The sequence below is a fragment of the Deltaproteobacteria bacterium genome (assembly GCA_016210045.1).
In the GTDB taxonomy this organism is placed as follows: domain Bacteria; phylum UBA10199; class UBA10199.
This window is the reverse complement of sequence record JACQUX010000022.1, coordinates 1-84,574: the sequence shown is the minus strand read 5'-3', so window position 1 is coordinate 84,574 and position 84,574 is coordinate 1. Positions and strand designations below refer to the sequence as shown.

The window sequence follows — 84,574 nt, the reverse complement described above, 5'->3', positions numbered from 1 at the left end:
GGTCTGGACCGCGGGGTCGGTCAGGGCCGTGATCGCCGCGTCGAGGGCCGTGAGTTTGGTGGGGAGGGCCGCGACGACGGTCGTGCCGTAGTCCAAGTCGCCACTGGCCAGCATGTGACTGATGATCGAGCGCGCATTGGCGTGGAGTGCTGCCGCGGCGGCACCTCCCAGCAGACATGCGCTCCCGATAAGCCAGCCCCGCTGGGCGATCACGGTGATGGCATCCACTTGATGTGCGCGGGAGGCGAGCCGACTCCGCGGCAGGCCTGCGGCCGCGCCCACCGCCACCTCGGCCGCGACCTGATCGCACACCGCCTGGGCGACGTCGATCAGAGGGGGCGTGATGGCCGTGCCCGGTGGCACGGTGCGGATCCACGCGGTCAATGCCCGCGCCACCGGCGGGCTGTCGAGCCCGCCGAGCTGCGGGACGAGGTCCGCCCAGAACGCGTCGTGTGCGGCAGAGAAACGGCCGCCGCGCCCGGGTGCCGCGCGTTGCGCGCGCAACGCCGCCTGCGCCCAGGCGAGGGGACTCTCGCGGTCGCCCAGTGGCGGGAAATCTGTCCACGATTGGCCGTGCACGCCCGCGCAAAACCCCGCCCACTCGATCAGGCCCGCCGCCTGGTCCGCCAGCGCCGCCCCGCTGGGGAGGCGCTGCGCCCACGCGTTCACGGCCTTCAGCGCCGCGCCGCGTGCGGCCGCGTCCATCCGGGGATTGGCCGCGACCACCGGTCCGGTGATGGTCTGTGCCACCGCTGTCCATGCCCCGATCGGGCGGGACGCCCTCGCGGCACTGTGCGCGCACCAATGGCGCAGATACGGGTGGAGTCGAACGTGGGGTTCCCCCATTATTTTCTTCATTATACCGGTATCGGCGCGGCCGCGAAAAAGTTGCTATACACGACGACGGAAATGCTTTCGCAACCTGCAGCATGGCCTGTTGGCAGCAGGCCATGCTGAAAGTCGTCGATAGGGGGCGCATTGGCCGCCAGCAGCGTCGTCCAGGACTGCCCACCACATCTGGCCTTGGCGCGGGAGAGTCGGTGTGGGGAGGGGAGGATTTTGAGGGTGAAGCCGGTTGCTTTGGACGAGACGATGTGGTCGTTGGAGACGGTGAGGCGGTATTTTTTGCCGAAGCGCAGCGCGAAGCCTTGTGTAGCGTGGGAGCCTTTGCGCGTCATTATTCTCGCAACTTTTTCGCCGTGCTGCCGATATGGGACGAGGAGGCGAGAAATATATGATACAACCAGCACGCCAAGCGCTGCTCACTCGGGTGACCACCTACTTCGACCGACTCAGTACTGACCGCCAAGTCGGGTTCAGTGCCGAGACGCTCACTTCGGGACGATTCCGCACGCATTGGGCAACCCGCGTTCGTCCCGCTGAGCATCCCTGGATGCGTGAGGCCAGTCGTCTGCTGTCGCACGCGGCAAGGGGGGATCCGCAGGCCGCGACCGCTGCCGCGACTGCGCTGTTGGCGCAAAAATATTCCGATCGTGGCCCTCAGGGGCACGCCGGCCTGCGTCTCTGGGCAGCAGTCTGCCGCGCCCCAGCGGGCGCCATCTACGAGCCGATTGCAATCCTGTCCCCGTTGGCCCTCGCTCTCTACCCGCAGCTCCCAGCAGCGTATGCGGGGGACGTGCTCACGACGCTCCCGTTGCTGACCGATATGACCGTTCGGTGCGTTCCGAGTGACGCCATGGACGCCAGCCCCTCACGGGCCTTGGCGGTGACTGCGGATTACTGCATACGTGCCGGTCGTTGGCTGGCCGATGCGGGGCTGGCCTGGAGCGGCATCCTGATGACGTCGGTTCCTGCAGAGCAGGTGGCGGACTTCGCAGCGGATTGTGTGGCGCTCTGTTACGCCATCTTGGGCAGAATTCTGCTGGAGCCGGACGCCATTTCGGAGGCCTCGCTCTGCGATCTCTTCAGCGACGGTACGATGGAATACGTGTTGTGGGCGACGGTTCGCAACCAGGGTGGCGCGAGTACGACGCATTGGTGGTATGAGCAGCTGAAGGCACGGCTAGTGGAAAAAGTCCTGGCGGCCGCTACGCCGCAGGGCAAATGGCAGGAGGCGGACTGGGGCGCCACGGTTGCCCATGACCAGGGAGACGGGGATGGCGAGGCATGGTTCCTGCGCCAGCGGGGGGAAGAATCCCCAGCCTCGGTGCCCGACCCAACCGTTGTTCCTCAATTGTACAGCGTGTTGTTTGCCTCCACGATGGCGCCGTCGCTTGCTGCCTCCGAGCGAGAAGTGTTTTCTCTGGATGTCGCCGTGGCCATGCGTCGCGACTGGTGCAGGCGAAGCATCCCTCAATCTGCGGTCTATCTGTATCCCGTCAAGTGTGTGGCCCTCCTGTGTGAACTGGATCAACTGGGGCCGGATGCACCCGACCGGACTGAGTGGGAGCAGGCGTTGGAAGAGACGCTTTCCGCATGGCAGGCCGCAACCGGAGTGAGCGCTCTCGACGTGCTGACGGCACTCGTTCGCGCGGCCGACAATGCGGAGTTTGCCGAGGAACTCATAGTGCGGCAGCTGGACGGACTGCGGGAGCGCCGCGCCGCGACGGAGAAAAAAACCCTCCAGTGACGAACGGTGTGCTCCTCGCCTTTCTGTGATTCGCCCTAATACCGGAACGAGCTGCGGCCGATGAATTCGCGGAGGATCGAGGTGTGGGGGATTTCGTCGGCGAGCACGGGGATGAAGAGGTCGATGAAACGGAACAGCCGCAGCGCCTCGACATACGCCGGGCTCTCCATCGGGACTTCGGTTAAATAGCGTTCGATGTACGGTTTCAGCACGGCTTGTTCGTAGCAGAGCGCCGAGTCGAACATCGCGTCGGCCTCTTCTTGGAACGGGAAGATGTTTTCCGATTCGCCTTGGCGGACGCTGGGCCAGCCGATGATCGTGTCGGCGGCCGCAGTGCCGCGAAATTGGCGGTCGCGCACCATGCGGCGCAACAGCCGACTGTCCGACGTGAAGATTCGGTTGTGGTCGTCGATGCAGAGTTGGGTGAGCGCGGAGACGTAGATCTTGAATTTTTGCCGGCGTGGAATGGAGGCCGAGAGGCGATCGTTCAAGCCGTGAATTCCTTCGACGAGTCCGATCTGTCCCGGTTCCAGTTGCATGCGGCGTGTCTTGCCGATCCGGCGGCCGCGCGGAAACGAATAAATCGGCGTTTCCACCACTTCGCCCGCCGCGAGACGGCGGAGGTGGTCGTGCAGCAACGGTAAATCGAGGGCCTCGATCGATTCGAAGTTATATGTGCCGTTCGGATGAGTCGGCGAGTCTTCGCGGTCGACGTAATAGTTGTCGAGCGAGAGTTGCACTGGCGTGATCCCGTTCACTTGCAGATGGACGGCGAGCCGCTTCGTAAACGTCGTCTTGCCCGACGACGATGGCCCGGCGATGAAGACAAACCGCGCTTCCGGATGCGCCGCGACTTGATCGGCGATGGCCGCAATTTTCTTTTCGTGCAATGCCTCGGTGATCTTGATCACGTCGCTCATGTGGCCGTGCTTCCCCGCTTCGTTCAATTGGGCCACGTTGTCGACCTTCAGCAGTTGATTCCAGCGCTTTCGTTCGCGATACAACGCCATCAGTTTGGGACGCGGTTGAATGACTCCGGCGAGCTGGCCCTGTTGGTTCGGGAATTCGAGGATCAGTCCGCCTTCGTGGGGATGGAGCTTGAATTGTTCGATCATCCCGGTGTTCGGCGCGACCGGGCCGTGCACGTAACCAGTGTATTGCCGAATCGTGAGGACGGGCACTTCAGAACGACGCATTTGGCGCAACAGCAACACGCGGACTTGACGATCGGCGCGCTCGAAGATCTGCATCGCTTCTTCGATCGGGATCCAGAGCGGATCGAGCGGGATGGCCGCCGCGACAATCTCGCGCATCAGCGTTTCCAATTGGTTGACGACCTGCGGCGTCGGTTCGAAGCCGAGCGTGTCGAAATAGTAGCCTTCGTCGAACGATTGACCGATTTCCACTTTGGCTCTCGGGTCGAATTCCGCCAGCGCCGCGAAGAAGATCATGTTGGCGGTGCGGCGATAGATTTCCATTCCCTCGCGCGTCGTGGCGTCGATGCTGGTGAGATTGGCGTTGTGACGGATCGCGCGATTGAGGCCGCTCATCCGATTGTCGACCACGGCGCCGATCGCGGGCGCGGGTCCGGGGTGCGGGGTCTGTTGGAGCATCTGGGCGATCGTGGTGCTGGGGGCGACGCGGAGCGTGGTGCCGTTGACGGTCACCGTGAGCAGTTCAGTCATGGTGTTGCCATTCTACGCAATCTTCCGGAGCAAGACAACCCACGATCCACAGGCGTGCGCAAAGACTTGCATTGCGCGGATCGGCGGCGTAGAAGCGCGCGCTATGTCGCAGAAACCATTGTTGGCCATCGTCGGCCGGCCGAATGTTGGCAAGTCGACGCTCTTTAATCGTTTAGTGGGGCGGCGCCAAGCGCTCGTTCACGACGAGCCGGGCGTGACGCGCGATCGCCTCTATGGGACCTGCGAGTGGTGCGGACACGAATGGTTAGTGGTCGATACCGGCGGGATCGTCACCGGCGGGGATTCTCTGGCCGACCGTGTGACCGAGCAGAGCCTGCATGCGGTGGCCGAAGCGGATGCGATCCTGTGTCTGTTCGATGGCCGCGAAGGCCCGGTCCCATTGGACGAAACCGTCGTGGCCCTGGTGCGGAAAAGCGCAGTGCCGGTCTTTTATATCGTGAATAAATTGGAGGCGGGGGAAGAGGGACTGCACGACTTTGCGCGTTTCGGCGTGCAACCGTTACAAGCGATCTCGGCGGAACATGGCCGTGGCGTCGACGATTTGCTCGACGCGATCATCGCGCACGTGCCGGCGCCAGTGGATCCGACGACGCCGGATGCCTCGGTGTTGCAGATCGCAATTATCGGCCGTCCCAACGCGGGAAAATCGACGCTCGTCAACACGTTGTGCGGCGAAGCGCGGGTCGTCGCGCACGAACAGCCCGGCACGACACGCGATGTGATCGATGTGGCGATCGAACGCAACGGCGCTCGCTATACGTTGCTCGACACGGCGGGGATTCGGCGCAAGAACCGCACCGATGCAGCGCTCGAGATCTATTCGGTCATGAAGTCGTTGCGTTCTATGGAACGCGCGAACGTGATCGTCATTATGACCGACGTGACCGAAGGGCTGACGCATCAAGACCGTTCGCTGGTGGCGACGGCGCACGCCTCGGGGCGGCCGACCTTGGTCGTGTTGAATAAGTGGGACTTGGCACGGCCGCGGGGCATCGAGCGGGAGACTGCGCTGGAAGCGGCGCACGAAGTGCTGGGGGAATTGGGCCGCGTGCCGGTGTTGCTGTTGTCGGCAAAAGTGGGTGACGGCACGGAGGCGTTGTGGCTGGCGATCCAACACTACGGCGCAGCGGCGCAGCGGCGCTTGACCACGAGCACAGTGAATCAACTCATCGAAGAGGCGCAGCGGAATCATCATTTGCCCAGTTACCGGGACCATCACGTGAAGCTCTATTACGGGACCCAAATCGGCGTGGCGCCGCCACGCCTGGCCCTCTTCACTAATTTCCCGGAAGGCATCCCGGAGGCGTATCAACGCTATCTGTTGAAACACTTCGAGACCGCGTTCGATGCGCCCGGCTTGCCGATTCGATTACAGTTTCGCAAAAAGTGACCCTGCCTGTTCGGCAACTGTTCAGTTGGCTGAGCCGGATCATGCCAAAGCGCTTTACAAAGTGGGAGTCGCCCGTTATGGGATTGGCCCATAAGTAATCAACATATCGGAGTTTCTATGCCACACAGCATCATCATCAGTGCGGCGCGTACGCCGCTCGGGTCGTTTCAAGGGGCACTCAGTTCGGTGTCGACGGCGCAGCTCGGAGGCGTCGCGATTGCCGAGGCCGTCGCGCGCGCCAACGTGTCGCCCGCAGACGTGCAAGAAGTCTTCGTCGGTTGCGTGTTGCCGGCGGGGATCGGACAAGCGCCGGCCCGCCAGGCAATGTTGGCCGCCGGATTGCCGCCGTCGGTCAGCGCGCTGACACTCAATAAAGTGTGTGGGTCGGGGTTGAAGGCGGTGATGTTGGCCGACCAAACCATTCGTGCCGGGGATATCGACTTGGCGGTAGCCGGCGGCATGGAATCGATGTCGAACGCGCCGTATTACTTGCCGAAGGCGCGGACCGGGTATCGGATGGGGAACGGCGAACTGATCGACGGCATGATCGCCGACGGATTATGGGACCCCTACAAAAATTGCCATATGGGCATTATCGGCGAGCTGTGTGCCAGCACGCATCAGTTCACGCGGGAACAACAAGACGCCTTTGCGGCGGAAAGCTATCGTCGGGCGCAAGCAGCGATCCGCGACGGCCTCTTCCGCGACGAAATCGCGCCGGTCACGATCCCGCAAAAGAAGGGCGAGTCGCTGACTGTGCGCGACGACGAAGAGCCGGGGCGCGGGAACATCGACAAGTTTCCGAGCTTGCGACCCGTGTTCGACGCGAAGGGCACGATCACTGCGGCCAATGCCTCTTCCATCAACGATGGGGCTGCGGCGCTCGTGATCGCGAGTGAGGCGCGGGCCAAGACGTTGGGCGGAAAGGGATTGGCGCGCATTGTGGCGCAAGCGACCTTTTCGCAAGCGCCCGAATGGTTCACCACAGCGCCGGCCGGAGCGATCACGCGCGTCTGCGAACGTGCCGGCGTGAAAGTGGGCGAGATTGATCTGTTTGAAATCAACGAGGCCTTTGCCTGTGTGGCACTCCATGCGATCAAAGAATGCGGCTTGGATCCGAAGCGGGTGAACGTGCATGGCGGCGCGATCGCGTTGGGACACCCGATCGGCGCGAGCGGGGCGCGCATTCTCACGACGCTGCTGTACGCGTTGCGGCGCTACGACAAACGGTTGGGCTTGGCGACGTTGTGTAACGGCGGTGGCGAGGCCACGGCGCTGCTTGTGGAGCGGTTATGACAATTGCAACAATCGGTGTGACGGGCGCGGGGCAAATGGGGGCGGGGATTGCGCAGGTCTTCGCGCAAGCGGGATTGCGCGTGGTGCTGCATGACGTCGCGCCGGCGGCGTTGGAGCGCGCGGTGACCGGGATCGGAAAATCGCTCGCGAAGCTGAAAGAAAAAGGGAAGTTGCCGGAGGAGCCCGCAGCGATTCTCGCGCGACTCACTACAACAACGCAGCTTGGTGACTTTGCTGCAGCGGATTTTGTCGTCGAAGCAGTGCCGGAGCAAGTCGCGCTGAAGATGCAGCTCTTTAGCGAATTGGATCGCGTGTTGCGCGCGGGCGTTACGATTGCGTCGAACACGTCGTCCATCGCGATCAGCGCGTTGGCGGCGGCCACGCAACGGCCGGCCAACGTGATCGGGATGCATTTCATGAATCCGGTCCCGCTGATGCCGTGCGTGGAAGTGATTCGCAGTGCCGCGACCGGCGACGCAGCGTTCACGGCGGTGCAGACATTAGTCCAACGTGTCGGCAAGACGATGGTCGTTTCGCGCGACCGGCCGGGATTCATCGTGAACCGGATCCTGATGCCGATGATCAACGAGGCCGCGTATGCATTGCAGGAAGCGCTCGCGACGCGCGAAGACATCGACACGGCAATGAAACTCTCGTGCAACTTCCCGATGGGTCCGCTGACGCTGGCTGACTTCATCGGGCTCGATACCGTGGTCGCGATCCTGAACGTGATGCACGATGGACTGAAAGATCCCAAGTACGTTCCATGCCCGTTATTGAACGAGTATGTGGCAAAGGGCTGGACCGGGAAAAAGGCGGGCAGGGGATTTTATCCGTATTCCTAACGTAAAGGAGCAGCGACTATGGCCGGCACGGTCACGACGGAAATCAAAAAGAGTATCGCGTATGTTACGCTGAATCGTCCCGAACAATTGAATAGTCTGAATCGCACCGTGCTCGAAGACTTAATGAGCGCGGTGCGGGAGTGCGATCAGCATCCGCAGGTGCGGGTGGTCGTGCTGACCGGGGCCGGCGAGAAGGCCTTCTGCGCCGGGGCCGATATCAAGGCGATGAACGACATGGACTTTGCCGGTGCGGATGAATTCAGTCGGCTGGGGCATCAGTGCATGAGCGCGATCGAAAACGTGGGCAAGCCGGTGATCGGGATGGTCAACGGCTTCGCGCTCGGCGGCGGATTCGAATTGGCGCTGGCCTGCGATTTCCTCTACGCCGCGGATACGGCGCAGCTGGGACTCCCGGAAACGAAGATCGGCCTCTTTCCCGGATTCGGCGGGACGCAGCGTTTGTTGCGATTAGTCGGGCCGGCGCGCGCGATGGAACTGATCTTCAGCGGACGCAAACTGAAGGCCCCGGTAGCCTACGAGTGGGGGATCGTCAATAAAGTGGTCGCGAAGGCGGAGTTGGGCGCAGCCGTCGAGGCCACGGCCCAGGAGTTGGCGGCGAACGCGCCGGTCGCGATCCAGTGCGCGAAGCGCGTGATGTTGAAAGGTCAAGAAATGGGACTGACGGCGGGATTGGCGTTCGAACGTGAGACCTTCCCGATCTGTTTCGCCACGCAGGACAGCAAAGAGGGCTTCAAGGCGTTTATCGAAGGCCGCCCAGCGGTCTTTCAGGGGAAATGATATGGACTTCACACTGACCGACGACCAACGGATGTTGCAACAGATGGTGCGCGATTTCGCACAGAAAGAAATCGCCCCAGTCGCGGCGCAACTCGATGAACGGAGCGAATTCCCGAGCGACAACATCCGCAAGATGGCGGAGTTGGGACTGATGGGGATGATGATTCCGCCGGAAATGGGCGGCTCCGGCCTCGACATGCTGACGTATGTCTTGGCGTTGGAAGAACTGGCGGTCGCGTGTGCCTCCACCGCCGTGACGATGTCGGTCAACAATTCGTTGTTCTGCGGACCGATCAAACGCTTCGGCACGCCAGCCCAGCAACAGCAGTACCTGCCGCCGTTTGCGCGCGGAGAGAAACTCGGCGCGTATTGCCTCTCCGAACCGGGCACCGGCTCCGACGCGGCGAATCAACAAACCACGGCTGTCCAGCAGGGCGATCGGTATCTGCTCAACGGGGTGAAAAACTTTATTACCAACGGCCCGCACGCGCAGGCCTTCATTGTCTTCGCGATGACCGACAAGGCGGCGCGGCACAAGGGAATCACGGCCTTCATCGTGGATCGCGATGCGCCGGGCTGCAAAATCGGCAAGATCGAAAAGAAGCTCGGCATTCGCGCGTCCTCCACGTCCGAAGTTGTGCTCGATCAATGCGCCGTGCCGGCGGCGAATCGACTCGGGCAAGAAGGGCAGGGATTTGCGATCGCGATGAACACGCTCGATTACGGACGGATCGGGATCGCGGCGCAAGCCCTCGGGATCGGCCGGGCCGCATTTGAATTCGCGCGCCGTTACGCCGGCGAGCGCCAGGCATTCGGCCAAGCGATCAGCCAGTTCCAAGCGATCCAATGGAAACTCGCCGATATGGCGATGAAGCTGGAGGCCGCGCGGCTGTTGCTGCACCAAGCGGCTTGGATGGCAGATCAACAACAGCCGTTTTCTAAACAAGCGGCGATTGCGAAGCTCTTTGCATCCGAAGCCGCGAACTGGATCGCAAAAGAGGCTGTGCAGGTGTTGGGTGGCTACGGCTATGTCTGCGAATTTCCGGTCGAGCGCTTCTATCGCGATGCGAAGATCACCGAGATCTATGAAGGCACCAGTGAGATCCAACGCTTAGTGATCGCCCGCGCGGTGTTGCGGGAATTGGAAGCGGGAAACTAACGCATGAAGCGCGCTGTTTCGTTTACGACCATCTCCGACGCTCCCGTAGACCCGCTCTACACGCCGGAATCCCTGTCTGGGTTCGATCCGCAGCGCGATCTTGGCACGCCGGGCGAGTTCCCGTTTACGCGCGGCGTCCATGAGACCATGTATCGGGGACGCCTCTGGACCTTCCGCCTCTTCTCCGGTTTCGGCAGTCCGGAAGCAACCAACGCGCGCTACAAATATCTGTTGGCCCACGGCCAGACCGGACTTTCGGTCGCGTTCGATTTTCCCACGCTCATGGGGCACGACGCCGATGCCGAACGCGCTCGTGGCGAAGTGGGAAAATGCGGCGTCAACATCTCCTCGCTCGACGACATGGAACGGCTGTTCGCCGATATCCCGTTGGGCGGCGTGACGACGTCGATGACAATTAACGGCCCGGCTTGTGCGCTGCTGGCCTTTTACTTAGCGGCCGCAGAAAAGCAGGGTGTCCCGTTGGAGCAATGCGGCGGCACGGTCCAAAACGACTGCTTCAAGGAATATATCGCGCAAAATTCGTACGCGTTTCCGCCGCGTCCTTCGGTGCGTGTGACTGTCGACATGATGGCCTTCTGCGCCGACCGCGTGCCGAAATGGAACACCGTGTCCGTCTCCGGCTATCATATCCGCGAAGCCGGCGCGACCGCCGTGCAAGAATTGGCGTTCACATTGGCGGACGGGATCGGTTATGTGCAGGCCGCGCTCGATCGCGGATTGGACGTCGACCGGATCGCGCCGCGGCTGTCGTTTTTCTTCAACGCCCACAATGACTTCTTCGAAGAGATCGCGAAGTATCGCGCGGCGCGACGGATGTGGGCGCGCATCATGCGCGAACGCTTTCACGCGCAGTCGCCGCGCTCCTGGATGCTCCGCTTCCACACCCAAACCGCAGGTTGTTCGCTGACCGCGCAACAACCGCATAATAACATCGTGCGCACGACCATTCAGGCGCTGGCCGCGGTGCTCGGCGGGACGCAATCGTTGCACACCAACGCGCTCGACGAGACGTTAGCGTTGCCGACGGAACACTCCGCACAAATCGCGCTGCGCACCCAACAGATCATTGCGCATGAGAGCGGCGTGACGAATACGATCGACCCGCTCGGTGGTTCGTATTTTGTCGAAGCGTTGACGACGCGGATGGAAACGGAGGCGTTGGCGTATATTCGGAAGATCGACGAGATGGGCGGAATCATCGCTGCGATCGAGGCCGGCTATCCGCAACGCGAAATTGCGCAAGCATCGTATCATTATCAGCAACAAGTCGAACAAAAGGAAAAGATCGTGGTCGGCGTGAACGACTTCCTCAACGCAGCGGATCCGCCGTTGCCGTTATTGAAAATCGACGCGGGCGTCGAACATGAACAAGCCAAGCGCGTGCAAGCCGTGCGGGCGCGGCGCGACGCGGCCCGCGTGACCGCGACATTAGCGGCATTGCGCCACGCGTGTGAAGGGGCCGACAACGTGATGCCGCGCTTGCTCGATTGCGCGCATGCCTATTGCACGTTGAACGAGATCATGACGACGATGAAAGCGATCTTCGGCGAATATCATGATCCCGGGATTTTTTAATGAACGGATACTGACACCATGAACGCTGTACGACGCCATCGCATCCTCGTAGGGAAACCCGGCCTCGACGGGCATGATCGCGGCGCGAAAGTGATCGCGCGTGCGTTGCGCGACGCGGGCTTCGAAGTGATTTACACCGGCCTCCACCAAACGCCGGAAATGATAGTCTCCGCGGCCATCCAAGAGGACGTCGACGCGATCGGACTCTCGATCCTCTCCGGCGCCCATATGCATCTATTTAGCAAGGTAAAGGAATTGCTGACCGCCCAGCACGCGGACGACATCGTAGTGTTCGGCGGCGGCATTATCCCCGACGACGACGTCGCCGCACTGGCCAAGCTCGGTGTGGCGCGGATCTTTACGCCGGGTGCTACGACCACAGAAATCGTCGCATGGCTGCGGGCGGCGTTAGCGGCACGCGAGGCCCACGCATGACGGCGCCGCAGGTCCTCGCTATTATTCCGGCGCGCGGCGGCTCGAAAGGGGTGCCGCGGAAGAATGTGAAGTCGTTGGCCGGGAAGCCGCTGATTGCGCATATCATCGAGACGGCCAAAGCCGCGCGCGGTGTGGATCGCGTGTTAGTCTCCACCGAAGACACCGAAATCGCCGCTGTGGCGCGCCAATATGGCGCCGACGTCCCGTTCATTCGTCCGGCGGAACTCGCGCACGACGAGACCCCGACATTACCGGTGTTGCAACACGCAGTGGCATGGTTGGCGAACCACGAGGCCTATCATCCCGAATATGTCTTACTCGTCTATCCCACCTCGCCGCTGCTGCGCGCCGCCCGCATTGAAGAGGCGATCGCGCTCAGTCGCACCACCGGCGCCGATTCGGTGATCAGCGGGACGCTCGACAAAGGCCATTTTTGGATCGAAGCGGATGGCCTTTGGCAGCGGCTCTATCCGACGAAACTGGAAAACCGCCAACGCAGCCGCCCCGCATTTCGGGAAAACGGCGCGATCTATCTCACCCGGACGTCGGTGCTTGCGACGCAGGTAGTCGCCGACCGCGCCGCGGTGTTGCTGATGGGCGCAGACGAAAACGTCGACATCGACACGCCGGAAGATTTTGTGCGGGCGGCGACGTTGTTGGTGGCGAAGATCGAGCGCTGAAATTCAGACTACACGGCTTGTGCTACAAGGGGTTTCGTGAAATTCGCGGAGCGCATCGGCTAAGAAGTGCTGTAATGGCGGCATAGGGACGACTCCTTCGACGACCCCACCGGCAAACAGCACCCCGATGATCCGATACTGTCCTAACAGATCATAATCATACCCCTCAGTCCCCTCGGGCCAGTGTAAACCCGCCGAGTGGGTTTCCAGTGCGCGTGGATGGAGCCGCGAGATATGCGATGCGGCGGCGAAGAAACGAACGAGCTGGGCTCGGTCCGGAGTGAAATCATCCAAAAACGGGGCCTCGTGCGGGCAGCCGGTCATTCTCAAGCTACGGGCCTCCAAACTCTCCGCGGTATATTCATCGTGGACGATCAGATCCGCGATGCCGGCTGTGCGGATGAAGACGAGATAGAGGCCGTGTAGCATCCGCCGAAGGTCATCGGTGCGGGGGACATAAGAAAGTACAGTCGCGGCCGTTCGCATCTGTTCGGCCGCTGCGTCGCAGTGGCGCGCGACTTCTGCGTAGACAATCGTCCCTTCCGGACACTGGCCGCGCAGTAACCGAGCCAGTGAGCCCATTGTTTCCCGCTGCACGGCGTGCAGTGGCAGCGCCGCACGGTGAAGCGTGCAGGGATCCCCTGTTGGGGAGCGGCGGACACAGGGGAGGGACTTCATGCGGTTCCCGCGCGCCGCACCCCGTCTACTGTGGGACTGCCTGAGCCCATGCAACATACGAGCCTCCATTCCGTTACCTCTTTTTCGGCACGGCGGAAAAAAAGTTGCGTCAACAATCTGTTATTCTGCACGCCGTTTCTCATATTGGCTCGGCGTTTGGCCATAGTCCGGTTATGAATCGGCAGCATTTCAACCCGTTAGCGGACCCGACGCTTGGTCTTGCCATTGCACTGAATTCTCATCTGTGCGGCGACTCTTCATGCTCGGCCTCCTCTGCGGCGTGCTCGCGGGTTGTGAGCACAGCGAGGGCCCGGCCGCGCCCGCGCCGGATCCGAGCCGCGTCAGTGGGGGGGCGGCGCCGGCAGCGCAACTCCCGAGTAGCGATCTCACCCCGCCGCGTCCGGCGGCGACCGCGGACGGGGGAGAGGACGTATTGACGACGATCGTGACGGAGGTCCGTGAGCCGGTGCCGGTGATTGACGAGCCGGAGATTCCGCCCGCTGCCGTCGGGCCCAACGTGCCGGAACTGATTGCGCCGCCGGTGGATCCCGTGGTTGCCAGTGATCCAGAGCCGCCAGTCGTTGTTCCGGAGACCCCCGTGAGCGTCGAGGACGATCCGCAACCGCCGGATCCACCTCCACCCAACGCCACGGTCTTGGAGGCCTGCGCCACGGGCGATGCCTCCGTGCCGCTGCCGCAACTGCCCGGAGCGAATGCGTTGCCGACCCCACATTACGCACTGCATTTTGACGACTTTGATGAATTGATGAATCCGGCGTTGCAGCTCAAGGTCCTCGACGCAAAGGGTTTGCCGATCAAGGGCGAGACCGATCTTGGCCAAGTGTGGCACCTCAAGCCGGGGCGTCGCGGCAGCGCGTTGCAGCTCGATGGCGCGATCCTCGCGGTGCCGGTCGCGGCCGCGCTCCCGTCGCCCGCGGGATCGGTCAGTCTCTGGGTCCAGTCGAACAGTTTTTATGGAAGCGGCAATCGCCGCGTGCTCTTTCTCCAATCCGACAACAACGGCGAAGGCTGGAACTTCCAACTCGGCAACCACGCGACGCAGTGGAGTCAATTGCAATTGGTCGCGCGGCAATCGGGCGTCGAACAAGATATCATGCTTCCGATTGCCGGATGGGCGCCTGGAGAATGGCATCACTTGGCCGTCACGTGGACCGCCGAGCATCGCGTGCGTTTGTTTATCGATGGACGGCTGCGCGCCGAACGCGTCGCGTGGAACAATTTCCCGACACTGAGCAAGGCCCCGAACCATCTTTATCTGCTCAGCTCCCGTCGCACGCCGCAATTTCCAGTGCTGGGCGACGGCGCCTTTCTGCTCGACGAATTCGCGACGTTCGCGGAGGCGCTCGCTCCGCACCAAATCATTGCGCTGTACAACGGCGGACTCGACACGGCGGGGACCACGGTGACGGCCGGGCGATTGGCGCTCCATCTGCTGGGATCAAACGATGGATACGGGATCAGCGGACTCGTCGATGCGACGAGCGGTCGCAAGACGACGCTCGCAGCGCCGCGCGAGTGGTGGCGACTGACTCTCACGACGCCGTCTGCCGCCGGCGACAGTACGCCGCCGATCGAATGGTCGTTCGCCAACACCGCGACCGCGTCCGCGCAGCGCAGCTGTGGGCGCGATCCCGATTCCGGTGTGGTCACCGTGACGTGGCAGGGGATTGCGTTGCCGAGTCTGAAATTCGGCGCGGCATCCGGCGGATTGGCGGACGTCGCCGTCCAACTGACGCCGGACGCGGCGACGCATGCGGTACGCGCGACCATCGCTGTCGCGCTCGACAGTGCGCAGTGGTCGCTCAAGTCCGTCGCGTTTCCGACGCTGACCGGGGTTGCGCCCGTTGGTCCAACGGCGGCTCGGACGGCGCTGCTGCTCCCAGGCTCAAACATCGGGAGCCTCGTGCACGATCCGTTTGTGCACCCACTACGCCGTGTCCCCGCGCCGGCCGTGGATCGCATCACGAAGGCGCAGAACTGGCCGACCTATTGGGATCTCACCGGTGTCTGGTATCCGGGCCGCGACCTCGGGATGCAGTGGTTTGGCCTGTTCGACGAACTCGCGCCGGTTGGCGGTCTCTATGTCGCTGTGGAAGACGGCATCGGTTTCATGAAGGCGCTGCAATTTCGACACGACCTCCCTGCCGCGCTCACGAGCGCACTGTTACAAAATGATGGCGCGTTACCGGATCCTGCGTTGGCGCTGGAAGTGCTGACGCTGGCGGAAAACATCGGACAACCTGGCAACGATTACACGCAAACGTGGCCGACGGTGCTCGCGCTGCAAGACGGCCGTTGGTATGATTTTGCGCGTCGCTATCGGACCGAGTTCGCGCAACAGCAACCGTGGATGCAGGCCGGGACGTTGGCTCAGCGTGACACCGGCGATGACTTGCCGCGGTGGATGGCGGAGGCCGGACTGAACCAACCATCGGCCGATGGTGCGATCGTGGCCCAATACAGCCAGATGTTGCAGGCTAAAGGACACGCCGGTGCCGTGATGTGGCACTGGAGTCGATGGCAAGAGGCGAACCGGTTTGCGTCACAACAGACCCAAATGAACGATGCGCCGAGCGTCGTGCCGTGGACATCGTTTGAAAAATATCGGCAGCAAGTGAAGACGGCCGACGCCAAGACGCCGGTCGTCCTCTATTCCTTACCGACGCGTTGGGACGCGGTCTGTGACGTCCCGCCGTGCGATCCGGCGCTCTGGAGTGGGAGCGGAGACCAGCTGGCGGGACTGAGCAGCGCGATGCGCCGTTTCGATGGCAGCGTGATTATGGGCAACGACCAATTGACGTTTCTCCCGATCCCGACGGGCGCGCCGCCGCTCCAACATCACGTGCGGATGTGCCCGGCCGCCGTCGGCTGGCAACAGGTTGTGACGAAATCCGTGCAACGCATGATTGGCGAATATCACGTGGAAGGGGTCTATCACGATGAGTTGGCGGCGTTGACTCCGACGCCGTGCTTCAATCCGGACCACGGCCACGCGCCGGGAGGGGGTGCGTTTTATGTGCAGGGGCTGCGTACGATGGTGACGGCGGCCCGCGCGGCCGCGAAACAACTCAATCCGCAAGCGGGCTTCTATACCGAAGGGTTCTCCGAACCGTATCTCGACGTGATCGACGGTTTTTACACCGAGGCGCAAGCGCCGACCTACGTCGTGCAAGAGGGTGGGGCAGAAGTGGTCGCCGTCGAGCACGTGCCGCTCGCGCCGATCGTCTATCACGATTACACGCAATTCATCGGGCTCAGCGTCGCGAAAAAATATCACACCGTGGCGTCGATCGTGGCGCGCCAAGGGACCTGGCTTACCTGGGGCGGCATGCCGGGACCGTTCGTGTGGAACACGGACTGCAATCCGCTAAATGATCCGACGTGTGACCCTCCGAAAGAAGTACGACTGCGTGATTACGCGTTCACGTTGGCGCAATATCGCCGTCAGTTTCGCGAGGATCTTGTGTTCGGCGAAATGCTGCCGCCACCGACGTTGCGTTGGAGCAAGACCGCTGTCGGCGGCAATGGCGCGGCCTATGCGGCGACTATCAGCGCCGAGCCGCTGCCGATGTTGCGAACGCCTGTTTTTGAATCGTTCGTCAAGAGTTCCGAAGTGATGGTTGCGCCGGTCGCCGTGGCGAGCGCTTGGAGCGCGCCGTCAAAAACCATCGGCGTAGTCGTTACGTCGTTGCACAGTGAACAATCGATGACGATCCTGCTGCCACTGGATGCCGTGCGCCCGTTTTGCGCCACGGCCACGCCCCAAGTGACCGTGCATCGCTTGGCCGGAGATACCGCATTACCGCCGCTCGGCAATCAAGCCGCGATTCGGGTCGACCTCGCCGCAGCCGAGAGTGTGCTGGTGGAACTTGAGTGAACGCGCGTCGGTTAATTCCTTCAGGTGAATTTCCTTGCGACTTCGGCTCATTTTTTCCGCGTTCCCTCTCCCGTTGGGGAGAGGGCCAGGGTGAGGGGGAGGATTCAGGAGGATCAACCCCGGCGCTCTCCCCCTCACCCAACCCTCTCCCCAACAGGGAGAGGAAGGTGGATACCCCGCCCCTTGGGGCGGGGAACATTCATTCCCCGAGCACAATCAGCGTGCCGTCTTGGTGAACGATCGCGAGTTGGTTGGTCGTGCCGCCGCGGAACGCGAGGTGGATTGGTTCGGTCGCGACGTCGATCGTGTTGGTTACGGTCTCCGGACTCGTATTTAAATCGAGCCGCGAGACCGTTGCGCTCCCGAGATTGGCCACATAGCCGCGCCGCCGCGCTGTGTCGACCGCGACGCCGCGTGGGGAGGTGCCGACGGTCAACGTGTTGGTCAGCGTCGCCACGCCGCTGGCCTCATCGATCACATAGATCCGGGCCACGCCGCCGGCATCGCTCAGGAGCACCGAATTGTTGTTGAACACGCGCGCCTCGCCCGGTGCAGTGAGCGACAACGCGGTGCCTGTGCCGAGCACAACTTCGGTGTCGAGGTTGATCAGGAAGCCGTAGTGGTCGTTGTTGGCATAGGTCGTCACGACGACTGCGTAATTCGTGCCGTTGACTTGCCCGGTCGCAACGACCGGTGTCGACGATTGCAGCGTGCCACCGACTGGATTCGGCAGCGTGACCGGCACAAAGGCGTCAGTCGTCAAATCGAGCAGCGAGACTTCCACGTCGGCCGCCGCAGTGTCGTTCGTGATTACTGCTACATCGCCGCTCACGTCGATCGCAATGTTGAGCGGTGCGACGGTCAGCGAAGCGGCGAGGGTTGCCGGATCGCCGTTTTGCGGATGGTCGCAGACGGTGCGATTGGTGTGATCGACGACGATCAAGCGATTCCGAGTGCCGTCGACGGCGACCGCGGTGGGTCGATTACACGCGGACAGTAGTGTGCTGGTGTTGCCGAGCGTCGGTGTCGCGCCGAACGTCAACGGGGCCACGACGCCGTCATCGCCGGACGTGCCGATGATGTAGGCCGTGTCGCTGTCCGGATCGACGGCGATGCCGGTCGGCGTGAATGCGAGCGTCAGCGGTTGATAGGGCGCGACCATTTCGGCGGCCGTACTGGTGGATCCGGCGGCGTCGCGTTGCGTGATCCGAATCCGATCGCCAAGGCTGGCCTCGATTTGCAACGAGAACGATCCGTCCGCAGCGGCAGTGGTTTGTACCGTCGTCGCCGCGTACGCGATGCCCCAGAACAACCGTTCCCAGCGCGACGTGATTCCTTCTTGTGTGAGGTTCTGTGCGCTCACCAAGTTGCCGCCGGTTACTGCGCCGGCCGCTCCTGTAATAGTGGAGAGACCGCCTTCGGGATTTCCGATCGTGATCTTGGTAACGATCGGGGCCGGGATCGAGAGCGTCGGCGCCTCGGCGGCGCTCCCGCAGCCGACGGTCCACCACCGCGCGGCCAGCAGCACCACGAAACCCCAGACCATCCACCGGCGTGTCTCCCCCATAGACGCTCCTTATGCAGTTTCATCTACTCTGCGTTGCACAGTACAGCAAGGCCTATGCCACGCGTACGCCCCGGGAAATGGCCCCATTCTCCGCCACGGACATGTATTATTTCACTCATCCTCTCCGCGATGCACATCCGTTACACTTTATAGTGATGGAGTGGATCGACGGTCGCTATCGCGTCGTCCGCGCGCTGGGGCAGGGGAGCGCCGGCGAGGTCTGGCTGGTCACCGATACAACGAACGATACGTTGTGTGCGCTGAAATGGTTGCGCCCGGCCGGCGCCGCGGCGCAGTCCGCGGATGACGCGGTCTCGGCCTTCAAACAGGAATTCCGTTGGTTGCAAGAATTGCGACACGCCCATATCGCGGAGATCCTCGACTTCGGCCGCGACGCGACCAGCGGGCGCGTCTACTTCACGCAACGTTTCATCGATGGAGTCCCGATTGTCGAGGCCAGTGCGGGTGTCGCGCCGGACGTGATCGAACAGTGGATGGTGCAAGCGTTGCGGGCGCTCGAATTCCTGCAGGCGCGCCGCATTTGCCACGGCGACATCAAATCCGCGAACTTGCTCGTCGAGCGAACGAGCGGTCGCGTGCAGCTGATCGACTTCGGACTTGCCAATCTCCCCGGTCATACGGTCGCCGGCACGCCGGCCACAATGGCGCCGGAGGTCTGGCGGGGTGAACTGCGCGACGGTCGCGCCGATCTCTATGCCCTCGGCGCGGTCTGGTATCACTGTTTGACCGGCGCCAACCCGTTCGTGGCCGAAAGCCTGGCCGCGACGCGCGAACGGCACTTGCAGTTGCACGCCGCGCCGCTGCACACCGTGTGTGCGGCTGCGCCGCCGTATCTGACGGACGTGTTGGCGCGTCTGCTCGCGAAGTCCCCGCAGCAGCGCTACCCGACGGCGGCGGCGGTGATCCACGCGCTCAATCAACGCGGTGCGCACGACTATGCAATTGAGACTGTTGCGACCAGTGTGGCGTATCTTCCGGATGCCGGCCCGCTGATCGGCCGCGCCGCGCTCTGGGAGCGATTGCAACAATTGGTCGCAGGGCTGCCCCTCGATGTCGCCTTGGTGCCGCCAATCGTGCTGTTGGTCGGGGCGCGCGGACTCGGCAAGAGTCGCGTGGCGCGCGAGCTCGTGGCGCTGGCGCAATTGCGAGGTTGTCGTGTGACGTGCGAAGACGCGGACGGGCCTCGTTCCCCGGCCGAGCTGGGCCGCCTGCGTGCCGCAGCATTCGGCTTGCCACAGGAGTCCCGTTTATTCGTCATCACGGCGGGCCCCGATGAAGCGAACGCATTACAGGCCTGGCTGCCTACGGATCGCGTGCAGCGCATCGATCTGACGCCGTTCGATCGTGGGTCCGTCGCGGCCTATCTGCGCCACGTGACCGGGATGGCACATGTCCCCGATCCGCTCGTTGATGCGCTGTTGGCGCGCTCCGAAGGCAACCCCGCGTGGCTGCGCGAATTGTGCGCGACGTGTCTGCAGCGGCGCCAATTTGTCGATGCGCACGGTCGTTGGCATGCTGCGAACTTCGCCGATCTGCGCGCCGAATTGGAACGTCTCCCGGTCACAATCGGGATGGAGGCGTGGTTCGCAGCGCGCCGTGCGACGTTGTCGCCGGATACATGCGCCGCATTGGAATGTCTGAGTGTTGCGCAGCATCCATTGCCGGTAGCGAGTGTGCCGCATTTGCTGGGCCCCGCGCGGGAATGGCGCGGCGCGCTTGCCGCGGCCGGTTGGCTGACTGAGCGGGATGCGCTGGTGGTGTTGTCGAACCCCGGAGTGCGCGAGTGGGCTCGCGGCGCACTGCCGCCGGCACGGCGTATGGCGTGGCACGATCGCTTTGTTGCGTGCGCAGCGGAGTTGCCGGATGAGCCGCTGGATTATCATCGGGCGTTTGGCAGTGATCCCGCAGCGGCGGCGCATGGATTACGGCGCTATGTTGCGCAGTGCGCGCGGGACGAGGCGTGGCCCGCTGCGATCGAGGCGCTGCGCTGGGCATGGCACGCGCGTTCGACCGATCCCGTGCGGGTCGAGTGGGGCGTAGCATGGGTCAACGCGCTGGTCGAAATCGAGTCGCCCGACGTGGATGCCGTCGCGAATAGTGTGGCGCAGGCGATCGACGCGAGTCCGGAAAGTGAACAATGGCGCTGGCGCGCCGCACTCGCGGGAGAGCGGATCGAGTGGCATTTGCGACGTGGCGACGCGGACGCGGCCCGCGCGGCGATTACTGCGCTATTGCAGCACGAACCCCGCTTGCCGCTGGCCGAAGTGTTGCGGCTCAAGAACTACCTCGGCCGTTTGGCGATCGAGGCCGGCGCATGGGCCGAGGCGCACACCATCTTGACCGCGACGTGGGCGGCCGCAGCGGCGCTCCCGACGGATACCTGGATCCGCACTGCGAACAACGATCTCGCGCTCCTCTATTTGCAACAGCATGACTATGCGTCCGCGCAGGCGCAGTGCGCGCGGGAATGGGAGCGGCTCCAAACGTATGCGGATCAAGGCCTGGAGGCGCGTTGCCGCTACAATTGGGGCGAGGCGTATCGGGGACTGGGGGACTATGCCGCCGCGATGACGCAGCTGAGCTTGGCCTACACCTGTGCCAGCGCCGTGGGGCATCATGCGTTAACGTTGCGGATCCTTAATGGGCTCGGGAATCTGGCGCATCAGCAAGGCGATGCTGCGGCCGCGATCGAGGCTTATGAGCGCGGCTTGCGCGTCGCGGCGCGGCTGGGGTGCCTTCGCTCCAGCGCCGCGCTCGCCACCAACTTGAGCATTCTGCTGCGCGCGAACGGCCGTCCGCACGACGCCGCGACCCACTTGACCCAAGTGGAGCACTGGCTGCGACCCGGGCCGCGCAGCGCCGCCGATGAGCACGTCTTGGTGCGCGCCTTGTTAGAACGGGCGCGACTGGCCCACGAGCAGCAAGACGTTGTCGCCGCGCGGGCGCTGTTGACCGAAGCCGAGACCTTGGCGCGTGACGGCGCCGCCGCCGCGCTGTTGCCGTTTATCACCGACGCACAACGGGAGGTCGATATGTCGTCTCATACTCCGACTCCGCAATCGCCGGCCACGCCTGCGTTGCAGCCACCCGACCCGACATTGCCGTGGCAGCGGGTGTTGGCAATCAACCAGCAATTAGCACGGATCACCGACTTGCCGTCGTTGCTCACGTTGATCCTCAGTCACGCCGTAGCACTGGCCAACGCCGAATTGGGTCTCGTCCTCCTACTCGATGCGACGAATGCGTTGCAGATCGCAGCGAGTTACAACGTGCAACCGGACGCCGCGATGTCTCAAGTGAGCGCGACGATCGCACGTCGGGCGATGGAAAGCGGTCGCGCGCTCGTCACCGACGATGCCGCGCACGAGGCCGATTGGAACGCGGCGGAGTCGGTAGTGTTGGGGCAACTCCGTGCCGTGCTCTGTCTCCCAATCCACGCGGCCGGTCGCGTGATCGGCGGCTTGTATTTATCGCACCGTTTGCAATCGGGCGCGTTCCACGATGCCGACACGACGTTGCTGGCTGCGTTCGCCGACCAAACGGGCCTTGCGATCGAACGTGCGCAGCTGTTGGCTGCGGCCGCCGCGCGCACGGCACAATTGGCTGCGACTGTGGTGGAGCGCGAGACGGAGATTGCGCGTCTGGAGGCCACGAGCGGCCCGGGCTTTCAACTCAAAGATCTCCGTTCGCACGCCCCGCGGATGGGCCGATTATTTGAACTGCTGAAAAAAATCCTCCCGACCGACTTGAGCGTCTGTCTGCATGGCGAGACCGGCACCGGCAAAGAAGTGATTGCGCGCTTGCTGCATGCCCAACATCCCGAACGCGCCAAGGCGCCGTTCATTCCGGTGTGTTGCGGCGCGATCCCGAAAGAGTTGATGGAGAGCGAGCTGTTCGGCTATCGGGCCGGGGCCTTCACTGGCGCAGTGCGCGACAAGGCCGGACTCTTCGAGGCCGCGCACGGCGGGACGCTATTCCTCGATGAAGTGGCCGAACTCCCGCTTGAGCTCCAGCCGAAGCTGCTGCGCGTGTTGCAAGAACGCGAAGTCCGGCGCTTAGGCGACACGACGACGCGCACCATCGATTGCCGCATCATCGCGGCCTCGCATCGCGCGCTGCTGCCGGCCGTCCGGGCCGGGACGTTTCGCGAAGATCTGTATTATCGTCTCTGTCAGATCCAACTCGAGCTCCCGCCGCTGCGCGAACGTCGTGAGGACTTGCCGATGTTGGTGGAGCATTTTCTCCGCCGCGCCGTGCCGGGGAAAGCGGTGCCCCAAGTCCACCGCGACGTGTGGCGACGCTACATGGCCTACGACTGGCCGGGCAACGTGCGGGAGTTGGAGCATCTCCTGACCGCAATGTGTGCACTGTGCGACGGTAAAGTACTGCGCGTGACCGATATCCCGCCGCACCATCCGTTGGCGCATAGTGCCACGGAACCCTCATGCGTCGTGAGTGCCGTGCAAGCACCATCCGCGCCTCGCCAGGAGGCCGAACCCCCGCGTTCGATCCTCCGTCCCTCCGATACGCTGGAAACGCTTGCGCCGATCGATCCTGAAAACCACTACGATGCGACCAAATCGTGGCGCGACTACGAACGTCTCATCGTTGCGAAGGCGCTCGCGCATTACCAATGGGACGCACGCCGCGCCGCGACCGCGTTGGGGCTGTCGCCGGCGAAAGTCTACAAACTGGTCCAACAGATAGGACTGCGCGATCCCGCGCACCCGTTGCATGCTGATCCATTTCGCTACCGCGACGGCGAGCGCCTCGGCACCTATATGGCCAAGATCTTCGCCGCTGCACTGCGCGCCCACCACGGCCACCCCTATCCGGCCATCCGCGCGCTGCAGGTCTCTCCCGGCTACTTCTATAAAGTGATTCCGACGACGGCACGCCACGCCGCCATGGATGACGGGACGCCTGCGTCCGCGCGATGACCATCGCGTTCTCGTGCGAGTATATCTGCATGAGAACGCTTTCGTTGGTCACTGTGGAGAAATAGAAAAACCGCATTCCCATCAATCCCTTGTCTCGCCAAGCCCGTTGGCACTCCTCCTGCAATCTCAATCTTGTACAAAGGAGGAGTTGAATATGAAGCAAAGTATCATCATCGAAACGTTCCGCGCGTTGGCCTTCACCGGCTTGCTGAGCACCGTGGCCTGCGGGTTGCCGTCGCAATTGCAGAACGCGTTGAGCGATGCGGAGGAGGGGAGTGCGAGCACGGAGAGCGGCACTGGCAGTACGAGCGAGTCAACCACGAAGTCCGCGAGCGATCAGTCCGGTGACTGGATCAGTGCCGACAGTGGGGAGTCCGTGAGTGGGTTGGCCGTCGGGGATTTGCAGGGCGTGGAAATCGCGCTGCAGGAGTCGCAGATCGAAGTGCGCTTCACGGTCGGCGATACCATCCCCTCGCAACTCGAAGACGATCTCTCCCTCTATGCGCTGAACTTCGTCGTTTACGACCCCGATTTGGCGGATGCGGAGTCCGGTTATCAAGCCAACGTCGCGGAGCAAGTGCAAATCGTCGCGCAAGGGAGTGCCGGCACGGCATTGGCGACGAACCATACCGTCAGCAGTGCGTTGAGCGGCAGTGCGCCGAGTGTCAGCACGAAAAAGGGCGTCGCGAAATACGATGGCGTGGACTGCCCGTATAGCGATGCGGCCAATGCGGAGAGTTATGCCGACGACTCCGAACTGTATCAATCGGCCGAAGAAACGGCGACGGAACCGTCGGACGAGACGACAACGTCCGATCCGACGAGCGCCGAAACGCCCATCATCCGCTCGGTCTTGAATGGCTCGATCGCCACGCTGACCATTCCGCTCGACCAATTGCACTTCGGCCTCGACGAGCTGTGCAACTTGGAACTCGGCGCGATCGTGGAGACCGACTCCACTGCACTCGGTCACGTGGTCGATGTCAGCGACGCGATCACGGTCAACGACGGGATCTGTGCCGGCTATACGCGGGCGCGGTGTTGGTTGGACAACAAGTGCACGGAGCTGATGACCTCCTCCTTAATGACGAAGGCGGAATGCAAAGAGATGGATGGCAAAGGTTGGGGCCCGGATAAGGACGATTGCCATGCGTTGTAATTGATGACTGCAGAAACGCTCAATAGTGAGCGCGCCCTGGCCCCGCCGTCCCCGGTTGGGCCGGGGCGTTTTTTTGCGCACTTAGCGTTTCCGAGGATGGCCGCCGGTGTCGGCGCCGATTTCGCTGATAGTGGGGATCCGGGTGCGGACTTTGCCCCAGGCATTGCCGATCAAGTTGGCGCGCCGCACGGCATTCGACTGCCACGTCATATAAATGAAGGCGGGCGGCACGGTGCTGCCGGCGAAGTCTTCCGGGCGGAATTCCCCCAGCACGCCATTTTTCAGATCGGCGGCGGAACGTGTGGCATCTTTGGCGCTGCGCAATTCGACGATCCCATCGATTCCCAGGTGACCGCGATGTCGGGCAAAACGCGGGGTCTCTAAGACGGCGTCATTGGCGGCCACGTAGCGAATCGTCAACGTGACCGTTGGGTTCTGAACCCGCCGGCTCGGATCGACCGCTTCGAACAGCGGGGCCCGTGCGACGATAGCCTGCATCGTCTCCACAATCTCGGCATCGATCGCTTCAGCCGGGAAGGCCACGTTGATCTGTCCGCGGACCTTTGTCTGATGTGTGAGGGTGACGACGGCCGCCCCGGAGGTCCGATCGACCTTAATCGTATACGGGCCCTTGCCACTATTGAGTGCCGCACGCAGTTGCTCGTCGAGTGCCAAGGCCGTTGCTGGGCGCGCCGGCGCGGCGATCTTGGCCCGTGCCGGTACTGCGGGATTCGCAGTCGCTTCGACGGCCGTTGCTCCGACGTGGAGCTGCGCAAAGACTACGTCGCGTGCCTTGTCGAAGGCCAACGTGACACCGGCGGTCTCCGGTGGGAGGCGATACGTGACCTTACCATCCACTGCGCCTTCCAACCCGACACGCGGCTCCACCGTTCCGGCCACGACATCCAGACGTCGTAGATAGGTCCCTTGTTTTGACGCTTTTTCAGTCAATGTCAGGACGCGCGTCGTCGGATCATACTGAATCGTGACATGTGGCGTTTCTCGACTGAGTCGTTTATCGGGCAACGAAATAATGGAGATCAGTCCTCGTGGCTGAAACGTGGGGACCTCTCTAGCACTGCGCTGGATGACCAGTTGGACCGTTGAACTGGTCCGTGACAAATCGATGGTTACCGCTTGTCCGGCCTCGCTTGGAAGCCGTACGCCAACTTCCGGGCGCGAGACTCCGGGCAATGCCGCCAATCGATCGGTCGGTTCCTCACCGACTCCGACCGGAGGAAGGGCCATCGTCGGTCCACTATCAAGAAATAAGTGCTCGACACCCTCGACCGTGCGCGCGACTGGTCCCGTGAGTGCCGGACGTGCACTGCCTTGCGCCGCCCTGGCCGCGCCGCCGTTGGTGCGAAAGAATCCCGCCACGGCCCCGCCGATCCGTCGTAATAGGCCCGGTGTGCCGGCTGGGGGTGTGATCCCCGTGCCATCCCGCACCAGGGGAACGTTGACTGGGACGCGAGGCCCCCGCGCTGTACCGCGCACCAGTCCCGGTCGTCCCCTCTGTCCGGTGCGTACGCCAGTTCCCACGATCGGTGGTTTGCCACCCATAAATGACTCCGTCTGTAGTGCTGGACCTTCCCCATATGTAGTATCGGCACGTCGCAGAAAAAGTTGCGTCCCCCCATCCCAGCAGGCCATGCTGTCAGCAGGCCATGCTGAAAGTAGAGGGACAGAGTGACTTTGAATTAGCCACTTAGGCGATTACCCTGGTGGCGCGAATCAATCGTGTTTACCGCAGTAAGTGGCGATACAAGTTCCGTACGGCAGTTCGCGTGTCCGATATCAGACCGTTGGTCTCAATCACATAATCGGCCCGGGCCAGCTTCTCGTGCAGCGGGAGTTGGCTGTCGATCCGGGCCTCGGCTGTGGGCTGATCGCACTGATAGCGCTTCATGATTCGCCGTACTTGCGTGGCCCGGTCACACGAAACCACGACGATCGCGTCGAACAGCGTCAAATCGCAGACTTCGAAAAGCAGCGGGATATCGAATACGAGTAACGGCGGCTTCCGTGCGGCGAGCGCAGCGGCGCGTTCGTTGATGGTCGCCCAGACCAGCGGATGGATCAAGCCTTCCAGTTGGGCGCGTGCGGCGGCGTCTGCGAACACGCGTCGCGCGACGGCCTCGCGGTCGAGTTGTCCGTCAGCGCGGAGACAGCCGTCCCCGAACAGTGCCCGGACCCGTTCGCGCAGCACCGCGGAATTGGCGTAGAGCTCGTGAACGATCGCGTCGGCATCGAGCACCGCGGCCCCGCATGCGGCCAGTGTCTCCAGTACGGTCGATTTGCCGGTCGCGATCCCGCCGGTGAGTCCGATGCGTCTCATGACGCCTCAGCCGGCGATGTGGCCGCGTGTTTAATGACCAGCAGGAAATCCAACAGCGGACGCACGGCTGCGCCGCCGTATGCCGCGATTTCTTCGGTCAGGCGTTCGACCAATGCGGCATCGGTGGAGACAAAGAGGCGTCGCAAGCGCTCTGTGACCTCTCGCCATTCCGGACTGAGTCGTTCGTGCGCCGCGCGGATTTCGGGGTGCAACAGTTCTTGGCGCCGCATCTCCCAACCGAGTGACGCCGTGAAGTCTTCGGCCGTCCATTCCGTCGTCGCCGCTTGATGGGCCTGGATCAATTTGGTGTAGAGTTCCGGTCGCTCTGCGCCCAGCGCCTCCGCCGCGCGGAACTTTTTCAGGGCCGCTTTCGTCTTTCCTTGTGCCAACAAACGATCGCCTTCGCCTTCCAACCGCTCCGCCCGCTGACGCCCTTTTGTCCCTCGCGTGGCCATGGCCCCATTCTTCAGAAGCGCGGCAAAAATGCAAATGACAAAATGGAGCCGTTGAAATCAGTCAGACACTTGACATTGCTTTCCAAGTCCTTCAGCACAGAGGTCCTATGCCACTCATCTGTATCATCCCGACGCTTTGTCTCTACGGCGCAGCAGCGTTGCTCGCATTGAGTCTCCGCCGTCACCCGGATCACGCCGGTGTCCGCTACGCCGGCCGTTGTTTCCTGCTGGGGTTTTTGTTGCACACCGTTTATCTGCCGGTCGCGATCTGGCGCGAAGGGGCGGCCTCGATCGGGCGCCATCGCGGTGGACTCTTACTCCTGGTCTGGGTGTTGGCGGGCCTGACGGTCTGGCTGACGCGCCGCGCTCGCTGGCAGGGTCTCGCGCCGCTGCTGTATGCCGTGGTCGCGGCTCTGGCCCTCCCGACCTTGCTCGGCGGCCGCAGCGACAGTGCCAGTTGGATCTCTGCCGCGTGGCCGCTGATCCCCGTGCATGTCGCCGGTGCGATTGTCGCGGTCGGGATCTTTCTGGTGAGCGGTCTAGTCGGCAGCTGTTACGTCTGGCAAGACCGCGCGCTCAAGATGCGCCGGCCGACGCCGCAGCTGTTGCGCTTTCCGTCCCTCCCGAGCGTCGAACGCGCGATCACGCGGCTGATGCTGCTCGGTTTCATCGCGCTCACGCTTACCGTCGGGACCGGCGTCATCTTAGGTGGGAGTGCGCCGTCGTGGCTGGGGTCCCGCAGTCATGGACTCCTCTCGCTGTTGGGATGGGTCTTGTACGGATTTCTGTTGCAGAGCCGCGTGCGTCGTTGGCAACCGGGTCGCCGTTGGGTCTTTTTTGCGTTGCTCGGGTTGGCCGTGTTGTTGTTGTCGTTTGTGGAAATACACGGGGTGTAATTTTCTATGATCCTCTGTTGGGGTGTGAACCATACGGTAGCCGACACGGCGCAACGCGAGGCGTTGGCGCTGACGGTCGCGCAACGTCAGTCGTGGTTGCAGGGCGCGGTTGCGGCAGGGTTGCGGGAGCATGTGTTGCTTGCGACCTGCAATCGCACCGAACTCTACACGGTCCTCCCTGATGATGCGGAACCGTCGTGTTTGGACAATTTTGTGCGGACGCAGTGTGCGCGCAGTCACGCGGTATTGACCGCGCGCGGCTATCGCCATCAAGATGAAGCGGCCGTGCGACACTTGTTTAGTGTCGCGGCCAGTCTCGACTCCATGATCGTCGGCGAGGCGCAGATCCTCGGGCAAGTGAAGAGTGCGTTTGCGGAGGCGCTGGCCGCGGGCACGGTCGGCTCGGTCACGCATGGTTTGTTCGCGAAGGCGTTCCAAGTCGCGAAGCAGGTGCGGGAGCGCACCGGGATTGGGCGCCATCCCATTTCGGTGGCGTCGGTCGGCGTGGCATTGGCGCAGCAAGTCTTCGGTCAATTGCAAGACTGCACCGGATTGATCATCGGCGCCGGTGAAATGGGTGAACTGACGGCGCGCCATTTCCGCAAGGCGGGCGTCGGGCGTCTGCTGATCGTCAACCGGACCTTCGAGCGTGCCGCGGTGTTAGCGGCGGAGGTGGGCGGGGAGGCGTGTCCGGTCGGATCGTTCGAGACGGCGCTGGGCGCGGCCGATATCATCATTTGTAGTGCGAGTGGCGATGTCCCCTTGCTCGATGCCGCGCAGCTGGAGCGCGTCCGGCAACAACGAGGCGGACGGCCGCAATTCGTGATCGACATCGCGTTTCCGCGTGGCGTGGACGAAGCGGTCGCAAATTTGCCGCAAGTCTATTTGTACACGCTCGACGATCTCCAACGGGTGGCCGCAGCGAATGCCAACGAACGCCAACACGTCGTGCGCGATGCGGAAGCGATCGTCGCCCGTGCCGCCGCGCAGTATTGGGCGAATCAACGGCCGAATGCCTCGCAGGCCGCGATCGCGTCGCTGCATCAGAAATGGGAATCGATCCGCCAAGAAGAAGTCGCGCGCAGCCTTGGCCGGTTCGGCTCTCCGAACGGGGCAGTGGCCACCGCGATGGAGGCCTGCACCAAAGCGCTCATTGCTAAACTGCTGCGTGACCCCATCCTGCACCTCAAAGGGGAGGGCGCGGACGCGACATCTGTCCCGCCGACCCCCGATGCCCCACCCGCCGAGGCCCACCACTGGCTCCGCCGCCTGTTTCGATTAGGCAGTCCCGACGCGTAAAATGTTGTGCATACAACTGTAAAAAAGTCGTGACTATTTTATAGTTGCATGCTAATTTCTTTATGTGACTCATCGCTATCTTTATCAGCATATTGCCAAACATCTTCGTGAGTTCCGCCAGATGGTCTTTCTGACTGGTCCGCGGCAGGTGGGAAAGACGACATTGGCACAATCGTTTCTCAACCCCATAAAATCCGGCCTTAACTATCTGAACTGGGATGTGGCCTCGCACCGCAAGTGGCTCACGACCCAACTGTTTGCGGGCAAGCAACGATTGGACGGTGCGGAACAAGCGATTGCCGTCTTTGATGAGATCCACAAATACCCCCGTTGGAAAAATGCGGTAAAGGGCTTGTTCGATACGTCCGAACCACACACGCACTGGATTGTCACCGGGAGCGCGCTGCTCAATGTGTACCGGCGAGGCCAGGATTCGCTGCTGGGACGTCACTTCACGTATCATTTGGCCCCATTTTCAGTGGCCGAACTGGCTGCGGCCGGACGGCCGGTGCCATCTCTTGCGGAACTCATGCAACGGGTGTTTGCGTCGCCATCGCCGGCGGCAACAGACGCGTGCACTACGCTCACACGGTTCGGCGGCTTCCCGGAACCACTGTTTCGCGCCGATCAATCATTTTTAGTGCGCTGGCGACGGACTCGCCTCGATCGCCTCATTAATCAGGATCTGGCGGTCACGGAGACGTTGCGCCATCTGCCGTTGGTCGAGCAACTCATGTTTCTCCTGCCGGAGCGGGTGGGGAGCCCGTTATCGCTCAATAGTCTGCGTGAAGACTTGGAAGTTCACTTCGCCACTGTCCGCCACTGGATGAATCTGTTGGAGCGGGTTTTTTACGGATTCTCGCTGCGCCCGTTCAGCCAACGACGGGGACGACTGCTGAAGAAAGAAGCGAAGTGGTACCTTTGGGATTGGACTGAAATCAACGATCCGGCGATCCGTTTCGAGAATCTCGTAGCCGTGCATTTGCGCAAATATGTCGATTATCTCAATGACCTAGGGCTTGGTGAATTAACGCTGCATTATGTTCGCGATAAGGAGAAGCGAGAAGTCGATTTTCTGCTCTGCGAACGCAATCGGCCGCAGTTGCTGCTGGAATGCAAACGGACCGATACCACGGTGTCCCGCAGTCTCGTGCCGCTGGCCCGCTTACTGGGAGTGCGGCGTGCCCTGCAGTTAGTGGAGCGTGGAGCGACCATGCGGGAGCGGACTGAGGAGGGCGTTCGTATCCAAGTCTGCCCCGCCGCAGCGGTATTGGAGTGTCTTGTTTAAAAGCCTGTTCCGCTGTGAACCCGATCCTCCGCGTTTGCAGCTTTGCCGAGTCCGCAGCCACGCGGAAGCGCGACGGCCTCAAAGTGACACTTGAAGCTTGCCCCAAAAACCCCAATCCCTTCAATTCCCTTGACTTTCCCCCCCGAAAATCTATAGGGGTCCAAGTTTTTTACGGGGTGTTTGCAGCCGTCCGCCCCGCCAAGGGCGCGTAGCTCAGTTGGTTAGAGTACTACCTTGACATGGTAGGGGTCACAGGTTCGAATCCTGTCGCGCCCACAAAAATTTGCAGCAGCATCCGCCGAAGGACGGATCCGCCTCAGGTGGAAATTTCCCGATACACGATATACGACAATCGTTATCGCAGAATCCGTATATCGTGTGTCGTGTATCGGGAACGAATTATGGTCTGTCGTGCAGGACATGAAGACGATCCCCTCGAGCGGATGCGGCACTCAGCGGCGCATGTCATGGCCGATGCAGTGCAGCAACTCTTTCCGCAGGCGAAGGTCACCATCGGCCCCGCCATCGAGCAGGGGTTCTACTACGATTTCGACTACGCGCCCGGATTCACACCCGACGATTTAGTGCACATCGAAGCGCGGATGCACGAGATCATCGCGCGCAATCTGCCGTTCACGCGCGAAGAAGTCAGCAAGGCCGACGCGCGGCGACTCTTCACCGAAAAAGGGGAGACCTTTAAAATCGAGATCCTCGACGGCATTCCTGACGATTCCGTGACCCTTTATCGGCACGGCGCGTTTGTCGATCTCTGTAAAGGCCCGCATGTCGCACGGACTGGCGACATTAAGGCGATTAAGCTGCTGAAGGTCGCCGGCGCGTATTGGCGTGGCGACGAGCACAATCCGATGTTGCAACGGATTTACGGCACGGCGTTCCTGACCGACGCCGAGTTGCAATTGTATCTACAACGCTTGGAAGAGGCCAAAGAACGCGATCATCGTCGACTGGGGTCGCGGCTGGATCTGTTCTCCATGCATCCGATCGCGCCCGGTTCGCCGTTTTTTCATCCGAAAGGGACGGTCGTCTACAACGCGCTCCAAGAGTATGTCCGCACGCTCTATCGCAAATACGGGTACAGCGAAGTCGTGACGCCGCAAGTCTTCAAGACCGAACTGTGGAAGACCTCCGGCCACTACGAGGCCTTTCGCAGCGATATGTTCCTGATGGCGGTCGACGAAGAAGAATATGGGCTGAAGCCGATGAATTGCCCGGGCCACTGTTATCTGTTCGGACTACGCAAGCCGTCGTATCGCGAACTGCCGATCCGCTACGCCGATTTCGGCCGGTTGCATCGCTTCGAACCCTCCGGCACGCTGATGGGGCTGACCCGAGTCCGTTCCATGGCGCAAGACGACGCCCATATTTTCTGCACGCCTGAACAACTCGACCAAGAGTTGACCAGTTTTATCGCCATGACGCGTGAAGTCTACGCGACGTTCGGGTTCGAGCGGATCGAAGTCACGCTCCAGACGCGTCCGGAAAAATTTCTCGGCACGATCGAACGTTGGACCGTGGCCGAAGCGGCGCTGCGTCGCTCGTTGGAGCAGGCAGGATTTCAAGTCACGGAACTCCCGGGCGAGGGCGCGTTTTACGGACCGAAGATCGGTTTCGATTTCCGCGACGTCCTCGACCGCGCCTGGACGCTGGCCACCGTACAAATCGATTGCGCGATGCCCGAACGCTTCGGCCTCGCCTATATCACGCCGGAGGGCTGCGAAGCCGTCCCGATGATGCTCCATCGCGCCATTCTCGGGACGTTGGAGCGATTCATCGCGATTTTGTTGGAACACACCGGCGGCAAACTGCCGCTCTGGTTGGCGCCAGTCCAGGCCGTGGTGTTGCCGATCGTCGATGCCTCGATCCCATACGCCCATGAAGTCCGCGACGCACTGGCCGCCGCAGGACTGCGCGTCACCTGCGACGAGCGGAGCGAAAAACTCGGCGCCAAAATCCGCGATGCCCAATTGGAACAGATTCCGTATATGTTGGTCGTCGGCAAACGCGAAGCGGCGGACCGCAAAGTGGCGGTGCGCGCCCGCAGCGGCGGCGACCTTGGCGCGATGACGATCGAAGACTGTGTGCAACGTTTGCAAACAGAGGTTGACTCAAAACATGTCTGAGCAGCGCACAACAGAGGAGGTGGCTCATTCAACCACGTAAACCGGAATTGCGAACCAATCGACGGATCCGTGTCCCGGAAGTGCGTTTGATCGGGGCCGAGGGCGAGCAACTGGGGGTTTTTCAGACCGCCGATGCGCTGAAGTTGGCCGAGGATATCGGGCTCGACTTGGTCGAAATCTCGCCGACCGCGCGTCCACCGGTCTGTAAGATCATGGATGTGGGTAAGTGGAAGTACGAGCAAGCGAAGAAGGCCCACGAGGCGCGGAAGCATCAGTTCGTGGCGTTGGTGAAGGAAATCAAGTTGCGTCCTTCGACTGGCGTGCATGACCTGGAAGTGAAGCTGAAACGGATTCGCGAGTTTCTGACTCAAGGGCATAAGGCGAAAGTGACCATCCAGTTCCGCGGGCGCGAAATGGCGCACAAGGATTTGGGCCAAAAGATGTTGCAGCGCGTGATTACCGGGGTGGCCGAGTTGGGCGCGCCGGAGCAGACGCCGCGGTTTGAGGGGCGGTTCCTTTCCACGGTGTTGCAACCGATGAAGCAGAAGTCAGCGTAAGGAGATGATGATGCCAAAATTAAAGACGCATAGTGGGGCAAAGAAGCGATTTAAAGTCACAAAGAGCGGCAAGGTGAAACGCGGGCAGGCCAAGCGACGCCACTTGTTGAGCCATAAGGCAGCGCGGCAGATGCGGGCGTTGCGCACGCCAGCCTACGTGCACGAGGCGGACGTCGCTGAGATGAAGCGATTGTTACCGTATGGTTAGTTAAGGACTGCGAGAGGGAGGGAATATGGCACGAGCAAAACGTGGGACTAAGGCGCGCGCGCGGCGCAAGAAGGTCTTGAAACGGGCCGAGGGCTTTGTCGGTGCGCGGAGTAAATTGATCCGTACCGCGCAAGAGGCCGTCGATCGCGCGTTGGCCTATGCGTACAAGCATCGCCGCGTGAAGAAACGCGATATGCGTGGGTTGTGGCAGACGCGGATCGGTGCGGCCAGCAAGCTGCATGATATTTCCTACAGCCGTTTCATGAACGGTCTGAAAAAGGCGGGTGTCGTGCTGGATCGCAAGGTCTTGGCGGAGCTGGCCGTGTGTGACCCGCAAGACTTCGCGAAGCTGGCGACGCTTGCCGGACAACACGCCGCATGAGTCACGCACTGTTGCAGGAGCTGAATGGCCTGGAGTCTGCCGCGCGGACGGCGTTGGCGGAGGTGCGGGACGAGGCGTGCCTGCAGGCGGTGCGCGTCCAATTCTTAGGACGCAAAGGCGGGCTGACGGCCGTGTTAAAACGGTTGGGCGAGTGCACGCCGGAAGAGCGTCCGATCGTTGGGCAGCGGGCCAATGCGGTCAAGGCGCTGCTCGAAGCGGAAATCGAACGCGTCCACTCCACACTGCAGGCCGGTCATTTGGCGGAAGCATTAGGCGACCGCATGGATGTCTCGTTACCGGGACGCGCGCCCACGCCGGCCGGCTATCCGCACCCGATCAGCACCACGATGGAGCGGATCGTCGGCATTTTCCGTTGCCTCGGATTTTCGACCTATGAAGGGCCGGAAGTCGAAACGGAATATCACAACTTCGAAGCCCTCAATATGCCAGCTGATCACCCGGCGCGGGACATGCAAGACACCTTTTATTTGCAGCCGTTGCAGTCCGGGGCCGCACCGTTGCTGTTGCGGACCCATACGTCTCCGGTCCAAGTCCGTGTGATGCAATCCCATCCGCCGCCACTGCGCCTGATCGCGCCCGGCGCGGTCTATCGACGTGACGCCGACGTCACGCATTCGCCGATGTTTCACCAAGTCGAAGGCCTGTATGTCGATACCGACGTGACTTTCCGACACCTGAAGGGGATGCTGCAGCTGTTTGTGGAACAGCTGTTTGGCGATGCCGTGCAGACCCGATTTCGTCCCAGTTTCTTTCCATTCACCGAGCCCTCCGCCGAGATGGATCTCGGCTACCTCCGCGACGCGAATGGCATGCGTTTCGCGCGCGCGGGCGACGCGGTCACCGGCTGGATGGAAGTCTTGGGTTGCGGCATGGTCGATCCCGCCGTCTTCACGGCCGTCGGCTATGACCCGACGCAAGTGACGGGCTTCGCGTTCGGCGTCGGCGTGGAGCGGATTGCGATGTTGCTGCACGGCGTGGACGATATCCGATTCTTTTTTGACAGCGATCTGCGTTTTTTGTCGCAGTTTATTTGAATAAAGTGATTCCCTATGCGCGTGCCGTTGGGTTGGCTCAGTGAATTCGTCGACACGAAAGGCTTATCTCCCGAAGCCGTGGGGGAACGCCTCACGATGGTCGGTTTCGAGCTCGAAGCGCTGCATGTCGACGGGGACGAGACGGTACTGGAATTCGCCGTGACGCCGAATCGTCCCGATGCGCTCAGCGTGCGCGGCATGGCGCGTGAAGTCCACGCGGGGTTTGCACGCGCCTGCACGATGCCCGACGAGCCCGAGCCGACCACGACCGGCGCAGACACGCATCTCCAAGTCCAATTAACGGATCCGGTGCGGTGTCCGCGATACACGGCGGTCGTGATGAACGGCGTGCGGGTCGGGCCGTCGCCGGCTGCGGTCCAGGCTCGATTGCAGGCCGCCGGCGTGCGCCCGATCAATAACGTCGTCGATGCCACGAACTATGTGATGCTGGAATACGGTCAACCATTGCACGCGTTCGACGCGCGCTTCGTGGAAGGACACGCCATCACGATCCGCACCGCTGGCGCAGCGACCACGTTCAAGACGCTGGATGGCGTCGAGCGCGCGTTGCTGCCGGACGACTTGTTGATCTGCGATGCGGCGCGTCCCATTGCACTCGCCGGCGTGATGGGCGGGGCGAACTCCGAAATTCAGAGCGACACGACGCGCGTGGTGCTCGAAAGCGCGTATTTTGCGCCGACCGGCATCCGGCGCACCAGTCGCCGGCTCGGCTTGAGCACGGAATCCTCGAAACGTTTCGAACGGGGCGTCGACCCGAACGGCGTGCTGCGCGCATTACAGCGCGTCGCGACACTGATCGCCGCGTGGGCCGGTGGCCGTGTCGTGGGCGAGTGGATCGATTGTTACCCGCAACCGATATCCGCCATGACATTGCTGTTGCCCGCGCGTGAATTGGAACGCGTCTTGGGCGTCAGCATTGCCGCCGGCCAAGTCACGACGCTGTTGACGGCGATCGGATGTGAAGTGGCGTCGGTCCCCGACGGCTGGCATGTGACCGTTCCGACGGCGCGCCCCGACCTGACGCGGCCGATCGATCTCGTCGAAGAAGTGGCGCGGCTGTATGGATACGACCACATTCCGGCCGCATTGCCGCGCGCGGCGGTGGCGGTGCCGCACCATCCGATCCATGCTGCGTGGGCGGCCCAGTGCCGGGAACGGTTGCGGGCCCAGGGATTCAGCGAAGCGGTGCACTATGCGTTCGTCCCCGCCGCGACCGTCGCGCGCTTCGTGGTGCCGGGACGGGAGCCGATCGCCATTGGGAATCCGTTAGGCGAGGAACCAGCGCTGTTGCGCACTACATTGGCCGGTGGTCTGGTCGAGGCCGTCGAGCGCAATGTGCGCCATGGCGCGCGCCACGTGCGCCTCTTTGAACTCCGTCATGTCTATTGGCAGGAAGGGGCTGCCGCCCGCGAGCGGCTTCATCTAGGCGGAATTTTGGCCGGGGAACGGCATACTTGGGGTTGGAGCCAGTCGCGGGATATGGTAGATTGCTTCGACGCCAAGGGTGTCGTCGAGGCGATATGCCAGTGGAGTGGGGGCCGGCTCGTGCAGTGTGGGAACAAGGGCGTTCCGGCGTTTTTACATCCCGGGCGGGCGTTTGCGGTGGAGTCGGACGGTGAGTTGTGTGGGTGGTGTGGAGAATTACATCCCATGTTATTGCAACAGTACGCACTGAAAACGCCCGTGGTTCTGTTCGAACTCGACGCCGATCGCTTGGCCGCTTGGGCATCCGCCCACAGCCCCCACTATCAACCGATCAATCGTTTCCCCGGCGTGCGGCGGGACCTCTCGCTGCTCGTCGATCGCGACCTCCCCGCGCAGCGCGTGCTCGATACCATCAGTGAGTTGCGCGAGCCGCTCTTAATGCAGACCAAAATTTTTGATGTCTATCAGGGAGATCGTCTCCCACCTGGAAAGAAGAGCTTGACGTTTGCCGTATTCTATCGGCATCCTCAGCGTACGCTGACGGACGCTGAAGTGGTCGCTGTGCATGAGCGGATCGTGAGTGGGTTGGCAGCTCGGCTCGGTATCGAAGTGCGGGGGACATAACTCGAGGACGACGGAGGGGGCTTATGACGAAGGCCGAAATCATCGAACAGATTTACGAAAAGGTCGGGTTTTCGAAGAAAGAGTCGGCGGAAATCGTCGAACTCGTCTTCGACATGATGAAAGAAACGCTCGAGCGGGGCGAAAAAATCAAGATCAGTGGATTCGGCAATTTTTTAGTGCGGCAAAAACGTTCGCGCGTGGGACGTAATCCACAGACCGGTGATGCGATCGAAATTTCGGCACGGCGGGTCTTGACGTTCCGGCCGAGCCAAGTCTTAAAGCAGGCCCTCAATCGTGCCGAGGCACCGGCCAATCAGTGATGGCTGATAGCGGAAGGAGTCTCTTATGACCGCAGCCCGCCGCCGCACCGTCCCCAATAAACTCTATTTTCGCATCGGCGAAGTGAGCGACATCGTCGGCGTGAAGCCGTATGTGTTGCGGTATTGGGAGACGGAGTTCTCCGATATCCGTCCCACCAAATCCAAATCGGGACAGCGGCTCTATAAGCGGCGCGATGTGGAACTCCTATTGATGATTCGTGAGCTGTTGTACGACGAGCGCTATACGATCGACGGCGCAAAGCAGCGGCTGCGCGAATTGCTCCGCGGCGCGCGCGACGGCGCTAACAGCGAACAGGCGGAGTTGTACACCGCACCGGCCCCAACGCTGCCAGTCGCCGCAGTCGCAGCATCGGCAGCGGCGGCGCCAATGGTGTCGATCGCGGGCGATGTGGCGGTTCCCGCAGCGGCCCTGACGGCGTCGCCGCCGGAAGGAGTGATTCCCGGGACTCCGACTCGGCCCGTGGTCCCAATTCTCGGCGAGAGTGGCGGTGGGAGTGCGGCGAGACGCACGCCTGTTGCACCGGCCGCGCGCAGCCATCCGCCTCATGAAGGCGAACGGAGCAAACTGCTGATCAAACTGAAGAGCGATTTACAGGGGTTGCTGCAGGAGCTGCGCACGTAATGGGTGACTCCAACCTCGACATTTTTTGATGCACTCGTTATACGAGCGGCAGATGGTGGGCCCCAGAATGCATGGGGCCCGTGGTTTGAAAATTGGTTCGGAGCGTAGCGCAGCCTGGTAGCGCACTACCTTGGGGTGGTAGGGGTCCGGGGTTCAAATCCCCGCGCTCCGACATTAGAATGGGGGGTCTGTAAATCGCCGAAGGAGCTATTCGGTCATTACATTAGGGCGGCGATTTACAATACCCCCCATACCCCCGCGCGACGGACCGGCAAAGCCGGATCCGTCGCTTGAATGGGGGGGCCGCTTTGCGCCGACTGCGGGCTGCGCCCGGCAGTTGGCTTTGAATGGGAGAGCGGCTGATGCGCCCACGGGTTGGCTTCGCCAACCTGGTCATGAGTTACGAACTTTCTCTATGGGAAAAATCATTTCATTCATCTTGGTGCTGCTGGTCTCGCCGTTGGTGTGGGGGGCGGGGGTGCAATTGCCGGTGCAGACGTTGTATGGGAACGGGCAGGTGCGGTTGGAAATTGCGGCGAGTCCGGACGGCGATGATCTAATTCTCCGCGCATATGATCCCGATGGCCAACTCACGAAAGAGGAGTGGGTACAAGGGGGGCAACTCAAACTCGATAGCCAAGGCGAACGCTGTGAGGGCAACCGCAAAGACGGCGTCGTCCGGTGCGAACATGAAGACTCGCAAACGATCAGCTACTATCCGTATCGCGGATATTTAGTCGAAGGCACGGTTCGGATCGTGGAGCCGAACGGGTATCGCCGCACGACTTATCATGTGGGAGAAAAAAACGGGTTGGATGAACAGTTTTCCCAGTACGGCAATCGCACGGAGCGGCGCAGTCGGCATTATGTCGCGGGGAAGTTGCATGGCAAAGAGTTGGTCGTCAGCAATGGAAAATTAGCACGCTTGCGAACGTGGCGCGCGAATAAGCTTGATGGGCGGTGTATTGATCGAAGTGAATACCGAGAGCGGGTGGGAGAGTGTCGCGGAGATGAGTATAGTGGCTTTACTGGAGTAGAGCGTTCTTATGACGCGGTCTCTACGCCACGCAAGGGAAAGTCGGCGCGTGCGCGCCATGCACGGCGGTTAGTGGCGGAGATCGTCTATAAAGACGGAGCAGTGGTGCGGGAACGCAGGATTGACCATGGCAAGTCCGCAACGCGTACGACGAAAAAAGAACCGCCCAAGAAAAAAGTTCCGCCGAAACCGGGCGCCGGAGGGTTGATGCCCGATGCGATTTGTAGTGCGATCAGCGCGGCCGTCTGTGATCGGATGACCGCATGCAAAACGGACATCGGGGGACGCAGCACCTCCGAATGCAAATCCGTGTTGACCGAACAGATGTGCGTCAGTCTTCCGGAAAAGGCGAAGGCCGTGAATCAAGCGACGCTCGACCAATGCGTCGGCGCGATCCATAAATTGAAATGTAAAGCGCTGAAAGAACCAAACGCCCCCGCCGGTTGTGAATTCATGAATTAATGTCCGCCAATGAGGCCTAGCAGGCCCCTTTTGGGGAGTGTGGTCCCCAGTCGCAGGCTTAGGCCTTTCCAGGGCTCGCCGCAGCGATGTGCTATTCAATCAGCAGATTCCAACAGATAGACTGGTCTCCGTCTGAACGGGACAGTGCCGTCAGGAGGGCACGGGAATTGATTATACGACTACATAACTGGGAGGTTGGTTATGGAGTCAAAGTCACGTGGGACCCTCGTTCTTCTGACCGTCGCATTCGCGCTGCTGGCGTCGGTCGCGCACGCTGCGGGGGCGCATGCCCTTCCGCCGATCTCCGAGGATGTGGAAGTCGGAAAAGAGGCGTTACAGCGCAGTTTGAAGCTGATGGCATCGGAGCGGGCTGCCGACCCGGAGATGGTGGCGCGGGTTCAGGGGATCCTCCATCGGGTCGCCGCGGTCTCTGACTTGCCGGCGCTTCCCTATGAAATTCATGTTGTGCCGTCCTCGATTGCCAATGCCGGGTGTTACCCGGGCGGCAAGATCATCATGTTCGAAGGGATTTGGGACAAGAAAAAGGGGTTTGTCCGCAAAGACAAAGAAGACGAGCTTGCTTCCATTGTGGCGCACGAGGTCGCACACGCCGCGAAACGCCACTGGGCGCGCCGCGAAAAGGGCGGCGAGCGGCCGCGCCATGCCGAATATGAGATCGAGGCCGATTACCGCGGGATGATTTACATGGCGCGGGCCGGCTATAATCCCAAGACCATGATTCGCGTCTTCAGTCGCCAAGCGATTCGTGAGGCGCGAGGGCATCAGCATTCGCACCGCCCAATTTCACGCTATACGCGCGAATGGCAACAGACGTTCGCGTCGCATCCGACCGGTCACCAACGCGCCCAAGCGCTGCGCCAGAATCTTCGCGAGGCGATGGAAATTTATCGCGCGACGAAGTAGCAGGCTTGCCCCAACCCACACGATCTGCGATACGCGGCACAATGCCGGGACGCGATCGCTTTCATCAGGGCGGATTATCTGCGCGACAACAGGGACTGCATGTGGCGCGCCGCCGCATGGTCCGCGAACAATTGGAACGGCGTGGGGTGCGCGATCCGCGCGTGCTTTCGGTCATCGGCAAGGTGCCGCGCCATCTCTTTGTCGAAGAGGGGTTGTGGGACCAGGCCTACTCCGATCGCCCGTTGACGATCGGCGAAGGGCAGACGATCTCGCAACCGTTCATCGTCGGTTATATGACCGCGCAGTTGCGGCTGACGGGGACCGAACGGGTCTTGGAGATCGGGACCGGATGCGGTTATCAAACGGCGGTGCTCTGCAGCCTGGCTCGTGAAGTCTATTCCATCGAACGCATTGCCACGCTTTCGCATCGGGCGCGGCGCGTGTTGTACGATCTCGGGCTGGTCAATTTTTCGCTTCGTATCGGCGATGGCACCGTTGGCTGGCCCGAGGCTGCACCATTCGACGCGATTATCGTGACGGCGGGCGGGCCGGAGATCCCGCAAGCCTTTTTGGCGCAACTGGCCGACGGCGGACGCTTGGTGATCCCGGTCGGCTCCACAGAGGCGCAGACGCTCCTGCGTGTGACTCGAAAGGGCGCGCAATTTACGCAAGACACCCTGACCGACTGCCGTTTTGTGAAGTTGGTCGGGGCGTATGGGTGGCGCTCCTAGTAGATCTGTGCTACATTCCGCGCGTGCACGCGGGGATCCTTCTCTTCTTGATCATGGTCTTGCCGGCCTGTGCGACGCTCGGCGTGCGGGCGGGCGGTTTTCATATCGTGAAGCCGGGCGACGGGATGGCGAGCATCGCGAGTCGCTACCATATCTCCGTTCAAGAGTTGGCCGAGTGGAATAATCTCCAGGATGAATCCGCGATGAAAACCGGGACGCGCGTCTATATCCCGGCGCGACGCATGGATCGGTCGGACAAATTATTCGCCAGCGAACAGATCGTCGGGCGGAGTGCAGCGAAGCGCGTACCGAAAGTGCCGCGGGCGGAACGGAGCGGATCGAAATCCGTGAAGGTGTTCCATGGGCAATTCGCCTGGCCGGTGGAGGGCACTGTCCATTCGTTGTTCGGCCTGCGCGGCGGGCGTCGTCATGACGGGCTGGATATCGGCGGCAAGCTGGGCGATCCCGTCCGCGCTGCGGCGGCGGGCGAAGTGGCGTTCGTCGGGAAACTGTCCGGCTATGGCAATATCGTAATTTTGCGGCATCCGGATCATTACTACACGGCGTATGCGCACAATTCGAAACACTTGGTGGAAAAGGGCGAGCGGGTCCGACAAGGGGCCGTGATCGCGAAGGTCGGCGCAACCGGCCGCGCCAGCGGACCGCATCTGCATTTCGAAGTTCGGTATGGACAGCAAGCCCGCAACCCCCTATTTTTTTTGAACCCTCGGAATGGAGAAGAGCGAGCGCTAGTAGCCAAGGCGCGGTCCCAGGGTGGGGGGAATGCGCCGGTCGTGGCCAAGGCGCCGGTGGCGGCGCCGAAGACGCGCGGTGACAAACAAACAGCAACGCCAAAAGCGGCGCAGTCGCCGCCCGAGACGACAGTGGCGCAGCGTGAGACAACGCCGATAGAGCCCAACGCAACGATGACGGCGGCGCCGACTCAAGAGAAATGGCAGAAACACGTTGCGACCGGACGACCGCGCGAACGAAGAGTGAACAAGCCATTTCGGGCGCGACAACAATAGATGAGAGGAACATACATGGCTGGTCAATACGCATACGTCGGTGGCGAATTAGCAACGGCCGTCCGTGCGGCGATCCGTGACGTTCCTGACTTTCCGAAGCCGGGGATCCTGTTTAAAGATATCACTCCGCTCTTATTGCAACCGGCAATCTGTACTCGCGTCACCGCCTATTGGGTGGAGCGCTATCGCCAACGTCCGATCGACGCAATTGTCGCCGTGGAGTCGCGCGGCTTTCTGTTCGGCGCGCCGTTGGCGTATGAACTGAAAAAACCGCTGGCCTTGGCCCGGAAGCAGGGGAAGTTGCCGGCCGCCACGGTGACGCAAAGTTACGCGCTGGAATATGGAACGGCGGCGATCGAACTCCACGCCGACGCACTGACGCGGGGGCAGCGCGTCTTGATCATCGATGACTTGTTGGCCACTGGCGGCACGGTGGCCGCGACGGCGCAATTAGTAGAGCGGCAGGGCGCGCACGTCGCCGAATGCGCATTTCTCATCGAACTCGGCTTCCTAGCCGGCCGCGCCGCCCTGGAGGCCTACGACGTCTGCTCGCTGGTCCGATACGACTAATCGCCGCTGTAGCTCAGTGGATCTGGCGCGCCCCCCAGCAGGCCATGCTGATCGTCGATAGACGAGCCGACGCTAGATCGATGGGTTAGTGCGGGCACAGGGTCCCCGCAGCGCGGAGTGGATCTCTGCCAGAGAAAATCCACTTTTTCTCCAGCGCGAATTCCGGTAACCAAGGGCTGCGAGACGCCCCTGTAGCTCAGTGGATAGAGCACAGGTTTCCTAAACCTGGGGTCGCAGGTTCGATCCCTGCCAGGGGCGCAGGCGGGGGCTGGCACGCAGCCGTTGAGCTGCGGCTGGGCAGTTGCTGGCCGCAGCGATTACGGATGCGGGTCCCCGGAGTGGCGTGCCCGAACGTTGTTGTTCGGGCACGGCGTTCACGGAGGGGACACCAGCCTCCGGTTGCGCCTTTGGCGCGGGAACGGAATTGGCCGGCACCGCACCGACGCCAGGCAAGGCGGGTGTTGCCCCACAGTGCGGGAATGGAGGCAGGGGCCACTGGCGAGGTTCGACGACCGAGGCGGGCACCAGCCGCCGCAGGCGGATGGTCGCCGAGGAAGTCCCCGCAGTGCGGAGCGCGGAGGGGATCCCTGCCAGGGGCGCAACGATTTTCCGCCAGGAAAATCGTCCTCCATTTTCCATTTTCGATTATCTATTTTCTGAAGCTTTCGCTTTTGTCGTCAGCGGGAAGATCGAGAAAATAGCAAATGGAGCATTGAAAATAGAGATCCATGCCAATGCCAAAAGGAATCATCTGGTGGCGCTATCTGCGAGCCGGTGGAATCGGCGGGATGTGTGGCTTAGGGCTTGGGTTTCTGATTGGTGCCAGCGTTGCCGCACTCATAAACATCGTCGTCGGAGCCTTGCTGTATGGGAGTCCGATTACGACTACTCCTGATTCCTCACCATTGCAGTTTCAATTCGCGTTTTCATGGGACGCCATCATGCTCTCCAGTCTGGTTTGGGGCGGGCTGATCGGTGGTATCAATATTATCTCCGGCGTCGTCGTCGGGTGCCTGCGGTTGTACCGACGGCAGAGAGAGAACGGGTCTGAATAAGAAGCGGGGCTGTCATCTGTCGTGCCCACGCCTCACGCTCCCAGTGATTATTTGACTCCGCCCCGCATCTTTTCTATACGACGCCCACGATGCGGCTCAGTCCTCGGGAACGGAAATTGTGCACGATGTACAAGGCCCAACTGCGGAAGCAGTTGGGGGAGCGACTGCAGGCCTATCGCCTGTTTGGATCGTGGGCGCGTGGTGAGGCGACCGAGGAGTCCGACGTTGACCTCCTCGTAGTCGTTGACGCGTTGACGCGGGAGGAAAAAAATCAGCTGCTGGATGCAGCGTACGACCTGTCCGTGCAGGCCGAGCGGATCTTGTCGCCGCTGATTGTCGAGCGAAAGTGGTATCGATTGTTGCAACGTCGAGAACGCCTGCTGGCGAAAGAAATTGCACGGGATGGAATCGATCTATGAATGTCGCCAATAAGCGGGAAAACATTCGGGCCGAGATCGAACGCGGGCGCGAGAGTTTTCGGGCAGCCGAGGTCTTAATGGCGCAATCCCTGTACGCCGATGCCATCTCGCGCGCCTATTACGCCGCGTTTCATGCGGCGACCGCATTGCTATTGACCCGTGGTATTGAGGCGAAGAGTCATGCCGGAGTCCTGAACCGATTCAGCCTGCTGTTCATCAAGCCTGGTCTATTCGATTCGAGTTATGGTCGTGTCTTGAGTCGGGCGCAAAAGTACCGCGAGGAATCGGATTACAGTGCGGCGTTTGTGTTTACGGAGCACGACGCGCAACAATGCATTACCGACGTGCAGCGATTCTTGCGTGCTGCCCGGGCCTATCTGAAAAAGCATCGATTTATGGCGAAATAGTGTCGTCCGTTCTTCGCGCCAGCAAGTGTCACTGAGCCAAACAGTACGAAAGGATCACGCCGTGCCCCATACCGTTGCGCAGAACGATCGTTTACGGAATATCGCCATTATCGCCCATGTGGACCACGGCAAGACGACGTTGGTCGATTTTATGCTGCGTCAAAGTGGAACGTTTCAGGCCCATCAGTCCGTGGATGAGCGGGTGATGGACAGTATGGATCTGGAACGGGAACGTGGAATCACGATCGCGTCGAAGAACTGTTCCATCGCGTGGCAAGGACACAAGATCAATATCATCGATACGCCGGGTCACGCCGATTTCGGGGGCGAGGTCGAACGCGGTCTGAAAATGGTCGATGGCGCGATCTTGCTGGTCGACGCCTCGGAAGGTCCGTTACCGCAGACGCGCTTCGTCTTGAAGAAGGCGTTGGAGGCGCGGTTGGCGCTGATCTTGGTCATCAATAAGATCGATCGCAAGGATGCGCGGCCGCAAGAAGTGCTGAACGCGGTGTATGATCTGTTCATCGACCTCGACGCGGACGAACGGCAGATCGATTTCCCCGTGTTGTATGCCATTGGCCGCGACGGCATTGCGCAGCCGACGCTGGACACGCCGGGCACCGATCTCGCGCCATTGCTCGACGCGATCATGCACGAAGTGCCGCCGCCGCGTTACGATCCGACCGAGCCGTTCCAAATGCTCGTGACCAATTTGGCATATTCCGATTACGTCGGTCGCCTGGCGGTCGGGCGGGTCTTTCATGGCCAGGCCCATCAGGGAGAACACTTGGTCCGACTGGCCGCCGATGGCGTGCCGCGTTCCCTCAAGATCTCCAGTCTCCAAGTCTACGAAGGGATTCAAACGCATGAGGCCGAGCTCGTAGAGCCGGGCGATATCGTGATCCTCTCCGGGATCGAAGAGGTCGCGATCGGCGACACGATCTGTGCGGCCGAGTCGCCGAAGGCGTTGCCGCGGATCGTCGTGGATGAACCAACGGTCGCGATGTCGTTCATGGTGAACACGTCGCCGTTGTCCGGGCGCGACGGCAAATTCGTCCAGTCGCGCCGCATTTTGGAACGGCTGGAGAAAGAAACGCTCCACAATGTGGCGCTGCGCGTGATGCCGGGCGAGAGTCCCGATTGTTTCGTGGTGCAAGGGCGCGGCGAATTTCAGATGGCGATCCTGATCGAAACGATGCGGCGGGAAGGATTCGAATTAGCGGTGGGGCGGCCGCGGATCATCTTCAAGACCGGACCGCGCGGCGAACAATTGGAACCGATCGAACATCTGTTTGTGGACATCCATGAAGACTTTACCGGCGTCGTGACCGAAAAGGTCTCGCGGCGACTCGGCCGCATGACCAACATGGTGAATCACGGTTCCGGACGGGTTCGGTTGGAATTCTCGATCCCATCGCGCGGCTTGATCGGGTATCGCAGCGAGTTCCTGACCGACACCAAAGGGACCGGGCTGATGAATTCGTATCTGCAAGGCTATGAACCGTATCGCGGCGATCTGCAGAGTCGTGTGACAGGATCGTTAGTGGCGGATCGGTCCGGCGCGGCAGTGGAATACGGCCTGTTTCATCTCGAACCGCGAGGCCGGTTGTTTGTGGTGCCGGGCGTGGAGGTCTACGAGGGGATGATTATCGGGGAGCACAATCGGGAAGTGGATCTGAACGTGAACGCGTGCAAGGCGAAGAAGCTCACCAATATGCGTGCGGCCGCAAAAGACGAAAGCACGTCGCTCGCGCCGATCGTGCCGATCACGTTGGAACAAGCGATCGAGTTCATCCGCGACGACGAGCAAGTCGAAGTGACGCCGAATTTCCTGCGGATGCGGAAGAATATCCTGCCGGCGCAGCTGCGCAAGTAAACACTTTGTGATAATTTGTGAGAAGCTCTTTAAGCACAAGTCCGTCAGATTGAACTACTTGGGGTGTGGACCTGTCCGTAACGTGACATGCAACCGTGGAATGCGTAGGGGGCAACGATGCGTACCAGGAAATGGTTGGCGGTGATGCTGGGTCTGAGCGTGTTACCCGGTATCGTGTACGGCGTGAGTGCTCCGAAGCCGTCAAAAGGCGCTTGGACCATGGTGCAGCAGGCCAAGTCGAAGCTTACGAAACAACCCAAAACGAGTACCAAGTCGCCGCTTCAGCCGACGCAGGCGCCCGACGCTTTTGATATCATCTGCGCGGTCATCAACACCCACCGCGCAAAAGTCGGTTTATCGGAATACAGTGCCGAGGAATGTGCCTCGCAAGCCATTCGGTATGACTATGGCTTTTTTCTGGACGCCGTGGTCCTCAAGCGAGACGGCAAGATGACGGAGATGGCGTGGGATGTCACGAAGGAGTTCTTTTCCATGACGGAGGCGCGTGCGGGCGTGAATGCGATGACCGTTGGGTGGTCGGACGGTAAGGTGATTGCGGCGGGGCATGGCGTGGCGATGACCGACCTGGTCGGTAATGTGGGGGGGCCGACACTCACGGCAGCGGCCGAACTGGCGGCCGGAACAAATCAGGAGCTCATTGCGGAGGCCTATTTACAGAAGTTAGCGGAGAAGAAAGGCGCGCTCGAGGAAAAACTTGGGATGGGGGCTTCGCAACCTGCGGAACTTCCCAATTTGACGGCGATGGAAGGCGATGGTCCGCAGAGTGGCGGTCAAAAAATGGTGGAGACGGCTCTCGGGAAATTGAAGGCGAGTGGTGTCAACGTCGATGGTGCCGCCTGTGGGCGCGGCTGGCAGACAGAGGTCGTCGGATTGAGCGGCGGCAGTGGGCCAACGGGCGGGCAGACGACGGCGGGCAATGGCGGCGTTGCGTTCGCGGGTGGAGAAGGTGGAGGTGGAGGTAGCGGCGGCAAAGCGGAAGGGACGATGTTTGGTCCCAAGGGGCCACCGGCGGGTGGTGGCGGTCAGGGTGCGGCGAATGGTTTGGCGCAGATTTGTGGTGAAGGGACCTATGACAAAGGCTGGTTGATGGACTTGCCGGGAAAAAACAGCAAGAACGCCTTTGAATTGTTGCAGCAGACCAATGCGACATATGAGGAGGCGAAGGATGCCCTGGATTTGTTCAATGACGCGCTCGGGAATGTACCGGCGTACGGAGAGGCCGCTAAAGAGAAGAAGGAATTGGTGGCGAATCTGAAGGAAGCGGGAGCGCAGCAGGAGGCGGCTACAGCCTTGAATGTTAAGGCGCAGGAGCAGGGGGGTGCAGCGGCTGCGGCATCCGGCAATAAGGCCACGAAGGAAGAAGCCAAAAAAACAGAAAAAGAAATTGTGGATCTGAAGGGGAAAGCGGACGAGTTGAAAAAGAAAGTGGGTGCCAAATCAGGAGTGCAAGATGGGGGCACCGGGGTAGATGGCGCTGGAGCGGCCGCACCGATCTGCACGGCCAATGCGATGGCCGCGGCCAGTTATTGCGGAGTGGGCGGGACATATGCCGTGATGAAATACGTCTACAAGGAAGACATCTACGGCGATCTGCCGGCGCCACCCAGCCCGGAGATGGAGTGTCAGATGGAAGGAATGGTCGCGATGGGAGTGGGTGGGGAGGTCTGCTGTAAGTGCGAAATGGGGCCCGACGGGGGCACAATCTGTGACGCGGCGAGTTGCAAGGCCCCGGCGTGGGCGCTGGATTGGTCAAAGATTGTTCCATTCTTGCCGGACGTCGGCCCTGACATGCAAGGTGCCATGCCGGTGCAGGCGACCCCGGCGCAGCAGATGGCGGTGCCGCAGCAGGCCATGCCACCGCTCCAACCGCTCCAGCGCACCAATACGAAGACGCCAGTGACGGGTGGGAGTGCGGCGCCGACTGAATAGCGCACCGACCGGTGATGAATAGTGCGGTAACGCCCGGGGCTGGACATGTCCAGCTCCGGGCTTTTTGTTACGCAACATTTCGTGTGAGCGGCCGATACTATGGTAAGAGATCGGACGGATGGACGCATGAAAGTTCGTGGCTACGATATTCAGATTCCGATAAACTCCGACGCCCTCGTTGGGCCATGGTTGGCCGCGAAGTCGGCAGCCGAGTTGGTGGCACTCGATAGTGGCGACATCTTAAACAGCGCTAGTACGACGGATCGGCCGAGTGATCATGCCCTGGGGCCTATCGAAATCACACAAGGGATTTTGGCAGAATATCGACAGCACACGGTCGAAGCGGTACGGGCAGGTCTGGCGAGGGATGGCGCGCGCGTTGAGCACGCTCGTCGGCAACGAAATACGCTGGCCGCGATGATTGTACAACTCGATTGGAATCCCGCCTTTCATATCAAAAACACGGCATACCTGGATCGGGTCACTGACTTACTTCGACAAGTCACTCACCGGGATGCTCGAGTCTTTTCTGAACTCTATCACATGAGTCTTGCCGCGTGGCAGGAAGGTGGTGCGTGTCTCCGTCGTCCGGTTGGCTCACATGACGGAGCCGAGATGGGATTAACGGTCGACACAACCGTGACGGCCTGCCAGACAGTGCCGCCCACGTTAGACAAACTAGGAAATTGTGTTGATATCGCCAACCAGGCCCTCACGCTCGCCACGAGTGCCCTTGCCGTCTATTCCGGCCCCGACGCTACGATCGAATTCGTCGATATCAGCAACATTGCGTTAACACCGGAGACGCGACAAATGCTTGGAGTGCCGGCTGACCAAGTCTTGGGCCACGTCTTTCTCCAAGTGCGGACGGCCGATGGGCTCAGCATCTGGGATCCCGCTGCGATCGGCTATCGAGTCCCGAAGCCGGCCACTTACCTGGTTGCCGATCCATGGCGGCGTTCTATCGCCGACTATCACTACCGTCGTGGTTCCGGGTTGGACGATCAAGGCGAGTGGGGCGCCGCCTTGCAAGAGTATGATCGGGCCATCGCGATCGATCCGACCGACCCTTCCAGCCACATCCATCGTGCGATCACATGCGTGCGCCTGGAGCGGTTTGAGGAAGCGGAGCTCGATTATCGGGCGGCTCTCCAGTACGACCCCAGGAGCGTCGCGGCATGGGCCGGTTTGGGAGATCTCTATGTCCGCATGAGCAAGCCTATGGCCGCGATAGAGGCGTCCAGCCACGCCACTATTGCGGATCCGTCGTACGTCGTGGGGTGGGTGAACTTAGGCCTGGGCCTGATGTCTGCAGACCGACTCGCAGAGGCTGTGAATGTCTTTCGCACGGCGCTTGAAGTGGACCCGCAGTATGGGAATGCCTATCAATATCTCGAAACGGCGCAGCAGCGGGTAAAGTTGCCTACAATTCAGCAGTAGCGCATCCGGCAGTGCCGTTCTGTAGCCTTACCGAATAATCAACGAGCAGCCGGTGCCGCCGGTCACTGAGGACGGCACGACGACGCCGTCGCCGCTGGCGTCGGTGACTTCGCCAGTGTCGGTGTCGTCGGTGGAGTCGCCGACCGCAGCGGGGGTGGCGGTCGGTGGTGGGGGCGATTCGGTCGGGGCGCCCGGCGTGGTGTCGCAGACATCGCCGGAGCCGTCGTCGTCGGTGTCGACTTGTTCGACGTTGGCGGCGAGCGGGCAGTTGTCGCTGATATTTTCGATACTGTCGCCGTCGCGGTCGGGGTCGCACAAATCGCCGATGTGGTCGGCATCTTGATCCGCTTGGTCGGCGTTCGCATTCGCGGGACAGTTGTCGCTGCCGTTGACCAGGGCGTCGCCGTCAATGTCGGTGTCGCAGGCGTCGCCACCGCCGTCGAGGTCGCTATCGAGCTGGCTCGGATTGGCCGTCGTCGGGCAGTTGTCGGCGCCATCCGCGAATGTGTCGCCGTCGTCGTCGGCGTCGCACGCGTTGCCGTTGTTATCGCCGTCTTGGTCCGCCTGATCCGGATTCGCGAGGCCGAGGCAGTTGTCGGTGGTGTCGGAGACACTGTCGCCGTCGTCGTCGTCGTCGCAGTCGTCGCCGGTGGCGTCGCCGTCGAAGTTGGCTTGGCTGATGTTGAAGGTCAGTGGGCAGTTGTCGGTGGTATCGAGGACGCCGTCGTTGTCGTCATCGGCCTCGCAGCTGTCGCCGGAGCCGTTCGCGTCGGTGTCGGTTTGGGCCGCATTGGCTGCGAGCGGACAGTTGTCGCTGGCGTCCGCGACGCCGTCGCCGTCGTCGTCGGTGTCGCAGGGATTGCCGATCCCATCGGCGTCGGGATCGAGCTGACTCGCGTTGGCATTGACGCGGCAATTGTCGACGTTGTCCGGGACGCCGTCGGCGTCGTCGTCGAGATCGCAGGCATCGCCGAGCGTGTCCGCGTCGGTGTCGACTTGTTCGGCGTTCGCGAGCAGTACGCAGTTGTCGGTTCCGTCCGCGATGCCGTCGCCGTCGTCGTCGGGATCGCAGACGTTGCCGAACGCGTCGCTATCGGAATTGGTTTGATCGGCGTTGCCGGTGGTCGGGCAGTTGTCGACCGGATCGACGACGCCGTCGCCGTCGCTGTCGGGAGGTTGGCAGGCGTCGCCGCTGCCGTCGCCGTCGCTGTCCGTTTGTATCGGATTGGCGACCGTCGGGCAGTTGTCGGTGGTGTCCGCAATGCCGTCGCCGTCTTGATCGGCCGGGCCGCCGGCTTGGGTCGGAGAAAAGAACAACAGGGCTGCGATTGCTATAGATAAGGTAGCAAGGCGCATGCCGAACGGTGCGTTAGGTGTTTTCATGAATTCTCCCCGAGATTCAGCGCAGTTATGCCGATGTTTTTATTCAGTGTCAACATTTTCGGGCTCGAACGTTGACATTTATAGGAAAGACTTTATGTAGTGCGCCGATCATGAAGCGTGATTACTACGACGTACTCGGTCTCCAACGGAGCGCCGATGACAACGAGATCAAGAAAGCATACCGCAAGTTGGCCTTGCAGTTTCACCCCGATCGCAATCCTGGCGATCATAGCGCCGAAGAAAAATTCAAAGAGGCCTCTGAGGCCTACGAAGTCCTGAGCGACGCGGAGAAGCGGCGGATTTATGACCAATATGGACACCAAGGGCTGCAAGGGCGCGGCTTCGAAGGGTTCCATGGCGTCGATGAGGTCTTCTCGTCCTTCGGCGATTTATTCGAAGAGCTGTTCGGCGGTGCCGGGTTCGGGGGCGCCCGGCAAGGGGCGCGAGGGCCTCGCGCGCGGGCGGGATCGCATTTGGAGGCGGCGCTCAAAGTAACGCTGGAAGAGGCCGCGCACGGCGTGGAGCGCGAATTAATGATCGACAAGACGGCCCATTGCGCCCAATGCAAGGGGAGTGGCGCCGGGCCGAAGGGTCGCACGCCGTGTAGTGCGTGCGATGGCAGCGGACAGGTCACGACGCGCCAAGGGTTTTTTTATCTGCAGGCCACTTGTGCGCAATGCCGCGGCGAGGGGTGGCGGATCACCGATCCGTGCGGAGAATGTCGCGGGCGCGGCGTGGTGCGGACCAAGCGGAAATTGAACATCAAAGTGCCGCCCGGTGTGGAAGACCAAATGCAGTTAGTGTTGCGCGGCGAAGGCGAGGCGGGACTGAATGGCGGACCGCCGGGCGATTTGTACGTGACGTTGCAAGTGGCCGCGCATGCGAATTTCGAGCGGCGCGGCGACGACCTGTGGCATCGCTTGGACCTCTCGGTCGTCGACACGATGATGGGAACCCGATTGACTGTGCCGACATTATATGGAACTCACGAGCTGGATGTCGCCGCGGGAACCGACGCTGGCGCCGTATTGCGAATCAAAGGGCAGGGGATGCCGAACGTGCGCACCGGGCGGAAGGGTGATCAATGTATCGAGATCGTAGTGCGGACGCCGAAGCGACTCTCCAAGCGAGCGCGCCAACTCCTCGAGGAACTCCGCAAGGAACTGCCGTGACGATCGTCCCGGTCCCGGTCAGCGGGACCCTCTCCTCGTTCGCCGTCAATTCCGGATTGCGCCTCTATTATGAATGGTGGGTCCCGCGCGCGCCGCGGGCGATGCTGGTCGTGGTGCACGGCCTCGCGGAACATAGCGGGCGCTACGGTGCGCTGGTGCGGCACTGCGTAGCGCGCGGCTTCGGCGTGGCGTTGTACGACCAGCGCGGACATGGCCAATCCGATGGGCCGCGCGGCCATTTCGATCACGTGCAAGACCTGCTGAGCGACTTGGCCCAATTCGTCCAATTTACCAAGGAATCGCATCCGGGCGTGCCCGTGATCCTCGTCGGCCATAGTTTTGGCGGGCAGTTGGCGCTCAATTTCGTGGTGCGCTACGCCAAAGGGCTGCGAGGCCTGATCGTCAGCTCGCCGAACATCGCGCTCAAAATGAAACTGGCGTGGTGGAAACGGTTGTGCGGGGAACAACTCTATCGAATCGCGCCGCGGCTGCGCGTCGGCAATAACATCGACCCGCGCTGGCTCTCGAACGATCCGGACGTCGTGCGCGCGTTCGAACAGGATCCGCGGATCTGCCGGACGCTGACGCTGCATGCGGCACGCGAAATCATGCGCAACCTCGATGTCGTGATGGCGTTGGCGTCGCGCATTCATATCCCCGCGCTCTTTTTGCACGCGGGGGATGACCGGATCTGCGATCCGGAGGCGACGCGGCGGTTTTTTCGGCGCGTGCCGGTCACGCGCAAACGATTGAAAATTTACGAGGGGATGCAACACGAGATCTTTAATGAAGTAAAGCGCGCGGCGGTGTTCGCCGATGTCGAGGAGTGGTTGACCGAGTTGCTCCAGACTTCGCCTGCCGCGGAGGCGCGACCGGAGTCGGCGGACGAGGCCGCAGTGGCGGCGCCGCGGAGCTATACGCTGGGGCGTGGAGAACGGTGGACGGGACATGGGAACCTCGGATAATACCCCATCTGCGTCGTTGCCCGCGGAGCCGCGATCCTCACGTACAACTACGTACGCTCCGGTCGCGGCTCCGCGGGCGCCTAGCATCTGGGGCATTCTTCGAGGTTCCCAACAAAATGAATTCTTTGAGGTGCCCCTATGAACAGGGACCAGGGAAAGTTGCGAGGCTGGTGTGTGGTGTTCGGCGTGCTCGTTGCGCTCACGGTGTGTACGGAGGCGATGGCCTCGTATCGGAAGACGTTGCGGCAGCATCATCGGCGGGGTGAATTTTTTAACTTCGATTCGATGCATTCCGAATTGGTGTGGGACGCAGTGCTGCTCACCCCGGCGCTGCGCGAGGCGCGGGTGGAGCGCGAGGCGGCGTTGCGCCATCTCGGCGACGACGAGGCCGTCGGGTTGCCGTCGGAGTGGTACAGCACTGGGACCGCGTTTTATTTGAGTGTCTTTATTCCGAAAGAAGCGGGGGATTTGAAAAACGGCGAGTGGCGGTTGGAATTAGTCGACGACCAAGGACGGCGGCATGCGCCGGACAGTCTATCGGAATTGCCGATCAGCGGCGTCGACCGGCGGCTCTTCCCGTTTATTACTCGCTGGTCGAAGACCTATATCGTCCGCTTCCCCGCGGCCGTGTCGCCGCCGTTGCGCCTTTCGCTGTATGGGGTCTTGGCGCGATCCACGCTGCAGTGGCGATGAATGGGTGACTGGTGGCTAGTGGCTGGTGACTGGGCAAAGGGGCTCACTTGGTCCGATCACTAACCACCAGTCACGTGAATGAGGAAGTATGCGACGAACAAGCAATCAAATTGCTCACTGGATTGCGACCGGCTTCGGCTCCGGCTATGCGCCGATCGCTCCGGGGACGGCGGCCTCAGCCGTGGCCTTGCTGTTGGCGTGGTGTTGCCGCGGCGTGACCGGATGGTGGAGTCTGTTGCTCGTATTGGTCGTGATCGCGGTGGCGATCTGGTCGGCAGAAGTTGCGCGTCACGCATTCGATAATCCGGAGGACCCATCGACCATTGTGGTCGACGAAATCGCCGGGATCTTCCTCGCCATGTGGGGACAACCATGGACGTGGGCGACCATATTGATTGCGTTCTTCGGGTTTCGGTTGCTCGATGTCTTCAAGCCGTGGCCGATCCGCCGCTTCGAACGCCTGCCGGGTGGCCTCGGTATCGTCGCCGATGATCTCGCCGCCGGTGCCGGTACGTGGGTGCTGGTCACGTTGCTCACGCGCTGGTCGTAGCCGACCGTTTGAACGTTTGTTCGAAAATCGATCACATCGTGTATTGTTCATCGAGCCTGAACCGCCGCTTCGCTCGGCGTTTGTACCAGCCATGCATGGCATTGCTTGTGCTAGAGAGTGAATCATCATATGGAGGCGAGCCATGGGGCACGTCGAAATTATTACCACCGGCAATGAAGTGCTGGTGGGAGAAGTCGTAAATACCAACGCCGTGCATGTGGCGAACGGCTGTCATGCCGAAGGCTGGACCGTGCTGCGGCATGTCACGGTTGGCGATACGGTGGACGCGATTGCTGCGGCCTGTCGCGACGCGCGCGCGCGCGCGGAGTGCGTGGTGGTCACTGGCGGCTTAGGTCCGACGAGCGACGACCTGACGTACGAAGCGGCGGCGCAGGCCTTCGATCGCCCGCTCGTTTTTTCCGACAGTGCATGGCAACAGACGCAGGAGTTTTGTGCGGCCCGCAATCGCGATTGTCCGCCGGCGAACCGGAAGCAGGCGTTTGTGCCGGAAGGGGCGGAGGTCTTGACCAACGAGCTTGGAACAGCGCCCGCCGTGCGTTTGGGCGTTGGCCCGGCGACCTTTTTCTTTCTCCCCGGCGTGCCGAGCGAAGTGGAATGGCTCTTCGGCCAGCACATCCAACCATGGTTGCGTGCGCATCGGCCCACGGTCACGCGTGCCGAACGCGTGCTGAAATGTTTCGGCATTTCGGAAGCGGTGCTCGGCGAGCGGGTGCAAGGATTGGCGCTCGCCGAGACCCAAGTCGGCTATCGACTGATCTATCCCGACGTCGCGATCAAATTACAAGTCGTGGGCGCGGAGTGGCCACAACTGGTGCAACGTCTGGATCAGTTGGAAGCGCGCGTGCGAGCGGTGTTGGGCGACGCGGTCTTCGGCACCGGCGACGCCACCTTGGCCTCGGTGGTCGGCGAACGGCTGACGGCTCGCGGCGAATCGTTGGCCGTCGCCGAATCATGCACCGGTGGAGAACTCTGTAGCACGTTGACCGACGTCCCCGGGGCCTCGGCGTTTTTTGAACGAGGCGTCATTACGTATAGCAACCACGCCAAAGTGGAATTGCTCGGCGTGCCGCGCGAAGTCTTGTTGCAATGCGGCGCGGTCAGCGCCGAGGTCGCCGAAGCGATGGCGGTCGGGGCGCGGACTCGGGCGCGCACCACCTATGGAATCGGGATCACCGGGATCGCGGGCCCCAGCGGCGGCTCGGAGGAAAAACCGGTAGGGACGGTCTATATCGGTGTGGCGACGCCGCACACGACGTTGGTGCATCACGAATGTTCTCCGCGGAGTCGTCGCTATTTCAAGCAGTGGGTCGCCGCGAAGGCGCTCGATTTGCTGCGGAACGTCCTGCCATGAAACTGCGTGCCTTTCTCGCCTTCGAAATTCCGGACGTGGTGCGCCGTGCCGTTGCCACCCTGATGCACGACCTTCGGCAATACAGTGGCGAGGATGTCAAATGGACGGCGCCGGAACACATGCATGTGACGATGCGTTTTTTCGGTAGTGTCGAAGCGTCGCTGCTGAACGGCGAGATCGCGACCCGCGTTGCGCGCCTTGCGGCGCGGTATGGCCCGCTGACGCTCGATTGCAGTGGGGTCGGCGTGTTTCCCAATTGGAAATATCCGCGCGTGATTTGGGTCGGTTTCGCCGGCCCGACCGAATCGCTGTTGCATCTGCACGATGAATTGAATCACGCGTGCGCCGGACTGCCGATTGCGGCGGATGAACGCCAATTTCGTCTCCATCTCACTGTCGCGCGCGCGGGCCGATCTGCGCTGCGGGCCGCGCTGGTGAAGCGCGTAGAAAGTTTAGGTCCCGTGCAATTCGGTGCCGTGCCTGTCGCGCAGCTGACGCTCTACAAAAGCCAATTGACAAAGTCAGGGTCGGTTTATACTCCCCTGCAGACGTTTAACTTCCAACCCAAGGAGTAAGCGCGCCGAAGCGGTAGCGGAGGCGTGGCGCGCGGTAGTAATAACTGTAACGCGACCGAGGAGGGAGCGTTGCGCACCAAAGGAGTAAGGGCGGCGGAGCGGAGCGGCGCCGTGGCCCGCGGTAGTAATAACTGCAACGCGACTGAGGAGGGAGCGTTGCGCACCAAAGGAGAGAGTATGAGCCAGCCAGTCGCAGCACCATCCGATCGCGAGAAGGCCCTGACGTTAGCGATGAGCACGATTGAAAAACAGTTTGGCAAGGGCGCGATCATGCGGCTCGGCAAGGACGAGCGCGGGGCACAAGTGGAAGTGATCCCCTCCGGCTCGCTCTCACTGGATCTCGCGCTCGGCGTCGGCGGTTATCCGCGCGGCCGGATCGTCGAGATCTTTGGACCTGAATCGTCGGGCAAGACGACGCTGGCGTTGCAGGCCGTCGCCGAGGCGCAAAAAACGGGGGGCCTTGCGGCATTCGTGGATGCCGAACACGCGCTCGATATCGAATATGCGCGCAAGCTCGGCGTGAAGACGGAAGACTTATTGATCTCGCAACCCGATTCCGGCGAACAGGCGTTAGAAATCGCGGAAACACTGGTACGTAGCGGTGCGATGGACGTTATCGTCGTCGACTCCGTCGCCGCGTTGGTGCCGAAAGCAGAATTGGAAGGGGAGATGGGCGATGCGCAGATGGGCAGCCAGGCGCGCCTGATGAGCCAAGCCTTGCGCAAACTGACCGCGACGGTCAGTCGTTCCAAATCGCTCTTCATCTTCATCAACCAAATTCGGATGAAGATCGGCGTCTTCTTCGGCAATCCGGAGACCACGACCGGCGGGAACGCGCTCAAGTTTTACGCGAGTCTTCGGATCGACGTGCGCCGGATCGGCCAATTAAAACGCGGCGAGGAAATCTTTGGGAATCGGACCGTGGCGAAGGTCGTGAAAAACAAAGTGGCGCCGCCGTTCCGCCACGCCGAATTCGACATCATTTATGGAGAAGGGATCAATCGCTTCGGGGATCTGCTCGATGTCGCCGCGGCCCAAGAAGTCGTGAGTAAGAGCGGGAGTTGGTACGAATACGGCGACGAAAAAATCGGCCAAGGACGCGAGCAAGCGATCCAGTTCCTGAAAGAAAATCCGAAAGTCTGTCGCGCGATCGCGAACGCGGTCTATGCCAAGGTGGGCTTACGCCGCGAAGTGCCGGTCGCCATTCCGGCCGCCGGGACGGCGCCCGAACTGGATCCCGCGACGGATCCCGTCGTGGCCAAGGCCGCGATTGCCGCTGCCGAAAAGGCCAAATTCGCCACCGAAAACGGCCGCCGCACCGCGAAGGGGTAACGACGTTATGATTGAGGATGTGCAATGCTAGGGGGAGAAGGCGAGCAGCGGTTATGACGGACGCAGAATTAAAACACTACTTCGGCGTCATGGTCGAACATGTCACGTCGCAAGTGCAAATGTTGGCGGAGGGACATGCGCTACTCCGGCAAGAGTTGCTGAGTGTATTCAACGATCGGTGCGACCGGATTGAAATGCGTGTCGGGGCCCTGGAGGTCGCAGTGGTCCGGCACTCGAAGGAGATCCAAGAGTTACGAATCGAGATCCAAGGGGTGCGGGAGGAGTTGAAGGCGGAATTTAAATCGGAGATCCAAGGCGTGCGGGAGGAGTTGCAGTTGGTGGAGCAACGGCTGACCGCTGAAATTCGCCACATACACACGCGGCTGGACGCGCACGATCAGATCTTGGCCGGTCTGCAGGGGATAGGCTAGTTTTTAAATTGCTCTGGGTCCGCTTCTCGCGCTACACGTCTCGCCCTATGACCCTCCGCGCGCGCGACATTCGTCAGACGTTTCTCGATTTTTTTGCCGGGCATGGTCACGCCGCCGTGGCAAGTGGTCCGTTGGTGCCGGCCGACGATCCGACGCTCTTTTTCACCAACGCCGGCATGGTCCAGTTCAAGGGGCTGTTCCTCGGCGAGGAGCGCCGCGATTATGTCCGCGCCACGACGGCGCAACCGTGCCTGCGCGTGGCGGGAAAGCATAACGACTTGGAAGAAGTCGGGCGGACGCCGCGGCATCACACGCTGTTTGAAATGCTCGGCAATTTTTCCTTCGGCGATTACTTTAAGGCTGACGCGATCGCGTTGGCGTGGGAACTGCTGACCCGCAAATTCGGCATTCCAGCCGATCGGCTCGTTGCGACGGTCTACGAAAAAGACGACGAAGCGGAACAGTTGTGGACCCGTTTTCTGCCGCGCGAACGGATCTTCCGTTTTGGCGAAAAGGATAATTTTTGGGCGATGGGCGATACCGGCCCGTGCGGACCGTGCTCGGAACTCCACTTCGATTGGACGCCGACCACGACGCCGCCAACGCGGGCCGATGTCGAATCGGGGCGTTTTTGGGAGGTCTGGAACCTCGTCTTCATGCAATTCAATCGTAGCGCCGATGGCACAATGACCCCGCTGGCGAAACCGTCGATCGATACCGGGATGGGGTTGGAGCGGCTCTGCGCGGTGTTGCAAGGCAAGCGGAGCAATTACGAGACAGACCTCTTTGCCCCGTTGATCGCGCGGATCGAGCAGGTCACCGGACGCAGCTACACGCAAGGCGATGCGCCGCACGACGTCTCCATCCGCGTCATCGCCGATCATATCCGCGCGACGGCGTTCTTGATCGCCGGCGGCGTGCTCCCGAGCAATGAAGGGCGCGGCTACGTGCTCCGCCGGATCATGCGGCGCGCGATCCGTCACGGGCGGATGCTCGGACGCCGCGAGGCCTTTTTTGCCGAGATCCTGCCCGCGCTCATCGAAGAAATGGGCGGTGCGTATCCGGAACTGCCGCAGCACCGCGCGTTCATCGACGAAGTGATGCGCAATGAAGAAGCGCGCTTCCTTGCGACGTTGGAAAATGGACTCGCGATCTTGAACGAGGCCTTTACCGAGCTGGCGCAGCAACAGTCCCAACTGTTGCCCGGCGCGGTGGCCTTTAAACTTTACGACACATTCGGTTTCCCCAAAGACCTCACGGAAGACATCGCGAAAGAGCACGGTGTGGCGATCGATCATGCCGGCTTCGAGGTCTGTATGGAACGGCAGCGCGCCCAAGCTCGCGTGCATTGGAAAGGGAGCGGCGCGGGGACGCTCGCGGACGCGTATCGTGTGTTGCAGCAGCAAGGCGTGCGGAGTGTCTTTCGCGGATACACGGACGATGTCGCAACCGGGCAGATCGTTACGCTATTGCGCGATGGAGTGGCGGTTGCCGAAGCGCGTGTCGGAGACGCGGTGGAAGTCGTTACCGATCGGTCGCCGTTTTATGCCGAACAAGGTGGACAGATCGGCGATACCGGAACGTTATTCGGTCCCGACGGTGAAGTGGAAATTAGCGATACGCAACGGCCATACGCGGGCATTATTGTGCATCGGGGGCGTGTGGTGCAGGGCCACGTGCACGCGAGCGACGCCGTCCGTCTGGTGATCGATGCTGAACGTCGCAATCAAATTCGCAAACACCACACGGCCACGCATTTGCTGCATCAGGCGTTGCGCGCGGCGCTCGGCGAACATGTGAAACAGGCCGGGTCGTTAGTAGCACCCGATCGGCTCCGTTTCGACTTCGCCCATTTCGCGCCGCTCACGGCCGATCAAATCACCGAAATCGAGCGCGAGGCGAATCGAATCATTCAAGAAAATATTACGTTGGCGATTCGCGAAGAGCCGAAGCAAGTCGCATTGGCCCGCGGGGCGATGGCATTTTTTGGGGAAAAATATGGTGACGTGGTGCGCGTCGTCGAAGTGCCCGGCTATTCAATCGAATTGTGTGGTGGCACGCATGCCCGCGCGACCGGCGATATCGGCGCGGTCAAGGTTGTCAGCGAAGGGAGTGTCGGCGCCGGCGTCCGGCGGATCGAGGCGGTCTGCGGTCGCGCGCTGATTGCATATCTCCAGTCGTTGGAAGGGGAGCAGCGAGACTTGGCCGGGCTCCTCAAGGTGGGTCCGCAGGAAGTTACGGGCAAGGTCCGCAAACTGCTGGAGCAAGTGAAGGAGATGGAACGCGAACTGCGCGCCGCGCGACAACGCACCGCGACCGGTGCCGCACAGGGTGACAACGCCGTGCGAGTCGTGAACGGCGTGAAAGTGATGGCGCGTGTGGTCCCCGACGTCGATCCAAAGACGCTGCGCACGTTAGGCGATCAATATAAACAACAACTCGGTTCCGGAATCGTTGCGCTCGCCACCGTGCGCGACGGCAAGGCGAGCGTGGTCGTAATGGTCACGAAAGACCTGTGCGATCGGTATCCCGCGCCGCAACTCATTCAGCCGCTCGTCGCTGCACTCGGCGGCACCGGCGGTGGCCGCCCCGACCTCGCCCAAGGCGGTGGGACACAGGTCGAAGCACTAGTATCCGCGCTCGCCAATTTTTTCAGTGCCGGTCAGTAGGCCATTTGCCTTGCGTGCTCACACGGATGCTCTCGTCGTCTCCGCGAAATCCTTGGGGTCGAGGCGACGGAGCGCTGGGAACTGATCGAAATGGCGATCGGCGCTGATGATCGTGCGGGTACGCGTCCGGACCATCGTGGCGCAGTGAATGGCGTCACGCGTATTGACCGCCGGGTGACGGCGGATCAGCTCCATCGCTAATCGCATATCTTCCGGCAAGACTCCGAAAACTTCATCGGCTATGGCCATGAGCAATGCCCCGACTTCCAGGGCGAGCGCTGCCTTGCCGAGCGCCCGATAGCGATACAGAATTTCTTGCACGATCTCGGTATTCGTGACGACGCTCAAGCGCCGAGCCTGGATCCGTTCAATAACGGCCGCACAAGGGCGCCGCAACGGATGCGAGCCGCCGATGGCGTACATGATGATGTTGCTGTCGAGGAAGAGTCGTTCTGCCATCGCTATGTCGGTCGGTCATATTTTCGCTTCGCATACGACTTCTCGAAGCGGGCCCAATCCGTCGTGGGGGCCTTGAGCTGCAACAGGCGTGTACAAGCGGAATCCACTTCGGCGTCCCGTTGCCGCTCGACATAGAGACGGGCAAAGGCCTCGCGCAATACGGTCCCCAGTTTCTTTTTTTGTTGGCGCGCCACCTGTTGCAGGACGTTGAATTGTTGCACGGTGAGGAGGACTTGGGCCTTCTTGGCGTACCGCAGTGTTTCCATGCCATTCATACTACTTTAAAATAATCCTTTGTAAATAGTATTATCCAATGTCCTAGTGTCCCGTGTCCGTTGTTCGGGGACCCTGGACTTAGGAGATGGAACATTGTGCCGCCACATAAACGCGATATTCGTCGACGATGGTGCGGTGAGGGAGGATGCAAAAGTCCTACTTCGCGGCGCAGAGGCCTAAATACATCTTTGCGTTGGGATTGGTTGGGTCGCTGTCCAAGATGGCTTGCCACTCTTTTTTGGCATCCGCAGTCTTGCCCATCACGTAATACGTGAGTCCGAGCTGGACGCGCGCGTTGGAGTAGTGCCCGTTGGCCTTGCACGCGCGGCGCAAGGATTCGACGGAATCCTTCAATGCCCCTTGTTCGCGTTGCGAGATGCCGAGCTTAGTCAGGATGTCGGCGTAAGTCGGATTCAGTTCCAGCGCGCGTGCGTATTCGGCGATCGCATTTTCGTACAATCCGAGACCGAAATAGATGTCGCCGATCTCGGCATGCATGTTCGAGAGTTTACCACGCAACACCGGCTCGATCGTTTTCACGCCTTTGCGCTTCGCGGTATGCTCGCGCAATTGGGTATAGAGTTTCTTCGCCTCTTTATATTGTCCGAGGTCGTTATACAGGACCGCTAAATTGAGCAGCGCCTCGGTGTAGTGCGCGTTGACGTGCAACGCCTTTTCGAACGCGTGGACGGCGTCCGCGAAGCGGCCCCACGCGTGGTAAATCACGCCGAGCATATTGTAGACGTCCGCGTAGTGCGGGTTTTCCTGGGCGATGCGGCGCAACTGCGGTTCGCAGCGTTCGTATTCGCGCTGCAGAAAGTGTTGCTTCGCGGCAGCCACTTGGTCGCGACTCTTACTGGTTTTCATGATGTCCTCTCGTTTCGACCATCGCCTGTGCGGTTCCCGGCGGCACGGCGCGCAGCGCCTTTCGCGCCCGCGTCGTCCATGGGGAGTCGGGGAGTTTCTGTTCCATCTGCGCCATGACTTCGCCCGCGCCCGCGCCGTCACCGAGTCGCGCGTAAGAGCGCACGAGTTGATAATAGGCCTGCGGGAGTTCCGGGACCTCTGCGTAGTGTGCGATGACTTCTTCTAAGCGCGGCAGCGCGGCACGGTATTCGCCGGTGCGGTAGTAAAAACGCCCGATATAGTAATGACGTCGGCCCGTGCGGACCCGTGCCGTGGTCAATTGGGTCGCGGCGGCCTCGCGGTAGCTGCTGTTGGGGAAGAGCTCCAGCTGCGTGGCCAACGCCTCGATGGCGTCATCGAGGTATTGTTGGTCGCGATCGATTGCCTTCGGGGCCTCCATTAAATACGACAGCCCGAGCCGATAATACGCGTAATCGAGCCGCGTATGCAGCGGCCGATTGCGGATGAATTCCTGATACGATTCGGCGGCCAACAGATATTCTTTCTTGCGGAAAAAATTGTCTCCGACCGCCAGTTCGGCCTCTTCCGCTTGTTTCGAGCCGCGATAGCGGGATTTGTAGATCTCCAGACAGTCGATCGCTTCTTCGAATTTCTTCTTTTCGGAGAGCGCGAGACAGGTCTGAAAGTCGCCGTCGACGCCTCCCTTCCCGACAACGAATCGCTCTTTCGCACAGGCGGTCAGTTCCAGCACACAGAGTAGCGACAGCAGCACACGGTTTTTCATGCGGCGGGATCGTAGCAACGCGAGGGAACAATGCAAGGGGGAAAAGTGAACGCCCTGAATAGGTCCCTCACGCCGGGCAGTGGCTGATGCGTGTCAGGCGATGACTATCAGGGGAGATTGGTTCGGCTGGGAATACAATTGAACTCTTTAATGACGAGCGCCGCGCACAACGTTACTTTTCGAGTAGTTGCTAATTGTGCCCTGGGCGGCGTTGCGGCGGCGCTGCTGCTTTTATGGTCGTCACCAACGTGGGCTGCGGTTTGTACGTCGCAGGCCTCCGGGGCTTGGGAAGCTGCGGGGACATGGACGTGCGGCGCCGAACCCGGGGCGAGCGATGACGTGACGATCGCCTCCGGGCATACGGTAACGACCTCCGGCACGACGGCGAAGACGATCAATTCATTAACCATCGACGGCACGTTGACCCACACCGCCAACCCGAGCACGACGGTTTCCTCGACCATCTGGGTAGGGGATACTACCCTGAATGTCGCCTCGGCGGCGACGTTTCCCTCCTCCGGGACCCTGATCGTGGACGACGAGCAAATCACGTATACGGGCACGACCGGGACGACCTTTACGGGATGCACCCGCGCCGCCAACGGGACCTCGCAGATCATCCATGGTGGTGGGGTTGGGATCGCGCTCATGACACTGTACAACGAGGTCAAGATTCAGGCCGGTAGCGTGGTCATTAGCGCGACCGGGAAAATCGACGTCGACGGCCAGGGATATAAGGGAGGTCAGACTTGTAACCAGTCGGGGACTGGGCCCGGTGGTGGAAAATTGATTAACGGTTCTCAGCCGGGCGGCGGAGGTCATGGTGGTGCCGGTGGAAAGCCAGCGGATGGTTCAGCGGCTGGCGGCGTTGCGTATGACGATGCCGCGGCACCAGTGAACCACGGCTCCGGCGGTGCGAATGGGTGCATTAGCGGTAGCACGGACGGCGGCGGGACTGTTGAGCTGGTCATTACTGGGACGGGGGATGCCTTAACCCTTGCGAGTGGGGGCGAGCGGATCACGGCGGATGGCGAAGCCGGGGCGAGTTCCTATGCGAATGCCCAGGGTGGCGGGGCCGGGGGATCCGTCTATATCAATATGAGCGGGGGCGGGAATGTGACCGGCACTGGCTCGATTTCGGCAATTGGCGCTGCCGGAGGGACTACAACATGGGGGGATGGTGGAGCGGCTGGCGGCGGCGGGGGTGGAGGGCGCATCTCGATTATCAACTATGGCTCCTTATCGTCCGTAACCCTGACCGTAACGGGGGGGACTGCGTCCGGTACGGCCACGGCGGGTGCTGCGGGGACGACCAACCAGACCCAAGGCAATCAGGCTCCAAGCGCGCCTTCAGCGCTTGGGGGTGTCTCGTACGTTGATGGCAGTACCGGGTATGACTTCACGCCGACTCTGAGTTTCACTACGGATGATCCGGAAGACGACCAAGTCAAATTTCAGATCCTCATTGACGACTCCAGTGATTTTGCGTCGCCAGTCGTCGAGTACACATCGGCGTTGGCAGCGGAGGGATCTACATCCTTCACCGTCGGGCAAGCGGCCGGAGGGGGGACCTACAGCACGGGGAGTGAAGGCCAATCGTTGTCGGCGGCCAGCTACTATTGGAAGGTACGGGCGATCGATGCCTCCGCTGCCGTCTCTTCGTACAGCACGGCCAACGGAGGGGCCGTGGCGTTTGCGGTCGCCCTCCCCTCGCTGACCATCAATGACGTGGCATTGGCGGAGGGCAATGCCGGATCATCGAATGCCACGTTCACCGTAACGTTGAGTGCGGTCAGCGGTCAGGCCGCGACGGTCGATTATGCCACCTCGAACGGTACGGCCACGGGGGGCACGGACTACACCATAGTCTCCGGGTCGTTGAGCTTTGCGGCAGGAGAGACGACGAAGACGTTCAATGTGCCGATCCTGGGGGATACGTTGGACGAAGTGGACGAAACGTATACGGCGACCTTGAGCAATGCCGCGAACGCGACGATCGCGGACGCCACGGGGGCGGGCACGATCACGGACGATGATGCGACGCCGACGATTGCCTTTACGGCGACGACGGGGAGTGGGGGCGAAGGGACGACGCCTGGGAATATGGAACTGACGCTGTCGGCGGTGTCGGGCCGCGATGTGACCGTGGATTACACCGTGAGCGGCGGCACGGCGACGGGGAGCGGGACCGATTACACGCTCGCCAACGGCACGGCGACGATCACAGCTGGAAGCACGACCACGAATATCGGCGCGACGATCGTGAACGATGCGCTCGATGAAACCGATGAAACGATCGAAGTCACGATTGCCAATCCCGGCAACGCGACGCTCGGCGCGAACACCATTCATACCTATACGATCACGGACAACGACGCGACGCCGACGGTGGCGGTGACGGATGTGAGCGTGGATGAAGCGGCGGGGACCGCGACGGTGACGGTCACGATGACGGGCTACAGCGGCGCGAGCGTGACGGTGGATTACGCGACCTCGAATGGCACGGCGACCGCGGTGGCGGATTATACGAGTGCCAGCGGGACGCTGACGTGGACCACGGGCCAAACGGGCGACAAGACGTATACGGTCACGATCGCGAACGATGCGTTGGATGAAGCGGACGAGACGATCACCAATACGCTGTCGAATGCGGCGAATGCGTCGATCAGCGATGCCACGGGCACTGCAACAATTACCGACAACGACGCGACGCCGACGATTGCCTTTACGGCGACGACGGGGAGTGGGGGCGAAGGGACGACGCCTGGGAATATGGAACTGACGTTGTCGGCGGTGTCGGGGCGCGATGTCACGGTCGACTACGCCGTAAGCGGCGGCACGGCGACCGGGTCGGGCACGGATTACACCCTCGCGAGCGGCACGGCGACGATTGCCGCCGGGAGCACGACGACGAATATCGGCGCGACGATCGTGAACGATGCGTTGGATGAAACCGATGAAACGATCGAAGTCACGATTGCCAATCCCGGCAACGCGACGCTCGGCGCGAATACTATTCATACCTATACGATCACGGACAACGACGCGACGCCGACGGTGGCCGTGGCGGATGTGAGCGTGGATGAAAGTGCCGGCACTGCGACCGTTACCGTAACAATGACGGGCTATAGCGCCTCGAGTGTGACGGTCGATTACGCCACATCGAATGGCACGGCGACCGCTGTAGCGGATTATACAGCCACCAACGGGACGCTGACGTGGACCACGGGCCAGACGGGCGACAAAACGTACGCCGTGACGATCGCGAACGATGCGTTGGATGAAGCGGACGAGACGATCACCAATACGCTGTCGAACGCGGCGAATGCGACGCTCAGCGACAGTACGGGCGTCGCGACGATCACGGACAACGACGCGACGCCGACAATTGCATTTTCGGCCTCGAGCAGCAGCGGTGCGGAGTCGGCCACTCCCGCGACGATCACGATTGCGCTCTCGGCCGTGTCGGAACGCGACGTGACGGTCGATTATGCGCTGAGTGGCACGGCGACGGGGAGCGGGACCGATTACACGTTAGCCAACGGGACCGCGACGATCACGGCGGGCAATACCTCGACGAACGTCTCGGCCACGGTCGTGGATGACGCGTTAGCTGAAGGCGACGAGACGATGATCCTGACGCTCTCGAATCCGAGCAATGCGACGCTCGGGACGACGGCGGGGCATACGTATACCATCACGGATGACGACACGGCGGCGTTGACGGTGACGGAAAGCGGTGGGGCCACGAATGTGACTGAAGGTGGAGTGACGGACACGATCACGATCGTGCTCGGATCGCAACCGACGGCGGATGTCACGGTGGCCGTGTCCGGCGGATCGCAACTATCGTCGGATCAGACGAATCTGACGTTCGGCGCAGGCAATTGGAACGTGCCGCAAACCCTCACGGTGACGGCAGTCAATGACTCGGTGGCCGAAGGGAATCACACCCAGACCCTCTCTGTGACGACGACGAGCAACGATGTCGGCTACAATTCCTTCTCTTCCTCGAAGACCATTAACATCACGGATAACGAGAGCGCCGGTATCAGCGTTGCCGAATCCGGCGGCAGCACGAATGCCACGGAAGCCGGTGGCACCGACTCCTACACTGTGGTGTTGACGTCTCAACCGACGGCCGATGTGGTCATCACTCCGACATCGGGGGATGCGGACTACGGCGTCACGGTCAGTCCGAGCTCGGTGACGTTTACGAGTGTCGACTGGAACGTGCCGCAAACGATCACAGTGACGGCAGTGAATGACGCGCGGGTGGAAGGCAATCATACGGCCACGATCTCACACGTCGCCGTGAGCAGCGACACGAATTATCACGGTATCGGGATCAATGGGGTCACGGTCGCCATCACGGATAACGACAGTGCCGGAGTCACGGTGGCGGAAAGTGGCGGATCGACCACGGTTGCCGAGGCGGGCGCTGCTGACAACTATACGATCGTCCTGGCGAGCCAGCCTGTTGCCAACGTGACCGTCACGCTCACGGCAGGCGTCGGCGCGTCCGTGAGTCCGTCATCGTTGACCTTCACGGTGGCCAATTGGAACGTGGCGCAGAGTGTCGGTGTCACGGCGACGGATGACAGCGTTGTGAATGGGACGCGATCCGCCACGATCACGCATGCCGTCACGAGTGCTGATGTCGGCTATCAAGGCATCGCTGCGGCCAACGTGAGTGTGTCGATCACGGATAACGATACGGAGCCGCCCAGTGATGAGGGAGCAACAGAGACAGAGAGTGACACAGAGGCCTGTACGCCGCTGGGTGCCCGGGCCGATGCCGGGTCGGACCAGACGGTGGCAGTAGGGGAGTCGATCACGCTCGATGGGAGCGGATCTACGGCCAGCGCCTATCTCTGGGATGCGGACAGTGGAACGTTGAGCAATGCCACGACGGTTTCTCCGGGGTATACGGCACCGGACAGCGCGCAAGATGTCGTGGTCACGGTGACGGTGACGGACTGTGAAGAGGCGTCAAGCAGTGATACGGTGATCATCCACGTCGTGCACGCGACGCTGCAATCCCAAGATAGTCTGGTCATGGGCGTTGTGGGTGGGTCGTTGATCGAGGCGTGGCGTTGTCAGGATGGAAGGGCGTGTCTTGCGCTCGCCTTGGGCACGGTCATGCTGCCGACTGAGTGCCCGGATTACAATGTGATGATCACAGCGGATGAGCGGATGATTCTCGGGATGCCGTGTGAAGCGGCCGATCGTGGCGGTGTGTATGTGGTAGCGCGTGCGAGTGAGGTGACCGGTGTCGTGGACCTGCAGCCGACATCGGGGCAGGTCTTAGCGGGGGAGGATGAGGGCGATCGGCTAGGGGCGTCGGTCGCGCATGGGGATCTCGATGACGATGGAGTGGAAGAAGTCGTCGTGGCGGCGCCCGGGGCCGGATCGTACGGGAAGGTTTTTGTGTTGAACGCACATAATCAGGTCGTTTGGGAAATCCTCGGAAGCGAGGCCTATCCGATCGCGTCGATTCACATCGCGGACCTGATCGGTTCTCCAGGGGACGACTTGGTACTGAGTTCGGGTCATGCGACTGCAGCGGAGCGTCGTTTCATTATCGCAGGGGAAAACGTGACTGGCGGGAATATGGATCTATCCAGTGAGCCGCCGGACTTCGATTTTGACGGAGGCGTGCAGGCTGCGACGGAAGCCACGGGCGACCTCAACTGTGATGGCGCAGACGACGTGGCGCTTGCCGGCACTCTCCAAGGAGGGGCGATCTACTTCGGTCCGTTGGCGGGCACCGGCTCGGGGGCGGCGGACGCCGATGTCGTCATTGCCAGTGAAGATTCCGACTTTGGAGAAACGGCGGCTGTCGGTGACGTCAGCGGGGACGGATGTGGCGATTTAGTCATCGGCTCTCCTGCGGAAGCCGGCGGGAGCGGCGCCATCTATGTTGTCTTCGGCAGGTCCGTCTGGGAAGGCAGCATCGCGCTGAGTGCGAGCAGTCAGGTCGTGAAAGTGGTAGGCGACGCAGGTCAAGCGCTTGGGGAGAGTCTGCTGTTGCTCGACGACGATGCCGATGGTGACTTGGAAATCTACACGACAACATCGGTGGGCAAGAGTGTGCGTGTGAATCTGCGAGGGCTCAATAATGGCGAGGACACGAGTGCAGGGGAAACCATGGCGGATGGGCCAGGGCGGGCCAGTTCTTTCGGTGGACGGGCCAATGCCTTTGGGTGCTCATTGATCCCGTAGTGGTCGTTGTCCAAATGGGGGAAGCGTGCAGCTATTGAAAATAGTGCTGTTGAGTGTCGTCGGATGGGGGTTTTTCACCGGGGCATCGTTGGCTGTGACCGACCGTTTTTCGCTCTTGTCCTATCCCGCAACGGGACCGGGAGATTTCCTTGCACTCTATCGGTCCGTCAATCCCCCTGCACGGTCGATCCGCTTTTCCTCCGATATCGATTTTTCCTACGCACCCATGGAACTGACGGTCGGGGGTGCCGTGTTTCGTGGAGTCGTGGACAGCATCGTAGTGCAACACATCGGGGTTGCATGGGCGCCGGCCGATTGGTGGGAGCTTGAGGCGGTGCTTCCGCTGGTCTGGTCGGAGTCTTTCACCGATCCTGAGGATCCCGTCGCGATGTCCGCGACCGCCTTGCATCTTGGAGACGTTGCGTTACGAGGCCGGTTTGTCGTGCAGGACAGTCGACAACATGCGGTCGGTGTGGCGCTGCTTCCCTTCATCACGATACCCAACGGAGAAGCCGCGTATTTCGTGGGCGATACACGGCCCACCGGCGGCGGCATCGCGGTACTGGATGCCCAGTGGGGTCCGTGCGCAGTGGGATTGAACGTCGGTGTGGAGGGACGTGAACGCGTCCAACTCCATGATCTCGACTTTGCGAGCCGCCTACTCGTCGGCGCGGGGGGCGTGGTCCCACTGGGGGACGACGTCTCTTTCGGACTGCAAGTCTCTGCGGCGACATCTATTACTGCCCCGTTTCAAGACCGGCGCCGCACTGCGGCTGAATTGAGAACCGGCCTTTCCTATCGATCCCCCAAGGATCGTCTGACCGCCCGTGTGGGCGCATCGCTTCCCCTGGTGCGCGGGGCCGGAGTCCCTGCCTTCAGGATTCTGGCGGGATTCACCTATCGCATGACGTGGGGTGGCTAACGGGATTCGAACCCGTACTAAGAGAGCCACAATCTCTCGTGCTACCTTTACACTATAGCCACCATCAAACTACGTTTTACCCCAATGCTCCAGGCAGTGACAGTTCTGGCATAGCCATTCCAGATTCTCAATAGTGTTGTTTTTCCTGTTCCGATCTCGATGGTGAACTACCAAGACTCGTACATCAGCGAGGCCGCAGCGGTTACAGATCTCGGGCGTGCCGTGGCGGCGCAGCAGTTGGCGGTACGCACTATGACCTGCCACCCAGTTTGGGGCATTGGTCCCACAACGAACGTGGGCATTTTCCCATGCACAGTGACATGCGACACAACAAAAATAGCGGTTACTCGCAGATTTGCGTACGTCCGCCGGTCGCCGATAAATTTCGCGGCCACACTCGTGACAGGCATAAACATGTCCGCGTAATTGACCCGTTGATCGACAGGGAATAGAGCAAAACTTTCCCCAGCCGCGGGCCGCATGCGCCGGTTTCACCGAGAATTTTTTCAGACAGACTGGGCATATGTGAATCGGCACGGTCAGGTTGTACAGATGCCGTGTCCCACCGTCAACTGGAGCGAAGAGGGCACAACCGGTTCTTCTTACCAGTGATGTGCCATATGTTGCCGGTTTTTCCTCCTTGCTCCGATCCATGACGCCGACAGCACGGCCGAATCTCCGAACCCCAATCATTGCCCCGCATCTCGGCCCGTGCTACAGGTCGCGCCCACGTATCAACCGATTGCAACAGGGGGCACCCATGGGCGAAGCGGCGATTCGGACGGACAATAAAGGGCAGGCGGAGGCATTGGAAGTCGTCGAGGCGGCACGCGAGACGGAATGGACGCACCCGAGTTTCGTCGCCGAACTCTTCATGGGGCGATTTCGTCATGAGCTGATTTTTCCGTATCCTGAACAAGATCCCGCCGATCGGGCCGTCGGAGACGCCTTTTTGGCGCAGCTCACACCATTTCTGCGCGAACACCTCGATCCCGAGGCGATCGATCGCACCGGGGAATTGCCCCCGGCTGTGATCGACGGCCTGATGCGGCTCGGTTGTTTCGGGATGAAGATCCCGAAGGAGTACGGCGGGCTCGGCTTTTCGCAAATCAATTACGATCGCGCGATTGCGCTGATCGCCAGCCATTGCACCAGTACGGCCGTGTGGCTCTCTGCGCACCAAAGCATCGGATTGCCGCAGCCGCTGAAACTCTTCGGGACGCCGGAGCAGAAAGAGAAATATCTCCCGATGCTCGCGCGCGGCGCTATCTCGGCGTTCGCGCTGACCGAAGTCGGCGTCGGTTCCGATCCGGCCCAAATGACGACCACGGCCACGCCGACCGATGACGGCCAAGCGTTCATTCTGAACGGCGAGAAGCTCTGGTGCACCAACGGCGATGTCGCTGACTACATCGTGGTGGTGGCGCGCACGCCGTCGATCGTTGATGGGAAACGGGAGAAGAAACAGCTCACGGCGTTTATCGTCGAGAAAACGATGCCCGGGTTCGAAGTCGTGCATCGGTGCGACTTTATGGGCCTGAAGGGAATCCGTAACAACTTGCTGCGTTTCACAAACGTGCGCGTGCCGAAGGAAAACATCCTCTGGAAACCGGGTGCTGGCTTGAAGCTGGCGCTGACTACGCTGAACACCGGTCGGCTGACGCTGCCGGCGTCGTGTCTCGGTGCGGTGCGGCGCTGTCTGGAAATCGTGCGGCGTTGGGCGGGTGAACGCGTGCAGTGGGGCCAACCGGTGGGACAGCACGAGGCGGTCGCGGTGCGGCTCGGGCGGATGGCGGCCAACACCTTTGCGATGGAGGCGGTCACGTGGTTGGTCTGCGCGATGGTCGATCGCGGTGGCGCGGATATTCGTCTGGAAGCCGCAATGGCCAAGATGTTCTGCAGCGAGACGTGTTGGGACGTGGTCAACGAAGCGATGCAAGTGAAGGGGGGGCGCGGTTACGAAACGGCGACTTCATTGAAGGCGCGTGGCGAGGCCCCGGACCCGATCGAACGGATCATGCGCGATTGCCGGATCAACCTGATCTTCGAAGGCTCCAGCGAGATCATGCGGCTCTTCATCGCGCGCGAGGCGCTCGATGCACATTTGAGCGTTGCCGGCGCGATCTTCAACCCGAAGGCCTCGTGGGGATTGAAGCTCAAGACGCTCGGCACGATGTGCGGTTTTTACGGCCGTTGGTATCCGCAACAATGGTGTTACCATCCATGCCCGACCGTGACCGGCGTCCCAGCCATGTTGCAGTCGCACCTCCGGTTCGTGCAGCGCGCCGCACATCGGTTGGCGCGCGGCCTGTTCCATGCGATGGGCCGCTTCGGGCCGAAACTGGAACGGCGCCAAATGGTGTTGTGGCGCGCGGTCGATATCGGCACGCAACTCTTCGCCATGACTGCCAGCTGTGCGAAGGCCGCTCGGATGGTGCATACGAATCCGGCCGATACCGCACCGTTGCAACTCGCCGATCTCTTCTGTCGCGAGGCGCGCGAGCGCGTGGCGCAGTCGTTTGCCACGTTCACGTCGGCCTCTGACGCTCGTGCGGCGCGACTCGCGAAACAGATGTTGAGCAACGAATTGACCTGGATGGAAGCGGAAATCGTGCGATAGCAAGCCATTCCAGAAGTGCTACCGCGCCCCATTCGCCAAGATCGGGAAGAAGTCGATCAGGCCTTCGGCGATGAATTCGACCGCTAACGACGCGAGGACGAGGCCCATCACGCGGTTAATGATGTTGAGCCACGTTTTGCCGAGTCGGCTGATGAGCGGCGTCGCAAAGTTCAAGATCAAGTAGACCGACAGCGCGACGACACAAATGATTACGGCGATCGCGGCCAACGTCAGCGCGCCTTTCGCTTGATGGCGATACAGGATTACGGTGCTGATCGAGCCGGGACCCGCCAACATTGGGAGCCCTAATGGGACGACGGCGATGTCTTGTCGCTCCACGGCCTCGGCCGATTCTTCGGCCGATCCCTTGGCGCCGGACCGTTTCGCATGCAGCATTGCGATCGCCATTAATAAGATCAGGATCCCGCCGCCGATCCGAAACGACGCTAAGCTGATGCCGAACACCCCCAGCAGCGGTTCCCCGCCGACGGCGGCCACGGCCAACACGACCAGCACGGTGCACGACGCGACGCGCGCGATATGGCGCCGCTCCGCGCCCGTGCGTGCCTGCGTCAGCGACGCAAAGAGCGGGACCGCCCCGAGCGGGTTGAGCACCGCGAAGAGTCCGGCCAGCATTTTGAAATAGAGTGTCCATTGAATGCGCATCGGCGCCCTGTATCAGAAGTGCCAGCCGATCGCTAGTGTCGTCAACGGAGTGGTGGAGAACATAGTTCATACGCGGCACGGCATATTTCAGATTGTCGTGGCCGCATTACTATGAAAGGATGTCCACATGGCATGGTGGCGGCTCGGCGTCATGGCGTGTTTGCTCCTGTTGTCGTTTCCTGCGGTGGCTAAATCTTTTCCTGCATGCCCGCCGAACCTGCCGGCGTGGCTCTGCCCGGTGATCCACAAAGAGGATCTCCATGTCACGCGTCTCCCGAAGCAGCTGAATCGCGTGAAATCCTACAAGCAGATGATCGATTACTTCATTACCAAGAAACAGGCCGAGCAGACGGGGTGCGGCAAAAGCGACCAACCAGGCCCGATCTACAAAGGTGGTCTGATCACGATTCCGCCGCACAAACAAGTGAGCGACACGGTCCTCTTCACCACCGGGCTGCTGATCTTTCAACAGGACGGCAAGTCCACCTCCTATTACGACAGTTGTGAAGGGGGACAGGTGAAAGAGCGGTTTTGTGTCACCGACAATACGATTGTGGATCCGACGCAGCAAAGCGCCCCCGATTTTTACCTGTTCCATTGCCCGACTGGGCAGAGTTGCCAAAACGGCCAGTGTGTTAAACAAGGCTCGAACGGCTGTCTGACGGGACAAGCGTTCCTCGATGTCACGGGCAATGGCGCCCCCGACAGTTGTATCTGTCCCGACGACATGCTGCCGATTGATACGAATGCCAATAAGAACTCCGACACGTGTATCGCGAAGGGCGTGGCCTGTTCCAAGCAAATCACCGCGGCACAATTTCCTGATGCGACGATCAACGAGCTCGTCGGTCCGAACGGCGCCGTCGAGAAGGTCATCAACTATTGTGCCCCAAACGATGGCAGCGACACGTGTGCCGGGCAGGTCGTGACCCATACGATATGCACCAGCGAGGAAATTTGGAGCACCTCCACGACGCCGTGTGCACCGGGGATGCAATGTCAAAAAGGGGTGTGCGTGCCGACCGGGGGCGGGACCTGCGATGCATCGGCAATGAACCTGGCCGCTACCCAAGTCGGATGTGTGGCGTTGACCGATGCCAAAGGGGAACAGTCTTTTTATTGTGACCAATGCGATACGCTCGATCCGACGAAAGTCGCGAACGCGGCCTGTGGGGGGAGCTGTCAACAAACGTTGCAATGGGTGACCGCGTGGTGCGCGCCGGGGGCCATCTGCGATCCGAAAACCGGCGCTTGCACTGGTAGTGCGCCGCCGGACGATGGGATCAATTGCGCGAAGACGCCGGAGTTGCCGGAGTGTCAAAACGTCGACTGTGCGAAGACCCCGAACGATCCAAAATGTATAGACGGCGGCGGGAGCAGCAGCAATGGAGGCGGGAACAGCAGCAGTAGCGGCGGCGGGCAGCCGCCTTGCATTCCGCAAACGACCCCGATTTGCGAGGCCGACACCGATTCGGGACAGGACGTGCACCTTTATGGAACGCTACAATCCGGGATCGAAATCTCCGGCTGCCTGATTCCGCCGCCGAGCAAAATCACGAATCCGAAGGGCGACACTTGTGTCTTTGCGGCGGGGAAGCCGATCCTGTACCAGTACAGCTGCAACGGAGCGGCGGTCGTGGAGCAAGCCGCGTGGTGTGACGTCGCCAGCGGCGAAGATTGTGATCCGAAAGCGACGACGCCGGAGACAAAGGGGATCTGTCAACCCTTCGTGTCGCCGGAGTGTACCGACACGAGCAGTGATTCGAAGAACCTCACGCAAGTGGGTAGTGTGGAAGGCAAGGATGGTTTCGGGCACCCGTTCAAGGAAACGGATCACTGCGAGCCGGCACAAGGGTTTGGTGCGGTCATCAAATGGTCGTGTCTGACAGGCGGATCGCAAGGGCGCAAATACGATCTGGTCTTTTGTCCGAACGCGGCTGAGTGCATCGAAGGTGTCTGTGTCCCGTTGCAACCGCCCGATGTCGCCACCTGTGAAAAAGATCCCACCAGTCCGGCCTGCAAGGATTCCGACAAAGACGGTATCGTCGATGCGTTCGACAATTGCGTGAACGATTACAATCCGCAGCAAGAAGACAGCGACGGCGATACGCTGGGCGATGCGTGCGATGCCAAGCCGGCACAAGTCGACGATACCGATAAAGACGGCGTGCCGGACCCGCAAGACAACTGCGTACAAATTCCGAACCCCGACCAAAAAGACGGCGATGCCGACGGCATCGGCGACGCATGCGATAACCCGACGCTCGATTGCGGCAAGACGCCGAATGATCCGCAGTGTGCCTGCCCCAGCGGGCCGCCGCCGCAATGTGACGACACCGATAAAGGGAGCAACCTCTTTTTCCGCGGCGATGTCACGATGACCTTCAATGGAGGCGGCACGGTCAAACAAGGTGACTTCTGCGTCGACGATTTTTCCGCCGTGATCGAAGTACAGTGCGGTCCGTGCGGCAAGTTTGGTTTCCATAAATTCGGGTGCCCGAGTCAGCAGTGCAAAGATGGGCAATGCGGGCTGTGAAGTGCGTAAGTACCTAAGTGCTTCAGTGCGTAAGTCGGAAGGGGTGGGCCGAGCATGCAGTGGTGGCGGCGATGGATCGGGAGTGGTTTGCTGGCAGCGCTCGCAGTGGCGAGTGTCGGCCATGCCGATCCGCCGCCGTGGTGGAAGCGGGACCCGCAACTCCCGCCGCCTCCCGAGGCACGGCGCGCGGAAGAACGATTGCGCCTGCCGCCATGGGTGTTGGTAGCAAAATACGAATGCACGCACGACACCGATTGTGCCAAGAAGGGCAACGCCTCGAAGGGCGAGGGATTCGTCTGCGCCGATTTTCAATGTCGCCCGATGTGTGACGACAGCGACGCCGGCGTCACCAAGCTGCCGCTCGCACCGACCGATCCGCAAGTGGCCATTCCCGGCGCTGTCCAATCGTATGTCTTCAATCCGCCGTTGGGCGGGGGCACGCCGAAGTGGGAGTCGTTGGCCGCTGTGGACAGCTGCAAGACGCCGCAGTTTCTCCAAGAGCGCATTTGTCGGTTGAAGCCGGTCAAGAGCGGCAAACAACCGATGCTCGATTCCATCCCGATCAAATGTCCGGCCGGCACGGAATGCCAAGTCGGGACGGTACCGGAGACCGGCCAGTCGGCGGCCTTTTGTGGTCCACTGCCCCCACCACCGCCGTCCTGCGACCCGACGACGGATGTATGCTGCAAAGACAATATCGACTTAGGCCTCGATGTCTGCCCCAGCGTGCCGGACTGTCAGCTGCTGGCCAGCGAATGCGAAGACCAATGTCCCGATCTATTCGGATTGCAGCTCGAGTATCCGTATATAGACGCCAACGGCCAAGGCCTGTGTCATCAACCGCAACCCAATGTCTGCACCGACCCCGATCCGACGCAGACCTATCCGTACGCCACAGTAATTTGCGTCAACGGTGGTCCGGCGACCGGCGCGTGCGGTGGGCAAACGCATCTCGATATGTGCGCCACGGCCACGACCGTGCTGCACGTCATCTGCGGGCCCGATGGCAAATACCTCACCGATCTGACCGATTGTCCGCCGGGAGCCGTGTGTCAAAAAGGGCTCTGTGCCGGCGTCCCTGCGCCGGAGCCCATTTGTACCGACACCGACGCCACGAATGATCCCCACAAGTATGGGTGGATCCACGGCAAGTCTGCGATGAGTGGCCAATGGTTCTCGGAGTTCGACACCTGCCAGGGAACGTCCGGCGTCGTGGAACACGGCTGTGCCCCGTTGACCCAGGATGGTTTTACCTCGCCGGTTGTCCCCTGTGCGGCCGGTGAAGTCTGTCAGAAGGGTGTGTGCGTGTCGCAACAACCCGCGGCCTGCACCGAGACGGACCTGCCCGGCAAGAAAGACGATGTCCATCAGTCGGACAGTGTCAGCGGGACCGTGAACGGCCAACCGTTCGCGAAGACCGACTCCTGCAGTGGGACCTTGCAAGTGTTGGAGACCACTTGCGACAATCCCGATCCGGCATTGGGGTACAACACGTTCCTCAAGTTCTGTCCCGACGGAGAAACCTGCGATCCGACGCTTGCGATCTGCGTCCCAGGACCGGCCCCGCAGTGTGTGTGTGTTAGCGACACCGATCAGGCTAACAGTCCGTTGTTGGCGGGACAGCTCGATGTGACGACCACGGCGCCCGGAGCCCAAGTCACGGTCAAACTCGATGCCTGTGCCGGACAGAACGCCACCCAAGAATACGCCTGTGCGACCGAACCGCCCTGTTTTGCTCAGCCCGTCGTCCCTTGCCCGATCGGCATGTTCTGCAGCGACGCGGTCGGCGTCTGCGTGTTGTGCGAGGAACAGAGCGATACCGCGAACGATCCATTCGCTGCAGGCGTCGTACATACACAAATTAGCGGACAAGATTCGTATCACGCTGATTTGTGTCTGTACGAGACCACGCTGCGCCAATATTTCTGCCAAGACGGCAAGATCGAAAAAACCGACAGTCCGTGCGAATTCGGTTGCCTCTCCCCGGCCGGAGTCTGCAAGCCGAATCCCTGTACGACCCAAACCGTGGACGACGGCAATGCGTGTACTATTGATGCGTGTAATGCGGAGACCGGTTTTGTGGCCACGCATCTGCCCAAACAGATCGACGACGGCGACCTCTGCACTAGCGAAACGTGCGATCCGCTGACCGGAGGCATCGCAATTACGACGCCTTCGATCGATGACAACGACGCGTGCACCGCTGACAGTTGCAATCCCGCGACGGGACAAATCGCACACGCTCCGCTCCCAATCCCGAGCGACGGCGACCTCTGCACCACCGATGCGTGTGACCCGTTGACCGGCAAGACCAGCTACACACCACTCATAATCGATTCGTATGGAAATCCCTGCGCAACAAATCCACCTGCGGCCGATGCCTGTCCCGACGGAACGACGAAATTGTGGCTCCCGCTGCAACCCCCGCTGAAGTCGGTGCTCACCCTCCATACATACAACGGGACGCTGTACGCAGGGGGCAATGCCGCTGAGGGAGCGGCCCAAGTGATCCGTTGGAATAGTACGGCGAAGAGTTGGGACGTGCTCGGAGAAGGCCTGGGCGCCAATGAAACCGTCAGCGACCTCACAACCTTCAATGCGCAGCTCTACGCCGCGACGGTGGAGGGACATCTCTATCGCCTGAACGGTTCTGAACATTGGGAATTGCTCCCAACGTCCGCGCCGCTCACGCAACTGGAGGCGTACGGCACCGAGCTGTTTGCGGCGCAGCGGATCGGTTTTGGAAATCTGTGTCCGTTGGATGGGGCCAATTGCAGTGTGTTTCGGATGGTGACCCAACCGGATGGCGTTGTGCAATGGGTCAACGCGAGTGCCGGCTTGCAGATAGGGGCCGCGGTTGAAGAGATGCAAGTCTTCGATGGACAGTTAGTCATCCCGATCAGTCTCGATCAGACCGACCAACTCTTTGGCTATGACAGCGCCACAGCCGAGTGGAAGCCGATCGGTTCTGCATATCCGAATCTCTTTTCCGGAATGGCGGGTGGCGTGGTGGTCGCGGATGGAACCTCATTCGTCTTTGCATATCCGGATGGCCAACCCATGCTCTGGAAATTGGCGCCGGGGGCCGCTCTCTGGGAACAGCTCTCCTCCGACGAGACCGTTTTTCCTCAACTGTTCTATTCGGGTGCGTTGTACGGCACCTCTCTCGGGCGGGTGTATCGAGCGGACTTCTCGAAGCCGGGCGCCGTGTCGTGGCAACCGATCGGTCCGGCGCTGCATCTCGGTGACGGGCGTATTACGTTGCATGCCCTGGACGGCACCCTCTACGCGGGCTTAAGTCAGTCTTCACTCGTTCCCGGCGGACAAATTCGGCAATACGCATGCGTTCCCCATCTGGTCGAAGGCGAATGCGATCCCGCGCAATTCGTTGTGCGATCGGTCAGCGCGGGGATGGATCACACGTGTGCGCGGGTCGATACGCCGCAGGTCCCGGGGACCGTCTGGTGTTGGGGGGCCAATTATTCGGGCGAACTGGGACTCCCATCCGGCGACGTGTCGAGAAGCAATGTCCCAATCCAAGTGCCCGGCATTGCGACGGCCACGCATCTGGCAGCCGGGGATGACTTGAGTTGTGCCGCGTTGGCGGGTGGCGTGGTGCGCTGCTGGCCGCAGAACAACATCGCCGCCGGGCAAGACCCCGCCGCGCTCCCCGGCGATCCGTATGGAAATATCGCGTCGCTGTGGAAAGACGTGCAGTCGCTCGACACCAGCGGCAACCATACGTGTGTCGTGGATGAGCTCGGCAAGACGTGGTGTTGGGGGAAGAATGACTCCGCGCAAGTGGTGACGCCTGCGTCGCCGGGCAGCGCGATTCCCATCCAGCCCACGATGCCCAACGTCCCTGTGCTCGCAAAGGCCGCTGCGGTGACGACCGGCGGCGATCATACCTGTGCATTACTCGCGGAAGACGGACGCGTGACTTGTTGGGGGGCGAATATGGTTGGTCAGTTGGGTGTGCCCATCCCCGGCGATCCGTACGGCACCCCGACGGGAGAGGGGCAATACATCAAGACCCTCACGGAAATGACGGCCGTGGATGCGGGAAACAGCCACACCTGCGCCACCGACAAGAACGGTAAGCTCTGGTGCTGGGGGGCGAATTGGCTTGGGCAGTTGGGCACACCGGCGTGGACGCAATCGTATCGTGCGTGGGCTGACTGGGTCCCAACCGTGGGGACCTACTTTACCTCGGCGGGCAATTATCACACCTGCGCGTTGATCGGTTTTGGCGATGTACTCTGTTGGGGGCTTAACGGATCGTTGCAGCTCGGAGTTAAACTGAATGGGTGGACGGCCCAAGCGCAATCAGTCGGTCTCATCGACATGGCTGCCGTCAGTGCGGGTGGCCATCATACGTGTGTGGTCGAGGATGGCGGTAAGGCGCGATGTTGGGGAAGTAACCAGCATGGCCAATTGGGCAATGAACTTCCCTATTGGCAGAGTTTTCTCCCGCACGATCCGTACAGCCCGGATGGACTGATTCCACCCGTACAATTCTGCAAGGACCCGTATTCACCATAGAACCGCAGCCGTTGCTTACGCCAATATTTTGGCCACGTCCGCCGCCGCGTAGGTAATAATCACGTCCGCGCCGGCGCGGCGGATTGCGAGCAGCGACTCGCGCATGACCGCGTCGCCGTCGATCAACTGCTGCTGGGCCGCCGCCTTGATCATCGCGTACTCGCCACTGACTTGATAGGCCGCGATCGGGACGTCTACCTGGGCCCGCACGGCATGAATGATGTCCAAGTAGGGGAGGGCCGGCTTGACCATCACCAGATCCGCGCCTTCCGCGATGTCGAGTCGCACTTCGCGCAATGCCTCGCGCATATTGGCCGGATCCATTTGATACGTCTTCCGATCTCCCCATTGCGGTGTGGAATCTTGCGCGGCGCGGAACGGTCCATAAAACGCGGACGCATATTTCACCGCGTAGCTCAGGATCGCCGCGTCGTTGAGTCCGGCGGCATCTAATCCTTGGCGGATCGCGCCCACGCGCCCGTCCATCATGTCCGACGGCGCCACGATATGTGCGCCCGCTGCGGCGTGCGAGACTGCCACTTCGGCGAGCCGCGCAATCGACGCCGCGTTATCGATCTGCTGCGTGCCGTGGGTCATCACTCCGCAATGCCCGTGATCAGTGTACGCACAGAGGCAGACATCGGTGATGATCGTCAGCGTCGGCACCGCCTCGCGCAACGCCCGACACGCTTGCTGCACGATGCCTTGCGCCATCGAGGCCTCGGACCCGATCGCATCTTTGTGCGCGGGAATGCCGAACAATAGGACTGCTGCGACACCGGTATCGGCGATGCGTTTCGCCTCGTCCGTTAATCGATCCACCGACCATTGTGAAATCCCCGACAACGTCGGGATCGGCTGTTGGATTTGCCGCCCGGGGACGACAAACAGCGGCTGGATCAAGTGCTCCGGTCGCAGCGTCGTTTCTGCGACCATCCGGCGAATGCCGAGCGACTGCCGTAACCGTCTGGGACGTTCCGTAGGATATGCCATAGCGTTGCTCCTTGTTCGCTGCGGTGCGCGACGCTCCCTCCTCGGTCGCCTCGCCATCATCTCTACCGCGCGCGATAGCTCCGCTGCCGCTTCGCCGCGCTTACTTATCCAACACTTGCGCTTTTCTGTCGATCCCAATATCGCGATCCCATGCAGCTCTATCAACAACTTGCGGACTATTTCACCGCGCGCGGTTCGGTCATCGTGGCGCTCTCGGGCGGAGTCGATTCGGCCGTGCTCGCGGTTGTAGCGCATCGGACCCTGGGGCAGGCCATGATCGCCATCACCGGCGATTCTCCGTCGGTTCCGGCGCGCGATCGTGTCGGATCGAGCGAGTTTTGTCGTCGCTACGCGATTCCTCACCGACTCGTGCCGACGCAGGAATTTTCCGATCCGCAATATCGCGCCAACGCCGGGGACCGCTGTTTTTTCTGTAAGCAGGAATTGTTCCGTTGTCTCGAAGTCGTGCGTCAGAGCGAGGGCCTGGCGTGGATTGCGGAAGGGACGAACCTGTCCGATCTCGGCGGGCATCGTCCCGGCATGCGCGCCAAGGCCGCGGCACCGACCGTGATCGCGCCCTATCTCGACCTCGGGATCGACAAGGCGGGCGTGCGGGCGATCGCGCGACATTTGGAGCTGGACGTGGCGGAGAAGCCCGCGTCGGCCTGTTTGGCGTCGCGGATTCCGGTGGGCACGCCGGTCGAGGCGTCCGTACTCCGTCAAGTCGACGCAGCGGAAGATCAGTTGCGGAATCTTGGCCTCGCACAGGTGCGCGTGCGACATCATGGCGCGTTGGCGCGCATCGAAGTCCCGCGCGAGGACTTCACGCAGTGTCTTGCGGTGCAAGCGGAAATCGTCACCCGGTTGCGTGCGCTGGGGTTTCAACACGTGACACTGGATCTGCAAGGCTATCGGACCGGCGGAGGGATCCATCGTGGATGAAACCCGCCTACGCACGCTGATCGAACAAGTCGCTGCCGGCCATGTGGCTGTGGAGCAAGCCGTCGAGGCATTGCGAGGATTCCCGATCCTCGATCTCGGCATTGCGCAACTGGATACGCAACGGGGACTGCGCAATGGATTCAGCGAAGTTGTGCTCTGCACCGGCAAGACCCCGGACCATGTCGCGCGCATCGTGCGGAGCTGTCTGGAAAAATCCCTGCCGTTGCTGGCCACGCGCTGTCCCGCCGAACTGGCGGCGTCGCTGCTGGCCGAATCTCCGCCGCTCCAATACGACGCGGTCAGTCGCTGCCTGTGGTATCGACCGCAACCCACGCCGCCGTTGACTGCGCGACTCGCCATTCTGGCCGCCGGGACGGCGGACCTCGCCGTGGCCGAAGAGGCGCGTGTCACGGCGCGGTTTTTCGGATGTGAAGCCGAAACCTATTACGATGTCGGCGTGGCCGGATTACATCGACTGCTGCGCCACATCGAAACCATCCGTTGCGCCGATCTCGTCATCGTCGTCGCGGGCATGGAAGGCGCGTTGGCGAGTGTCGTCGGAGGTCTCGTGACTGCGCCGATCATCGCCGTGCCCACGAGTGTCGGATACGGCGTGCATCGTGGCGGTGAAACGACGCTCTTTGCAATGCTCACGAGTTGTGCGGAAGGGATCAGCGTGGTGAATATTGATAATGGCTTCGGCGCCGCATGCGCGGCGCTGCGCATCCTGCGGAAATGCTCGCGCAGCGCCGATGTCAAGTGAATTTTTTTTTGCCTTTTTGAGTGCGGTGTCAGGAAGTCCGACGCGAAAAAAGTGTGTCAAGCGCAAAAAAAACGTTGACGATTTCTTTCTCCTTCCCGTATACTGGTTGCGAGTTGGGGAACACTAACCGCAACATCCCAAAGGAGGGGAACAATGGCAGCCAAGAAGAAAGCAAAGAAGGCGACGAAGAAGAAGACGACCACGAAGCGAAAGAAGACCGTCAAGAAGAAGAAGTAACGAAACGAAATGTACGAAACAATCCCCACTGACGCGCAAGCGCAGTGGGGATTGTCTTTTTGCAGCGTGTGAGTTCTGTTAAAAGGACATCGGATCTAAGGCGTGTTTGCAAAATCTAGTAGAGCATCCAGCTTGAATTGCTGAGTCACATGTCCCGGCAGGGGCGAGAGGGGAGTCCTGCGGGCCGTTCGCCTCGCGTTACGGCGCTCGGCTCACTGAGACCTCGCTCGGTCGGGATTCAACTCCATAGATCTCCCTCGCTCAGACTCGCCCGCAGGACTCCCCTCTCGCC

At 61.3% G+C, this 84,574-nt stretch carries 67 protein-coding genes and 4 tRNA genes; 54 read left to right on the top strand and 17 right to left on the bottom strand.

Annotated elements, in window-relative coordinates; translation table 11 throughout:
- The coding region (locus HY696_07205) for a hypothetical protein (protein MBI4238186.1) at window positions 1-858 on the bottom strand (858 nt) is incomplete at its 3' end.
- Complete coding sequence (locus HY696_07200; protein MBI4238185.1) at window positions 858-1,178, bottom strand: hypothetical protein; 321 nt, start codon at window positions 1,176-1,178, stop codon at window positions 858-860. The genes HY696_07200 and HY696_07205, both read right to left, overlap by 1 nt.
- A gap of 56 nt (window positions 1,179-1,234) precedes the next feature.
- Here HY696_07200 and HY696_07195 point away from each other — a divergent pair, with 56 nt between their 5' ends.
- Window positions 1,235-2,590 (top strand): hypothetical protein, encoded by a 1,356-nt coding sequence (locus HY696_07195; GenBank protein ID MBI4238184.1) that lies wholly within the window; start codon window positions 1,235-1,237, stop codon window positions 2,588-2,590.
- Window positions 2,591-2,625: 35 nt separating this feature from the next.
- On the opposite strand, the gene HY696_07190 is transcribed toward HY696_07195, so the two are convergent.
- A complete protein-coding gene (locus tag HY696_07190) occupies window positions 2,626-4,275 on the bottom strand; it encodes a nucleoside kinase (protein MBI4238183.1) in 1,650 nt (549 codons plus the stop codon).
- On the opposite strand from HY696_07190, the gene der reads away from it, so the two are divergent.
- The 8 genes from der (at window position 4,274) to HY696_07150 (ending at window position 12,495) form a co-directional block, all read left to right on the top strand.
- Complete coding sequence (gene der / locus HY696_07185) at window positions 4,274-5,686, top strand: ribosome biogenesis GTPase Der (GenBank protein MBI4238182.1); 1,413 nt, start codon at window positions 4,274-4,276, stop codon at window positions 5,684-5,686. The two genes, HY696_07190 and der, sit on opposite strands and share 2 nt — an antisense overlap.
- Before the next feature lie 117 nt (window positions 5,687-5,803).
- Window positions 5,804-6,982: an acetyl-CoA C-acetyltransferase gene (locus HY696_07180; protein MBI4238181.1), complete on the top strand. Its 1,179-nt coding sequence runs from the start codon at window positions 5,804-5,806 to the stop codon at window positions 6,980-6,982.
- Complete coding sequence (locus HY696_07175) at window positions 6,979-7,827, top strand: 3-hydroxybutyryl-CoA dehydrogenase (GenBank protein ID MBI4238180.1); 849 nt, start codon at window positions 6,979-6,981, stop codon at window positions 7,825-7,827. Before HY696_07180 ends, HY696_07175 begins: the two co-directional genes overlap by 4 nt.
- A gap of 18 nt (window positions 7,828-7,845) precedes the next feature.
- Window positions 7,846-8,625 carry an enoyl-CoA hydratase/isomerase family protein gene (locus HY696_07170; GenBank protein MBI4238179.1) on the top strand — a complete coding sequence of 260 codons (780 nt, stop codon included), beginning with the start codon at window positions 7,846-7,848 and terminating at the stop codon, window positions 8,623-8,625.
- A gap of 1 nt (window position 8,626) precedes the next feature.
- The gene (locus HY696_07165; protein ID MBI4238178.1) at window positions 8,627-9,784 is read left to right on the top strand and encodes an acyl-CoA dehydrogenase; all 1,158 of its coding nucleotides are present in this window, start codon (window positions 8,627-8,629) and stop codon (window positions 9,782-9,784) included.
- A 3-nt stretch (window positions 9,785-9,787) separates the two neighbouring features.
- Window positions 9,788-11,380: a methylmalonyl-CoA mutase gene (locus HY696_07160; protein MBI4238177.1), complete on the top strand. Its 1,593-nt coding sequence runs from the start codon at window positions 9,788-9,790 to the stop codon at window positions 11,378-11,380.
- Between the two features lie 18 nt (window positions 11,381-11,398).
- A complete protein-coding gene (locus HY696_07155; protein ID MBI4238176.1) occupies window positions 11,399-11,815 on the top strand; it encodes a cobalamin B12-binding domain-containing protein in 417 nt (138 codons plus the stop codon).
- Window positions 11,773-12,495, top strand: a complete 723-nt coding sequence (locus tag HY696_07150; protein ID MBI4238175.1) for an acylneuraminate cytidylyltransferase family protein — start codon at window positions 11,773-11,775, stop codon at window positions 12,493-12,495. Before HY696_07155 ends, HY696_07150 begins: the two co-directional genes overlap by 43 nt.
- A gap of 3 nt (window positions 12,496-12,498) precedes the next feature.
- On the opposite strand, the gene HY696_07145 is transcribed toward HY696_07150, so the two are convergent.
- A complete protein-coding gene (locus tag HY696_07145) occupies window positions 12,499-13,173 on the bottom strand; it encodes a hypothetical protein (protein MBI4238174.1) in 675 nt (224 codons plus the stop codon).
- Window positions 13,174-13,417: 244 nt separating this feature from the next.
- On the opposite strand from HY696_07145, the gene HY696_07140 reads away from it, so the two are divergent.
- Window positions 13,418-17,071, top strand: a complete 3,654-nt coding sequence (locus tag HY696_07140; protein ID MBI4238173.1) for a hypothetical protein — start codon at window positions 13,418-13,420, stop codon at window positions 17,069-17,071.
- A gap of 199 nt (window positions 17,072-17,270) precedes the next feature.
- Here HY696_07140 and HY696_07135 read toward each other — a convergent pair whose 3' ends face one another.
- Window positions 17,271-18,638, bottom strand: coding sequence for a hypothetical protein (locus HY696_07135; protein ID MBI4238172.1), 1,368 nt, complete (start codon window positions 18,636-18,638; stop codon window positions 17,271-17,273).
- Window positions 18,639-18,649: 11 nt separating this feature from the next.
- On the opposite strand from HY696_07135, the gene HY696_07130 reads away from it, so the two are divergent.
- Together HY696_07130 and HY696_07125 are read left to right on the top strand one after the other, a co-directional pair.
- A complete protein-coding gene (locus tag HY696_07130) occupies window positions 18,650-23,599 on the top strand; it encodes a sigma 54-interacting transcriptional regulator (protein ID MBI4238171.1) in 4,950 nt (1,649 codons plus the stop codon).
- 154 nt (window positions 23,600-23,753) lie between these two features.
- The gene (locus HY696_07125; GenBank protein MBI4238170.1) at window positions 23,754-24,758 is read left to right on the top strand and encodes a hypothetical protein; all 1,005 of its coding nucleotides are present in this window, start codon (window positions 23,754-23,756) and stop codon (window positions 24,756-24,758) included.
- Between the two features lie 81 nt (window positions 24,759-24,839).
- Here HY696_07125 and HY696_07120 read toward each other — a convergent pair whose 3' ends face one another.
- The 3 genes from HY696_07120 to HY696_07110 form a co-directional block, all read right to left on the bottom strand.
- Window positions 24,840-26,321 carry a hypothetical protein gene (locus HY696_07120; GenBank protein ID MBI4238169.1) on the bottom strand — a complete coding sequence of 494 codons (1,482 nt, stop codon included), beginning with the start codon at window positions 26,319-26,321 and terminating at the stop codon, window positions 24,840-24,842.
- 181 nt (window positions 26,322-26,502) lie between these two features.
- A complete protein-coding gene (locus HY696_07115) occupies window positions 26,503-27,096 on the bottom strand; it encodes a dephospho-CoA kinase (GenBank protein MBI4238168.1) in 594 nt (197 codons plus the stop codon).
- A complete protein-coding gene (locus HY696_07110) occupies window positions 27,093-27,551 on the bottom strand; it encodes a hypothetical protein (GenBank protein MBI4238167.1) in 459 nt (152 codons plus the stop codon). The genes HY696_07115 and HY696_07110 overlap by 4 nt, the downstream gene beginning before the upstream one ends.
- A gap of 107 nt (window positions 27,552-27,658) precedes the next feature.
- Between HY696_07110 and ccsA the strand changes: the two genes are divergently transcribed.
- The 25 genes from ccsA to HY696_06985 all read left to right on the top strand — a co-directional run bounded on the left by ccsA (window position 27,659) and on the right by HY696_06985 (window position 50,308).
- Window positions 27,659-28,447, top strand: coding sequence for a cytochrome c biogenesis protein CcsA (gene ccsA / locus HY696_07105; GenBank protein ID MBI4238166.1), 789 nt, complete (start codon window positions 27,659-27,661; stop codon window positions 28,445-28,447).
- Between the two features lie 6 nt (window positions 28,448-28,453).
- On the top strand, window positions 28,454-29,746 hold the full coding sequence (locus HY696_07100) for a glutamyl-tRNA reductase (protein ID MBI4238165.1): 1,293 nt from the start codon (window positions 28,454-28,456) through the stop codon (window positions 29,744-29,746).
- 64 nt (window positions 29,747-29,810) lie between these two features.
- On the top strand, window positions 29,811-31,034 hold the full coding sequence (locus HY696_07095) for an ATP-binding protein (protein ID MBI4238164.1): 1,224 nt from the start codon (window positions 29,811-29,813) through the stop codon (window positions 31,032-31,034).
- Between the two features lie 202 nt (window positions 31,035-31,236).
- Window positions 31,237-31,310: transfer RNA gene (locus tag HY696_07090), tRNA-Val, on the top strand.
- 125 nt (window positions 31,311-31,435) lie between these two features.
- Window positions 31,436-33,175: a threonine--tRNA ligase gene (gene thrS, locus HY696_07085; protein ID MBI4238163.1), complete on the top strand. Its 1,740-nt coding sequence runs from the start codon at window positions 31,436-31,438 to the stop codon at window positions 33,173-33,175.
- Between the two features lie 26 nt (window positions 33,176-33,201).
- On the top strand, window positions 33,202-33,732 hold the full coding sequence (gene infC / locus HY696_07080) for a translation initiation factor IF-3 (GenBank protein MBI4238162.1): 531 nt from the start codon (window positions 33,202-33,204) through the stop codon (window positions 33,730-33,732).
- 10 nt (window positions 33,733-33,742) lie between these two features.
- Window positions 33,743-33,940, top strand: a complete 198-nt coding sequence (gene rpmI, locus HY696_07075) for a 50S ribosomal protein L35 (protein MBI4238161.1) — start codon at window positions 33,743-33,745, stop codon at window positions 33,938-33,940.
- Between the two features lie 25 nt (window positions 33,941-33,965).
- Window positions 33,966-34,322, top strand: coding sequence for a 50S ribosomal protein L20 (gene rplT / locus HY696_07070; GenBank protein MBI4238160.1), 357 nt, complete (start codon window positions 33,966-33,968; stop codon window positions 34,320-34,322).
- Window positions 34,323-34,330: 8 nt separating this feature from the next.
- Window positions 34,331-35,377, top strand: coding sequence for a phenylalanine--tRNA ligase subunit alpha (gene pheS / locus HY696_07065; protein MBI4238159.1), 1,047 nt, complete (start codon window positions 34,331-34,333; stop codon window positions 35,375-35,377).
- Between the two features lie 15 nt (window positions 35,378-35,392).
- Window positions 35,393-37,447 (top strand): phenylalanine--tRNA ligase subunit beta, encoded by a 2,055-nt coding sequence (locus HY696_07060; GenBank protein ID MBI4238158.1) that lies wholly within the window; start codon window positions 35,393-35,395, stop codon window positions 37,445-37,447.
- Between the two features lie 23 nt (window positions 37,448-37,470).
- Window positions 37,471-37,767 carry an integration host factor subunit alpha gene (locus tag HY696_07055; protein MBI4238157.1) on the top strand — a complete coding sequence of 99 codons (297 nt, stop codon included), beginning with the start codon at window positions 37,471-37,473 and terminating at the stop codon, window positions 37,765-37,767.
- A gap of 25 nt (window positions 37,768-37,792) precedes the next feature.
- Window positions 37,793-38,410 carry a MerR family transcriptional regulator gene (locus tag HY696_07050; GenBank protein ID MBI4238156.1) on the top strand — a complete coding sequence of 206 codons (618 nt, stop codon included), beginning with the start codon at window positions 37,793-37,795 and terminating at the stop codon, window positions 38,408-38,410.
- Window positions 38,411-38,508: 98 nt separating this feature from the next.
- A tRNA-Pro gene (locus tag HY696_07045) sits at window positions 38,509-38,582 on the top strand.
- 243 nt (window positions 38,583-38,825) lie between these two features.
- Window positions 38,826-39,908, top strand: a complete 1,083-nt coding sequence (locus HY696_07040; protein MBI4238155.1) for a hypothetical protein — start codon at window positions 38,826-38,828, stop codon at window positions 39,906-39,908.
- Between the two features lie 201 nt (window positions 39,909-40,109).
- Entirely contained in the window at window positions 40,110-40,832 is a 723-nt protein-coding gene (locus HY696_07035) for a M48 family metalloprotease (GenBank protein MBI4238154.1), read from the top strand.
- 41 nt (window positions 40,833-40,873) lie between these two features.
- Window positions 40,874-41,563, top strand: a complete 690-nt coding sequence (locus tag HY696_07030; protein MBI4238153.1) for a protein-L-isoaspartate(D-aspartate) O-methyltransferase — start codon at window positions 40,874-40,876, stop codon at window positions 41,561-41,563.
- Entirely contained in the window at window positions 41,551-42,591 is a 1,041-nt protein-coding gene (locus HY696_07025; protein ID MBI4238152.1) for a peptidoglycan DD-metalloendopeptidase family protein, read from the top strand. The genes HY696_07030 and HY696_07025 overlap by 13 nt, the downstream gene beginning before the upstream one ends.
- A gap of 15 nt (window positions 42,592-42,606) precedes the next feature.
- Window positions 42,607-43,161 carry an adenine phosphoribosyltransferase gene (locus tag HY696_07020; protein ID MBI4238151.1) on the top strand — a complete coding sequence of 185 codons (555 nt, stop codon included), beginning with the start codon at window positions 42,607-42,609 and terminating at the stop codon, window positions 43,159-43,161.
- Window positions 43,162-43,346: 185 nt separating this feature from the next.
- Window positions 43,347-43,419: transfer RNA gene (locus HY696_07015), tRNA-Arg, on the top strand.
- 470 nt (window positions 43,420-43,889) lie between these two features.
- Window positions 43,890-44,216, top strand: coding sequence for a hypothetical protein (locus HY696_07010; protein ID MBI4238150.1), 327 nt, complete (start codon window positions 43,890-43,892; stop codon window positions 44,214-44,216).
- Window positions 44,217-44,305: 89 nt separating this feature from the next.
- Complete coding sequence (locus HY696_07005) at window positions 44,306-44,635, top strand: nucleotidyltransferase domain-containing protein (protein ID MBI4238149.1); 330 nt, start codon at window positions 44,306-44,308, stop codon at window positions 44,633-44,635.
- Window positions 44,632-45,042 (top strand): HEPN domain-containing protein, encoded by a 411-nt coding sequence (locus HY696_07000; protein ID MBI4238148.1) that lies wholly within the window; start codon window positions 44,632-44,634, stop codon window positions 45,040-45,042. Before HY696_07005 ends, HY696_07000 begins: the two co-directional genes overlap by 4 nt.
- 61 nt (window positions 45,043-45,103) lie before the next feature.
- Window positions 45,104-46,918, top strand: a complete 1,815-nt coding sequence (gene typA / locus HY696_06995) for a translational GTPase TypA (protein MBI4238147.1) — start codon at window positions 45,104-45,106, stop codon at window positions 46,916-46,918.
- 117 nt (window positions 46,919-47,035) lie between these two features.
- Window positions 47,036-48,868 carry a hypothetical protein gene (locus HY696_06990; protein MBI4238146.1) on the top strand — a complete coding sequence of 611 codons (1,833 nt, stop codon included), beginning with the start codon at window positions 47,036-47,038 and terminating at the stop codon, window positions 48,866-48,868.
- Between the two features lie 126 nt (window positions 48,869-48,994).
- Complete coding sequence (locus tag HY696_06985) at window positions 48,995-50,308, top strand: tetratricopeptide repeat protein (GenBank protein MBI4238145.1); 1,314 nt, start codon at window positions 48,995-48,997, stop codon at window positions 50,306-50,308.
- Between the two features lie 27 nt (window positions 50,309-50,335).
- Here the strand turns inward: HY696_06985 and HY696_06980 are convergent, their stop codons facing one another.
- Entirely contained in the window at window positions 50,336-51,691 is a 1,356-nt protein-coding gene (locus tag HY696_06980) for a thrombospondin type 3 repeat-containing protein (protein ID MBI4238144.1), read from the bottom strand.
- A gap of 107 nt (window positions 51,692-51,798) precedes the next feature.
- Here HY696_06980 and dnaJ point away from each other — a divergent pair, with 107 nt between their 5' ends.
- From dnaJ to alaS, 9 genes are all read left to right on the top strand, one after another.
- Window positions 51,799-52,863: a molecular chaperone DnaJ gene (gene dnaJ / locus HY696_06975; GenBank protein MBI4238143.1), complete on the top strand. Its 1,065-nt coding sequence runs from the start codon at window positions 51,799-51,801 to the stop codon at window positions 52,861-52,863.
- Window positions 52,860-53,828 carry a lysophospholipase gene (locus HY696_06970; GenBank protein MBI4238142.1) on the top strand — a complete coding sequence of 323 codons (969 nt, stop codon included), beginning with the start codon at window positions 52,860-52,862 and terminating at the stop codon, window positions 53,826-53,828. Before dnaJ ends, HY696_06970 begins: the two co-directional genes overlap by 4 nt.
- Window positions 53,829-53,966: 138 nt before the next feature.
- The gene (locus HY696_06965; protein ID MBI4238141.1) at window positions 53,967-54,521 is read left to right on the top strand and encodes a hypothetical protein; all 555 of its coding nucleotides are present in this window, start codon (window positions 53,967-53,969) and stop codon (window positions 54,519-54,521) included.
- Window positions 54,522-54,609: 88 nt separating this feature from the next.
- Window positions 54,610-55,071 (top strand): phosphatidylglycerophosphatase A, encoded by a 462-nt coding sequence (locus HY696_06960; GenBank protein ID MBI4238140.1) that lies wholly within the window; start codon window positions 54,610-54,612, stop codon window positions 55,069-55,071.
- Window positions 55,072-55,213: 142 nt separating this feature from the next.
- Window positions 55,214-56,443: a competence/damage-inducible protein A gene (locus HY696_06955; GenBank protein ID MBI4238139.1), complete on the top strand. Its 1,230-nt coding sequence runs from the start codon at window positions 55,214-55,216 to the stop codon at window positions 56,441-56,443.
- Window positions 56,440-57,018, top strand: coding sequence for an RNA 2',3'-cyclic phosphodiesterase (thpR, locus tag HY696_06950; GenBank protein MBI4238138.1), 579 nt, complete (start codon window positions 56,440-56,442; stop codon window positions 57,016-57,018). The genes HY696_06955 and thpR overlap by 4 nt, the downstream gene beginning before the upstream one ends.
- A 177-nt stretch (window positions 57,019-57,195) precedes the next feature.
- Window positions 57,196-58,350, top strand: coding sequence for a recombinase RecA (gene recA / locus HY696_06945; GenBank protein MBI4238137.1), 1,155 nt, complete (start codon window positions 57,196-57,198; stop codon window positions 58,348-58,350).
- A 53-nt stretch (window positions 58,351-58,403) separates the two neighbouring features.
- Window positions 58,404-58,781: a hypothetical protein gene (locus tag HY696_06940; protein ID MBI4238136.1), complete on the top strand. Its 378-nt coding sequence runs from the start codon at window positions 58,404-58,406 to the stop codon at window positions 58,779-58,781.
- Window positions 58,782-58,828: 47 nt separating this feature from the next.
- On the top strand, window positions 58,829-61,450 hold the full coding sequence (gene alaS, locus HY696_06935) for an alanine--tRNA ligase (protein MBI4238135.1): 2,622 nt from the start codon (window positions 58,829-58,831) through the stop codon (window positions 61,448-61,450).
- A gap of 18 nt (window positions 61,451-61,468) precedes the next feature.
- Here the strand turns inward: alaS and HY696_06930 are convergent, their stop codons facing one another.
- The 4 genes from HY696_06930 to bamD form a co-directional block, all read right to left on the bottom strand.
- Window positions 61,469-61,909, bottom strand: coding sequence for a type II toxin-antitoxin system VapC family toxin (locus tag HY696_06930; protein ID MBI4238134.1), 441 nt, complete (start codon window positions 61,907-61,909; stop codon window positions 61,469-61,471).
- A gap of 2 nt (window positions 61,910-61,911) precedes the next feature.
- Complete coding sequence (locus tag HY696_06925) at window positions 61,912-62,175, bottom strand: hypothetical protein (GenBank protein MBI4238133.1); 264 nt, start codon at window positions 62,173-62,175, stop codon at window positions 61,912-61,914.
- Between the two features lie 166 nt (window positions 62,176-62,341).
- On the bottom strand, window positions 62,342-63,052 hold the full coding sequence (locus HY696_06920; GenBank protein ID MBI4238132.1) for a tetratricopeptide repeat protein: 711 nt from the start codon (window positions 63,050-63,052) through the stop codon (window positions 62,342-62,344).
- Entirely contained in the window at window positions 63,039-63,836 is a 798-nt protein-coding gene (gene bamD, locus HY696_06915; GenBank protein ID MBI4238131.1) for an outer membrane protein assembly factor BamD, read from the bottom strand. The genes HY696_06920 and bamD overlap by 14 nt, the downstream gene beginning before the upstream one ends.
- 339 nt (window positions 63,837-64,175) lie before the next feature.
- Here bamD and HY696_06910 point away from each other — a divergent pair, with 339 nt between their 5' ends.
- Together HY696_06910 and HY696_06905 are read left to right on the top strand one after the other, a co-directional pair.
- Complete coding sequence (locus HY696_06910; GenBank protein ID MBI4238130.1) at window positions 64,176-70,061, top strand: FG-GAP repeat protein; 5,886 nt, start codon at window positions 64,176-64,178, stop codon at window positions 70,059-70,061.
- 25 nt (window positions 70,062-70,086) lie between these two features.
- Window positions 70,087-70,983 carry a hypothetical protein gene (locus HY696_06905; protein MBI4238129.1) on the top strand — a complete coding sequence of 299 codons (897 nt, stop codon included), beginning with the start codon at window positions 70,087-70,089 and terminating at the stop codon, window positions 70,981-70,983.
- Here the strand turns inward: HY696_06905 and HY696_06900 are convergent.
- Together HY696_06900 and HY696_06895 are read right to left on the bottom strand one after the other, a co-directional pair.
- Window positions 70,972-71,045, bottom strand: a tRNA-His gene (locus HY696_06900). The two genes, HY696_06905 and HY696_06900, sit on opposite strands and share 12 nt — an antisense overlap.
- Before the next feature lie 7 nt (window positions 71,046-71,052).
- A complete protein-coding gene (locus HY696_06895; GenBank protein ID MBI4238128.1) occupies window positions 71,053-71,247 on the bottom strand; it encodes an HNH endonuclease in 195 nt (64 codons plus the stop codon).
- Between the two features lie 496 nt (window positions 71,248-71,743).
- Between HY696_06895 and HY696_06890 the strand changes: the two genes are divergently transcribed.
- Window positions 71,744-73,603 carry an acyl-CoA dehydrogenase family protein gene (locus HY696_06890; GenBank protein MBI4238127.1) on the top strand — a complete coding sequence of 620 codons (1,860 nt, stop codon included), beginning with the start codon at window positions 71,744-71,746 and terminating at the stop codon, window positions 73,601-73,603.
- An 18-nt stretch (window positions 73,604-73,621) separates the two neighbouring features.
- Here the strand turns inward: HY696_06890 and HY696_06885 are convergent, their stop codons facing one another.
- Window positions 73,622-74,269, bottom strand: a complete 648-nt coding sequence (locus HY696_06885; protein MBI4238126.1) for an NAAT family transporter — start codon at window positions 74,267-74,269, stop codon at window positions 73,622-73,624.
- 991 nt (window positions 74,270-75,260) lie between these two features.
- Between HY696_06885 and HY696_06880 the strand changes: the two genes are divergently transcribed.
- Window positions 75,261-76,805, top strand: coding sequence for a thrombospondin type 3 repeat-containing protein (locus tag HY696_06880; GenBank protein MBI4238125.1), 1,545 nt, complete (start codon window positions 75,261-75,263; stop codon window positions 76,803-76,805).
- Window positions 76,806-76,859: 54 nt separating this feature from the next.
- Window positions 76,860-81,347, top strand: coding sequence for a hypothetical protein (locus HY696_06875; GenBank protein MBI4238124.1), 4,488 nt, complete (start codon window positions 76,860-76,862; stop codon window positions 81,345-81,347).
- A gap of 15 nt (window positions 81,348-81,362) precedes the next feature.
- Here HY696_06875 and hemB read toward each other — a convergent pair whose 3' ends face one another.
- Entirely contained in the window at window positions 81,363-82,340 is a 978-nt protein-coding gene (gene hemB / locus HY696_06870) for a porphobilinogen synthase (GenBank protein ID MBI4238123.1), read from the bottom strand.
- 150 nt (window positions 82,341-82,490) lie between these two features.
- Here hemB and larE point away from each other — a divergent pair, with 150 nt between their 5' ends.
- Genes larE through HY696_06855 form a run of 3 tightly spaced genes read left to right on the top strand, consistent with a single transcriptional unit; the run spans window position 82,491 to window position 84,314 of the window.
- A complete protein-coding gene (gene larE / locus HY696_06865) occupies window positions 82,491-83,282 on the top strand; it encodes an ATP-dependent sacrificial sulfur transferase LarE (GenBank protein ID MBI4238122.1) in 792 nt (263 codons plus the stop codon).
- Window positions 83,275-84,045 carry a nickel pincer cofactor biosynthesis protein LarB gene (gene larB, locus HY696_06860; protein MBI4238121.1) on the top strand — a complete coding sequence of 257 codons (771 nt, stop codon included), beginning with the start codon at window positions 83,275-83,277 and terminating at the stop codon, window positions 84,043-84,045. Before larE ends, larB begins: the two co-directional genes overlap by 8 nt.
- 53 nt (window positions 84,046-84,098) lie before the next feature.
- A complete protein-coding gene (locus tag HY696_06855) occupies window positions 84,099-84,314 on the top strand; it encodes a hypothetical protein (GenBank protein ID MBI4238120.1) in 216 nt (71 codons plus the stop codon).
- The last annotated feature ends 260 nt before the right edge of the window (window positions 84,315-84,574 follow it).

Coding starts and splice junctions, on each gene's coding strand:
- HY696_07125 (MBI4238170.1), top strand. CDS start 23,754: ATGAAGCAAAGTATCATCATCGAAACGTTCCGCGCGTTGGCCTTCACC.
- der (MBI4238182.1), top strand. CDS start 4,274: ATGGTGTTGCCATTCTACGCAATCTTCCGGAGCAAGACAACCCACGAT.
- HY696_07010 (MBI4238150.1), top strand. CDS start 43,890: ATGCCAATGCCAAAAGGAATCATCTGGTGGCGCTATCTGCGAGCCGGT.
- HY696_06930 (MBI4238134.1), bottom strand. CDS start 61,909: ATGGCAGAACGACTCTTCCTCGACAGCAACATCATCATGTACGCCATC.
- HY696_07155 (MBI4238176.1), top strand. CDS start 11,399: ATGAACGCTGTACGACGCCATCGCATCCTCGTAGGGAAACCCGGCCTC.
- HY696_07160 (MBI4238177.1), top strand. CDS start 9,788: ATGAAGCGCGCTGTTTCGTTTACGACCATCTCCGACGCTCCCGTAGAC.
- bamD (MBI4238131.1), bottom strand. CDS start 63,836: ATGAAAAACCGTGTGCTGCTGTCGCTACTCTGTGTGCTGGAACTGACC.
- HY696_07175 (MBI4238180.1), top strand. CDS start 6,979: ATGACAATTGCAACAATCGGTGTGACGGGCGCGGGGCAAATGGGGGCG.
- HY696_06955 (MBI4238139.1), top strand. CDS start 55,214: ATGGGGCACGTCGAAATTATTACCACCGGCAATGAAGTGCTGGTGGGA.
- thpR (MBI4238138.1), top strand. CDS start 56,440: ATGAAACTGCGTGCCTTTCTCGCCTTCGAAATTCCGGACGTGGTGCGC.
- HY696_07005 (MBI4238149.1), top strand. CDS start 44,306: ATGCGGCTCAGTCCTCGGGAACGGAAATTGTGCACGATGTACAAGGCC.
- HY696_06880 (MBI4238125.1), top strand. CDS start 75,261: ATGCAATGTCAAAAAGGGGTGTGCGTGCCGACCGGGGGCGGGACCTGC.
- HY696_07130 (MBI4238171.1), top strand. CDS start 18,650: ATGCAGTTTCATCTACTCTGCGTTGCACAGTACAGCAAGGCCTATGCC.
- HY696_07000 (MBI4238148.1), top strand. CDS start 44,632: ATGAATGTCGCCAATAAGCGGGAAAACATTCGGGCCGAGATCGAACGC.
- ccsA (MBI4238166.1), top strand. CDS start 27,659: ATGCCACTCATCTGTATCATCCCGACGCTTTGTCTCTACGGCGCAGCA.
- HY696_07110 (MBI4238167.1), bottom strand. CDS start 27,551: ATGGCCACGCGAGGGACAAAAGGGCGTCAGCGGGCGGAGCGGTTGGAA.
- larE (MBI4238122.1), top strand. CDS start 82,491: ATGCAGCTCTATCAACAACTTGCGGACTATTTCACCGCGCGCGGTTCG.
- HY696_07030 (MBI4238153.1), top strand. CDS start 40,874: ATGCCGGGACGCGATCGCTTTCATCAGGGCGGATTATCTGCGCGACAA.
- HY696_07035 (MBI4238154.1), top strand. CDS start 40,110: ATGGAGTCAAAGTCACGTGGGACCCTCGTTCTTCTGACCGTCGCATTC.
- HY696_07040 (MBI4238155.1), top strand. CDS start 38,826: ATGGGAAAAATCATTTCATTCATCTTGGTGCTGCTGGTCTCGCCGTTG.
- HY696_07120 (MBI4238169.1), bottom strand. CDS start 26,321: ATGGGTGGCAAACCACCGATCGTGGGAACTGGCGTACGCACCGGACAG.
- HY696_07050 (MBI4238156.1), top strand. CDS start 37,793: ATGACCGCAGCCCGCCGCCGCACCGTCCCCAATAAACTCTATTTTCGC.
- HY696_07150 (MBI4238175.1), top strand. CDS start 11,773: ATGGCTGCGGGCGGCGTTAGCGGCACGCGAGGCCCACGCATGACGGCG.
- rplT (MBI4238160.1), top strand. CDS start 33,966: ATGGCACGAGCAAAACGTGGGACTAAGGCGCGCGCGCGGCGCAAGAAG.
- HY696_07020 (MBI4238151.1), top strand. CDS start 42,607: ATGGCTGGTCAATACGCATACGTCGGTGGCGAATTAGCAACGGCCGTC.
- hemB (MBI4238123.1), bottom strand. CDS start 82,340: ATGGCATATCCTACGGAACGTCCCAGACGGTTACGGCAGTCGCTCGGC.
- HY696_07165 (MBI4238178.1), top strand. CDS start 8,627: ATGGACTTCACACTGACCGACGACCAACGGATGTTGCAACAGATGGTG.
- HY696_06980 (MBI4238144.1), bottom strand. CDS start 51,691: ATGAAAACACCTAACGCACCGTTCGGCATGCGCCTTGCTACCTTATCT.
- HY696_07200 (MBI4238185.1), bottom strand. CDS start 1,178: ATGACGCGCAAAGGCTCCCACGCTACACAAGGCTTCGCGCTGCGCTTC.
- recA (MBI4238137.1), top strand. CDS start 57,196: ATGAGCCAGCCAGTCGCAGCACCATCCGATCGCGAGAAGGCCCTGACG.
- HY696_07195 (MBI4238184.1), top strand. CDS start 1,235: ATGATACAACCAGCACGCCAAGCGCTGCTCACTCGGGTGACCACCTAC.
- HY696_06890 (MBI4238127.1), top strand. CDS start 71,744: ATGGGCGAAGCGGCGATTCGGACGGACAATAAAGGGCAGGCGGAGGCA.
- HY696_07170 (MBI4238179.1), top strand. CDS start 7,846: ATGGCCGGCACGGTCACGACGGAAATCAAAAAGAGTATCGCGTATGTT.
- HY696_07190 (MBI4238183.1), bottom strand. CDS start 4,275: ATGACTGAACTGCTCACGGTGACCGTCAACGGCACCACGCTCCGCGTC.
- HY696_06875 (MBI4238124.1), top strand. CDS start 76,860: ATGCAGTGGTGGCGGCGATGGATCGGGAGTGGTTTGCTGGCAGCGCTC.
- HY696_06885 (MBI4238126.1), bottom strand. CDS start 74,269: ATGCGCATTCAATGGACACTCTATTTCAAAATGCTGGCCGGACTCTTC.
- HY696_07100 (MBI4238165.1), top strand. CDS start 28,454: ATGATCCTCTGTTGGGGTGTGAACCATACGGTAGCCGACACGGCGCAA.
- HY696_06940 (MBI4238136.1), top strand. CDS start 58,404: ATGACGGACGCAGAATTAAAACACTACTTCGGCGTCATGGTCGAACAT.
- HY696_07060 (MBI4238158.1), top strand. CDS start 35,393: ATGCGCGTGCCGTTGGGTTGGCTCAGTGAATTCGTCGACACGAAAGGC.
- HY696_07115 (MBI4238168.1), bottom strand. CDS start 27,096: ATGAGACGCATCGGACTCACCGGCGGGATCGCGACCGGCAAATCGACC.
- alaS (MBI4238135.1), top strand. CDS start 58,829: ATGACCCTCCGCGCGCGCGACATTCGTCAGACGTTTCTCGATTTTTTT.
- HY696_07145 (MBI4238174.1), bottom strand. CDS start 13,173: ATGAAGTCCCTCCCCTGTGTCCGCCGCTCCCCAACAGGGGATCCCTGC.
- HY696_07135 (MBI4238172.1), bottom strand. CDS start 18,638: ATGGGGGAGACACGCCGGTGGATGGTCTGGGGTTTCGTGGTGCTGCTG.
- HY696_06920 (MBI4238132.1), bottom strand. CDS start 63,052: ATGAAAACCAGTAAGAGTCGCGACCAAGTGGCTGCCGCGAAGCAACAC.
- HY696_07055 (MBI4238157.1), top strand. CDS start 37,471: ATGACGAAGGCCGAAATCATCGAACAGATTTACGAAAAGGTCGGGTTT.
- HY696_07180 (MBI4238181.1), top strand. CDS start 5,804: ATGCCACACAGCATCATCATCAGTGCGGCGCGTACGCCGCTCGGGTCG.
- thrS (MBI4238163.1), top strand. CDS start 31,436: ATGGTCTGTCGTGCAGGACATGAAGACGATCCCCTCGAGCGGATGCGG.
- HY696_06985 (MBI4238145.1), top strand. CDS start 48,995: ATGAAAGTTCGTGGCTACGATATTCAGATTCCGATAAACTCCGACGCC.
- HY696_06965 (MBI4238141.1), top strand. CDS start 53,967: ATGAACAGGGACCAGGGAAAGTTGCGAGGCTGGTGTGTGGTGTTCGGC.
- HY696_06990 (MBI4238146.1), top strand. CDS start 47,036: ATGCGTACCAGGAAATGGTTGGCGGTGATGCTGGGTCTGAGCGTGTTA.
- HY696_06960 (MBI4238140.1), top strand. CDS start 54,610: ATGCGACGAACAAGCAATCAAATTGCTCACTGGATTGCGACCGGCTTC.
- rpmI (MBI4238161.1), top strand. CDS start 33,743: ATGCCAAAATTAAAGACGCATAGTGGGGCAAAGAAGCGATTTAAAGTC.
- HY696_06925 (MBI4238133.1), bottom strand. CDS start 62,175: ATGGAAACACTGCGGTACGCCAAGAAGGCCCAAGTCCTCCTCACCGTG.